Source organism: Paraburkholderia nodosa DSM 21604 (genome assembly GCF_000519185.1).
GTDB classification, from domain to species: Bacteria; Pseudomonadota; Gammaproteobacteria; order Burkholderiales; family Burkholderiaceae; genus Paraburkholderia; species Paraburkholderia nodosa.
Genome location: NZ_JAFA01000001.1, coordinates 282283 through 397625, shown reverse-complemented (window position 1 = coordinate 397625; position 115343 = coordinate 282283). Strand labels below are relative to the sequence as shown.

General features: G+C 66.0%; 93 protein-coding genes and 2 pseudogenes (2 of these 95 only partly in view). 58 read left to right on the top strand and 37 right to left on the bottom strand.

Going from position 1 to position 115343, the window contains the following annotated elements:
* A protein-coding gene (locus tag A3CW_RS44850; RefSeq protein ID WP_081771481.1) for a DUF72 domain-containing protein crosses the window boundary here: on the top strand, positions 1-1151 show its 3' portion. The gene continues 259 nt to the left of window position 1, outside the view; 1151 of the gene's 1410 nt are visible here — the last part of the coding sequence; its start codon lies off the left edge, out of view; the stop codon is at positions 1149-1151.
* Positions 1152-1206: 55 nt separating this feature from the next.
* Here the strand turns inward: A3CW_RS44850 and msrA are convergent, their stop codons facing one another.
* Positions 1207-1755 (bottom strand): peptide-methionine (S)-S-oxide reductase MsrA, encoded by a 549-nt coding sequence (gene msrA / locus A3CW_RS0101805; protein ID WP_028202041.1) that lies wholly within the window; start codon positions 1753-1755, stop codon positions 1207-1209.
* Positions 1756-1947: 192 nt separating this feature from the next.
* Here msrA and A3CW_RS0101800 point away from each other — a divergent pair, with 192 nt between their 5' ends.
* Positions 1948-2460: a flavin reductase family protein gene (locus A3CW_RS0101800; RefSeq protein WP_302056642.1), complete on the top strand. Its 513-nt coding sequence runs from the start codon at positions 1948-1950 to the stop codon at positions 2458-2460.
* A 31-nt stretch (positions 2461-2491) separates the two neighbouring features.
* Here the strand turns inward: A3CW_RS0101800 and A3CW_RS0101795 are convergent, their stop codons facing one another.
* Entirely contained in the window at positions 2492-2998 is a 507-nt protein-coding gene (locus A3CW_RS0101795) for an Lrp/AsnC family transcriptional regulator (RefSeq protein WP_028202039.1), read from the bottom strand.
* 142 nt (positions 2999-3140) lie between these two features.
* On the opposite strand from A3CW_RS0101795, the gene kynB reads away from it, so the two are divergent.
* Genes kynB through kynA form a run of 3 tightly spaced genes read left to right on the top strand, consistent with a single transcriptional unit; the run spans position 3141 to position 6043 of the window.
* Positions 3141-3785, top strand: coding sequence for an arylformamidase (kynB, locus tag A3CW_RS0101790; RefSeq protein WP_028202038.1), 645 nt, complete (start codon positions 3141-3143; stop codon positions 3783-3785).
* Between the two features lie 34 nt (positions 3786-3819).
* Complete coding sequence (kynU, locus tag A3CW_RS0101785; RefSeq protein ID WP_028202037.1) at positions 3820-5070, top strand: kynureninase; 1251 nt, start codon at positions 3820-3822, stop codon at positions 5068-5070.
* Positions 5071-5080: 10 nt separating this feature from the next.
* Entirely contained in the window at positions 5081-6043 is a 963-nt protein-coding gene (gene kynA / locus A3CW_RS0101780) for a tryptophan 2,3-dioxygenase (RefSeq protein ID WP_028202036.1), read from the top strand.
* Between the two features lie 77 nt (positions 6044-6120).
* Here kynA and purM read toward each other — a convergent pair whose 3' ends face one another.
* Positions 6121-7194: a phosphoribosylformylglycinamidine cyclo-ligase gene (gene purM, locus A3CW_RS0101775; protein ID WP_028202035.1), complete on the bottom strand. Its 1074-nt coding sequence runs from the start codon at positions 7192-7194 to the stop codon at positions 6121-6123.
* Positions 7195-7479: 285 nt separating this feature from the next.
* On the opposite strand from purM, the pseudogene hda reads away from it, so the two are divergent.
* The 6 genes and pseudogenes from hda to panB form a co-directional block, all read left to right on the top strand.
* A pseudogene (gene hda / locus A3CW_RS44845) lies at positions 7480-8157 on the top strand (DnaA regulatory inactivator Hda); the annotation flags it as partial.
* Positions 8158-8810: 653 nt separating this feature from the next.
* Entirely contained in the window at positions 8811-9497 is a 687-nt protein-coding gene (locus A3CW_RS0101765) for a histidinol-phosphatase (protein WP_028202034.1), read from the top strand.
* Positions 9494-11140, top strand: coding sequence for a polynucleotide adenylyltransferase PcnB (gene pcnB, locus A3CW_RS0101760; protein WP_028202033.1), 1647 nt, complete (start codon positions 9494-9496; stop codon positions 11138-11140). The genes A3CW_RS0101765 and pcnB overlap by 4 nt, the downstream gene beginning before the upstream one ends.
* A 72-nt stretch (positions 11141-11212) precedes the next feature.
* Positions 11213-11752 (top strand): 2-amino-4-hydroxy-6-hydroxymethyldihydropteridine diphosphokinase, encoded by a 540-nt coding sequence (gene folK / locus A3CW_RS0101755; protein WP_028202032.1) that lies wholly within the window; start codon positions 11213-11215, stop codon positions 11750-11752.
* Complete coding sequence (locus A3CW_RS0101750; protein ID WP_028202031.1) at positions 11749-12441, top strand: deoxynucleoside kinase; 693 nt, start codon at positions 11749-11751, stop codon at positions 12439-12441. Before folK ends, A3CW_RS0101750 begins: the two co-directional genes overlap by 4 nt.
* Positions 12442-12516: 75 nt before the next feature.
* On the top strand, positions 12517-13332 hold the full coding sequence (panB, locus tag A3CW_RS0101745) for a 3-methyl-2-oxobutanoate hydroxymethyltransferase (protein WP_028202030.1): 816 nt from the start codon (positions 12517-12519) through the stop codon (positions 13330-13332).
* A gap of 82 nt (positions 13333-13414) precedes the next feature.
* Here the strand turns inward: panB and pabB are convergent, their stop codons facing one another.
* The 7 genes from pabB to hrcA all read right to left on the bottom strand — a co-directional run bounded on the left by pabB (position 13415) and on the right by hrcA (position 22907).
* Positions 13415-15322 (bottom strand): aminodeoxychorismate synthase component I, encoded by a 1908-nt coding sequence (gene pabB, locus A3CW_RS0101740; RefSeq protein ID WP_051481105.1) that lies wholly within the window; start codon positions 15320-15322, stop codon positions 13415-13417.
* A gap of 56 nt (positions 15323-15378) precedes the next feature.
* Complete coding sequence (dnaJ, locus tag A3CW_RS0101735) at positions 15379-16515, bottom strand: molecular chaperone DnaJ (RefSeq protein ID WP_028202028.1); 1137 nt, start codon at positions 16513-16515, stop codon at positions 15379-15381.
* A 282-nt stretch (positions 16516-16797) separates the two neighbouring features.
* The gene (gene dnaK / locus A3CW_RS0101730) at positions 16798-18744 is read right to left on the bottom strand and encodes a molecular chaperone DnaK (RefSeq protein ID WP_028202027.1); all 1947 of its coding nucleotides are present in this window, start codon (positions 18742-18744) and stop codon (positions 16798-16800) included.
* 250 nt (positions 18745-18994) lie between these two features.
* Positions 18995-19597: a nucleotide exchange factor GrpE gene (gene grpE / locus A3CW_RS0101725; protein WP_028202026.1), complete on the bottom strand. Its 603-nt coding sequence runs from the start codon at positions 19595-19597 to the stop codon at positions 18995-18997.
* A 547-nt stretch (positions 19598-20144) separates the two neighbouring features.
* On the bottom strand, positions 20145-20552 hold the full coding sequence (locus A3CW_RS0101720) for an RNA-binding S4 domain-containing protein (protein WP_028202025.1): 408 nt from the start codon (positions 20550-20552) through the stop codon (positions 20145-20147).
* Positions 20553-20599: 47 nt separating this feature from the next.
* Positions 20600-21667: a ferrochelatase gene (hemH, locus tag A3CW_RS0101715; protein ID WP_028202024.1), complete on the bottom strand. Its 1068-nt coding sequence runs from the start codon at positions 21665-21667 to the stop codon at positions 20600-20602.
* Between the two features lie 220 nt (positions 21668-21887).
* Positions 21888-22907 (bottom strand): heat-inducible transcriptional repressor HrcA, encoded by a 1020-nt coding sequence (gene hrcA / locus A3CW_RS0101710; protein WP_028202023.1) that lies wholly within the window; start codon positions 22905-22907, stop codon positions 21888-21890.
* A gap of 272 nt (positions 22908-23179) precedes the next feature.
* On the opposite strand from hrcA, the gene A3CW_RS0101705 reads away from it, so the two are divergent.
* From A3CW_RS0101705 to A3CW_RS0101690, 4 genes are all read left to right on the top strand, one after another.
* Positions 23180-24091 carry an NAD kinase gene (locus A3CW_RS0101705; RefSeq protein ID WP_028202022.1) on the top strand — a complete coding sequence of 304 codons (912 nt, stop codon included), beginning with the start codon at positions 23180-23182 and terminating at the stop codon, positions 24089-24091.
* Positions 24092-24187: 96 nt separating this feature from the next.
* Entirely contained in the window at positions 24188-25867 is a 1680-nt protein-coding gene (recN, locus tag A3CW_RS0101700) for a DNA repair protein RecN (RefSeq protein WP_028202021.1), read from the top strand.
* 100 nt (positions 25868-25967) lie between these two features.
* Positions 25968-26249: a type II toxin-antitoxin system Phd/YefM family antitoxin gene (locus A3CW_RS0101695; RefSeq protein WP_028202020.1), complete on the top strand. Its 282-nt coding sequence runs from the start codon at positions 25968-25970 to the stop codon at positions 26247-26249.
* The gene (locus A3CW_RS0101690) at positions 26246-26566 is read left to right on the top strand and encodes a type II toxin-antitoxin system RelE/ParE family toxin (protein ID WP_028202019.1); all 321 of its coding nucleotides are present in this window, start codon (positions 26246-26248) and stop codon (positions 26564-26566) included. The genes A3CW_RS0101695 and A3CW_RS0101690 overlap by 4 nt, the downstream gene beginning before the upstream one ends.
* Here the strand turns inward: A3CW_RS0101690 and glnE are convergent.
* Positions 26563-29382: a bifunctional [glutamate--ammonia ligase]-adenylyl-L-tyrosine phosphorylase/[glutamate--ammonia-ligase] adenylyltransferase gene (glnE, locus tag A3CW_RS0101685; protein WP_028202018.1), complete on the bottom strand. Its 2820-nt coding sequence runs from the start codon at positions 29380-29382 to the stop codon at positions 26563-26565. The genes A3CW_RS0101690 and glnE overlap by 4 nt on opposite strands.
* Positions 29383-29689: 307 nt before the next feature.
* On the opposite strand from glnE, the gene A3CW_RS0101680 reads away from it, so the two are divergent.
* The 4 genes from A3CW_RS0101680 (at position 29690) to aroG (ending at position 38174) form a co-directional block, all read left to right on the top strand.
* Positions 29690-34153: a YhdP family phospholipid transporter gene (locus tag A3CW_RS0101680; protein ID WP_028202017.1), complete on the top strand. Its 4464-nt coding sequence runs from the start codon at positions 29690-29692 to the stop codon at positions 34151-34153.
* A gap of 87 nt (positions 34154-34240) precedes the next feature.
* Positions 34241-35068 (top strand): carbon-nitrogen hydrolase family protein, encoded by an 828-nt coding sequence (locus tag A3CW_RS0101675; protein ID WP_028202016.1) that lies wholly within the window; start codon positions 34241-34243, stop codon positions 35066-35068.
* A 151-nt stretch (positions 35069-35219) separates the two neighbouring features.
* Positions 35220-36686 (top strand): metalloprotease TldD, encoded by a 1467-nt coding sequence (gene tldD, locus A3CW_RS0101670; RefSeq protein WP_028202015.1) that lies wholly within the window; start codon positions 35220-35222, stop codon positions 36684-36686.
* Positions 36687-37100: 414 nt separating this feature from the next.
* Positions 37101-38174 (top strand): 3-deoxy-7-phosphoheptulonate synthase AroG, encoded by a 1074-nt coding sequence (gene aroG, locus A3CW_RS0101665; protein ID WP_028202014.1) that lies wholly within the window; start codon positions 37101-37103, stop codon positions 38172-38174.
* Between the two features lie 57 nt (positions 38175-38231).
* On the opposite strand, the gene A3CW_RS0101660 is transcribed toward aroG, so the two are convergent.
* The gene (locus A3CW_RS0101660) at positions 38232-39167 is read right to left on the bottom strand and encodes a glycosyltransferase family 2 protein (RefSeq protein WP_245623510.1); all 936 of its coding nucleotides are present in this window, start codon (positions 39165-39167) and stop codon (positions 38232-38234) included.
* A gap of 436 nt (positions 39168-39603) precedes the next feature.
* Here A3CW_RS0101660 and A3CW_RS0101655 point away from each other — a divergent pair, with 436 nt between their 5' ends.
* Positions 39604-40770 (top strand): glycosyltransferase, encoded by a 1167-nt coding sequence (locus tag A3CW_RS0101655; protein ID WP_028202012.1) that lies wholly within the window; start codon positions 39604-39606, stop codon positions 40768-40770.
* 53 nt (positions 40771-40823) lie between these two features.
* Here A3CW_RS0101655 and A3CW_RS0101650 read toward each other — a convergent pair whose 3' ends face one another.
* Entirely contained in the window at positions 40824-42071 is a 1248-nt protein-coding gene (locus A3CW_RS0101650; protein WP_028202011.1) for an oligosaccharide flippase family protein, read from the bottom strand.
* 373 nt (positions 42072-42444) lie between these two features.
* Here A3CW_RS0101650 and A3CW_RS0101645 point away from each other — a divergent pair, with 373 nt between their 5' ends.
* Positions 42445-43749: a glycosyltransferase gene (locus A3CW_RS0101645; RefSeq protein WP_245623509.1), complete on the top strand. Its 1305-nt coding sequence runs from the start codon at positions 42445-42447 to the stop codon at positions 43747-43749.
* 51 nt (positions 43750-43800) lie between these two features.
* On the opposite strand, the gene A3CW_RS0101640 is transcribed toward A3CW_RS0101645, so the two are convergent.
* A complete protein-coding gene (locus A3CW_RS0101640) occupies positions 43801-44967 on the bottom strand; it encodes an acyltransferase family protein (RefSeq protein WP_028202009.1) in 1167 nt (388 codons plus the stop codon).
* 313 nt (positions 44968-45280) lie between these two features.
* Between A3CW_RS0101640 and A3CW_RS44840 the strand changes: the two genes are divergently transcribed.
* The 3 genes from A3CW_RS44840 to A3CW_RS44830 all read left to right on the top strand — a co-directional run bounded on the left by A3CW_RS44840 (position 45281) and on the right by A3CW_RS44830 (position 49335).
* A complete protein-coding gene (locus A3CW_RS44840) occupies positions 45281-46678 on the top strand; it encodes an anion permease (protein ID WP_051481100.1) in 1398 nt (465 codons plus the stop codon).
* Positions 46675-47904, top strand: coding sequence for a glycosyltransferase (locus tag A3CW_RS44835; RefSeq protein WP_211254023.1), 1230 nt, complete (start codon positions 46675-46677; stop codon positions 47902-47904). The genes A3CW_RS44840 and A3CW_RS44835 overlap by 4 nt, the downstream gene beginning before the upstream one ends.
* A gap of 261 nt (positions 47905-48165) precedes the next feature.
* A complete protein-coding gene (locus tag A3CW_RS44830) occupies positions 48166-49335 on the top strand; it encodes a polysaccharide biosynthesis/export family protein (protein ID WP_051481169.1) in 1170 nt (389 codons plus the stop codon).
* Positions 49336-49425: 90 nt separating this feature from the next.
* On the opposite strand, the gene A3CW_RS0101620 is transcribed toward A3CW_RS44830, so the two are convergent.
* Entirely contained in the window at positions 49426-50127 is a 702-nt protein-coding gene (locus tag A3CW_RS0101620) for a DapH/DapD/GlmU-related protein (protein ID WP_245623508.1), read from the bottom strand.
* A gap of 227 nt (positions 50128-50354) precedes the next feature.
* Between A3CW_RS0101620 and A3CW_RS0101615 the strand changes: the two genes are divergently transcribed.
* Positions 50355-51005, top strand: a complete 651-nt coding sequence (locus tag A3CW_RS0101615) for a hypothetical protein (protein ID WP_028202007.1) — start codon at positions 50355-50357, stop codon at positions 51003-51005.
* Between the two features lie 58 nt (positions 51006-51063).
* Here the strand turns inward: A3CW_RS0101615 and A3CW_RS44825 are convergent, their stop codons facing one another.
* From A3CW_RS44825 to A3CW_RS0101580, 7 genes are all read right to left on the bottom strand, one after another.
* A complete protein-coding gene (locus A3CW_RS44825) occupies positions 51064-52461 on the bottom strand; it encodes a glycosyltransferase WbuB (RefSeq protein WP_063750788.1) in 1398 nt (465 codons plus the stop codon).
* Positions 52462-52651: 190 nt separating this feature from the next.
* Positions 52652-53611 (bottom strand): GDP-L-fucose synthase family protein, encoded by a 960-nt coding sequence (locus tag A3CW_RS0101605; protein WP_028202006.1) that lies wholly within the window; start codon positions 53609-53611, stop codon positions 52652-52654.
* A gap of 6 nt (positions 53612-53617) precedes the next feature.
* Positions 53618-54736, bottom strand: a complete 1119-nt coding sequence (gene gmd, locus A3CW_RS0101600) for a GDP-mannose 4,6-dehydratase (protein ID WP_028202005.1) — start codon at positions 54734-54736, stop codon at positions 53618-53620.
* A 100-nt stretch (positions 54737-54836) separates the two neighbouring features.
* Positions 54837-57068 carry a polysaccharide biosynthesis tyrosine autokinase gene (locus tag A3CW_RS0101595; RefSeq protein WP_028202004.1) on the bottom strand — a complete coding sequence of 744 codons (2232 nt, stop codon included), beginning with the start codon at positions 57066-57068 and terminating at the stop codon, positions 54837-54839.
* Between the two features lie 62 nt (positions 57069-57130).
* Positions 57131-58522, bottom strand: coding sequence for an undecaprenyl-phosphate glucose phosphotransferase (locus tag A3CW_RS0101590; protein WP_028202003.1), 1392 nt, complete (start codon positions 58520-58522; stop codon positions 57131-57133).
* 41 nt (positions 58523-58563) lie between these two features.
* Complete coding sequence (locus A3CW_RS44820) at positions 58564-60099, bottom strand: mannose-1-phosphate guanylyltransferase/mannose-6-phosphate isomerase (protein ID WP_051481098.1); 1536 nt, start codon at positions 60097-60099, stop codon at positions 58564-58566.
* Positions 60100-60188: 89 nt separating this feature from the next.
* Positions 60189-61193: a GlxA family transcriptional regulator gene (locus tag A3CW_RS0101580; RefSeq protein WP_028202002.1), complete on the bottom strand. Its 1005-nt coding sequence runs from the start codon at positions 61191-61193 to the stop codon at positions 60189-60191.
* 626 nt (positions 61194-61819) lie between these two features.
* Here A3CW_RS0101580 and A3CW_RS44815 point away from each other — a divergent pair.
* The 3 genes from A3CW_RS44815 to A3CW_RS0101565 all read left to right on the top strand — a co-directional run bounded on the left by A3CW_RS44815 (position 61820) and on the right by A3CW_RS0101565 (position 65749).
* Complete coding sequence (locus A3CW_RS44815) at positions 61820-63778, top strand: hypothetical protein (RefSeq protein ID WP_051481095.1); 1959 nt, start codon at positions 61820-61822, stop codon at positions 63776-63778.
* A gap of 190 nt (positions 63779-63968) precedes the next feature.
* Positions 63969-64421: a GDP-mannose mannosyl hydrolase gene (locus A3CW_RS0101570; protein ID WP_028202001.1), complete on the top strand. Its 453-nt coding sequence runs from the start codon at positions 63969-63971 to the stop codon at positions 64419-64421.
* 323 nt (positions 64422-64744) lie between these two features.
* A complete protein-coding gene (locus A3CW_RS0101565) occupies positions 64745-65749 on the top strand; it encodes a GlxA family transcriptional regulator (RefSeq protein WP_028202000.1) in 1005 nt (334 codons plus the stop codon).
* Positions 65750-65868: 119 nt separating this feature from the next.
* On the opposite strand, the gene hmpA is transcribed toward A3CW_RS0101565, so the two are convergent.
* Complete coding sequence (gene hmpA / locus A3CW_RS0101560; RefSeq protein ID WP_028201999.1) at positions 65869-67071, bottom strand: NO-inducible flavohemoprotein; 1203 nt, start codon at positions 67069-67071, stop codon at positions 65869-65871.
* 259 nt (positions 67072-67330) lie between these two features.
* A complete protein-coding gene (locus tag A3CW_RS0101555; protein WP_028201998.1) occupies positions 67331-67912 on the bottom strand; it encodes a cob(I)yrinic acid a,c-diamide adenosyltransferase in 582 nt (193 codons plus the stop codon).
* A 192-nt stretch (positions 67913-68104) separates the two neighbouring features.
* Between A3CW_RS0101555 and A3CW_RS0101550 the strand changes: the two genes are divergently transcribed.
* From A3CW_RS0101550 to proC, 6 genes are all read left to right on the top strand, one after another.
* Positions 68105-69520: an FAD-binding oxidoreductase gene (locus tag A3CW_RS0101550; RefSeq protein ID WP_028201997.1), complete on the top strand. Its 1416-nt coding sequence runs from the start codon at positions 68105-68107 to the stop codon at positions 69518-69520.
* 48 nt (positions 69521-69568) lie between these two features.
* Positions 69569-71074 (top strand): FAD-linked oxidase C-terminal domain-containing protein, encoded by a 1506-nt coding sequence (locus A3CW_RS0101545; RefSeq protein ID WP_028201996.1) that lies wholly within the window; start codon positions 69569-69571, stop codon positions 71072-71074.
* A gap of 141 nt (positions 71075-71215) precedes the next feature.
* A complete protein-coding gene (gene glcE / locus A3CW_RS0101540) occupies positions 71216-72304 on the top strand; it encodes a glycolate oxidase subunit GlcE (RefSeq protein WP_028201995.1) in 1089 nt (362 codons plus the stop codon).
* An 18-nt stretch (positions 72305-72322) separates the two neighbouring features.
* A complete protein-coding gene (gene glcF / locus A3CW_RS0101535; RefSeq protein ID WP_028201994.1) occupies positions 72323-73552 on the top strand; it encodes a glycolate oxidase subunit GlcF in 1230 nt (409 codons plus the stop codon).
* A 178-nt stretch (positions 73553-73730) separates the two neighbouring features.
* Complete coding sequence (locus tag A3CW_RS0101530) at positions 73731-74429, top strand: YggS family pyridoxal phosphate-dependent enzyme (RefSeq protein WP_028201993.1); 699 nt, start codon at positions 73731-73733, stop codon at positions 74427-74429.
* A gap of 22 nt (positions 74430-74451) precedes the next feature.
* Positions 74452-75267 carry a pyrroline-5-carboxylate reductase gene (proC, locus tag A3CW_RS0101525; protein WP_028201992.1) on the top strand — a complete coding sequence of 272 codons (816 nt, stop codon included), beginning with the start codon at positions 74452-74454 and terminating at the stop codon, positions 75265-75267.
* Positions 75268-75338: 71 nt separating this feature from the next.
* On the opposite strand, the gene ubiA is transcribed toward proC, so the two are convergent.
* From ubiA to recG, 6 genes are all read right to left on the bottom strand, one after another.
* Complete coding sequence (gene ubiA, locus A3CW_RS0101520; protein WP_028201991.1) at positions 75339-76202, bottom strand: 4-hydroxybenzoate octaprenyltransferase; 864 nt, start codon at positions 76200-76202, stop codon at positions 75339-75341.
* Between the two features lie 158 nt (positions 76203-76360).
* Positions 76361-76849 (bottom strand): Dps family protein, encoded by a 489-nt coding sequence (locus tag A3CW_RS0101515; protein WP_028201990.1) that lies wholly within the window; start codon positions 76847-76849, stop codon positions 76361-76363.
* Positions 76850-77014: 165 nt separating this feature from the next.
* Positions 77015-77191 (bottom strand): hypothetical protein, encoded by a 177-nt coding sequence (locus A3CW_RS52175; RefSeq protein ID WP_154677827.1) that lies wholly within the window; start codon positions 77189-77191, stop codon positions 77015-77017.
* An 88-nt stretch (positions 77192-77279) separates the two neighbouring features.
* Positions 77280-78719 (bottom strand): catalase, encoded by a 1440-nt coding sequence (locus A3CW_RS0101505; protein WP_028201989.1) that lies wholly within the window; start codon positions 78717-78719, stop codon positions 77280-77282.
* A gap of 388 nt (positions 78720-79107) precedes the next feature.
* Positions 79108-80067 carry a hydrogen peroxide-inducible genes activator gene (locus A3CW_RS0101500; RefSeq protein WP_028201988.1) on the bottom strand — a complete coding sequence of 320 codons (960 nt, stop codon included), beginning with the start codon at positions 80065-80067 and terminating at the stop codon, positions 79108-79110.
* 150 nt (positions 80068-80217) lie between these two features.
* A complete protein-coding gene (gene recG / locus A3CW_RS0101495; RefSeq protein ID WP_407669677.1) occupies positions 80218-82485 on the bottom strand; it encodes an ATP-dependent DNA helicase RecG in 2268 nt (755 codons plus the stop codon).
* A gap of 316 nt (positions 82486-82801) precedes the next feature.
* Between recG and queA the strand changes: the two genes are divergently transcribed.
* The 5 genes from queA (at position 82802) to secF (ending at position 88969) form a co-directional block, all read left to right on the top strand.
* Entirely contained in the window at positions 82802-83863 is a 1062-nt protein-coding gene (queA, locus tag A3CW_RS0101490; protein WP_028201986.1) for a tRNA preQ1(34) S-adenosylmethionine ribosyltransferase-isomerase QueA, read from the top strand.
* Positions 83864-84009: 146 nt separating this feature from the next.
* The gene (tgt, locus tag A3CW_RS0101485) at positions 84010-85209 is read left to right on the top strand and encodes a tRNA guanosine(34) transglycosylase Tgt (protein ID WP_028201985.1); all 1200 of its coding nucleotides are present in this window, start codon (positions 84010-84012) and stop codon (positions 85207-85209) included.
* Between the two features lie 248 nt (positions 85210-85457).
* On the top strand, positions 85458-85787 hold the full coding sequence (gene yajC, locus A3CW_RS0101480) for a preprotein translocase subunit YajC (protein ID WP_028201984.1): 330 nt from the start codon (positions 85458-85460) through the stop codon (positions 85785-85787).
* A 167-nt stretch (positions 85788-85954) separates the two neighbouring features.
* Positions 85955-88003, top strand: a complete 2049-nt coding sequence (gene secD / locus A3CW_RS0101475; protein ID WP_028201983.1) for a protein translocase subunit SecD — start codon at positions 85955-85957, stop codon at positions 88001-88003.
* 15 nt (positions 88004-88018) lie between these two features.
* Positions 88019-88969 (top strand): protein translocase subunit SecF, encoded by a 951-nt coding sequence (gene secF / locus A3CW_RS0101470; protein ID WP_028201982.1) that lies wholly within the window; start codon positions 88019-88021, stop codon positions 88967-88969.
* 86 nt (positions 88970-89055) lie between these two features.
* On the opposite strand, the gene A3CW_RS0101465 is transcribed toward secF, so the two are convergent.
* Positions 89056-89625, bottom strand: coding sequence for a YceI family protein (locus A3CW_RS0101465; protein ID WP_028201981.1), 570 nt, complete (start codon positions 89623-89625; stop codon positions 89056-89058).
* Between the two features lie 42 nt (positions 89626-89667).
* Positions 89668-90267 carry a YceI family protein gene (locus A3CW_RS0101460; protein WP_081771478.1) on the bottom strand — a complete coding sequence of 200 codons (600 nt, stop codon included), beginning with the start codon at positions 90265-90267 and terminating at the stop codon, positions 89668-89670.
* 409 nt (positions 90268-90676) lie between these two features.
* On the opposite strand from A3CW_RS0101460, the gene A3CW_RS44810 reads away from it, so the two are divergent.
* The 7 genes and pseudogenes from A3CW_RS44810 to A3CW_RS0101425 form a co-directional block, all read left to right on the top strand.
* Positions 90677-91492, top strand: coding sequence for a paraquat-inducible protein A (locus A3CW_RS44810; protein WP_081771477.1), 816 nt, complete (start codon positions 90677-90679; stop codon positions 91490-91492).
* Complete coding sequence (locus tag A3CW_RS0101450) at positions 91489-92151, top strand: paraquat-inducible protein A (protein ID WP_028201979.1); 663 nt, start codon at positions 91489-91491, stop codon at positions 92149-92151. The genes A3CW_RS44810 and A3CW_RS0101450 overlap by 4 nt, the downstream gene beginning before the upstream one ends.
* Positions 92144-93757 carry a PqiB family protein gene (locus A3CW_RS0101445; protein WP_028201978.1) on the top strand — a complete coding sequence of 538 codons (1614 nt, stop codon included), beginning with the start codon at positions 92144-92146 and terminating at the stop codon, positions 93755-93757. Before A3CW_RS0101450 ends, A3CW_RS0101445 begins: the two co-directional genes overlap by 8 nt.
* The gene (locus A3CW_RS0101440; protein WP_028201977.1) at positions 93754-94458 is read left to right on the top strand and encodes a PqiC family protein; all 705 of its coding nucleotides are present in this window, start codon (positions 93754-93756) and stop codon (positions 94456-94458) included. Before A3CW_RS0101445 ends, A3CW_RS0101440 begins: the two co-directional genes overlap by 4 nt.
* Positions 94459-94691: 233 nt before the next feature.
* Positions 94692-96008 carry a THUMP domain-containing class I SAM-dependent RNA methyltransferase gene (locus tag A3CW_RS0101435; protein ID WP_028201976.1) on the top strand — a complete coding sequence of 439 codons (1317 nt, stop codon included), beginning with the start codon at positions 94692-94694 and terminating at the stop codon, positions 96006-96008.
* 187 nt (positions 96009-96195) lie between these two features.
* Positions 96196-96585: a VOC family protein gene (locus tag A3CW_RS0101430; protein WP_028201975.1), complete on the top strand. Its 390-nt coding sequence runs from the start codon at positions 96196-96198 to the stop codon at positions 96583-96585.
* Positions 96586-96627: 42 nt separating this feature from the next.
* A pseudogene (locus A3CW_RS0101425) lies at positions 96628-97356 on the top strand (helix-turn-helix transcriptional regulator); the annotation flags it as partial.
* A 75-nt stretch (positions 97357-97431) separates the two neighbouring features.
* Here A3CW_RS0101425 and A3CW_RS0101420 read toward each other — a convergent pair.
* Genes A3CW_RS0101420 through A3CW_RS0101410 form a run of 3 tightly spaced genes read right to left on the bottom strand, consistent with a single transcriptional unit; the run spans position 97432 to position 100385 of the window.
* Positions 97432-98886 (bottom strand): NAD(P)(+) transhydrogenase (Re/Si-specific) subunit beta, encoded by a 1455-nt coding sequence (locus A3CW_RS0101420; protein WP_028201973.1) that lies wholly within the window; start codon positions 98884-98886, stop codon positions 97432-97434.
* Positions 98887-99216 carry an NAD(P) transhydrogenase subunit alpha gene (locus A3CW_RS0101415; RefSeq protein ID WP_028201972.1) on the bottom strand — a complete coding sequence of 110 codons (330 nt, stop codon included), beginning with the start codon at positions 99214-99216 and terminating at the stop codon, positions 98887-98889.
* A 17-nt stretch (positions 99217-99233) separates the two neighbouring features.
* Positions 99234-100385, bottom strand: coding sequence for a Re/Si-specific NAD(P)(+) transhydrogenase subunit alpha (locus A3CW_RS0101410; RefSeq protein ID WP_028201971.1), 1152 nt, complete (start codon positions 100383-100385; stop codon positions 99234-99236).
* 294 nt (positions 100386-100679) lie between these two features.
* Between A3CW_RS0101410 and A3CW_RS0101405 the strand changes: the two genes are divergently transcribed.
* The 3 genes from A3CW_RS0101405 (at position 100680) to A3CW_RS0101395 (ending at position 104250) form a co-directional block, all read left to right on the top strand.
* Complete coding sequence (locus tag A3CW_RS0101405) at positions 100680-101186, top strand: NUDIX hydrolase (protein ID WP_028201970.1); 507 nt, start codon at positions 100680-100682, stop codon at positions 101184-101186.
* Between the two features lie 12 nt (positions 101187-101198).
* Positions 101199-102395 carry a tRNA 2-thiouridine(34) synthase MnmA gene (mnmA, locus tag A3CW_RS44805; RefSeq protein ID WP_051481091.1) on the top strand — a complete coding sequence of 399 codons (1197 nt, stop codon included), beginning with the start codon at positions 101199-101201 and terminating at the stop codon, positions 102393-102395.
* A gap of 247 nt (positions 102396-102642) precedes the next feature.
* Positions 102643-104250, top strand: coding sequence for an FMN-binding glutamate synthase family protein (locus A3CW_RS0101395; RefSeq protein WP_028201969.1), 1608 nt, complete (start codon positions 102643-102645; stop codon positions 104248-104250).
* Positions 104251-104346: 96 nt separating this feature from the next.
* Here A3CW_RS0101395 and A3CW_RS0101390 read toward each other — a convergent pair whose 3' ends face one another.
* Positions 104347-104958, bottom strand: a complete 612-nt coding sequence (locus tag A3CW_RS0101390; protein ID WP_028201968.1) for a glutathione S-transferase C-terminal domain-containing protein — start codon at positions 104956-104958, stop codon at positions 104347-104349.
* A gap of 271 nt (positions 104959-105229) precedes the next feature.
* Between A3CW_RS0101390 and A3CW_RS0101385 the strand changes: the two genes are divergently transcribed.
* From A3CW_RS0101385 to A3CW_RS0101345, 9 genes are all read left to right on the top strand, one after another.
* Positions 105230-106636 (top strand): aminopeptidase P N-terminal domain-containing protein, encoded by a 1407-nt coding sequence (locus A3CW_RS0101385; protein ID WP_028201967.1) that lies wholly within the window; start codon positions 105230-105232, stop codon positions 106634-106636.
* A 52-nt stretch (positions 106637-106688) separates the two neighbouring features.
* A complete protein-coding gene (locus A3CW_RS0101380; protein ID WP_028201966.1) occupies positions 106689-107978 on the top strand; it encodes a UbiH/UbiF/VisC/COQ6 family ubiquinone biosynthesis hydroxylase in 1290 nt (429 codons plus the stop codon).
* Positions 107979-108184: 206 nt separating this feature from the next.
* A complete protein-coding gene (gene dusB, locus A3CW_RS0101375) occupies positions 108185-109252 on the top strand; it encodes a tRNA dihydrouridine synthase DusB (RefSeq protein ID WP_028201965.1) in 1068 nt (355 codons plus the stop codon).
* Positions 109249-109482 (top strand): Fis family transcriptional regulator, encoded by a 234-nt coding sequence (locus A3CW_RS0101370; RefSeq protein WP_028201964.1) that lies wholly within the window; start codon positions 109249-109251, stop codon positions 109480-109482. Before dusB ends, A3CW_RS0101370 begins: the two co-directional genes overlap by 4 nt.
* 70 nt (positions 109483-109552) lie before the next feature.
* Complete coding sequence (gene purH, locus A3CW_RS0101365) at positions 109553-111118, top strand: bifunctional phosphoribosylaminoimidazolecarboxamide formyltransferase/IMP cyclohydrolase (RefSeq protein ID WP_028201963.1); 1566 nt, start codon at positions 109553-109555, stop codon at positions 111116-111118.
* A gap of 204 nt (positions 111119-111322) precedes the next feature.
* Positions 111323-111865, top strand: coding sequence for a crossover junction endodeoxyribonuclease RuvC (gene ruvC, locus A3CW_RS0101360; RefSeq protein ID WP_028201962.1), 543 nt, complete (start codon positions 111323-111325; stop codon positions 111863-111865).
* A gap of 108 nt (positions 111866-111973) precedes the next feature.
* Positions 111974-112555, top strand: a complete 582-nt coding sequence (ruvA, locus tag A3CW_RS0101355) for a Holliday junction branch migration protein RuvA (protein WP_028201961.1) — start codon at positions 111974-111976, stop codon at positions 112553-112555.
* Between the two features lie 99 nt (positions 112556-112654).
* Entirely contained in the window at positions 112655-113731 is a 1077-nt protein-coding gene (gene ruvB / locus A3CW_RS0101350; RefSeq protein WP_028201960.1) for a Holliday junction branch migration DNA helicase RuvB, read from the top strand.
* Positions 113732-113768: 37 nt separating this feature from the next.
* Positions 113769-114713, top strand: coding sequence for an oxygenase MpaB family protein (locus A3CW_RS0101345; protein WP_028201959.1), 945 nt, complete (start codon positions 113769-113771; stop codon positions 114711-114713).
* An 89-nt stretch (positions 114714-114802) separates the two neighbouring features.
* On the opposite strand, the gene A3CW_RS0101340 is transcribed toward A3CW_RS0101345, so the two are convergent.
* Positions 114803-115343, bottom strand: the 3' end of a protein-coding gene (locus A3CW_RS0101340) for a branched-chain amino acid ABC transporter substrate-binding protein (protein WP_028201958.1). Its footprint extends 611 nt past the window's final position; only the last 541 of its 1152 coding nucleotides appear in the window; its start codon lies off the right edge, out of view; its stop codon occupies positions 114803-114805.

Genomic DNA, 115343 nt, shown 5'->3' with positions numbered 1-115343 from the left:
AAGCACGCGAAGATGGCGAGCCGCGCGCAAAACCGCCAAAACCCGCGCCTGGCGCGAACGCCCCGAAACGCCGTGGCCGCGGCGTACTGCCCGCCGTAGCGACGCAAGACACGCTCGACGTCGCCGCCGCGCTGCCCGCGAGCGTGCGCCTTGGCACCTCGTCGTGGTCGTTTCCGGGCTGGCGCGGCATCGTCTACGGCGAGGACTACAGCCAGTCGAAGCTCGCCCGCGACGGCCTCTCGGCCTACGGCGCGCATCCGCTGCTGCGCTCGGTAAGCATCGACCGATCGTTCTACGCGCCGCTCACCGTCACCGATTACCTGCGCTACGCGCAGCAGGTGCCGGACCACTTCCGCTTCATCGTGAAGGCGCCGGCGCTCGTCACCGACGCCAGTGTGCGCGGCGAGCGTGGCGAGCCTGTTTCCGCGAACCCCTGCTTTCTCAACGCGGAGCTGGCCGCGCGCGAATTCGTCGAGCCGTGCCTCGCGGGCCTCGGCGGCAAGGCCGGCGCGCTCGTGTTCCAGTTCCCGCCGCTGCCCGATCAGCTGCTGGCCGACCCGGCGGCGTTCGTCGAGCGGCTGACCGCCTTCCTCGCCGCGCTGCCGCCACTGCCCCAATCGACCGAGCCCGCCGCAGCCGGCGATGGCCCCTGCTACGCCGTCGAGATCCGCGACGCGATCCTGCTCACGCCGCGCTTCGTGCGCACGCTGCGCGCCGCGGGCGTGCGCTACTGCGTGGGCCTGCACGCCCGCATGCCGGACCCGCTACGCCAGGCCGCCGCGCTCGCGCTGATGGACGGCGAAGCCCCGGCCGGCCCGCTGATCGTGCGCTGGAGCCTGCATAGCGGCTTCAAGTACGAGCAGGCGAAGGCGCGCTACGAGCCGTTCGACAAGCTGGTGGACGAAGACCCGCATACGCGCGTCACGCTCGCGGAACTGGCCGCGCGCTATGCGATGGCAGGCCAGCCCGTGCTGATCACGACGAACAACAAGGCGGAGGGATCGGCGCCGCTCACCTGCGCGAAGCTCGCGCGGGCGATTGCGGACGAGATGGAACGCTTGCGCGGGGAAATGGCGCTGGACGCCGCGCGCGACGCGACGCCGGACGAAGCGCCGGCCGGCGCGCAAGCAGAAGAAGAAAAGGAAGACTGAGGCGCGAAGCGGCATCGAAACTGGGCATCGAAACCGCCCGCGCGCCTTTTGGAACTTATTCAGCCTTGAGCCGGTGCGCGAACTTCTGGCGGAACTTCGCGACCTTCGGCGCCACCACGAACGAGCAATAGCCCTGGTTCGGGTGCTGCGCGAAGTAGTTCTGGTGATACGCCTCGGCGGGGAAGTAGTTGCCGTCGAGCGGCAGCACCTGGGTGACGATCTTGCCGTCGTACACGCCTTCTGCAGCCAGCTCGCGAATCGCCTGCTCGGCCGTCTCGCGCTGCGCCTCGGCGTGCGTGAAGATCGCCGAGCGGTACTGCGTGCCCACGTCGTTGCCCTGGCGGTTCAGCTGCGTGGGATCGTGAATCGCGAAAAAGATGTCGAGAATCTCGCGATACGTGATTTTCGCGGAGTCGAACTCCACCTTCACGACCTCTGCGTGGCCGGTGTCGCCATCGCAAACCTGCTCGTAGCTCGGATTCGCCACGTGGCCGCCGGCGTAGCCCGACTCCACCGCACTCACACCCTCCACGCGCAGATACACCGCCTCCAGGCACCAGAAGCATCCGCCGCCCAGGGTGGCCGTTTCGACTGTCTGACTCATGCTGTTCGCTCCTTTGATCGTGACTGCGGACGCCATCGCGGACCGCACGGCGGACACCACTGCGCGGTGCCCCGCGCGACCCGCCATCCGCCGCTTCCGCTAAAATTGTGACAATTCGCCGATTTTCCACATGACGTTGATCCCGATTTCTGCTCCCGCCGCCGCGCGCGCGGCCCCCGAAGGCCTGCATCGATGATCCGCCGCCCCAGCCCGCCCAATTTCGACGACGGCGCATTCCGCCGCGCGCTCGGCCAGTTCGCCACCGGCGTGACCGTGATCACGACGCGCGCGCCCGACGGCACGCTCATCGGCATCACGGCCAGCTCGTTCAACTCGGTCTCGCTCAATCCGCCGCTCGTGCTGTGGAGCCTCGCCACGCGCTCGGCGTCCATGCCCGTGTTCCGCTCGAACAGCCATTATGTGATCAATGTGCTCGCCGCGTCGCAGCTCGACCTGTGCAAGCGCTTTGCGACCGTGAAGGGCGACCGTTTCGAGGGCGTTTCGCACGCGGCGGGCGACACCGGCATGCCCGTGCTCGACGGCGCGATCGCGTGGTTCGAGTGCCACAACCGCAGCCGCTACGATGAAGGCGATCACGTGATTTTCGTCGGGGAAGTGGAACGCTGCGGCGTGCGCGAGGACGGCACGGACGCTTCGCCGCTCGTGTTCCACGGCGGCGCGTTCCACCAGCTCCAGTCGCTCTGATACGGCGGGGCGCGCGCTCCGCCGTTCCCGTTTATGCCGGCGCGCTCTTCGGCTCGCGCTGCGCGATCAGGTCCACAGGCACACCCACTTCCACCTTGAGCGTCGTGAGCACGATGTTCGAGCGGATGTCCATTACGCCCGGCGCCTTGTACAGCTTGTTGAGCACGAAGTCCGAGTAGTGCTTGAGGTTGTGCGCGAGCACGCGCAGCAGGTAGTGCGTCTCGCCCGTCACCACATACGCCCCCACCACCTCCGGCCAGTCGCGCAGCGCCGTGACGAAGCGCTCGTGCCAGCTCTCCTGGTCGTTGCGCATCGACACCTGCACGAACGCCTCCATCTCGAAGCCGAGAATCTCCCGGTTCAGACTCGCGCGGTAACGCTCCACCACGCCCTGCTCCTCGAGCAGCCGCAAACGGCGCAGGCACGCCGATGGCGAAAGCGAAATGCGCTCCGCCAGATCGAGATTACTGATCCGCCCCTCGTTTTGCAGCACGGCGAGAATACGGCAATCGGTAGCATCAAGCGAGATTGCGTTCATATTTGGTCTCCATTCCCGTCTTAAGACAAATTATGTGCCAACAACCGAAGTTTGCGGCGTTTTTTTCGCAAGCACATTTCGCGAGGAGTTGCCTATCATTCGAAGCATCAGGTAGACAACGTAGATGCAAGGCGCCGTTGACATGACCCAGATCAAAGACATTTCCCCGCCGATTCACCCCGAAACGCCCGTCTGGCCCGGCGATACGCCCGTTGGCGTCGAGCGCGTGTGGCGCATGGAGGCGGGCTCGCCAGTCAACGTCGCACGCGTAACGCTGTCGCCCCACACCGGCGCGCACACCGACGCCCCGCTGCACTACGACGCCGAAGGCGCGCCGATCGGCGAGGTGCCGCTCGACACGTATATCGGCGCGTGCCGCGTGATTCATTGCGTGGGCGCCGCACCGCTCGTGCTGCCCGAACACGTGGAAGGCGCATTGCCTGGCATCCCGCCGCGCGTGCTGCTGCGCACCTACGCGCACGCGCCGCTGGACCGCTGGGACAGCAAGTTTTGCGCCGTCGCGCCGGCAACGATCGATCTGCTCGCCGCACACGGCGTGCGTCTCATCGGCATCGACACGCCCTCGCTCGACCCGCAGGAATCGAAGACGATGGACGCGCATCACCGCATCCGCGCACATGGCATGGCGATCCTCGAAGGCATCGTGCTCGACGCCGTCGCGCGCGGCGACTACGAACTCATCGCCCTGCCGCTGAAGTTCGCGACGCTCGACGCCAGCCCCGTACGCGCCGTGCTGCGCGAGTTGCCTTCCGCCGCCGCCAACTGAATCCCCTCAATTAGCCAAACCACGAAACGTAGACATGAACGACCGCAACGAAGCCCTGGCAGCCGATCGCGCCGATCCGCTCGCCGCCCTGCGCGAGCAATTCACGCTCGCGGCCGGCACCATCTATCTCGACGGCAACTCGCTCGGCGTGCCGCCCTCGGCCTCGGCCGCGCGCGCACAGGCCGTGATCGGCGGTGAATGGGGCGAAGGCCTCATTCGCAGCTGGAACACGGCGGGCTGGTTCGCCATGCCCAAGCGTCTGGGCAACATGCTCGCGAAGCTGATCGGCGCGGCCGACGACGAAGTCGTCGTCACCGACACCATCTCGATCAACCTCTTCAAGGCGCTCTCCGCCGCGCTGCGCGTGCAGAACGCGCGCGACCCGAAGCGCCGCGTCATCGTCTCGGAGCGCTCGAACTTCCCGAGCGACCTGTACATCGCGCAAGGGCTGATCGAGCAACTCGACCGCGGCTACGAGCTGCGCCTCGTCGACGATCCCGCCGAGCTGCGCGCCGCGATCCGCGAAGACGTGGCCGTCGCGATGATCACGCACGTGAACTACCGCACGGGCGAAATGCACGACATGCGCGCGCTCACCGAGCATATTCACGCGCAGGGCGCGCTCGCGCTGTGGGATCTCGCACATTCGGCGGGCGCCGTGCCGGTTGACCTGAACGGCGCGAACGCCGACTACGCCGTGGGCTGCACGTACAAATATCTGAACGGCGGCCCCGGCTCGCCCGGCTTCGTGTGGGTGCCCAAGCGCCACCAGGATGCGTTCTCGCAGCCGCTCTCGGGCTGGTGGGGCCACAAGTCGCCGTTCGAGATGAACCCTGTCTATCGTCCGGACAACGGCATCGGCCGCTTTCTCTGCGGCACGCAGCCGATCGTGTCGATGGCGCTCGTCGAATGCGGTCTCGACGTGTTCCTGCAAACCGACATGCAGGCGATCCGCCGCAAGTCGCTCGCGCTCACCGATCTCTTCATCGAACTGGTCGAGACGCGCTGCAAGGAATACGGCCTCACGCTCGTCACGCCGCGCGCTCACGCGGAACGCGGCTCGCACGTGAGCTTCGAGCATCCGCATGGCTATGAGGTGATGCAGGCGTTGATCGCGCGCGGCGTGATCGGCGACTATCGCGAGCCGCGCGTGCTGCGCTTCGGCTTCACGCCGCTGTATCTGCGTTACGTCGACGTGTGGGACGCCGTGGAGACGCTGCGCGACGTGCTCGCCACCGAGTCCTGGCGCAAGCCCGAATTCGCCGAGCGCGGCGCGGTGACCTGAGGAGCGGCAGATGAACGATCACATGCAAGTCCCAGGTATGCCCGACGCGGGTGAAACCGCGAGTGAGACCCACGGCGCCGCACGTGGCGGCTGCCCGTTCGGACACGGCGCCGCCGCGCCCGCGCCGGCTGCGCAAGCGCCTGAAGTACAAGGCGAAGGCTGGCACGACGCGCAGCTCGACTTCTCGAAGTCGATGAGCTACGGCGACTACCTCGCGCTCGACGCTGTGCTGGGCGCGCAGCATCCGCTCTCGCCCGATCACAACGAGATGCTGTTCATTGTGCAGCATCAAACGAGCGAGCTGTGGATGAAGCTCGCGCTCTACGAGCTGCGCGCGGCGCTCGCCAACGTGCACCGCGACGCGCTGCCGCCCGCGTTCAAGCAGCTCGCGCGTGTCTCGCGCATCATGGAGCAGCTCGTGCAGGCGTGGAACGTCCTCTCGACGCTCACGCCCTCCGAGTACACGGCCATGCGGCCGTATCTGGGTGCGTCGTCGGGCTTCCAGTCGTATCAATACCGGCAGATCGAGTTCCTGCTCGGCAACAAGAACGTGCAGATGCTCAAGCCGCACGAGCATCGGGCCGAGATTTTCGAGCAGGTGGAAGCGACGCTCGAGGCGCCCTCGTTCTACGACGAAGTGATTCGCCTGCTCGCGCGGCGCGGCTTTGCGATCGCGCCCGAGCGCCTGAACCGCGACTGGACGCAGCCGACCGAACACGACGCGACGGTCGAGGCGGCGTGGCTGGAGGTGTACCGCAATCCTTCGGAGTACTGGGATTTGTACGAGATGGCCGAAGAACTCGTCGATCTCGAAGACGCGTTCCGTCAGTGGCGCTTCCGCCACGTGACGACGGTCGAGCGCATCATCGGCTTCAAGCAGGGCACCGGCGGCACGACTGGCGCGCCGTATCTGCGCAAGATGCTCGACGTCGTGCTGTTTCCGGAGCTGTGGCACGTGCGCACGGTGCTGTAACGCCAATCGCGGCGCCCAAAAGTAAAAATGCCCGCCAATCGATGGCGGGCATTTTTTTGCGCGGAAACGCGTGAGGCTTAGACCACCACGGTCTGCGCTTCGCCTTCCTTGCTTGCGCGCACCACGCCGATCTTCCACACCTGCTCGCCCGCGGCGGCCAGCAGGGAAGCCGCCGCATCGGCTTGATCCGCCGCCACGACCACGGCCATGCCGATGCCGCAATTGAACACGCGGTGCATTTCCGCATCGGCCACGCCGCCGTGCTTCTGCAGCCACGTGAAGAGCGGCGGCAGCGGCCATGCCGCGTGATCCAGTTCAGCCGTGAGGCCTTCGCGCAGCACGCGCGGAATGTTCTCGACGAGGCCGCCGCCCGTGATGTGCGCCATGCCCTTCACCGTGATGGTTTCCATCAGCTTGAGCAGCGGCTTCACGTAGATGCGCGTGGGCGCCATCAGTGCGTCGGCGAGCGAACGGCCGTCGAAGTCGGCGGCGAGATCCGGCTGCGCGCGCTCGATGATCTTGCGTACGAGCGAGAAGCCGTTCGAGTGGATGCCGCTCGAGGCGAGACCCAGCACCACGTCGCCCGGGGCGATCGTGCTGCCGTCGATGATCTTGCTCTTTTCGACCGCGCCCACTGCGAAGCCGGCGAGATCGTATTCGCCGTCGGGGTACATGCCCGGCATTTCGGCCGTTTCACCGCCGATCAGCGCGCAGCCCGACAGCTCGCAGCCTTGCGCGATGCCCTTCACGACTGTGGCCGCCGTGTCGACATCCAGCTTGCCGCAGGCGAAGTAGTCGAGGAAGAACAGCGGCTCGGCGCCTTGCACGAGGATGTCGTTCACGCTCATCGCGACGAGATCCTGGCCGACCGTGTCGTGTTTGTTCAGATGAAACGCGAGGCGCAGCTTGGTGCCCACGCCGTCGGTGCCCGAAACGAGCACGGGCTCCTTGTACTTCTTCGGCACTTCGAAAAGCGCGCCGAATCCGCCGATGCCGCCCATCACGCCGTCGCGCAGGGTCTTCTTCGCAAACGGCTTGATGCGATCGACGAGCGCGTCGCCCGCGACCATGTCGACGCCAGCGTCGGCGTAGGAGAGGCCTTGGTCCTGCGACTGTGCCTGATTAGCGGGGCCGGATTTCGGTTGATTCATGGGGAAGCGCCAGAAGGTCGGTAAAATGCGATTTTAACCGATTGACGGCGCCCCGCCGCCGCGGGCGGAGCGAGATTTGGAACGCGCCTCGCTTGGCGCCCCCACAACCGGAAACCGAGTTTTGCCGCACAACACACCGCATTTCGCACCGTACCAGCGTCGGGCCGTTATCTGGACCGGGATCGCGCTCGCCCTCGGCATCGTGCTGCGGCGGCCGCGGCCCAGTGATCTCCGCAGTTCTCACGAGAGCACGCTTTACTAGAACCGACTCCGTCCAGACACACCGTGCAGCGACAGTTAACGCTCGATCTCGGCACCCCGCCGCCATCGACCTTCGACAACTTCCATATCGGCGCCAACGCCGAGCTGGTCGCGCGCCTGCGCGGTCTGGACGCGGCGCTCATGGCGGGCCCGATCGCCGATCGCACGTTCTATGTCTGGGGCGAGCCCGGCAACGGGCGCAGCCACCTGCTGCTCGCACTCGCCGACGAAGCGCCGCCGGGCCACGTGCGCTATCTGGGGCCGCAAAGCGCGCTGGCGGCGTTCACGTTCGATCCGCGCGTGACGATCTACGCGGTGGACGACTGCGATTCGCTCTCGGGCGCCCAGCAGATCGCGCTCTTCAACCTGTTCAACGAGGTGCGCTCCTACCCCGCCTGCGCGCTCGTCGCGACGGGCAACGCGCCGCCCATGGGTCTGGCCGTGCGCGAGGACCTGCGCACGCGCCTGGGCTGGGGCCTTGTGTTCCACCTCGCGCCGCTCTCCGACGAAGGCAAGGCGGCCATCCTCAAGTTCGCGGCGCGCGAGCGCGGCATTGCGCTCGCCGACGACGTGCCTGCCTACCTGCTCACGCATTTCCGGCGCGACATGCCGAGCCTGATGGGCTTGCTCGACGCGCTCGACCGCTTTTCGCTCGAACAGAAGCGCGCGGTGACGCTGCCGCTGTTGCGCACGATGCTCGCGAATGGAGTGGGTGATCTGGTGAGCGCAGCGAGCGCACTGCCGACGGACGAGGAACTCGCCAGCGAAGAGCCGGCAGAAACGGACGACGCGAGCGACGCGGACGAAGCTGAGGCCAGCGGCAACGCGGCCGCCCAAACGCTACCCGCTGAAGCCGACGAGCCGCCGGCACCGCCGACGCTCTTCTCCAGCGAGCCGCAAGCCCCCGCCGCCGAGCCCGACGACGCCCAGCCCTACGAGGCGCCGAAAGCACCGGCCTTGCAGGCGCGCCCATCGACGAGCGTGCCCTTCGACAAGCCGACCGACAACGTCGAAGGCGAATTGGGGGCCAAATATCGTCACGTCGTCCACAAGGAACTGGGCACCGAACTCCAGGGCGAAGTCGAAGCCGACGTGAGCAACGAGATGAGCGGCGAGCTGCGCGGCGATCTCGATCCGCCGGCCGGAACCGCCACACCCGAGGCGAACGCAGGCGAGACACCGGGACAGACTCCGTCGACGCCCGATGCGGCGGAGACGTCCCAATCGCAAGACGGCAAAGCGCCCGCCCAGAACGACGCGCCTCCTGGCCCCGAATCCCCTGCGGACCCCGCCGCGCCGACGCCGCCCGCCGGCGGCGGCAACGGCGTCTCCCGCTTCAAGTAAAATGAGCGCCCATGGCTAACCTTGCACTTTTTGACCTCGATCACACCCTGATCCCCACCGACAGCGACCACGAATGGGGCCGCTTCATGGTGAAGCTCGGCATTGTCGACGGCGAGCGCTTTGCGGAGCAAAACGACCGCTTCTACGCCGACTACAAGGCCGGCAAGCTCGACATCCATGCCTACCTCGTCGCCATGCTCACGCCGCTCGCGAAATATTCGCGCGCGCAGTTGATGGAGTGGCACGACCAGTACATGCACGAGGTGATCAAGCCGACCATCCTGCCGAGCGCAGTCGAGCTCGTGAAAAAGCATAAGGAAGCGGGCGACCTCTGCTGCGTGGTCACGGCGACCAACGAATTCATCACGGCGCCCATCGCCGAGGTGTTCGGCGTCGACAAGCTGATCGCGTGCGAAGTCGAGACCGTGGACGGCCATCCGGCATCGGCCTTCACCGGCCGCCCGACGGGCACGCCGAGCTACCGCGAAGGCAAGATCGTGCGCGTCGAGCAATGGCTCGCCTCGCTCGGCAAGCGCTTTTCGGACTTCGAGCACAGCTACTTCTATAGCGACTCGCACAACGACATTCCGCTGCTCGAAAAAGTCACCGACCCGATCGCCACCAACCCCGACGACACCCTGCGCGCTCACGCGCAACAAGCGGGCTGGCGCATTCTCGATTTGTTCCAAGCCCAGTGATCAAGAAACTCATCCGCAAGCTGTTCGGCCAGGACGATGCCGAAGCGGCGCAAGATACCGAAGCCCCCGCCGCCGATCCGGACACGGCCTCGCATGAGGGCGCGGCCGCCGTCGCCGGCAGCACCCGCGCGCGCCGCAAGCCGGCCAGCGCGCAGAAGACCTCGAAGCCGCGCGCAGGCGTTGGCGCGCCCGACCCGACCACGCCCGTCATCCTTTCCGCCGACGTCCACGGCATCAATCCCGCGCTCATCTCGCGCAACGCCGTGCGCGTGACCGAAGGCCTGCAGCAAGCGGGCTTCCGCGCGTTCATCGTGGGCGGCGCGGTGCGCGACCTGCTGCTCGGCGTCGCGCCCAAGGACTTCGACGTCGCCACCGACGCCACGCCCGACCAGGTGCAGAAGCTGTTCCGCCGCGCGCGCATCATCGGCCGGCGCTTCCAGATCGTGCACGTGCAGTTCGGCCAGGAAATCATCGAAGTCTCGACGTTCCGCGCGCTGGTCGATGCGCCGCCCGCCGAGGCCGCGCCCGCCGAGGCGGCGCCCCCCGCAGCGCCGCCAAAGCGCATGCGCCGCGACGAGCTCGATCGCAAGACGCACCACGTGGATGCGAGCGGCCGCGTGCTGCGCGACAACGTCTGGGGCGAGCAGCACGAAGACGCCACGCGCCGCGACTTCACGATCAACGCGATGTACTACGATCCGGCCACGCAAACCGTGCTGGATTACCACAACGGCATGGCCGACATGCGCGCGCGCCTGTTGCGCATGATCGGCGACCCGGCCACGCGTTACCGCGAAGACCCGGTACGCATGCTGCGCGTGGTGCGTTTCGCGGCGAAGCTCGGCTTCGAGATCGAAGAGCACACGCGCGACCCCATCGTGAAGCTCGCGGACCTCATCAACAACGTACCGGCCGCGCGTCTTTTCGACGAGATGCTCAAGCTGCTGCTCTCGGGCCATGCGCTCGAGTGCCTCAGGTGGCTGCGCAAGGAAGGGCTGCATCACGGCCTCCTGCCGCTGCTGGACGTGGTGCTCGAACAGCCGCAAGGCGAGCGCTTCATCACGCTCGCGCTCTCGAATACCGACTCGCGCGTGCGCGCGGGCAAGCCGGTCTCGCCGGGCTTCCTGTTCGCCACGCTGCTGTGGCACGACGTGCAGCAACGCTGGCAGCAATACACGGCTGAGGGCGAATTGGCCGTGCCGGCGCTGCATCGCGCGATGGACGACGTCATCGACGCACAAACGGAAAAGCTCGCGATTCATCGCCGCTTCTCGTCGGATATGCGCGAAATCTGGGGCCTGCAGCTGCGCCTCGAAAAACGTGGCCGCGGCGCGATCAAGCTGCTCGAACACCAAAGATTTAGAGCGGGGTATGATTTCCTCCTGCTGCGCTGCGAATCGGGCGAGCTGGACGCCGAAGTCGGCCAATGGTGGACCGACTTCATTTCCGGCGACATCGCCGCGCGCGAGGGCCTTCTCGCGCAGGGCGGCAAGGAACGCGCGCCGCGCAAGCGCCGCCGCCGCGGCGGTGCGAAAAGCCGCAGAACGGGCGAAGGTGCTGCGTCGGAAGCCGGCGCAGCCGGTGACGAGCAGGAAGCCAGCAGTGCAGACTATGACGGCCACGCCGGTCCGCACGAGGACTGACGCCGTGCGGCGTCGCGGCAAGCCGCGGCGCACGCGTGTCGAACCGCAACAAAAGTCGCAGGAAGTGAAGCCATGACGGTTGCCTGGCTGGGAGTTGGCGCGAATCTGGGGGATGCACGCCAGACCCTCAAAGACGCGGTGGTGTGCCTGGCACAACAGCACACCCTCACCGTCGTCGCCAAATCGAGTCTGTACCGCACCGCGCCCATCGACGCGGGCGGCGACGACTATTACAACTGCGTCGTGAAGATCGAGACGAGTCTCGACGTTCACGCGCTGCTCGCGCTGTGTCAGCGCGTGGAGCATCACTTCGGCCGGGAGCGTCCCTTTCGCAACGCGCCCCGCACGCTCGACATCGACATCCTGCTTTACGGCGACGCCACGATCGACGAAACCCACCTCGTCGTGCCGCACCCGCGCATGACCGGTCGCGCGTTCGCGCTCGTGCCGCTCGTCGAGATCGATCCCGAACTCGTGATTCCGGGCCTGGGGCCCGCCAGCGCGTTCCTCGCCGCCGTGGCCGACCAGCGCATCGAGAAGGTCAAGCCGTTGTGCCAGTGCATGGGCGCGGCGCCCGCGCCGGACACGCCGCCCTCCGGCACCTGCCAATGAGCACAACACCCCTGCCCGTCGTCAGCGCGCGCGCCACGCGGCCAGCCGCGCTCCAGTACATCGTGATCGAAGGGCCGATCGCCGCGGGCAAGACCACGCTCGCCACGCGCCTCGCCGAACGCTGGTCGATGCAGACGCTGTTCGAATCGAACGCCGAGAATCCGTTTCTTGAGCGCGTGTATCGCGACACCGCGCCCTCGTCGCATGCGCTCGCGGCGCAGTTACATATTGCCTTGCAGCGCGAGCAGCTTTCGCGCGACGTAGCCGCGCGCCGCGAAGCGGGCGTACCGCTCGTGACGAATTTCCTTGCCGAACGCAACGATCTGTTCGCACGCCTCACACTCGCTGAAGACGAACTGCCGCTCTACCGAGCGCTCGCCTCGCGTCTGACCTCGTCCGCGCCCGCGCCCGACCTCGTCGTCTATCTGCAGGCGAGTCCCGAGGCGCTGTACGCGCGCATCCAGAAGCGGGCATTGCCGCGCGAGCTGCCTATCTCGAGTGCATTCCTGCGAGCGCTCTGCGACAGCTACAACGATTTTTTCTATCATTACGATCATGCGCCGGTGCTCACCGTCGGCGCGGAGCATCTGGATCTGCCAGGTTCCGATGCGGACCTCGCGCTCGTCGCCGAACGTATCGAGACGATGCGCGGCCGCAAGGAATCCTTCGTCAAGGGCACGTCGCTATAACCGCCTCATCGGCGCGATCGAACGATCAAGCGGCGCAGCCCCTCTTCGATTTTCCCTTTCCCAACGGATTTCCCCATGACTTACCTGCAGGAAGCGAGCCGCAGCGCGGTCACCGTGCCCAAACTCCAGGCCATGCGCGACGCCGGCGAGCGCATCGCGATGCTGACGTGCTACGACGCGAGCTTCTCGGCGCTGTGCGATCGCGCGGGCGTCGATACGGTGCTGATCGGCGACTCGCTCGGCAACGTGCTCCAGGGGCACACCACGACGCTGCCCGTCACCATCGACGACATCGCGTACCACACGGCCTGCGTGGCGCGCGCGCAAACCAGGGCGCTGATCATCGCCGATCTGCCGTTCGGCACCTTCGGCACGCCCGAAGATGCGTTCGCGAACTCGGTGAAGCTCATGCGCGCCGGCGCGCAGATGGTGAAGATCGAGGGCGGCGAATGGCTCGCGCCCACGGTGAAGATGCTGGTGGAGCGCGCCGTGCCCGTGTGTGCGCACATCGGCCTCACGCCGCAGTCGGTGCATGCGTTCGGCGGTTTCAAGGTGCAGGGCAAGAGCGATGCGGCCGCCACGCAGATGATTCGCGACGCGCTGGCGCTGCAGGACGCGGGCGCGCAGCTCGTGGTGATCGAGGCCGTGCCCGCGGCGCTCGGCGCGGAAGTCACGAAGCAGTTGCGCATTCCGACCATCGGCATTGGCGCGGGTGTGGACTGCTCGGGCCAGGTGCTCGTGCTGCACGACATGCTCGGCATTTTCCCCGGCAAGCGGCCGCGCTTCGTGAAGGACTTCATGACGGGCCAGCCCGATATCGAATCGGCCGTGCGCGCGTATGTGCAGGCCGTGAAGGAAGGCACGTTCCCGGGGCCCGAGCACGTGTTCTGATCCGGCAGCTTTGCTTCGCAGAATAAAAAAATTGCGCTCCGTCTGGAGCGCGCTTTTTTTGTGGTGCGCTACGACCGTGATCTCATCGAATCAGGCGCGCCGGCACTGCGCCGCGCAGCGCGTTCGTGAGCATCAAGGCTTCGGCGTCGAGCACGTCGTCGCGCGTGAGCACGCGCTCCTGTGCGCCGAACGCTTCGTCGTCGAGCAGCACGCCGCGCATCACGCCCGGCAGCACGCCCGAGGCGAGCGGCGGCGTGAACCACTTGCCGTCGAGCTTCACGAACACGTTCGAGCGGCCGCCTTCGGTCAGCTCGCCGCGTTCGTTGAAGAACAGCATGTCGAAGCCGCCCAGCGCTTCGGCCTCGCGCCATGCGCGATCGAAATCGGCCCGGCGCGTGGTTTTGCGCAGCAACAGCGCGTCGGCGGATTCGACCGGCGTAAAGCCGTGATCCGGCGCGAGCAGCACGCCCACGGCGGCGTGCGCGAGCGCAGCGAGCGGTGCACTGGTGAGCGTAGTTGCCCCGCTCTTGCCGAGCGCGAGGCGCACACGGTGTGGCGCGATATCGTCTGCAAACGTGGCGCAGGTTTCGTCGATGCGCGCGCGCAACGCTTGAACGTCGCACGGGAAACCGAGCCACGCCGCGCTCGCCGCGAGCCGCGCGAGGTGACGCTCCGCGTGGCGCACGCCGCTTGTACGCGTCGCGTACATCGTTTCGAAGCATTCGATGTCCGGGTCGGCATCGGTCAGAAAACGGGCTTTCAAGCGGCACTCCTCGTATTCGTCGGCGGCCACGCTGTCGAGTACGATGCCCGCGCCCACGCCCATTTCACCGCGGCGCGTGGCACCCGCGCCCCTCGATGGCGCATCGAGCGTCAACGTGCGGATCACGACCGAGAGGCAAAAGTCGCCGCAGGCCTCGCCCGCCGAGGGCGCTTCGAGCCAGCCTATCGTGCCCGTGTAGAGCCCGCGCGGCGCATGCTCGAGCGCTTCGATCAGCTCCATTGTCCGGTGCTTGGGCGCGCCCGTGATCGAGCCGCACGGAAAGAGCGCGCGCATGGCGGCGGCGAAGGTCGTGCCTTCGCGCAGCGTCGCTTCGACGGTCGAGGTCATCTGCCAGACGGAACGGTAAGGCTCCACGCTGAAGAGCGCCGGTACGCGCACCGAGCCTGTTTGCGCGACGCGCGAGAGGTCGTTGCGCAGCAGGTCGACGATCATCACGTTTTCTGCGCGGTTCTTCGGATCGTTGGCGAGAAAACGCGCGGCGGCGGCGTCCTGCTCTGCATCGTCGGAACGTGCGGCCGTGCCCTTCATCGGTTTCGCGCGCAACGTTTTGCCGCACTTCTCCACGAACAGCTCCGGCGAGCACGAGAGCACCCAGCGGTCGCCCGGCAACGCAATCAGCGCGCCATAACGCACGCGCTGACGCTCGCGCAAGCGCCGGTAAAGCGCGAGCGGCGAACCGTACGCCTCGAAGCCGAGCCGGTAGGTGTAGTTGATCTGATACGAGTCGCCCGCGCGCAAGGCGTCCTGCACGGCGGCGATGTCCTGCTCGAAGCGCTCGCGATCGACACCGGTCGTCACGCCCGCCACGCCTGCCGGCGCAGGCGCTTCACGGCCCTCCTGCGCCGCGAGCCACGCATCGGTTTCCTCGCGCGAGCGTTTTTCGCAGCGTTCGAACAATAAAAAACGCAGCGCGGCGTGGCCGTGCTGCGTTTCGATGGATGAGGTCGTGTCGCGCTTTGCGAATTCGAGCGTGCGCCCGAACTCGTAGTCGCCAATCACGAGCGCGTGAAGTCCCTTGCCCAGTTCGGCGTTCACTTGCGCGCACACCGCGTCGAGATCCGCCGCGCGCTCGCATGCAAGCTCGCGGACGAACCCCGTATAAAGGCGGCTCGAGCGGCTAGCCGCCGTCGAGTCGCCGTCGTCGAGCAGCGCGAAAGTTGCAACACTCGTCGCATCACCCGCCGCGCCGCCAGGATTGACTGCCATTACGCTAACTACCTGCTATTGACCTGCTACTGCATGGCGTCGCCGGAAAAAGCGCATCAGTCGAAGAAGCTCTTCACGCGGTCGAACCAGCTCTTGCTTTGCGGGCTGTGGCGCGAACCGCCTTCCACGAGCGACTTCTCGAACTGCTGCAGCATCTCGCGCTGGTGATCGGTGAGCTTGACCGGCGTTTCCACCTGGACATGCACATACAGATCGCCGGCAATGCTCGAACGCAGGCCCTTGATGCCCTTGCCGCGCAGACGGAACGTCTTGCCCGACTGCGTGCCTTCAGGCACCGTGAAGCTCGCGCGGCCCGCCAGCGTCGGCACTTCGATCTCGCCGCCCAGCGCCGCCGTAGTGAACGGAATCGGCATCTGACAATGCAGGTCGTCGCCGTCGCGCTCGAACACCGCGTGCTGCTTGATGTGGATCTCGACGTACAGATCGCCCGACGGACCGCCGTTGATGCCCGGCTCGCCGTTGCCGGCCGAGCGGATGCGCATGCCGTCGTCGATGCCCGCCGGAATCTTCACTTCGAGCGTCTTGGTTTCCTTGACCTTGCCTGCGCCGTGGCAGTTCGTGCAGGGTTCAGGAATGTAGGAACCCGTGCCGTGGCACTTCGGGCAGGTCTGCTGGATGCTGAAGAAGCCTTGCGACATGCGCACCGAACCCGAGCCATGGCAGGTCGGGCAGGTTTCGGGCTTCGTGCCGGGCTTCGCGCCCGAGCCGTGACAGACTTCACAGCCGCTCCAGCCCGGCACGCGGATCTGCGTCTCGTAGCCGTGCGCCGCCTGCTCCAGCGAGATTTCCATGCTGTAGCGCAGGTCCGCGCCGCGATACACCTGCGGGCCGCTGCGCTGGCCACCGCGGGCGCCGCCAGCGGCCTGGCCGAAGATATCACCGAAGATGTCGCCGAAAGCGTCCGCGAAACCGCCGAAGCCCTGCGCGCCCGCGCCGCCCATGTTGGGATCGACACCGGCGTGGCCGTACTGGTCGTAAGCCGCGCGCTTTTGCGAGTCCGACAGCATTTCGTAGGCCTCCTTGGCCTCCTTGAAATGCTCTTCCGCATCCTTGTTGTCCGGATTGCGGTCGGGGTGATACTTCATCGCGAGCTTGCGATACGCCTTCTTGATTTCGTCGTCGCCCGCGTTCTTCGCGACGCCCAGAACCTCGTAGTAATCCCGTTTCGCCATATCGGTTCAACGCCGGCCTCGCGCTTCACGGCGCGCGCCGGCTCCTCTTGAATGCTGGATCTCGTGACCCGTTTGCCGTTCCTTCGAACATCCGCACGGGCGCTTCTCACGCCGCGGCGGCCCCTGAAAGAGAGCGGCCTCCATAAAACAAATGTGCCCGGAGAGCCAGATGGCTCGCCAGGCGCTGCAATGCTGACACGCATCGTAACCGATGCGGCCGCTTTCGTAGCGCCACGACCGTTCGCTGATCAGGCAAAACGGTCATGACCGCCACGAACCGACTTAGTCCTTCTTGACTTCCTTGAACTCGGCGTCGACCACGTCGTCGGCGTTGTTCTGCGCGCCTTGCTCGGCAGCACCGGCACCACCTGCGGCGCCCGCCGCGCCTGCCTGCTGTGCCTGCATGTCGGCGTACATCTTTTCGCCGAGCTTCTGCGACGCGGTCGACAGCGTCTCGACCTTCGCCTCGATCGTCGCCTTGTCAGCCGACGAGCTCTTCAGCGTTTCTTCGAGGTCCTTCAGTGCGGCTTCGATCGCTTCCTTCTCGCTAGCTTCGATCTTGTCGCCGTACTCGGCCACGGCCTTCTTCGTGCTGTGAACCAGCGCATCGCCCTGGTTGCGCGCGTCGGCAATCTCGCGCAGACGGTGATCTTCTTCCGCGTTCGCTTCGGCGTCCTTCACCATCTTTTCGATTTCGGCTTCGGACAGACCCGAGTTCGCCTTGATCGTGATGCGGTTTTCCTTGCCGGTCGCCTTGTCCTTCGCGCCGACGTGCAGAATACCGTTCGCGTCGATGTCGAAGCTCACTTCGATCTGCGGCACGCCGCGCGGTGCGGGCGGGATGCCTTCGAGGTTGAACTCGCCCAGCAGCTTGTTGCCCGCTGCCATTTCGCGCTCGCCCTGGAACACCTTGATCGTCACGGCCGACTGGCTGTCGTCCGCCGTCGAGTAGACCTGTGCGTGCTTGGTCGGGATCGTGGTGTTCTTGTTGATCATCTTGGTCATCACGCCGCCGAGCGTCTCGATACCGAGCGAGAGCGGGGTCACGTCGAGGAGCAGCACGTCCTTGCGGTCGCCCGACAGAACCTGGCCCTGGATCGCGGCGCCAACGGCCACGGCTTCGTCCGGGTTCACGTCACGGCGCGGATCCTTGCCGAAGAACTCCTTCACTTTCTCCTGCACCTTCGGCATACGCGTCTGGCCGCCGACGAGAATCACGTCGTCGATGTCGCCGACCTTCACGCCTGCGTCCTTGATCGCCACGCGGCACGGCTCGATGGTGCGCTCGATCAGGTCTTCGACCAGCGCTTCCAGCTTGGCGCGCGTGATCTTCAGGTTCAAGTGCTTCGGACCCGAAGCATCTGCCGTGATGTACGGCAGGTTGATTTCGGTCTGCTGGCCCGACGACAGCTCGATCTTGGCCTTTTCAGCCGCTTCCTTCAGGCGTTGCAGCGCGAGCACGTCCTTCGCGAGGTCGACGCCCTGCTCTTTCTTGAACTCGCCGATGATGTAATCGATGATGCGCTGGTCGAAGTCTTCGCCGCCGAGGAACGTGTCGCCGTTGGTCGAGAGCACTTCGAACTGCATTTCGCCGTCCACATCGGCGATTTCGATGATCGAGATGTCGAACGTGCCGCCGCCCAAGTCGAACACGGCGATCTTGCGGTCACCCTTTTCGGCCTTGTCCAGACCGAACGCGAGTGCGGCTGCCGTGGGCTCGTTGATGATGCGCTTGACTTCCAGACCGGCGATGCGGCCTGCGTCCTTGGTGGCCTGACGCTGGCTGTCGTTGAAGTACGCAGGAACCGTGATCACGGCTTCGGTGACCGGCTCGCCGAGGTAGTCTTCAGCGGTCTTCTTCATCTTGCGCAGCACTTCAGCCGAAACCTGCGACGGCGCGAGCTTCGAGCCGTGCGCCTCGACCCAGGCGTCGCCGTTGTCGTGCTTGACGATCTTGTAGGGCATCAGACCGATGTCCTTCTGCACTTCCTTCTCTTCGAAGCGGCGGCCGATCAGGCGCTTGACTGCGTACAGCGTGTTGCGCGGGTTGGTAACCGACTGGCGCTTGGCCGGCGCGCCGACCAGCACTTCGTTGTCGTCCATGTAGGCGATGATCGACGGCGTGGTACGGGCGCCTTCCGAGTTCTCGATCACCTTGACCTGATTGCCTTCCATCAGCGCCACGCACGAGTTGGTGGTGCCGAGGTCAATACCAATGATTTTGCCCATTTTTGTCAAATCTCCAGATTTTGGTCGCTGTGCGGACGCCGCTTTCGCGCTGCGCAGGTAACTGCCTGCTCGAGCCGCGTTTTCCCTTGTGCGCGGCTGGCGTCCACTTCAATACGGAACTACTGCCCAAATAAGTGCCGCTACGGCGATTTCAAGGGGTTTGGGCTATGCGTTCCATCATTTTTTTCAATCGCAGGGCCGTTTGGGTTCCTTTTGGTTCCTTCACGCCGCCGCGCTTCTTACATTCTTCTTACTTCGGTGCCGAAACGGTCACGAGCGCCGGACGCAGCACGCGATCGGCAATCACATAGCCCTTTTGCAGCACGCTGACCACCGTGTTCGCTTCCTGCTCGGACGGCACCATCGAGATAGCCTGGTGACGGTGCGGATCGAACTTCTCGCCCACGGGGTTGATGGCGAGGACCTTGCCCTTCTCGAGCGCGCCGGTCAGCTGCCTGAGCGTGAGCTCGACGCCTTCGTTGACCTTGGCGAGGTCGTCCGAGTTATGGCTGAGTGCGGCTTCGAGGCTGTCCATCACCGGTAGCAGATGCTCGGCGAAGTTTTCGATCGCGAACTTGTGCGCCTTGGCGACGTCTTCCTGCGCGCGGCGTCGGACGTTCTCGGTCTCGGCCTTGGCGCGGACGAAGGCGTCCTGCAACTCGGCGACCTTCGCTCGGGCTTCGTTGAGCTGGGCTTCGGCCAGTGCGGCCTCGGCAGGCGCCGCAGCGTTCTGGTCCACGCCGCCTTGGGCTGCCTGCTCGGCGGCGTCAGCCTTTTGGGGCTGGGCTGCTTGCGGCGCCTCGTCCGCGGGCGTGGGGTTCTGGCTCGTCGGGTTCTCTTGCGTGTTTTCCATGTCGCTGAACGTTGAATAGTGAAAAAGGGAACAAAGCTTCGGGCGCCATTCCGCGACCCGCTCTACCGCGCCGACGACCGTTGCGCCAACGCGACAGAGGCTTCGTGCATTGCGACAGCACATGGGTGCCGGATCGCTTGTTTCAAGGGGCTCCCGCGGCTTTTTTATACAGAGATCCAGGCCGCGAAATCGCCCGTAACAACCATTACTGCAGCGCCGCAAAAATGAAATTGAGTAAGGGACATCCCTGACCTACACTCAGGAACAGGTGCTGCTCATGGCGCGTTTACCCTGAGCGCGGCACCGCACCGAATGGGCCCACGGTCAGCACATTTTTTAGCGGCATCCCCGCGCATAAAAACGCTAACCGGGCCTCGAAACTGGCCGTTTTGCTGCGATCCCAAGGGGAGTACCGTGAAACTGACCTTTGCCATATCGGTGGTCGCGCTGGTACTCATCGCCGGAACTACGACCATCTGCATGTCGGGCGCCGTGAACGAAAACACGACGGAATACGGGGGCGTGCACGCTACGATGGAAGCGCTCTTCAACCCTCACGCGAAAATTTGTCGATAGTGCGGCGGTCGCGCTTGGTCGGCCTGCCCTGCAACACGGCAGCCGGTTCGCGAAAGAGCCGGCGCCGGTCCTGCTCCGCCGCGCGCCTCTCGCGCCCGGCCTGGGTTTCCGCATAGAGCGTCTGCGCGATGCTCGCGGGTCCGCGCACCTCGCAAATCCCCAGCACCTGCACTTCCCAGACCACGTGATCGATCTCGATTTCGACGAGGTCACCCACGCGCACGTCCTTCGACGCCTTCACGGCATCGCCGCCAATGCGCACATGCCCCTTGCCCACGGCGTCCGAGGCCAGCGAGCGCGTCTTGAAGAAGCGCGCCGCCCATAACCATTTGTCGATGCGCAGCCGCGCGCCAGGTTCAGTCGAAATCTTGTAGTTCATCAGAAGCTTTCCGGATGCGCCGCTCAGTTCACGCTCAGTCCGCTCGGTCAGGCCACTGCGCCAGCCGGCGCTGCGGCCTGCACGGGCCAGCCCTGCAGGTGCTGCGCAACAATCTCGCCTAGCGCCGCGATCCACGCCGGCGAGGCATTCAGGCACGCAATGCGGTGAAACTCCTTGCCGCCGCCGTGCAGGAACTCGTCGCGCACTTCCATGCCGATTTCCTCGATGGTTTCAAGGCAATCCGCCGTGAAACCGGGGCAGAACACGTCCGCACGGCGCACGCCGCCCGCGCCCAGTTCCCGCAGCGTGGGCGCCGTGTACGGCTGGAGCCACTGCGCCCGCCCAAAGCGCGACTGGAACGTCACCCGGCATTCGACCGGCGTCAGCTCCAGCGCGTGCATTAGGAGCGTGGCCGTTTGCTGGCACTGGTCGTGGTACGGGTCGCCCAGATCGAGCGTACGGCTCGGCACGCCGTGAAAACTCAGCACGAGCCGGTCGCCCGCCGCGAAATTGGGTTTGCCGTGCGCGTGCCAGTACTGATGCACCTGGGCCGCGAGCGCCGCGATATACGCCGGATGGTCGTGATAGCCGCGCACCGTGCGGATTTCCGGCTGGTTGCGCATGCGGCGCAGCGCGGCAAAGGCCGCGTCGAACGCCGTGGCCGTGGTCGACGACGAGTACTGCGGGTACATCGGCATGAGCAGGATGCGTTCCGCGCCCGCCAGCTTGAGCTGGTTCAGTATCGCCGGGATGTCGGGCGTGCCGTAGCGCATCGCGTAATCGACGAGGACCGTGTAGTCGTTGATCTGCAGCAGATGGCGCAGGCCGTCGGTCTGCTTCTGCGTGTGCACGCGCAGCGGCGAACCCTCGGGCGTCCAGACCGCCGCGTACTTCTTCGCCGAAGAACGGCCGCGAAACGGCAGGATCAGCGCGCGCAGGATGACCTGCCAGACCGGCGCCGGAATCTCGACCACGCGCGGATCCGAGAGAAACTGCGCGAGATAGCGGCGCACGGCGCGCGGCGTGGGCGCGTCCGGCGTGCCCAGGTTGATGAGCAGCACGGCGACGCGATGCGCCGCGGCGGACTGCGAAGGCCGCTCCAGGTCGAAACGCATAGGCGATCAGTGGCGCCGCGCGAATGCGCAGCAACGGTTGCATGAAACAAGCATTATAGCGGGCGGCCCTGACGGGCCAAGCCGGAGCCGCGACGCAGCGACTCACCGCGCGTTGGCCATTCGGCCGATGGCGCGCGCCACGCCTTGCGGGGATGATCGTCGGAAAGGCGGGTGTGCCCGATGCCCGGTGTGCCCGATGCCGGTATGCCCGATGCGGCGCTCAGTTCTGGCTGAGCGTGAGCGAGAGCAGGCGCGCAGTGATGTCGACGATCGGGATCACCCGGTTGTACGCCATGCGCGTCGGCCCGATCACGCCGAGCGTGCCGACGATCTTGCCGTTCACCTCGTAGGGAGCCGTCACCACGCTCATTTCCTCGATCGGCACGAGTTGCGACTCGCCGCCAATGAAAATCTGCACGCCCTGCGCGTGGCTCGAGACGTCGAGCAGCTGCAGGAGGCTGGTTTTCTGGTCGAACACGTCGAAGAGCTTGCGCAGGCGCGCCATGTCCGAGGAAAGGTCGGCCACTTCGAGCAGGTTGCGCTCGCCGGAAATGAGCAAGGTGTCGCCGCTTTCGGGCTCTTCGGTGCTCGCGGTCACGGCCGCGTGCATGAGCGTGGTCATGTCGCCGCGCAGCGCGTCGATTTCCTCGCGCAGGCGGCGGCGCACCTCGTCGAACGACAGGCCCGCGAAGTGCGCGTTGATGTAATTCGAGGCTTCGATGAGCTCGGAAGGCGTGAAGTCGCGCTGCGTCGCCATGATGCGGTTCTGCACGTCGCCTTCGGGCGTTACGATGATGAGCAGGATGCGCTTGTCGGACAGGCGCATGAACTCGATCTGCTTGAACACGTGGCTGCGCCGGGGCGTCAGCACCACGCCCGCGAACTGCGAGAGGTTCGACAGCACGCTGGCGGCCGCCGCCACCACTTTCTGCGGCTCGCCGGGGCGCAGCGTGGTCTTCACCGCGCGCGTGAGCGCGTCATCGTCGGAGCTGGGCTCGACGGTGAGCATGGTGTCGACGAACAGGCGATATCCGCGCGGCGTGGGCACACGCCCGGCCGAGGTATGCGGGCTGGACACGAGACCCAGCTCCTCGAGGTCCGACATGACGTTGCGGATCGTCGCCGGGCTCAACTCCAGGCCGGAATAGCGCGACAGCGTGCGCGAGCCGACCGGCTGACCTTCGGCGATGTAGCGCTCGATCAGCGTCTTGAGGAGGGTTTGTGCGCGAGGATCTAGCATGACTCAAAATTTTAGCCTAATGGCGGGTTGCCTGCGAGTGCGCCGCCAGGCCGGGCCCGGCGGGCCTGCCCGCAGGGCGGGGCGGGCCGGTATCGGCCGCCGTCGCCCGGCGGATTGCACGACACATTGCACGCCCCCTCGCCCGGCACAACGCGCGTTGTCATCGCCGTGTCACCGGCTTCGGGCTGGAGGGCGCGGCGCGCAAGGCCTGGCGGGCCGCACCCGGCTTGCGCCAGGTTCTTTTCGTGACCTGACTATGGTGTAATGCCGGCATGCAGATCCAGAAGATCCAGAGCCAGTTCAAGACGGTTGCGCTCGTTGGGCGCAGCAATACGCCAGGCATTGCCGAGCCGCTGACGGCGCTCGCCCAGACCATTTCGAAGCGCGGCTTCGAGGTCGTGTTCGAAGCGCAGACCGCAGAGGAAATCGGCGCGCAAGGCTATCCCGCGCTGCAGCCGGCCGAAATCGGCGCGCGCGCGGACGTGGCCGTCGTGCTCGGCGGCGACGGCACGATGCTCGGCATCGGCCGCCAGCTCGCGCCCTACCGCACGCCGCTCATCGGCATCAACCACGGGCGGCTTGGCTTCATTACCGACATCGCGTTCTCCGAGATGCAGGAGGTCGTGCCGCAACTGCTCGCGGGCTCGTTCGAGCGCGAGGAACGCTCGCTGCTGGAGTCGCGCATCACGCGCGACGGCGACCCGATCTACCACGCGCTCGCCTTCAACGACGTGGTCGTGAACCGGAGCGGCTTTTCGGGCATGGCCGAACTGCGTGTGAACGTGGATGGCCGCTTCATGTACAACCAGCGCTCCGACGGTCTGATCGTCGCGACGCCCACGGGCTCGACCGCCTACGCGCTGTCGTCGCAGGGGCCGATCCTGCATCCGCAGCTGCAAGGCATCGTGCTCGTGCCGATCGCGCCGCACGCGCTCTCGAACCGCCCGATCGTGCTGCCCGACGACTGCAAGGTGAGCATCCAGATCGTGGCGGGCCGCGACGTCAACGTGAACTTCGACATGCAGTCGTTCACGGCGCTGGAGCTGAACGACGTGATCGAGGTGCGCCGCTCGCGCCACACCGTGCCCTTCCTGCACCCGGTCGGCTACAGCTACTACCGCACGCTGCGCAAGAAGCTGCACTGGAACGAGCACCCCTCGCTGCAGGGCGATCCGGAGGACTAAACCCGCGTCTTCGCGTGAAGCGCGCGGGGCCGTTGCCATGCAGCCAGCCGTCCCACGGTCATCAAAGCCAATCCAAAAAGAGCAGAACCAGACGCCATGCTTCGCCATCTCTCGATTCGCGACTTCGTGATCGTCGCCGCGCTCGACCTCGAATTCGACAGCGGCTTCACCGTGTTTTCCGGCGAGACGGGCGCTGGCAAGTCGATCCTGATCGACGCCCTCGCCCTCACGCTTGGCACGCGCGCCGACGCGAGCGTGGTGCGCACGGGCGAGAGCCGCGCCGACATCACCGCCGAGTTCGATGTGCCCGCGCATGCCGCGCATTGGCTCGACGAGCAGGCGCTCACGAACGGCGATGGCGAGCACACGGTCATGATGCGCCGCGTGGTGGACAGCGGCGGGCGCTCGCGTGCCTTCATCAACGGCACGCCGGCCACGCTCGCGCAGCTGCGCGAGCTGGGCGAAATGCTCGTGGACATCCACGGCCAGCATGCGCACCAACTGCTCATGCGCCCCGACGCGCAGCGCGAACTGTTCGACACGCACGCAGGCCTCACGGATCTCGCCGCCACCGTCACGCGCGCATGGCGCGACGCGCGCGACGCGCGTCTCGCACTGCAAAGCGCCATGTCGCGCGACCGCGAGCTGCAGCTCGAGCGCGAGCGCCTCGCGTGGCAGCTCGCCGAGCTCGACAAGCTCGCGCCGCAGCCGGGCGAATGGGAGGAAGTGAACGCGGAGCACGTGCGGCTTTCGAACTCGGCCAACCTGATCGAAGGCGTGCAAGGCGCGCTCGCGGCGTTATCGGAATCCGACGAAGCGATGCTCTCGCAGCTGAACTCGATCGTCTCGAAGCTGCGCTCTCTCGCCGAAGTCGACGCCGAGCTCGACGACGCGCTCGCCGCGCTCGAACCCGCCGCGATCCAGATTCAGGAAGCGGCGTACTCGCTCTCGCATTACGCGCAGCGCCTCGATCTCGATCCGCAACATCTCGCGCAGGTCGAACGGCGCCTCGACGCGCTGCATTCGACGGCGCGCAAGTTCCGCCTGCCGGCCGAGACGCTGCCCGAGGAACACGCGGCACGCCGCCAGCAGCTCGCGGCGCTCGACGCCGCGTCCGATCTCGACGGCCTGCGCGCCGCCGGGCAGAAGGCGCAGGACGCCTATCTCGCACAGGCGCGCCAGCTCTCGAAGGCGCGCGCCAAGGCGGCGAAGGCGCTCGGCACGGCGGTCACGCAAGGCATGCAGGAACTGTCGATGGCGGGCGGCAGCTTCGAAGTCGCGCTCGTGGCGCTCGGCAGCAGCTCGACCGGCGAGCCGATCGGCAGCGCGCACGGTCTGGAGCAGATCGAATTCCGCGTGGCGGGCCACGCCGGCGTGCCGCTGCGTCCGCTCGCGAAGATCGCCTCGGGCGGCGAGCTCGCGCGCATCAGCCTCGCGCTCGCCGTGATCGCGAGCGCGGCGAGCCCCACGCCCACGCTGATTTTCGACGAAGTCGATACGGGCATTGGCGGGGGCGTAGCCGAAGTGGTGGGCCGCCTGCTGCACCAGCTCGGGCGCGCACGCCAGGTGCTGTGCGTCACGCACTTGCCGCAGGTCGCGGCGCGCGGCGATCACCACTTCCAGGTGGCGAAGTCCGGCGACGGCAACGGCGGCACGGTCTCGGACGTCACACCGCTCGACAAGGGCGGCCGGGTGGAAGAAGTCGCGCGCATGCTGGGCGGGCTGGAGATTACCGCGACGACCCGGCGGCATGCGAAGGAGATGTTGGCGGCTTGAGGGCGTACTTTTCCGTTGATATAACCCCAAATATAGCCTCCAATCAGTCCGAATTTAGGTCTATATTTAGACCCATAGACTGCTAGCCCGAGGAACGGAAATGAAGCCCAGCCAGGTCAAACCAATCAGCTATCTGAAGAGCCACGCCGCCGAGATCGTCCGCGAGATCACGGAAAGTGGCGAGCCGATGCTGATTACCCAGAACGGCGAAGCCAGGGTCGTCGTGCAGGACGCACAATCCTACGAGGACATGCAGCAGACGTTAGCACTTCTGAAGATTCTGACCCTGGGGCGCAAGGAAATCGAAGCCGGTCGCTTCATTCCCGCAAGTGATGTTTTCGCTGAACTGGAGCAGATGGACAAGGACGACGGTATTGCATGAAGGCCGTCTTCCTCCAGTCGGCGCGCACCGACCTGCAAGACATCCGACGCTACGTGATCGCCAAATTCGGCCAAAAAGCCTGGCGCGAAACGTCCGCGAAGATTCGCGGCGATATCGAACAACTCGAGGCATTTCCCCGTAATGGGCACATTCCTCACGAACTCGCGGAGCTGGGCGTTCCGAACTATCGGCAGATAGTGAGCGGCATGAACCGCATCGTCTACGAGATCGACGATCCGATGATCTATATCCATTTGATCGTCGACACTCGCAGAGACCTGAAGGACGTTCTGGCCAGGCTTCTGCTGAGGCCCTAAGCCTCCCCCCGCTCCCCAAACACGCGCTTCCACAACGCCAGCACGGCCTCGCGCTCGCGCTCCACACGCGCCGGATCGACACGCGCCTTCTCCATGCCGTCGAGCCGCAACTGGTGCTGCAGCTTGCGATACAGCCGGTACGCCGAGCCTATCGTTTCGGCCTCCTCCTCGCTCATCAGCCCGAAGCGCGACACCTCGCGCAGCAGCGCGATATTGCCCGTGTTGCGGATCAGCTCGGGGTCCTGCGCCGCGTGCAGCAGTACCCAGTACTGGACGAGAAACTCGATGTCCACCATGCCGCCGCGGTCGTGCTTCAGGTCGAAAAGTTCGGTGCGGTTCGGGTGGCCATCTTCGACGCGCTGGCGCATCTCCACGATTTCCTTCGCGAGCGGCGCGGCGTCGCGCGGCGTGGTCAGCACCTGCACGCGGATCGCCTCGAAGGCGCTGCCGATCGCTGCGTCCCCGGCCGAGAAGCGCGCACGCGTGAGCGCCTGGTGCTCCCAGACCCACGCCGTGTTCGCCGCGTCCCCTTCGCGCAGCTGGTAGCGGCGGAACGCGTCGAGGTCGGTCACGAGCAGGCCCGACTCGCCGTTCGGCCGCAGGCGCAGATCGACGTCGAACAGCGTGCCCGCGCCAGTGGCCGTGGTGAGCCACGTGATGAGGCGGCGCGCGAAGGTCGCGTAGATCTCCGAGGCGCGCTCGTCCTCGTCTTCGTACAGAAAGATGATGTCGAGGTCCGACGCGTAGCCCAGCTCCTTGCCGCCGAGCTTGCCGTAAGCGATCGCCGCGAAGCGCGGCACCTCGCGATGGCGTTTGGCGAACTGCTTCCAGACGGTCTCGATAGTCGCGTCGAGCACGGCGTCGGCAAGTTCGGAGAGCCGGTCGCTCACGTGCTCCACCGAGAGCCGCCCCGCCAGGTCGTTGAGCAGGATGCGGAACACCTCGGCCTGGTGCGCGTGGCGCAGCAGGTCCATCTGCTGCTCGACGTCGGTGGCGGCGGCGAGCCGTGCGCGCAACAGGCGCGAGAACTCGGGCCAGTCGAAGGGCGACGCAACCGCCTCGTCGTCGAGCAGCTCGTCGAGCAGTTGCGGATGGCGAATCAGATAGCCCGCCGCCCAGCGAGAGCCGCCCAATACCTTGAGCACGCGGCTGAGCGCATCTGGGTATTCGGTGAGCAGCGCGAGATACGCGCCGCGCCGGATCACGGCTTCGAGCAGGTCGAACATGCGCGCGAGCGTATCGCCGCGGCGCTCGCGCGGCTCGAGCGTGCGCGCGGCTTCGAGCGCGCGCTGCGCGACGCTGTCGAAGCGCTCACGGCTTTTCTCGGGCAGCCCCGCGTAACGCGACGACTGCCAGAGTCCGCGCAGGCGCGCGAGCAGCGGCGCGGGGTCGTCGATGCCCAGTTCCGTGAGACGTTCGAGCAACGAGTCTTCGGCGCCCTCTTCCATGAGCGCGCCGCTCCAGACCCATGCCGCCGCGCCGTCTTCGGACGCACCGCAGCCGCCCTCGCCGCCCATCTTGTCGGAGAAGATCTGCACGAACTGGCGCTCGACGTTGTCGCGGTGGCCATCGAGCGTCGTCATCAGCGCGGCGTAGTCGGCAAAGCCCATCGACTTCGCGAGCGCGGCGCGCTCCTCGGCGTCCACAGGCATGGCGTGCGTTTGCGCGTCGTCGCGGTACTGCAGGCGATGCTCGAGGTCGCGCAGGAAGTGGTAGGCGCGCGTAAGCTCGCCGCACACATCGGGCGCGATCAGTCCGCGCGCGGCAGCGTAGCCGAGCACGGCGAGCGTCGGGCGCACGCGAAAGCCCGCATCCTGGCCGCCGCGAATGAGCTGGAACACCTGGGCGCTGAACTCGATCTCGCGAATCCCGCCGCGCCCGAGCTTGATGTCGTCGGCCTTGTCGGGGCGCATCATGGCGCGCCGCTGCGCTTCCTGGCGGATCTGCACGTGCAGCGAGCGGATCGCGCTGATCACGCCGAAGTCCAGATAGCGGCGGTAAACGAAGGGCTTCACGAGCGAATCGAGCTGGCGTGCAAGACGCAGCGCGCTGTCGCTCTCGTCCTCGGAAACGAGCCGCCCCTTGATCCACGCGTAGCGCTCCCACTCGCGGCCCTGCACGTAGAAGTACTCTTCGAGCATGCCGAGGCTGCACACGAGCGGCCCGGAGTCGCCGTTCGGGCGCAGGCGCATGTCCACGCGAAACACGAAGCCATCGGCCGTCACGTCGCTCAAGGCGGCGATCAGGCGCTTGCCCACGCGCGTGAAGAAGTCCTGCGTGGCGATGGGCGAGCGCTGGCCGCCCGTGGTTTCGCCGTCGTCTTCATAAACGAAGATCAGGTCGATGTCGGACGAAACGTTCAGCTCGCGCCCGCCCAGCTTGCCCATACCCACCACGCCGAGCGTGAGGCGCTCGCCGCCCGGGCCGCGCGGCTCTCCGAAGAGCGTCTCGAGGTCGGCGCTCACGCAGGCGAGCGCGCGCTGGATCGTGACTTCGGCCAGATCGGTCATGCTGCCGGTCACTTCGGCGACGTCGGCCACGCCGCCGAGATCCCGCTCCATCACGGCGCCGATCACTTCCACGCGCAGCTGGCGCAGGACCTTCTTTAACTGCTCGTCGCCCAGCGGTGCGCCGGGTGCGGCGTTTGCTGCAGCGAGCAGTTGCCCACTCAACGCGTCGAGCCGCGCGACGATGCGTTCGCGCGAGAGCGGCGCGGCGGCCAGCGCCTCGACCTGCGCCGCCAGTTCGGGACGCGCGGCGTAAGCACGTGCTGCATAACGGGAATAGCTGGAACTCAGAAGAGGGATGTCAGTCATGAAGTGCTGCTTGCCGGGAAGGCTCGCGGTCGTGTCGCGCGCCTGGGTTGAAGACGATGCCAGTGTGACGATGCCGATACCGATGGCTCGACCGCGAGGGTTCGCCCCGCGCCACGCGCGCACCGCCCACCGGCTCTCGCGATCCGCCTCGCCGATGCGTCCGGCATAGCCGCCGCCGCAGTGCAAAAAATCATGCGTGTCACGCGCCGCATGGCCATCCCGGCTTCCCCGGATGGGCGTTCTGGCGGCCCTCTGTGATACATTTCGTCGTTAGAACGCAACGCTACCATACCCCACCCGCCGCAGCATGTCCGAGCGAAACGATCACGCCGGCCTACCCCAATCTGGACATGCCAGCCAGGCTACCGAGCCAGGGGGTCCGCACCATCATCACCCGGTACTGCGCCAGACGCTGCGCGTGCTGGCGATCATCGCGCTCGTCCTGTATTTCATCGTCTCGGTCCTGCTGCTCGGGCTGCGCTACGTCGTGCTGCCGTACGTGGACAACTTCCGTCCGCGCATCGAGCAGCTCGTCTCCTCGAAGATTCACGCCGAGTTCCGCATCGGCAAGCTCGCGCCGCACTGGTCGGGCTTCCAGCCCGGCATCGACGTCACTGATCTGACGATTCGCGACCGCCACGGCAACATCGCGCTCGACGTGCCGCACGCCACGGCCTCGGTATCGTGGCGCTCGGTCGTGCTGCTCGAGCCGCTGCTCTCGAGCATCGTGGTCGAGCAGCCCGACGTGCACATCGCGCGCGAGGACGACGGCACGCTCACCGTGGCTGGCGTGCCGGTGCCCACCGCACATACGGGCAACGCCACCTTCACGACCTGGCTCATGCGCCAGCAGGCCGTCGTGCTGCGCGGCGGCACGCTGCGCTGGCACGACGCCACGCGCGACGTGCCCGACCTCGCGCTCTCGCACATCCGCCTCGCGATTCTCAACGACGGCTACGAGCACCGCGTCGCGCTCCAGGCGCCGGCCGAGGGCACCGTGCTGCACGGCCCGCTCGACTTCCGCGCGCACTTCACGCATGCGCACTACGCGCAGGCCGGCAAGCCGATCAGCTGGACGGGCGACACCTACCTCTCGACCGGTCCCGTCGATCTGCCCACGCTCGCGCGCTACATCAACTTCCCGATCGCCACCTACGCGGGGCGCATCGACAACTCGATCTGGGCGCACTTTTCGAACGGGCGCATCCTCGAGGCGAGCGGCGCGCTAGAAGGCGCAAACATATCGCTGCGCACGCGGCCCACCCAGCCGCTGCTCGACATGCCGGTCGCGAGCTTCCACTGGAGCATGGGCATCCAGCCCGGCGACTACTCGCTCAAGCTGCGCGACATGCACGCGGAACTGGGCCAACCGCCGCTCGACGACGGCACGCCGCTCACGCGCTCGCTCGCCCTCACGACGCTCGACGCGCGCTTTCGCCAGCAAACGCTCCAGCACGGCCAGCTCATGAGCGTGCGCGGCGACCGCATCGATCTCGGCATCCTCGCCGAGTTCATGCGCGCGCTGCCGCTGCCCGGGCGCGTGCAGGGCGCGCTCGTGCGCTTCGACCCGCGCGGGCTGGTGGCGAACTACGATCTCTCCCTCGAGCGCGCGAAGCCCGAGTCGGGCGAAGCGGCCGCCGAGCAGCGCTCCACGAGCGTCGAGCCGGTCACCCACTATCGCTTCAAGGGCGACCTGCAGGGTATCAGCGTGAACGCGCAGGAGCCGGGGCCGGGCCTCACGCCGCGCGGTCACCCGCGCGCGGGCCTGCCGGGGGTCGAGAACCTCTGGGGGCACATCGACGCCGACGAGTCGCACGGCACCATCAACCTCGACACGGACAACGTCGCCATCACGCTGCCCGGCGTGTTCGACAATCCGCGCCTCACGCTCGACCGGCTCTACGGCGCGGCCAAATGGGCCGTGGCCGCCGAGCGCGAGCCCGGCAACCGGATGAAGGCGTTCACCGTCGATGTCGCGAGCCTGGGTATCGAGAACGCCGACGCGCGCGCGAAGATGACCGCGCACTACACGAATCCCGGCAAAGGGCGCGGCTCGCTCGACCTCGTCGCCCACTTCGACGAGGCCAAGGTCAAGGCCATCCCGCGTTACCTGCCCACCGCTATCAGCGAGAAGACGCGCATCTACCTCGGTCACGGCCTGCAAGCGGGGCGCTCGAAGGGCGCGACGATCGAGATCCACGGCGACCTCACCAAATTCCCCTACTCGCGCGACCCCGACGCGGGCCAGTTCCGCATCGTCGCGCCGTTCACGGGCGGGCGCTTCGACCCGTCGCCGTTCCCGCCGCGCAAGATGCGCAACGGCGCGCCGAACGTCTGGCCGGCATTCGACGGCATCGACGGCGTGTTCAAGATGCATGAGAACAAGCTGCGCTTCGACGTCGATCGAGGCCACTACCGCAACTTCGTGCTGCGCAACGTGAGCGGACGCATCGAGGAGCTGGGCGTCAAGGGCTCCGATATCGTGATCGAGGGCAGCGGGCGCGGTCCGCTCGCGGACCTGCTCGACTACGCGGACAACAGCTCGATCGGCTACATCTCGAAGCACGCCACCGAGAAGGTGCGCGCGCAAGGGCAGTCAACGCTCGCGCTCAAGCTCACGATCCCGCGCCATCCGATGCCGAAGGTGCTGCTCGCGGGTGCCATCGGCTTCGAGAACAACACGCTCACCGCCAACAACGTGCCGCCCGTCTCGAATCTCACCGGCCGGGTGCGCTTCACGAACCACAGCGCCAATGTCGACCGGCTCACGGCGCGCTTTCTCGGCGGCGATCTGCGCGCAAGCGGTGGCATGCGCGACGACGGGCACTATAAGGTGGACGTGGCCGGCGACGTCGCCGTCGATGCGGCGCGCGGCCTGAACCTGCATGGCATGGCGGCGGCGGCGCTCGGGCGCCTCGCGGGTGCTGCGCCCTACTCGCTTTCGGTGGCCGGCCAGCGCGGCCGCCTGCCCGACGTGAAGGCCAACGCCGATCTCACCGGCCTCGCGCTCGACCTGCCCGCGCCGTTCGGCAAGGCGGCCGGCACGCCGATGCCGCTGAACTTCGAATTGCAGCCGGGCACGGGCGTGCCCGCCGAATCCGCCATCGGCGCCGACGCCAGGGCCGACGACGCCGCCTTCGAACACGCAGAACTCACGCTCGGCCCGCTTGCCGCGCGTTACGTGATGCGACGCCATCCGGGTCACGTACCGGAAGTGGTGCGCGGCGCGATCGGCATGAACCGCCCGGCCGATCTGCCCTCGGAAGGCGTGACCGCCGCCGTCGATCTGCCCACCTTCGACGCCGACGCCTGGCGCGCCGTGGTGCAGCAGTTGCGCGGGACCGTAGCGGCGCAGGCCCAGGGCCCGACAGCGGCGAGCGCGGCGGCGAGCGGAGTCCAGGCGCCGGTTCCCCCGCCGCGAACCGCGGCAGAAAGAGCGGCAGAGCGGATGGCTCGAAACGCGGCTCCGGGCGCCGCCTCCGAACTGCAAGCGGACAACACCGCCGCCGCCGCGCCGCAAAGCCCGGCATCGGCCACCACGGCGGCCGCGCCGACCGCCGCCTCGTCTGCGCTCGCGCCCAATGGCGCGGTCGGCCAGTTCCTGCCGTCGCGCTTCGCGGTCCACGTCGGCATGCTCACGCTGCTCAAGCGCCACTGGGAGAACGTCGTGCTCGGCGCGTCGCGCATCGGCGAGCGCGGCAACGAATGGCAGGCCAACGTCGCCTCCAACCAGGTCTCGGGCCACGTCTCGTGGAAGCCGGGCGCCGTGCCGGGCGCGCCTGGCACACTCGAAGCGCGGCTCGCGCGCCTCACCGTGCCCGCCGCCACCGAAAACGACCTGCTCGGCCAGGCGATGTCGCAGCCCGCGCAGAACATGCCGTCGATCGACCTCGTCGTGAACCAGCTCATCGTGCGCGACCGCGATCTCGGCCGCCTCCAGGTGAACGCGCACAACTTCGACGACAACGGCGTGCCGGTCTGGCAGCTCGACCAGCTCGACATCAGCAACCCGGACGCACACCTCACCGCCACGGAAAACTGGCGCGCGGTGGGCGACACGGCAGCCGGCGACGACTCGGCCGCCGCCGGCATGCAAACGCCGCGTCGCACGGCGCTAGACTTCCATCTGGACATCAAGGACGCTGGCGCGCTGCTCGTACGCGCGGGCAAGCCGCACGTGCTCAAGAGCGGCTCGGGCACGCTCTCGGGCAACCTGGAATGGCAAGGCGGCCCCTCGCGCATCGACTTCCCGTCGCTCAACGGCAACCTCACGCTCGACCTGCGTCACGGCCAGATCCTCAAGGTCGATCCGGGCGTGGCAAGGCTGCTCGGCGTGCTGAGCCTGCAAAGCCTCGCGCGCTTCGTCACGACGGACTTCCGCGACATCATCGGCGAAGGCCTGCCCTTCACGAGCGCGACGGCCACCGCGCAGATCCAGAACGGCATCGGCAGCACTAACGATTTCAAGCTCGTCACCGCCCCCGGGCGCGCAACGATGGCGGGCAGCGTCGACCTCGCGCACGAAACCCAGGACCTGCGCGTCCACGTGGTGCCGACGGTCAGCGCGGGCGCGGGCGTGATCGCGGCGGCCATCATCAATCCGCTCTTCGGCCTCGGCGCGCTGATCGGCGACGTCGTGCTCTCGCAAACGCTCGAGCACGCGTTCGCGATGGACTTCGCGATCACGGGCCCGTGGGCCAAACCGCACGTCGAGCGGCTGCATGGCGATCAGGGTAAGATGGACGCGCAGTCGCCGGCCACAGTGCACTGACTTGCGCACTGAGTTGCCGCCAGGTGCGCTGCGCCATGGGCACGCGGTATGCGCGCCATGCACCCCGAACCCACTCAAGATCTGCCGATGAGCGCTCCCCCCCTCGACCCGTTTCGCGTCGCCGCGCTGCAGATGGTCAGCACGCCCGATCGCGAGCGCAATCTCGCCGAAGCGGACCAGTTGATCGCCGAAGCCGCCGCCGCGGGCGCGCGCCTTGTGTTGCTGCCCGAATATTTTTGTTTCATGGGTCACAAGGACAGCGACAAGCTAGCGATCCGCGAGCCGCACGGCGACGGCCCCATTCAGCGTTTTCTCGCTGATGCGGCGAGGCGCCATGACGTGTGGGTGATCGGCGGCACCTTGCCGCTGAAAGCGCCCGAAGACACGCGCGTGCTCAATACGACGCTCGTGTTCGACCCGAGCGGCGAGGAACGCGCGCGCTACGACAAGATCCACCTCTTCAATTTCGAAAAAGGCGCCGAATCATTCGACGAAGCGCGCACGATCCGGCCCGGCGCCGAGGTGCGCACGTTCGAGGCGCCGTTTGGCCGGGTCGGCCTGTCGGTCTGCTACGATCTGCGCTTTCCCGAGCTGTACCGACGCATGGGAGACTGCGCACTGATGGTCGTGCCTTCAGCGTTCACTTACACCACCGGCCGCGCCCACTGGCAGATCCTGCTGCGCGCCCGCGCGATCGAGAACCAGTGCTACGTGCTGGCCGCGGCGCAAGGCGGCACGCACGAGAACGGCCGCCGCACATGGGGCCACAGCATGCTGATCGACCCGTGGGGCGAGATCGTCGAGGTGCGCGACGAAGGCGCGGGCGTGGTGGCCGGCGACATCGACCTCGCGCGCATCGCCAGCGTACGCGCGAGCCTTCCGGCGTGGCGGCACCGCGTGCTCGACTGCGCGTGACGCACGTCATGCACGTAACGCACGCGACGACTGGCCCTGCGAATGAACACACCATCGAATTCCACGCGAGTTCTACGTTTAAGGCGCTTGATTTCGCAGCACCGCGCCCGAATCTCCATTGACAGACTCATCGATTGATCCCACAGAGCGCATGAACATCATCGAACCCGGCATCCGCAATCTGGCGACCGCGAAGGACCTGCTCCTCACGCCCTACGGCCTCGACGAGGCAGTGCTCACGCGCACGCTCGGCGAGATCTTCACGCATCGCATCGACTACGCCGACCTCTACTTCCAGTCCACGCGCAGCGAGGCCTGGAGCCTCGAGGAAGGCATCGTCAAGTCGGGCAGCTTCAGCATCGACCAGGGTGTGGGCGTGCGCGCCGTGTCCGGCGAGCGCACCGCTTTCGCCTACTCCGACGACCTCTCGCCCGAAGCGATCCGCCAGGCGGCCATCGCCACGCGCTCGATCGCCAGGTCCGGCGGCGGCAAGCAGAAAATCCAGGTGGCGAAGTCGCTCACGGGTATTGCGGGCCGCGATCTGTACCTGCCTTCCGATCCGTTGAGTTCGCTCGAGGCCACCGAAAAAGTGAAGCTGCTCGAGCGCATCGAGGAGATGGCGCGTGGGCGCGATCCGCGCATCACGCAAGTCATGGCCGCGCTCGCGGGCGAGTACGACGTGGTGCTCGTCGCGCGCAGCGACGGCGCGCTTGCCGCCGACATCCGCCCGCTGGTGCGCGTGTCGGTCACGGTGATCGCCGAGCAGAACGGCCGCCGCGAAATCGGCAACGGCGGCGGCGGCGGCCGCTACGATTACGCCTATTTCACCGACGACATCCTGTCGAAATACGTGGACGACGCCGTGCACGCCGCGCTCGTGAACCTCGAAGCACGCCCGGCCCCCGCCGGCGCGATGACCGTCGTGCTCGGCCCGGGCTGGCCCGGCGTGCTGCTGCACGAGGCGATCGGCCACGGCCTCGAAGGCGACTTCAACCGCAAGGGCTCGTCGGCGTTCGCCGGGCGCATTGGCGAGCGGGTGGCCGCGAAGGGCGTGACCGTGGTCGACGACGGCACGCTGCCCAACCGCCGCGGCTCGCTCAATATCGACGACGAAGGCAACCCCACGCAGTGCACGACGCTGATCGAAGACGGCATTCTCAAGGGCTACATTCAGGACTCGCTGAACGCGCGCCTCATGAAGATGCCCGTAACGGGCAACGCGCGCCGCGAGTCGTACGCGGCGCTGCCCATGCCGCGCATGACCAACACGTACATGCTCAACGGCGACAAGGACCCGCAGGAAATCCTCGGCTCGGTGAAAAACGGCCTGTATGCCGTGAACTTCGGCGGCGGCCAGGTGGACATCACGAACGGCAAGTTCGTGTTCTCGGCCTCCGAAGCCTACATGATCGAGAACGGCAAGATCACCTACCCCGTGAAGGGCGCGACGCTCATTGGCAGCGGCCCGGAATCGCTCAAGTACGTGAGCATGATCGGCAACGACATGCGCCTGGATTCGGGCGTGGGCGTGTGCGGCAAGGAGGGCCAGAGCGTGCCGGTGGGCGTGGGTCAGCCGACGCTGCGCATCGACCGCATGACGGTGGGCGGCACGGTTTAAGACCTTTGCCTGCGCGCATTCCATGCACGTCGATGCGGAAATTCCGCATCTCCATGCGGATTTTCTGCACATGAATCATTTTTTACGCAGATAGTCCGCTTTTTCACCGCACCCCGCTTGCCAGCCACGAGAAGGCCGGGTTATAAAGGCAGTCACCCTTTCGACGTAACGAACGTTCAGACAAGACCGCCATGTTCGCCACGAAGTTTTATTTTTACTTCTTTTGGTATCTCAGACCGCTGGCGGATCGAGAGGGTTGATAGTACGCGCAGGACCCCGAACACACGAGAAACCGCCAGCCAAGCCTGGCGGTTTTTTTTCGCCCTTACTTTCGAGCCGCACCTTCATCTAACCGAATTTGAAGCACCGTCGGAACGACGCACGCTACGCACCCAGGATCAGGAGAAAACGACCATGCCCCCGCACAACACCGACGATGTCCGCATTCGCGAACTCAAGGAACTCACGCCGCCCGCTCACCTGATCCGCGAATTCCCCTGCTCGGAAGCCGCCTCCACGCTGATCTTCGAATCGCGCCGCGCCATGCACCGCATCCTGCACGGCATGGACGACCGCCTGATCGTCATCGTCGGGCCGTGCTCGATTCACGACACCAAGGCCGCGGTCGACTACGCGAAGAAGCTTGTGGAAGAGCGCAAGCGCTTCAAGAACGAGCTCGAAATCGTGATGCGGGTGTACTTCGAGAAGCCGCGCACGACGGTGGGCTGGAAGGGCCTCATCAACGACCCGTTCCTCGACAACAGCTTCAAGATCAACGACGGTCTGCGCACCGCGCGCGAGCTGCTCGTCTCCATCAACGAGCTGGGCCTGCCCGCCGGCACCGAATACCTCGACATGATCAGCCCGCAGTACATCGCCGACCTGATCTCGTGGGGCGCGATCGGTGCGCGCACAACGGAATCACAGGTGCACCGCGAGCTGGCTTCGGGGTTGTCGTGCCCGGTCGGCTTCAAGAACGGCACGGACGGCAACGTGAAGATCGCCGTGGACGCGATCAAGGCCGCCTCGCAGCCCCACCATTTCCTCTCGGTGACGAAGGGCGGCCACTCGGCCATCGTCTCGACCGCGGGCAATGAGGACTGCCATGTGATTCTGCGCGGCGGCAAGACGCCGAACTACGACGCGGAAAGTGTGAACGCCGCATGCAGCGATATCGGCAAGGCGGGTCTCGCCGCACGCCTCATGATCGACGCGAGCCACGCGAACAGCTCGAAGAAGCATGAGAACCAGATTCCGGTGTGCGCCGACATCGGCCGCCAGGTGGCGGCGGGCGACGAGCGTATCGTCGGCGTGATGGTGGAGTCACACCTCGTCGCGGGCCGCCAGGACCTGAAGGAAGGCTGCGAGCTGACCTATGGCCAGAGCATCACCGACGCGTGCATCGGCTGGGACGAAAGCGTGGGCGTGCTCGAAGGGCTCGCGCAAGCGGTGAAGCAGCGCCGTATTGCGCGCGGTTCGGGCAACTGAGCGCCGCACGCATCGGAGCGCGCGGTGCGCTCATTTAACGCCGCGCTGCGCGTGAATTCACAGCCGCGCAGCGCGCTCGGGCCGCACCGCGCCGATGCATAGATCGGCAATCCCGATCACGTTGCCGATGAGCCTGCCGCGCCGGTCGAGATGCGCCTCCGGGCGCACCGACTTCACGCAGTTCATGCTGAGCGCGCGCAGGATGTTGCTGGTCGCTTCCTTGCGCGACATCACGCCCTTGTTGCACAGGTACATCGCGTTGACCACCTGCGAATAGCCGAAGCGTCGGCCCGAAACGCGCCCGCCTCGCAGCCCGAGGTGGACCCCCAGCAGATAGTCGCAGTACACGACCCCGCCGCGGCGCGCGAGGCGCCGCGAGAAGTCCTTGTCCTCCAGCCAGCCGTACAGCACGAGACGCTCGTCGAAGCGCAGATCGGCGATAGCCTGTGCGCGGCACGCCATGTTGCAGCCATACAGCTCCACGCAGGGCCGCAGCGGCGGACGCCGCATCACTTCGGCTTGCGCACCGTCCACGAGCGCCATGGCTTCTTCCCAAGAGATCGGCTGCGTGTTCGCGCCGTCGCGCAACGTGCGGCCGGAAAAGCCCACGAGATTCGCGTCGCTCTCGAACAGCTCCACGCAAAGCTCGATCCAGTGCTGCTCGGGCGCGAAGTCGTCGTCGAGGAAAATCACGACGTCGATGTCCGGCGCAAGCGCGTCGAGCGCGCGATTGCGCTGCACGCTCGAACCCGCCGTGCCGATGATTTCGTTCACGCGCAGACCGTTGGCATCGTAAGGTCCGATGTCGTCTGCGCTGCTGCCCGAGAGGATGATCTGATCCGGCCGCACCGTTTGCCGCGCGAGCAGACGCACGACCCATGCGGTGGCTGTTGGCCGTCCCTTGGTCGCGATCACCACCGCGACGCGCATGCGCGCCTTCGCGCCGTTCGGGGCCATGGAAAACGCGAGATCATCGGTAGCGAGCGTTGTCATCGGTTTCTCCGCATTCCGGTGGTCGTTTCGACTCGAATCGAGGTTAGCACGAGGCCTTGGCGCCGCCAGTCGGGCCGGATTCAAGTTGTCCGAAACGATCTATTCAACGACTGATTCCAACTGTTTGTGAACGAGCATGCATGCGGGGCACAATGTGCGCGGTATCTGTATCGGCCGCCTACCGACGAACCTTTTACCGCATGTCTTTTCCGTTAATTAATTCCGCATTTATTGCACTTTTTCCGCGCATTTATCGATTACGCATCGCCCATAGGCAGCACCACCCGGCAAATTCGTCCAATAGCAATTTTCGGATTCCTCTTTTGATAAGACTCGCCTACAACTGCTAAAAGAGATTGGCGCAAATATGACCGACTAACCTCCCCACCGGAAAGATCCTCTCAACATGACTGCGTCGACGCGTCGGAGCCAGCCAGTGGAACACGAGATCATCGCTTCCGGGACAACGGTTTGCGAAACCGAATCCGGCGCGCGGCTCAAACGCCCAGTGGTCTTCTACGTGCAGCCGTTGATCGCGCGCTATCGCATCGAAGTCATCGAGTCGCTCAACCGCCTTTTCACCGTCAAGGTGTTCGCGTGCACCGAGGGCGTGGAGGCCAACGGCTTTTCGCGCGAGAAGCCCGAGTGCGACGAATTCGTCGAAACGCATATCGCGAGTTTCGCTGGCCTGCCCTCGCGGCGCATTCGCATGCAAAGCCGCGTGCTGAGCCGCATCGTTTTCGAACGTCCCGATGCAGTTTTGATCTTTGCAGACGTTCGCTATCTCTCGCTGTGGCTCGCGCTCCTCGCCGGGCGCGTGATGCGCGTGCCCGTGCTGATTCACGGCCAGGGGCTCTACCGGCACGAGAGCGCGGGGCTCATGCGCACGGTGTGTTACCGCCTCGCGGTCGCGCTCGCCGTGCGCTACGTCTGCTATACCGAGGCTTCGCGGCGCTCGCTCGTCGCCATCGGCTGCCCGCTCGCGAAGCTCGTCGTCGCGAACAACGCACTCACGGTCTCGTGCGGCGTGGAGCCCGCCACCAAAACGGGCGCCGAGAGCGGCGTCCTCTTCATCGGCAGGCTGCGCGAAGGGTCGGAGATCGAGCCGCTCATCGACGTGGTCGGGCAGCTTCATGCCGAAGGCAACGACATCACGCTCCACGTGATCGGCGACGGCGAGCACGGCGAGCGCCTGAAACGCAAGTACAGCGATCGCAGCTATGTGGTGTGGTATGGCGCGGTGTTCGACGACGACGCCATCGCGACCATCAGCCGGCGCTGCCGCGTGGGCTGCTATCCGGGCTCGGCGGGCTTGAGCGTCGTGCACATGTTTGCGTTGAGCCTGCCGCCCATCGTGCACGACCGGCTGCCGCTGCACATGGGCCCGGAGCCGGGCTATGTCGAGGACGGCCGCAGCGGCTTTTTCTTCGCGCGCGACGGCGGCCCAGAAGCGCTTGCCGCCACGCTGCGGCGCATCTGGTCCATGCCGCCCGACGAAATGCGCGCAGCCGCTGCCGCCGCGCACGCGGTGTACTGCCAGCTCAACTCGCCCACGCTAGGGCATCAGCTCGCCGAGATCGTCGAAGCGGCGCTGCGCGCCTGAATCCTCGCCTGAATCCTCGCTTGAATCCCGCTTCAATCCCTCTGCGCTCCGGCTTATTTCTGCCGCGAGACGCGATACAGCATCCATGCCGCGCACGAGGCCAGCCCGACGGTCATCGACCATGCCACGCCTGTCACACCCCACATGTGCAACGAAGGCGGCACAGACAGGATAAGCGCCACGACCTGGAGCAGCGACGCCACCGTGACGGCACGCGCGTCGCCAACCGCGCGCAGATACGAGGCGAGCACCGAGTTCAGCGCGCTGATCGCCATGTTGATGACGAAGATGCGAAAGAGCGGCACGGCCGACAACCACGCGGCGCCGAGCACGAGCGAAAAGAGCGGCTCGGCGGCGAAGCGCAGCACGATCACCACGCACGCCAGCCCCGCCACGGCCACCACGAGATACAAACGAAACAGGCGCGCGGCCGATTGCGGCCCGCCGCGATGATGCGCGGCGAACGTGGGAAACAGATACTGCGACATGGCGAGCGCGGCGTCGGCGAGCAGCATCTGCGCGAGCTTCGAGGACATCTGCCACGCGCCCAGCTGCGTCGGCCCGAGCAGCTTGCCCACCACCACCTTGTCGAACTGGTTGGTGATGAGAATGATCACGCTGCTCGCCCAGATCCAGCGGCTGAACCCCACGTAATGGCCGATGCCCGACCAGCGCAGCCGGATCGGCGGACGCGGCGAGAGCGCGATCCATGTCACGACGCTCTTGAAGGCCTCGCCGATCATCAGGCCGAGCAGGAGCGAGTACGGACCCGCACCCGCAAGTGCGAGCCCAATGCCGAAGCCGCAGTCGAGACACGAGGACGAGATTTCGATCGCCGCAATATGCTGGAAGTGGCGCTCGCGCTGCGTGATGAAATACGCGGGCGAGGCGAGCCCGCGCAACAGCGGCAGCACCGCGGCAAGCTGCACGAGTCCGATGGCGCCGCCCAGGTGGAACTGCGCGTCCATGAGCGGTGCGCTCGCGACGAGCAGCACGCCGATCAGCAGGCCCCGCGTGGCGAGCGTGGTCCAGACGGCGCCAGCCTCGGCGCGCGTTGGCGGCGCCTGGCCCTGGATCACGGCTTGCGCGAGACCGGTGTCGGAGAGCGCTTCGGCAATCGCGACCGCAAGCAGCGCGACGCTCGCGAGACCGATTGCGGACGGCCCGAGAATGCGCCCGATCACGAGGAACTTGACGGCCACGAGGCCGCGCACCACGACCTGCTGCAGCAGCACCCAGGTCGCCGCGCCGGGTCCGAAACCTGCCTTGATCGGTATTGCTGGCAGCCGCATTGCGCGCAAAATGCCTCTCCTGTCGTCGATCTCTGAGTCGGAGCTTTAGCCCCTTTTCCCAGTTCCCTTCAAGCATGTTTGGGAACGCGTTTTCGTCACCCGTTCTGGACCTTACCGCGCGGCAACGTCCACGACGCGCCATCTACCAGGTGGAATCAGACGGGGCGGCCAATCCGCGGGACGGCCATCCGCGGGGCGGCCATCCGCGGGGCGCGGCCGCTCAGGTAGAGCGATCCGCGCGGCGGCAATTCATGAATTTTCAAGTGATCGGCATATCTCCAGGCTTTTTCAGCCACCCTGCCCCGCAATCTGGCGCATGCCGCTTGCGCACCACTGCTATTTTGTTCGTAATAATGCTCATCGGGCCTCCCGCATGGAAAACGTGTCGATCGCCAGATATCGCAATGCCGCCCCTAACACCCCGGACGCCGCCGCACTGTGCGACGTCGAGGCCGACACGCTCGTGACGTCCGAGCCTCCCGGCACGCGCGCATCGGTCGGCGGCGACTGGATCGCCATCATCGAGCCGAACTTCACGGGCCACCGCTGGCGCTACGTCGAGTGGATCGCGCAGGCGTGCGTGGAAGCCGGCCACCGCTGCCTCGTCGTCACCGATACCGAGTACGCGGACCATCCGCTCGCGCAGCGCATCGTGCGCGAAGCCCGGCCCGATCTGCGCCTCGTGCTGCTCGACCTGCACACCGTTCCTCCCGGTCCGCATTTCGCGGCGAGCGTGTACATGCGCTTTCGCAACTTCTATGCGCGCGCGTTGCGTCAGGTGAGCAAAACGATGCACGTGCGGCTCGTCATCGCGCCCTACGCCGACTACTTCTTCTACACGCTCGCGGGGTTCGACTCGCCATTCGGCGAGACGCCGTGGATCGCCATCGTCATGGGCATGACGTTTCATCAGGCGCGCATCGGCTTGCGCACGCCGCGACGGCGCTTCGTCGACATAGCCAAAGCGGCGCTGTTTCGCCGCGCCATGCGCTCGCGCGGGCTGCGCGAACTCTTCACGATCGACCCGACGCTGCCCGACTGGTTCGCGACCACGAAGCCCCGGCGCGCCGCGCCGCTCAGCTATCTGGCTGACCCGTTTCCCGAAATCGAAGGCATGGACCCCGTGATCGCGCGCGAGCAGCTGACGCTCGATGCGCATACGCGCTACCTGCTCGTGTACGGAGCGATCGGCGAACGCAAGGGCATTCGCGAACTGATGCTCGCGCTCGAGCACAAGCCCGACGCGCCGTGCCTCGTAATCGCGGGCCAGCAGGACGACGAAACGCGCGCATTCATCGACGCCCACGCGCCGCGGCTCGCGAGCGCGCCGGTGATCCTCAACCAGTTCATCTCCGACGAGATGGAGCGCGAACTCTTTTCCGCCTGCGACGCCGTGTGGCTCGGCTATAAGCAGCACTACGGCATGAGCGGCGTGCTCGTCCAGGCGTACCGCTTCCGCAAGCCCGTGGTGGCCAGCGCCGACGGCCTGATCGGTTGGTATTGCCGCGACGGCGCGCTCGGACCCCTGCTCGACGACCTCGAGCCCGCCACGATCGCGCACGCGCTCGATGTGCTCGCCGAGCGTTGGCGCGCCGGCTCGAACGCCGCGCAGCCCACGGGTGAACACCTCCTTTCATGCAACACGCTCGAACAGTTCAAGCGCACGCTGCAGGCTGCGATGGTGTAAGCGCAGGGAATCGTCACCAACTAGTTAGCATGTCGAACCAGTCTGGTTCGTTCAGGCAACGCCTTTGACATTGTTGTTGTCCGTCGCGCTCGCGTTGCTCCGCTCGGCAGGGATGGCGCCGCGCCGGTCGGGGAACATCGCCTCGCGCAGGCGCAGGAACGGAAACTCGACGGCGCGCGTGGTGAGATAGCCCAGCGTGGCAGCGATGACGAACTGCACGACGATCACAACCGGCCAGGCAGCGAGCGGCGGCACGCCAAGCGCGTTCGCCTTGTGGATCAGGTAATCGCCAGGCGCGAGCGCGAGCGAATGCCAGAGGTAGATACCGTACGAGTACACGCCAAGCCACGCCAGCCCGCGATACAGCCACGTCGTGCGCAGGCTGCCCGAGTGCTCCAGTATGAGCATGATGAGCGCGCAGAAGCCGACGGCCTGAATCGTGTAGCCAACGCTCTCGTCGAGCGCGACGTCGGGCGTCGCGAACACGAGCCAGGCGAGGAGCAGCCCCACCGCGCCGAACAGCCAGCGCTTCTTCGCGACGAGCATGCGCCAGAGTTCGGGCTTCATCCAGTAGACGGTCGCGAGTATGACGCCGATGAGCAGGCTGTCCATGCGGTACTGCGTGTAGTTGAACGCCCCGACGAGATCGCCATGCGATACCGCGACGCAACGTGCGCCGAGCACGATCGCGCAGAGGCCGACCATCACGGCGATCAGCGCATTCGCGCGCAGCCGGAAGTGCGCGAGCAGGATCAGCAGCGCGGGCAGGAACAGATAGAAGTGCTCTTCGACAGCGAGGCTCCACGTTTGCGCAATGGAGGTGCCGAAGTAATTCTGCATGTGCGTGAGGTTCTGCCAGAGGAACGTATCGGGACGATGGCGGCCGGCAAGCAGGTGAAAAAAAATCAGTGCGTAGTACGCGGGCCAGATCTTGAAGATCCGCCGCACGATGAAGCGGCGCGCGCCGATGTGGCCCGTTTGCGAATATTGGCGCAGCAGCAGCCCGCCCACCAGAAAACCGCTTAGTGTGAAGAATAGATTCACGCCTTCGTGGCCGAAGCTTTTCAGCGGGTACTCGAGCACGCTCACCCAGGGATGGCCCGTGCGCACCGTGTGGAAGTGATAACCCATCACGACGAAGATCGCGATGCCACGCACGAAGTCGAGCTCGACGGAACGTCCTTTCATCGGCGGTCCCACTCCGTGTAGCAGCTTCATGACCTTTCCCTCGCTACGTCCATGCCGGATTCTTACGCAAGGCAGACAATGAAAAACTTACTCCTGCCGGCCCCATCATGGACACAGGCGCCGTGCCGCGTGCGCCAAGTTCCCGCCCTTCTCGGCCAGGTGTGTGGGGGAAACCACATGCCAAATCAGAATTTTTTTCCTGCCGCCACAACCCTGCCGCTTCCCGCCACGCACATGCGCAAGCCGCTTGCGGCGTTTTATATTGAATCGAGCCTTCGCTTGCGGCGCGCATGAATCTTGCGCCACGTATGCGACCCTATGCACCGCACCGGGAGAAACGCCGATGCGAAACAAACATGCTGCACTATGGCTCTGGGTGTGCCTCGTGCCTCTCGCTTTCGACTACAAGGCACCGGACTCCCAGTTTGGCCACAGCGCGCAATGGCTGGCCGTCATTCCGGCCCTGGCAGGCGCGCTCATCCTCGCGATGATCGGCCCGCGCTTCGCGCGTCCGACACGGCTGCGTTCGTTCGTGACGGGCGCGCTCGTGGCAAGCCTCGCCGGCAGTCTCGTTGCGCAAATGCTGCAGCACAATCCGATTGGTCAATACCTGCGCGTGATCCTGCCATTCCTGCTGTTCGGGCTCGGCTACTGGGCCATGTGCCGCCCGTGGCACCCCGTTCGCGTCATGCAGATGCAGCGCGCGCTTTATTACGCGAACGTGCTGGGCCTCGCGTTTACGTTCTTCTTCGGCATACTGGCAGTCGGCGGGCCGCTCGCCGACATCCGTTTTCGCATCGTCTCGCCGACCCTGCTCGCGCTGCAGGCCATGCTGTTGCACCAGTTCATCGTCGCCCGGCGCTTCAACATGACGATGGTGCTCGTGTTCCTCGCCACGCTCGTCGTCGAATTGCTGAGCGTCACGCGCAGCCTGCTGCTCGCGACCATTCTGCTCGCCATGTTTGCGGCGTGGCTCGCCTCGCCGTCTATCAGCCATCTGATCAAATCGTTTTTCCGCACGGGCATCGCGCTTTCATTCGTGGTCGCGCTGGGCGTGGGAACGGCCTGGCTCTTCCCGTCCATCACGGAACACTGGACGCAGCGCGTGACGGCCGCGCAGAACTCGGAGTCCGATCGCGATCCGACCACGGTCACGCGGATTGCGGAGATGCGCGACCAGTACGACCAGGTCACCGAATCGGTGGAATCGGTCCTGTTCGGCAAGGGTTATGGCCACCTCTACCGCTATTCGCCGATTTACTACCAGTACGTGAACCAGACCTTCAGCAAGGACGATTACTTCAACACCAGCGACTGGGTGGCGGGCCACAACTTCTGGGTCTACCAGCTCTACGCCGAAGGCATCGTGTTCGGGGGCTGCATGCCGCTCGCAGTGATCGTCGCGCTCATCGTCGCGGGCCGCGCATTCAGACGCTGGCGCCGCATTGCGCCGCGTCACCCGATGCTCATGCCGCTCAGCATGGCACTGCTCGTGCTCGCCGCGCTGCCGGGCGCGTCGATCGGCGGCAATCCGCTCGGCACGCGTTTCTCGGGCCTCGTGTACGGCCTCGCGCTCGGGCTCATCGTCGCGCTGTATTCGCAGCTTCATTACCGCATTGACCTTCAACGCAAGCGCCAGCGCCTGCACCCGTCCTACGGGCGCGAGCCTGCCTTCCGACCCACGGCGCCCGCGGCGGCGCCGGTGCCGCTCACCACGTATGCGACTCCGGAGCCCCGATGAAAATCCTGCATCTCGTTTCCACGGTCGACCCCCGTTCGGGCGGCCCGATTGAGGGCGTTCGCCAGAGCGGTCTCGCGATGACGGCGCTCGATCACCAGATCGAAGTGGCGTCGCTCGACCCGATCGACGCGCCTTATGTGCGCGAATTCCCGCTGCCGCTCCACGCATTGGGCCCAGGCCGCGGGCACTACGGCTACTGCGCCGGCTACGTGCCGTGGCTGCGCGCGAACGCGAGGCGCTTCGACGCGGCGATCGTGCATGGGCTCTGGCAATACCACGGCTTCGGCGCGTGGCGCGCGCTGCGCCACGCCCAGCTGCCGTACTACGTGTACACGCACGGCATGCTCGACCCGTGGTTCAAAGCCACTTATCCGGTCAAGCATCTGAAGAAATGGGCGTACTGGCCATGGGCCGATTTCCGCGTGCTGCGCGACGCCTCCGCCGTGATTTTCACGACCGACGAAGAACGCCTGCTCGCGCGCGAATCGTTCTGGCTGTACCGCGCCAACGAACGCGTTGTGCCGTTCGGCACCAATGCGCCCAACGAGGACCCGGACACGTTGCGCGAAGCCTTCCTGCAGGAGTCGCCGCATTTGCGTAACAAGCGCATCGTGCTGTTTCTCGGGCGTCTGCACCCGAAAAAGGGTTGCGACGTGCTGGTTCACGCGTTCGCCGACCATGCGCGCGAAACGCCAGATGCGCATCTGCTGATCGCGGGGCCCGACAAGGGCAACTGGCAACCCGCGCTGCTAGCGATGGCGCAGTCGCACGGCATTACGCACCGCATCAGCTGGCCGGGCATGCTGCAGGGCAACCTGAAGTGGGGCGCGTTTTTTGCTAGCGACGTGTTCGTGCTGCCTTCGCACCAGGAGAACTTCGGCGTTTCCGTGGCGGAGGCGCTGGCGTGCGGGCTGCCCGCACTGGTCTCGGACAAGGTCGGCGTCTGGCGCGAGATCGACGAGGACGGCGCGGGGTTCGTTGCGCCCGACACGATCGCCGGCACTCAGCGCAACTTCGCCTCATGGCGGGCACTCGACGAGCGCGCGCGCAACGCCATGCGCGCTCAGGCGCGGCGCACGTTCGACGCGCGCTTCGCGATGGATGGCATGGTGCGCTCGCTGCTGGGCTTGTTGCAGGAACATCCTTTGCACGCTGGCGCGCGATTTCACCGAGGGCGCCCGATGAGCGCCATGGCGCAGGGCGAGCCCGCGGAGCAGGCTGAATAAGCGAAAAAAGGCGGCATCAGATAGCGGAAATGGTAGGGATTGGCAGGGGTGACGAAGCAACGCGGCGCAAGCGTCATAACGATTCGAACGATGAGCCCGCGTTGCACTTTCGTGGCGATGTGCGAATCCTGTTAGTAAGGGGGCGACACTATGTTAAACAGTAGACCTGATTGTTCTGGCGGCGAGACCGTCGACGTAACCGCGGAGCAGACTGTGAAGCAGCCTGTAAAGCAGCCCGCGCCCAGTTTGCGCAGATTGTCGGTGGCCCGCGCACGGGCGGCCCTGGCGGCGATCGTGGCCATGGCCGCGACCGCGGCATTGATTTCGGGCTGTGGGCTCTCGCCTGGGATGCAGGCGCCGTCGAGCGTCACGCAGGCGAAGGCCGCGACCGGCGCCGCGCGTACGGGCGGCAACGGGGATCAACCGCCACCGGGCGCGCTTATTGAGATCAACAACGAACTGGTCGCGAAGGAAGCGGCGTCGAGACCGACGACTGTCCCGGCGAACGTCGAGACGCTGTTCGGTACGCCGAAGCCGTACGCGCTCGGGCCCGGCGACGTGCTGAGCATCGTCGTGTGGGATCACCCCGAGATGAATCTGCCGACGAACGGCGGCGGCGGCGGCAACGGGCAGCAGGACCAGAGCGCAAGCCAGGTGCAGTCGGGCTATACCGTCGACTCGTCCGGCGCGATCCAGGTGGCCTACGTGGGTCCGATCCACGTCGCGGGGCTCACCGAGATGCAAGCCCGCGACCTGGTGGCGAAGAAGCTCGCCTACTACCTGAACAAACCCCAGGTGACGCTGCGCATCGAATCGTACCGCAGCCGGCGCGTGTACGTGGACGGCGAAGTGCGCACGCCCGGGCTCATGGTGCTCAACGACATGACGATGTCGCTGCCCGAGGCGATCAACCGCGCGGGCGGCTTCACGGCGAACGGCGACCGCTCGCGGGTTAGCGTGACGCGCGGCGACAAGACGACCTTGGTGAACATTCCCGACATGATCAAGAAGGGCGTGAACCCGGACAAGATCCTGCTGCAGAACGGCGACCTCGTGCGCGTGTATTCGGCGAACGAAAGCCGCGTGTTCGTGCTGGGCGAAGTCGGACACCCGGGGCCCTTGCCGTTCGATAACGGCCACCTCTCGCTGAACGACGCGCTTGGCAACGCAGGCGGCGTCAGCCAGGGTTCGGGCGACGCCTCGCAGGTGTACGTGGTGCGCGGGCAGAAGGAGGGACACCGTCAGGTCTTCCACCTCGACGCGTCGTCGCCGGAAGCCATGGCCACGGCCGACGAGTTCGAGTTGCAGCCGAACGATGTCGTATTCGTCGATGCGTCGGCGCTCGTGAAGTGGAGCCGCGTCATCAACCTGATCCTGCCGAGTACGCAGGCAGCCGCGGCGGGCCGGGCGGTGGGTTACGGCGGGTACTAGACGGTGGGGTTCGTATGAGTATGAGCAGGCCTTCGGGCCTGCTCGTGCGACGAATGAATCTGCTTGAAACGAGCCAGCCTCGCGCTGCCCTTATGCCTGGGGCGGCTGGCTTTCCTCGAAACGCCAGCGGATAAAGCGGCACGGATTGCCGCCATACACGCCGCCGGCTTCCAGCGAGCGATGCACGACCGAGAGCGGCGTGACGACCGCCGAGCGCCCGATCGTCACGCCCATCTGCACCACGCATTTCGACGAGACCCACGCGCCGTCCTCGATCACGATCGGCGCGACGTGCAGATCCATGTTCGTGCGCATGTCGTGCGAACCGGCGCTGAGAAACGCGCCCTGCGAAAGGCAAACGTTCGAGCCGATGCGGATGGGCGCCTGGTTGTAGATCCACACGTCCACACCGATCCAGCAGTTGTCGCCCATTTCCAGATTCCACGGCGCCTTCACGCGCATGGGATGGACGAGGCGGCAGTCCTGGCCGATCTTCGCGCCGAACAGGCGCAGCAAGCCCACGCGCAGCGCGGAAAGCGGCAGCAGGCGGTTGTCGAGCACGCAGGTCTCGACCAGATACCACGCGGCCTGCACGAGCTTGCCCCGGCGCGCGACGTAGTTGCCCTTGCCCGCGCGACTCAAATCGATCACGCGGATTTCCGCGGCTCGTGCGTCATTGGCGGCTTGTGGCGGCACGATGCCTGCGGGCGGCGCTTCGCCCGCCCCTTCCCTGCGCCCGGCCGCGCCGGCGCTCCCTTTGCGGGTCCCTAAACCTTCGACCGCTTCCGTCATGAACGCTCCTTGCCCATCCGGGTCGGTTCCTGTTGGCTTCCTGCGGGTTGCAAGCCCGGCGGCCCGCATAGCGGGACGCATCAAGCCACGATTTCATTATCGGGCGGCCACCGCAGCGCCTCGCACGCGTGGCCGACACGGCAGGGGTTTTGGCGCAGCGGCGCGACGCCGCGTGGGCAACATGAAGGCTTGACGCCGCATCGTTCGCGGCGCGCGGGATCCATGCCATGTCCAGCTCTTATCGTCATCAAGTTGCGCCTTACGTCCTCGCCGCCGCGCTGCAAGCCGCGTGCGCCGCATGGCCGTGCGCGGTGTGTGCGCAGAACACCGCGTACGGCGCCGCCACCGGTGGCTCCCCCGCTGCCGCGAGTGACCAGAGTAGCCAAAGCGGCCGGGGCGACACCCCCGCCAACGCCGTGCAGCGCCAGCAACTCGACGAACAGCGCCTGCTCGGCGGTCCGGGCACTTCGGACAACCCGTACAGCGTGACCCCGTACAGCAGCAACGGCGCTTCGCCAGACGACGCGCGAGACGCGCTCACGAACGAAAAGCACATGCACGTCGTGACGCCTGGGGATTACGCCGCGAGCGCGGCGAGCGCCAACGGCGGCAGGGGCGACAGAAGCAGCGCTTCGAGCGCAGGCGGCAGGGGCGCCGCGAGCCACAGCAGGATCGGCGCGAACGGCATGTCGCGCGCCGGCAATTCGGTGGCGAGGAGCACCGGCGGGGGCGGTGCAGGGGGCAAGCGCTCAGCGGCCGGCTATGACTACGGCGCCAGCCAAACCTCGCCAACTGCGCAGGTCTACGGCAATCCGTATGGCAGCCCGTACGGGTCGCCGGACCAGTCCAACTCCGAACTCTACAAGTCGCCCTGGTAAGCTCCGCTAGCGGTCGGGGACAGCCCAAGGCCACCCTCGCGGCCCTGGGCGCAGTCGCTCACACATCGGACTGCTCGACCTCCGGCAACGTCGATCCGCCTTTGCCTGCATGACTCGCAGGTTGATTCAGATTCGCAGATTGACCCGCAGCTTGCTGTGTCGAAGAAGAAGGGCCACTTGCCGCGGTCTGCAGCTCGACCTGCGTCTGGCCCGCCGGCTCGGCAACCTCGCCCGCGAGCCCGGCAAGCCTCGCTTCGAGCACACCGAAGATCGCTTGCGGTGACAGCATGCGCTTCGCGTAGCGCCGCGCGGTACGGCCAAGCCCGGCACGGCGCGCGGGGTCGCCGGCCAGATCGACGATCGCCGCAGCGAGCGCCTCGCTGTCCTCTGGGGGCACCACGATTCCGTGGTCCGAGACCACGTCGAAGAGACTCGTGCCGCGCCGCACCATGGCGACCACCGCACGGCCGCTCGCGAGCATGCCGGTGAGCTTCGAGGGCATCACGAGGTCGGCGGCGTCGTTGCGCTGCGGCAGCACGTGGATATCGGCCACGTTCAGCAGTTCGTTGAGCATCGAAGACGGCTGCAGCGGCAGCACATGACAGTTCGAGAGCGGCTCGCAACGCGCCATCAGCTCCCGCTTGGCCGCGCCGTCGCCGCAGAACACGAAGCTGATATCGGGCCGCGCGGCGAGCGCCATTGCGACGTCCGCGAGAATTTCGATGCCCTGCTTCGCCCCCATGTTCCCCGAGTACAGCACGACGGTGTTGTCCTGCGGGATGCCGAGGCGCCGCCGGAACGCGCTCGGATACGGCAGCGGGAAGATCGCCTCGGTGTCGACCCAGTTCGGCAGGCACACGGCGCGCGCGGCGTCTACGCCCTTGTCGATGGCGCGCTCGACCATGCGCGCCGAAATCGACGAGACGACGTCGAAGCGCCGCAGCAGCCAGCGTTCGCCGGCGAGAGCGCCGCGCCCGAGACGCGACCCCTGGCCGCCGCGCAGAAGCCCCAGATCGAATGCCGCATCGACTTCGAAGTCCTGAATATGCAGCCAGCTGCGCGCGCCGACGGCGCGCGCGAGCATGAGTGCGCCGGGCGCGCAGAAGAGCGTCGGCACGATCAGCATGACGGCCTGGGGCCGCCACGCCGCGAGTCGCACGAGAAGCGGCAGCGACGAGAGCGCGAAACTCGCCAGATGCACGATGCGCTTGAAGCCGCCCTGCTGTGCCGGCACCCACAGCGGCGCACGCCAGACGCTCACGCCCCGCAACGTTTCGTGTTGGTAACGCCCCGCGCGATAGCCTTCATGCACGCGCCACTGCGGGTAATAAGGCGGCGCGCAGATCACGCGCACCTCATGGCCGTGCGCCGCGAGCAGCTCCGCCATTTCGGCCGTGTATTTGCCGACGCCTGTGACTTCGGGCGCGTAATTCAGTCCGTAGATCAGGATTCTCATTGCGTCGCTTCCGTCCCTGTACTGCTTTTGAGCTGCTTGTCTACCGCTTTTAATCGTCTCGCGCGCCGAGCGAAAAAAAGCGGGCGTCGTGCATCCGGTCCGCGCACGACGCCCACCACCAACCAGACGCCTCTTCCCTTTCGTCCTTTTGAGCCGATCGTTTGAAAGCCATCGGTCCCGTCAGGCCACATCAAGCCCGCATGCCCGCCTCGTACGCCGGCGCGGCCTGGGTTTGCAGAAAGTCGTCGTAGGTGCGGGCGAGCCCCTCCTGGAGGCCGATGTGCGCGTGCCAGCCCAGATCGCCGAGGCGCGAAACGTCGAGCAGCTTGCGCGGCGTGCCGTCGGGCTTGGTCGAGTCGAATACCAGTTCGCCTTCGAAGCCCACCACGTCGCACACGCGCTGCGCGAGGTCGCGGATCGACAGGTCTTCGCCGACGCCGACGTTGTACACGCCGTCGCCGGTCTCGTGCTCGAGCACGAAGATCGTCGCATCGGCGAGATCGTCGACGTGCAGGAACTCGCGGCGCGGCCTGCCCGAACCCCAGACCGTCAGCGTGCGCTGGCCGTTGCTGCGCGCCTCGTGCGCCTTGCGGATCAGCGCGGGCAGCACATGGCTGCTGCCGAGGTCGTAGTTGTCGTTGGGGCCGTACAGGTTGGTCGGCATGAGCGAGACGAAATGCGTGCCGTACTGGCGGTTGTACGCTTCGCAGAGCTTCAGGCCCGCGATCTTCGCGATCGCATAGGCCTCGTTGGTCGGCTCGAGCGGCGAGGTGAGCAGATAGGCTTCGCGGATCGGCTGCGGGCATTCGCGCGGATAAATGCACGACGAGCCGAAGAACACGAGGCGCTGCACGCCCGCGTTGTACGACGCCCGGATCACGTTGGTCTCGATCGCCAGGTTATCCCAGGCGAACTGTGCGGGCTGCGTCGAATTCGCGAGGATGCCGCCCACGCGCGCGGCCGCGAGCAGCACCGCGTCGATGTGCTCGCCTTCGAAAAAGGCGTCGACCGCGGCCTGATCGGTGAGGTCGAGCTCCGAGTGGGGACGCGTGACGAGGTTATGGTAGCCGTGCGCCTGCAACGCGCGCACGAGCGCTGAGCCCACCATGCCGCGGTGGCCGGCAACGAAGATTCGGGAGTTCTTGTCCATGGCATCTCACTCGTGATGTTCGAGAGCCTTGAAGCCGGCCAGCGTGACGAGCGCGTCGCGCCGGGCGGCCTGATAGTCGGCTCGCACCATTTCCTTGACGAGCGCCTGGAACGAGGTGGCGGGCTTCCAGCCCAGCTTCTCCTGCGCCTTGGAGGCGTCGCCAAGCAGCGTCTCGACCTCGGCCGGGCGGAAGTAGCGCGGGTCGACACGCAGGATCACCTGACCTGCTTCGAGCCGCATCTCACGCGAGTCGACGTGGTCGACAATGCCGACCTCATCGACACCGCTGCCCTCGAAACGCACCGTGATGCCCAGTTCCGCCGCCGCCGCGCGCACGAAGTCGCGCACGCTGTACTGCACGCCCGTCGCGATCACGAAGTCCTCGGGCTTCTCCTGCTGGAGCATGCGCCACTGCATGTCGACGTAATCGCGCGCATGGCCCCAGTCGCGCATGGCCGAGAGGTTGCCGAGATACAGTTCCTTCTGCAACCCGACGGCGATGCGGGCAATCGCACGCGTGATCTTGCGCGTGACGAAAGTCTCGCCGCGCTGCGGCGACTCGTGGTTGAAGAGAATGCCGTTGCACGCGTAGATGCCGTAGGCCTCGCGGTAGTTGACCGTGGTCCAGTAGGCGAACAGTTTCGCGACCGCATACGGGCTACGCGGGTAGAACGGCGTGGTTTCGCGCTGCGGCACCTCCTGCACGAGCCCGTACAGCTCGGACGTCGAAGCCTGGTAGAAGCGCGTTTTCTTCGCGAGGCCGAGAATGCGGATCGCTTCCAGAATGCGCAGTGTGCCGAGGCCGTCCGCGTTCGCGGTGTACTCGGGCTCGTCGAACGACACGGCCACGTGGCTCTGCGCGGCGAGGTTGTAGACTTCATCGGGCGCGATCTCCTGGACCACCCGCAACAAGGCCGTGGTGTCGGTCATTTCGCCGTGATGCAGGTGGATGCCGGGCTCCGAGTCGTGTGCATCGCGATACAGGTGATCGATGCGGTCCGTGTTGAAGAGCGATGAGCGGCGCTTGATGCCATGCACCTCATAGCCCTTGTTCAAAAGCAGTTCTGCCAGATACGAACCGTCCTGACCGGTGATGCCGGTAATCAAAGCAACTTTACGAGCCATTGCCATCGTTCTCTCCTCGCGTGCGCGAAATGGGATTCGGTGGTTTTCACCATCGACGGGCGGCCCGAAAACCGGCCGTCAACCTGCTGTTACCCTGCTACTACCCTGAAACGCTTTCGTAACCGTAGTAACCGCCGCGATACCCGCCGCCGATGAATGCGCCGGTCTTCGGCACGTCGGTGAGCAGCACGCCGCGCAGATTCACGCCGCCAATGCGCAGGCGCTTGACCGTCTCCTCGAGCTCCGAAATCGGGTGGCGGCCATGGCGGATCGCGAGCAGCGTCGTGCCCGCGTAGCGTCCGATCACGGTCGAGTCGGTCACCGCGAGCACCGGCGGCGTATCGACGATCACGAGGTCATACCGCGCCCCCAGTTCTTCGAGCAGCGACTCGAAGCGCGGGCTCATCAGCAGCTCGGACGGATGCGAATGCAGCGAGCCCTTGGCGAGCACGTCGAGTCCAGGCAGCACCTCGTGCTGGATCGCCTGGTCCAGATCGGCGCCGAGCAGCACGTCGGAGAGACCCGGCTGGTGCGCAATGCCGAAGTGCGAGTGCACGTCGCCGCGCCGCATGTCGCCGTCGACGATCAGCACGCGCTTGTTCACCGAGGCGACCAGCGCAGCGAGATTGACCGAGAGGAACGATTTGCCGATGTCGGGCCGCGAGCCCGTGAGCATCACGATGTTGTTGCGCGCATCGTTGAGCGTGAGCTGCAGCGAGGTGCGCAGGCTGCGCACGCCTTCCACCGCGACGTCCTGCGGGTTCTGCTGGGCGAGCACGTGCAGCCCGCGCCGGCGCAAGGTGACGTGATGCTGCAGCCGCAACTGTTGCGGGCTGCGCGGCACCACGGCGAAGACCGGCACGCCGAGTGCGGCTTCGAGCTCGTCCGGGCGCTCCACGCCGCCGTACAGCGACTTGCGCACGAACGCGACGAGCACGCCCAGCACGAGCCCCGCGCCGATCGCGAGCGCGATCACGAGCAGCTTCTTCGGACGCACGGGATCATCCGGCGCCTCGGCGAAATCGACCACGCGCACGTCGCCTACCTGGCCCGCGCGCGCCACACGCAGTTGCTGCGCGCTGTTCAGGAGGCTCGTGTAAAGCTCCGTGCTCACATGCACGTCGCGCAAGAGGCGCACGGCGGACTGTTCCGTGTCCGGCAGTTGCGCCACATTACGCGTGAGCTGCGACTGCGCCGCTTGCAGCGTGCCGATCTGCGCGTCGAGCGCCTGAACGGCCGGGTGGTGCTCGGTGAAACGCTGCGCGAGTTCCGCGCGTTGCTGGCGCAGGTCTTCGAGACGGATCTTGTTGTCGCTCACCTGCTGGAGCAGCAGCCGGCTTTCTTCGCCGAGATCGACGGTGCCGTGCTCGTTACGGAACTTGTTGTACTTCTGCTCGGCCGCGTCGACCTGCGAGCGCAGTTGCGGCAGCTGGTCGTCGAGGAACGCGAGCATGTGTTCCGCTTCCGCTGAACGGCTCGCGATGTCCTGCTTGATGAACTCGTGCGCCACGTTGTTGAGGATCGCGGCCGTCGTCTTGCTGTTGTGGCCTTCGAGACTCGCGCGGATCACGCCGGACTGCAGTCCGACTTCCTGGATCTGCAGCGAATTCTCCAGCCGGTCGACAGTGGTCAGCGTCGAGGCGCGCGTGAGCAGGAAAGGCGTTCCGGGTGACCCGCTCAAACTGTCGACGTGCAGCGCGATCGGCCCGGCCGACGTGTTCGCGCTCACGTCCTCGCCCACGCGGCCCTGCAGAAGCGGAATGCCGTCGGGGTCGCGCAGCGTGAAGGTGCCGGGCTCTTCGCCGGCGACGATCGTGAAGTCGCGCTCATACATCGCCTCGGGCGTATCGAAGCGCGATACCTTGATGTCGCCGCCGCCCCATGCATAGCCGGACGGTCGTATGAACCCGGGCAGCTTCTGCGCCCAGGGCGAGCCCAGGATGCCGGAGAGCATGCCGCCGATCACGGGCATTTCGCGCGGCCGCGCCGAAATGTCGAGGTGGAGCTTGCGCACCGTTTCCTCGGTTACGTTGCGCGACTTCAGCATTTCGATCACGCCGTTCGCGGTCGACTTCTCGTCGAACATGCCCGTGAGCGGCGGCAGGCTGCTGTCCTTCTTGCTGGCGTCGCCCTTGTCGACGAGGTGGAACAGCACGTCGGCCCGATAGGTCGGCGTGGCGAGGAACGCATAGGCCGCGCCCAGCAGCGTGACGGCGAGCGTCACGATCGCGATGGCGCGCCAGTTCGCCACCATCGTTTGCAGGTAGTCGCCTAGGTATCGCTCGTCGGCGCCTGCTGCGCCATAGTAAGCGCCGTCATAATTCATCGCCATCTTGCTTCTCCCGAAACCTGGTGTTGCTTGCTGGTGATGCTTGCTCGAATGCGCCGCAGCGCTCAGTACGCGTTGCGGCCAACCAGCCCGTGAACGATCGTGGCCGCGATGATGCGCATGTCGAGCCAGAACGACCAATGGCCGAGGTAATACAGATCGTGTGCTACGCGCATTTCCATCTTTTCGAGGCGATCGGTCTCGCCGCGAAATCCATTGACCTGCGCCCAGCCGGTAATGCCGGGCTTGATGCGATAGCGGTTGATGTAGCCCTTCACCACGCTCTGATAAAGATCGTCGTGCTCGAGCGCATGCGGGCGCGGTCCGACCACGGACATGTCGCCGCGCAGCACGTTGTAGAACTGCGGCAGTTCATCGAGACTCGTGCGGCGCAGGAACGCGCCGAGACGCGTCACGCGCGGATCGTCGCGCTTCGCCTGGCTCACCGTGCCCGGTGCTTCCTTGTGCTCGCGCATCGTGCGGAACTTGTAGATTGTGAACACGCGGCCGTCGGCGCCCTTGCGGCGCTGCCTGAACAACACCGGCCCAGGCGAGGAAAACTTCACCGTAATGGCAATGCCGATGAGAAGCGGCATGAGGCTCACGAGCGCAAGCGTTGCGAACACCCGGTCGAACATGGCCTTCTTGAACTGCGCGCTCGCGGGCAACGGCGAGGCGACGAGGTTGATCGCGGGCACGCCAAGCAGCTCGATCACCGTACTGGTGTCGAACAGGGCCAGCGAGCGCACGTCCGGAATGAAGCGGATGTTCACGAGGTCGTTGCGAAACTCGCTCACGAGCCGCACCACGGTGCGTTCCTCGGCAAGCGAGAGGGCGAGCCACAACTCGTGCACGTCATGCTCACGGATGTGCTGCGCGAGCGCCTCGATCGTGTCGCACACCGGCGCGTCTTTCTCGCTCGCGGGTCTCGCCGATTGCGGCATGGTGTTGTAGAGCGCGCTCGCCCGAAAGCCGGAGCCTGGCTCCGCATCGATGCGCCGCACAATCTCGTCGCACTGCGAAGCGGAACCCGCGATGGCGACCTGATGAAGATTCATGCCCGCGCGCCGCATGTGCGAAAGCACGCCGTGCGCAAGGAAGCGCCACGTAATGAGCAAGCCGCCTGCAAGAGCCGTCCAGTAAGCGAACCACAGGCGCGAAACGACGTCGACATGATGCATCGTCGAATACATCGAGATCAGCGCGCAGCCCTGCACCACGAGCCACGCAAGCGACACCTGGCCCGCGAGCAGCGCCTTGGAGCGGCCGCGCCACGACTGGTAAAGCTCGAACGCCGGAAAGATCACGAGCGCGAAGGCCGCGGAGAGCAGCACGAAGGCTTCGTTCACGCCGCGCGGCACGATATCTTCGAAGCGGATCTCCGAAGCCACGCTGGCGCCGATCATTACGGCAGATACGTCGAGCACTCTCGCCATCAGATTTTGTAGCTCGCGCATGCTTTCTCCCTTTTTTCTCCCTGCTGGCCGTACCGCTGCCCTCAACCGCAGCGGCCGTACGTATCGTCGAGACGGACGATGTCGTCCTCTCCCAGATACGCTCCCGACTGCACCTCGATGATTTCGAGCGGCACCTTGCCTGGGTTTTCCAGCCGGTGGCGCACACCGAGCGGAATGTAAGTGGACTCGTTTTCCGTCATAAGAAAGGATTCCTCACCACGAGTGACGAGCGCGGTGCCGCGCACGACTGTCCAGTGCTCGGCACGATGGTGATGCAGTTGCAGCGAGAGCCGCGCGCCCGGCGTGACGACGATGCGTTTGACCTGGAAGCGCTCGCCCGAATCGATCGAATCGTAGAAGCCCCATGGACGTTGCACCTTGCGATGCGAATCCGCCTCGGGTGCGCGCTCCGCCTTGATGCGCGCAACGAGCCCCTTCACGTCCTGCACCTTCGAGCGGTCGGCGACGAGCACCGCATCTGCCGTTTCGACCACCACGAGGTTCGACGTACCCACGCAAGCCACGAGCCTGCCGTCGGAATGCGCGTAAGTCGCCACCGCGCCTTCGAACACCACACGTCCGCGTCCGACGTTGCCGTCTTCGTCCTTTTCCATCGCGGCCCACACAGCGTCCCACGAGCCGAGGTCGGACCAACCCGCGTCGAGCGCAACCACCACGCCCTCGGGCGTCCAGCCGTTGCTGCCCGATAGCCGCTCCATGACCGCGTAATCGATCGAGTCGGACGGGGCGCGCTTGAAGGCGTCGGGGGCCGGCCGGAACACGGGGCCGTCTTGCTGGCCATCGACGAACGCGGCAAGGCACGCTGCATGCATGTCGGGCTGGAGTGCGCGCAGCGAATCGAGCCAAACGCTCGCACGCATCACGAAGATGCCGCTGTTCCACCAGTAGCCGCCCTGCGTGATGTATTGCGCGGCGAGTTCAGGCGCGGGCTTTTCGACGAAGCCGTCGATACGGTGGGCGCCGTCGGCGATCGCCTCGCCGACGCGGATGTAACCAAACCCCGTTTCGGGCGAACGCGGCGGCACGCCCAGCGTGACGATCGCGCCGCGCTGCGCATGGCGCGCTGCGCATTCAAGCGCGCGTTGCAGGGCGTCCAGATCGGTGATCGCATGGTCCGACGGCATCACGATGAGAATCGCGTCGTCGCCGTTCGCGCACGCGAGCGCCGCGCCGAGTGTGAGCGCCGGCGCCGTGTCACGCCGCGCCGGCTCGACCACGAGCCGCGCGTCCATGCCGCACGCACGCAACTGATCGACGATCACGAAGCGGTGTTCTTCGCCACATACGACGATTGGCGAACTCGCAACCTGCCACTCTGACGAAAAGCCGTCGAGGCGATGCACGGTTGCTTGCAGCAGCGTATCGCTGCCCACCACACCAATTAGCTGCTTAGGGAATTGTTCGCGCGACATCGGCCACAAACGTGTACCGGAACCGCCCGCCAGCACTACCGGCACGATGCGCGTGCAAGGCGTCGTGCCTTCGCGCGCTGGACCCGGCTCGCTTTCTGCACGGGCTTGACTTTGTCCTTCATGAATCGATGACCTTTCATTCATCTTCGGACTCCTTCATATCGGGCAGGATCACTTCGGCTCGCGAATAGCGACCCCGTTTGTAACGAAGTGCGACCGTTGTTACCGCGGCGTTACGAGACAGCTACGCCGGCCTCGCGGCGGCTTTGCTCGCGGTATTCGGTGGGCGAAATCATCATGCGCTTGCGAAAGATCTTGGCGAGGCGGTCGCCGTTGCCCATGCCGGTGCGGCGCGCGATCTTGTCGACCGGCAACTCCGAATCGGTGAGCAGGCTGCAGGTAATTGCAAGGCGCGCATGCAGTAAGTAATCAGAAGGCGTGATGCCCATCTCCAGCTTGAAGCGGCGCAGAAAGTTACGCTCGCTCATGGCGGCGACCTGCGCCGCGTCCGCTATCGAAATGGCCCGCTGACAGTTCTCCTGCAGCCAACGCGCCGCTGCACGCACTTTGTCAGCCGGTGCGCTGCCAAGCGCATCGCCGAGAAACGGCAACAGGTTGCCGCCCGAATCGGGCATGAGCCGCTCAGTCACGGCTCGCGCAACATCCACGCCCAGGTCGCGCTTGACGAGCGTGAGCGCGCTCTTCATCGACTCGAGCCGGTCGCCGGCGTCGCCGCCCGCTTCTTCGCGTCCCGTTTGCATCGCATACGAGCCGAACTCGTGCTGCGTGCGCTGGCCGCACAGACTCGCGGCTTCGAGCAGTGAGCGGCCTTCACCAATCGGACGAATGGTGCCGGTATTCGCATGCACACGACGCAGCCATGCGACGAGACGTTCGTCGTTGGCGGCCGCGAACGCGCCCTTTCCACCCGCCACGAACAGCGCGTCGAAACCGACGTAGTGGCGTGCATCGAGTCCATCTGTCCAGACCCGTACCGAAGACGAGCACGTTACGTTGCCGCCATCGGCCGAAAGGATGCTTACATCGTAAGGTGAGCTGCGAGCGGTGTCCGTCGAGAGTTCGTTCGCTACATGAAACACTTCAGCCACAATACCGGCGCCGAGGAGCGAACAACCATCGAACAGCAGAATTGCGATATGACGCACCTCTCGACTGATGCCCGCGGTCACTAGATGCGGGCGGCTGAACGACGGCAAATCCAGACTTGCGTACGCCATGCTTTTCCCCTAAACAATCCCCCGTACCAAGCGAAAAGTCCCGGTAATAGCATTTCGATAGCATTCCATGTGCAGTGCATCATATGCAGAGAAAAATCCCCGCAACGACGACTGACCGAAACTGGCGAGACATTGGCGCATTTAGTCCGGTCGAGGACCGATTAGAAGATTGGGCGCCAAGCTAAGTGCCAAAAAGCAAACTGCGTGAAAGGCAATTGGTTCGATTACATCAAATCGGCAATAGTGCCGGATAACCGTTACAGGCAGGTATTTTCGCCTTTGTTACTACAAAATCATTCGACGCCTTCCGATCGATGCGTACGCATGGGATGGAAGTGAACGGCCAATAAAAGACTGCAAGTCGATTCGTCTGATTAAATGATGTTTAAGAAGCTTTGGGCTCCGATTTCGAGCATGCGAAGCGCATTTTAAACCTGTTAAATCCTGTTTGCGGCGCACAATAAAAAAATTCACAAAAAGCCGCTTTATATGATTGGGCTCCGCGAGCACTGCACAACTCTCGCGCGGCGCTTCCAGGAGAAATTGCGCGAAAAGCCTGGAGGCTGGCGTCAAATGACTTGCTTGAACAACTAGGCTTACCCTTTCATGCTGTGAGGAACCTGCCAATGACATTGCGCCCAGCCCTTGCGTCCGCACTCGTAAACCCTCGTTCCGCGCGCGGCTCGCGCGCTTTTTCATGGGTACCGGCAGCAACGCTCGCGCTCGGCGTTCTCGGCGTGATGTTGCCGGCGACGCGTTGCCGCGCCGCCGATGCGCCCGTTTGCAGGAGCGTCGCCGGCAGTGCTGCAACTGAGGACGGCAATGACGTCATCTCAGCGGATACGCCCGGCAGCGACGGCACGCGCCTCTTCGCGCGCGGTAAAGGTGTGCGTATCGTCGTAACAACGAATGCCACCCGCGACGACAAGGTGCAATGGCAAATCGCCGACACGTGGAGCCGCCCCCAGGCAAGCGGCAGCTTCGCCGTGGCGGCCGGCCCGCGCGTCACGTGGCTCGCCTGCACGATGCTCCCGGCAGGCTACTTCGCGTTTTCGGCGTCGCTGGCTTCGCAGCCCTCTACGGGTTTGCCCCAGCGCGGCACCCGGCCGGCCGGTATCACCACGTTCGGCGTGCTGCCCGACGTGAGCGCAGCACTTCCTGCACCCACCTTCGCGCGCCAGGACCTGCACCGCTTCGGTGGGCAAGGTTCAGCATATATCGCGCCCGGACAGCACTGCTGCGGCGGCGACGGCCTGCGTCCGCTCTACACCGACCTCGGTCTGGCGTGGGCCAACGACAAGCGGGGCTGGTACGTCATGGAGCCCAAAGGTCCGAATACGTTCGACGCTGCCGCCTCCCAGCTCGATCTCCAGTTCAAGCCCGGCGACATCATGCGCTTGATCACGCTCGACGGCTTTCCCGGGTGGGCGAGTCCGAACGGCCAGGAGACCCACAGCTACGTGCCTTCGTCACTGGCCCAGTTGCGCGAATACATGTCGCGCGTAGGCACTGAGTCCGCACGCATCCGTGCACGCGTCTTCCCGCGCCAGGCGCACAACTACTATCAGGTGACATGGGAGCCCGACAAGGACGGCGGGCTGCCGTGGAAAGACACGGACGCGCATTTCGTCGATCTCTACAAGACCGTCTACGAGGGCATACACGCCACCGACCCGACGGCGATCGTGATGGGCCCGACCTATGCAGGCGTGCAGGGCAACACGGAGTGGCTCAAGAAGTTCGCACCGCTTGGCATTGCTAAATATATCGATGGCGTGACGATCCACGGCTACTACGATTTCGGCACGAGCCCTTCGCATCCGCCGGAGCGTCTGTACGGCGCACCCGAAAAAGGCACGCTTTCGCTGCCCGAAGCCATGCGCGAGCTGCGCACGACGATGCGCGACGTGCTCAAGCCGGGCGCCCCGCTCTTCGTGACCGAAACCGGAATTAGTTACGACATCGGGACGAACTACGCGGCCAACTATCCCGACGCGCAAACGCTCTATGCGCAGGGCGCGGTCGTGGCGCGCGCGCATCTGATCCTGCTCGGCGAAGGCGCGGACACCACGTTCGTCTTCTATGGTGCGGACATGCCGGAGACGACGCCAGGCTATGGCGTGTTCTTCGAACTCGAGCATCCGAAGGGCATGTACGGCGCGTCGAACATCAGCCCGAAGCCGGCCGCGCTCGCTGTCGCGACCATGACGCGGCTGATCGACGGTACGTATACGCTCGGGCCGCTGCGCGGCACGCCCGCAGGCGTCTACGCCTACGCGTTCGCACGTCCGGGCGGCGGCAAGGTGATCACGGCGTTGTGGAGCCACGACAACGCGCGCTGGAGCGCGAAGACCGGGTTCGACGCCACGCGCGCGACGAACTACACGCTTCAGGTGGACGCGCGCGGGCGCTCGGGCAAGGTGAGCGTGTTCGACATGATGGGCAACCCGACCGCCATGACTTACAACGACGGCATGCTCCCGCTGCGCCTGACCGAATCGCCCGTGTATGTGGTGTCGGACAACGCCGACGTCGCCAGATCGATTGCCGTCACGCCCGCGGGCTACGTCGCGCCGAAGCCTTGAGGGCGTGGGCCAGGGCTCGCATCTTGGCCCACGATAGCGAGACTTAGGCGGCTCTGGACAGTGCAACGCGATTTTGAGCCGCCTAGACTGCTGATGAACGCGACGCCTGATTGTCATGCGCCGCGCGCGCAACGGCTGCGCTCGAGACAATCATATCGACACGACCGCCACCCCACGGATCCGCTCGTCCATGCTGTCGCCTACCGAATTCCTCGAGGTGGTGCGGCTCGCACCGCTTGTCGGGATCGACCTCATCGTCGCCGACGCCGACGGCCGCGTGCTTGTGGGCGAACGACGCAATCGCCCGGCGCGCGGCAAGTGGTTCGTGCCGGGCGGACGCATCCACAAGGACGAATGGCTCGACGCCGCGTTCACGCGCATCGTCGAAACAGAGCTCGGCATCGCGGGCATGCAGCGCGCGGCTGCACGCTTCGTCGGCGTCTACGAGCATCACTATCCGGACAACTTCGCGGCGGAAAACGGCATCGGCACACATTACGTTGTGCTTGCGTACGCGTTCATGCTGGACAGCACCGTGCCTGTCGGGCGCTTCGATCAGCACAGCCAGTACGCGTGGCTATGGCCCGAGGAGCTGCTCATGCGCGAGGACGTGCACAAGAATTCGAAACAATATTTCTGCTGAAAACGCCCCCAGTGACAGACACGCGCGCGTCGTGGATTGCCCTCGCAGCGTTCGTGAAGCAGGCGTGGGGCGCGTGCGCGCGCCCATAAGACCCGGGTGCAACGCCCGGTCAAGACCGGGCCGCCTTGCCTCGCGCATACCGAGCCATTCTGCCAACTTCTCGGCATTTTCAGACTGCGACGTGCGTCAGCAGCCCACCGGCCTATCATGAATCCCGAGAGCGTGATGTGACCGCATGTAACAGCCCGACACAGCCGGATCAGGGCACGCGGCGCAAAAACGCAACGTACTCCTGCAAATCCTTTCTGCGCGAGGAACCGGCCATGTACATCGATAGGGTGGTCTGCCGGCAAGCCGCTTTCCAGCCGCGCGGCGCTCACTTGAAGTTCGCACACGTGGCCAAACGCATAGGCATCCTGGTTTTCGAGGGCTTCCCGCTCGGGGACGTGACCTTGCTCGCCGATGTGTTTCGTCTCGCGAACGATGCCTGCGCCGACACGCTTCCTGCTTATTCGATCGTCATGCTTTCCGAGCCTGGCGGCAACGTAGCCAGCGGCTGCGGCCTGCGGATATGGTCCGAGAGCCTGCATGGCCCGCTGCGCAGCGGCTTCGACACACTGTTCATTGCCGGCGGCCCTGGTGCGATGGAGGCGCGCGCGAACGCGCGGCTCATCACGCGGCTGCAGATGCTCGCACCGAAAGTGCGCATCATCCGCGCCCTCGGCGAGGGACGCGCGGTACTCGCCGCCGCCGATGTGCCCTTCCTGCGCACGGGCGGCAATACGGCAAGTTCGGCGCAGCGGCTACGCCGGGCGCTGGAAGCGCGCAACGCCGGCGCCTCGGTCGTGACGCCTTCCGAGGCGCTCGTCGCCGCGCTCAAGGTGGTCAAGCGCAATCACGGCGTGGCGCTTGCGCAGCGCGTGTCCGAAGACTCGATGCCGGGTTCGTGGGAACGGCTCGGCCCCATGCTCGACGACGGCGAGGCGGACAGCGCGAACGGCAAGATCAACTCGGCCGCGCACTGGCTGCGCGAGAACTACCATCAGCCGATCTCGGTTGCCGATGCCGCGCGTGTCGCGCAGATGAGCATGCGAAACTTCCTGCGCCACTTCAAGACGCATACGGGCCTCACGCCGTCCGAATATCTGCTGCGCGCCCGGCTCGATGCCAGTTGCCTTCTGCTCGCGCAAACCAATCTTCCCATCGACGAGATCGCGCAACGCTGCGGCGTGCCGCGCGGCGAGCGTCTCGCGCGGATCTTCCGGCGCAGGCTGTCGATTTCGCCATCGGGGTATCGCGCCGTGAACCGGCGGGCTTCGGGCGAGTGATGCCAGTCGCCATTCGATACATGTTTTACGGCTGTATACGCAAAACGCCGCGCTTTCGCGCGGCGTCTTTTTTATTCGGCGTACTCAGCGTGTAATTTCAGCGTGCCGGGTGTGCAACGTTACAGCATGCCGGAGCCGAAGATCTCCGTGTGGATGCGCGAAGCATCGACGCCGCGGGCAATCAGCGCCTCGCGCTGTTCACGCATGAACGCCACGGGGCCGCACAGGTAGTAGTCGGCGTCGGGCATCAGCACATCCGCTTCGATGCGGCCGATATCGATGCGCCCTTCGAAGTCGTAGTCCGCGCCCTGGCGGTCGCTTGCGCCAACTTCTTCGTAGAACACCGCGCGCTTGACGTTCGGGTACTCGGACACCGCGTGACGCAGAAAGTCGCGGAAGGCGTGCACCTTCGCGTTACGGCATGCGTGCACGAAGGTCACCTCGCGCTCGCTGCGCTCGGCGATCAGCGTGGAGAGCATCGACTTCATCGGCGTGATGCCCACGCCGCCGCTCATCAGCACGACTGGCGAAGTCTTCTTGCGGTCGAGCGTGAACTCGCCCATCGGCGCGCTCACGTGCACCACCGCGCCTTCTTCCACACCGTCGTGCATGATGTTCGACACGTGGCCCGGCTGCGCTTCGCCGCGGCCAGTCTCCCGCTTCACCGAGATGCGCAGCCACTTGCCGTGGGGCGCGTCCGAGAGGCTGTACTGACGCGGCTGGTCCACGCCGAGCTTGTCGACGAAGCGCGTCACGCTCACGTACTGGCCCGGCTCGAAACCGCCAGCGGGCGCACCGTCGGCCGGCGCAAGATAGAACGAGGTGATCTCGTCGCTTTCGACTTGCTTGCGCATCACCTTGAACGGACGGAAACCGCTCCACGAAGCGCCCTCGTACAGCTTCGCCTCGGTGCCGATCATGATGTTCGCGAGTTGTTGGTAGGCTACGGCCCAGGCGTCGAGCGTGGGCTGGTCCACGGCGTCGCCGAGCACATCCACGACTGCGCCGAGCAGATGGCGGCCGACGATCGGATAGTGCTCCGGACGGATGTTCAGGCTCGCATGCTTGTGCGCGATGTGCGTGACCGCGCCGCCGAGCGCGCCCAGATTGTCGATGTTCGCCGCGTAGGCATACACCGCGCGGGCGAGCGTTTCGGGCTGGCTGCCGCTTTGCTGATGCGTCTGGTTGAAGATGTTCTTGAGCTCGGGGTGCGCGGCGAACATCCGCTTGTAGAAATGCTTGGTGATCGTGGCGCCGTGCTCGGCGAAAACGGGCGCAGTGGCCTTCACGCGGGCCATCTGGTCGGCGGTGAGCGCAGTCATTTATGGCTTCTCCGTGGTAAAGATGCACACAAGATACATCTTTAATGCGACAGCCCGACCCAGGCATTTTGTCGCACCCCAGCAATTTCCTGATTGCGCAGGCCGTGAACGTGCGGCGGGTGGCCGTGGAGCGCGCTTCGGCGGGGCTTTTGCGGTGCAGTAACAGTCTTTTTCGGACGTCGACGGCGCGGGTTGCTGAACGCTGCGTGCGAGCACACACTACCCGGTCGGACGGTGCGCGCTCGCGCCCTTTTTTGCCCTACGCGCCCTCGCCCTTGTCCGCGCCCCGGTCGTGCCTCCAGAGCACGTCGCTGCCGCCCGCGGCCCGGTTGAGCACGCGCGCGAGCACGAACAGCAGGTCGGAGAGCCGGTTGACGTAGCGGCGCGGCGTATCGGCGAGCGGCGAGCCCGAGTTCGCCGTGGCGCCCAGTGCGACGACCGCGCGCTCGGCGCGCCGGCATACGGTGCGGCACACATGTGCGAGCGCCGCCGCCCGCGAGCCGCCTGGCAGAATGAATTCCTTGAGCGGCGGCAGCGTGGCGTTGTAGTGCTCGAGCCAGCCATCGAGCCGCGCGAGGTGTTCGTCGGACACGAGCGTGTGGCCCGGTATGCACAGCTCGCCGCCCAGATCGAACAGGTCGTGCTGGATTGCGACGAGCACCTCGCGCACGTCGTCGGGGAGCGTTTCGCACAGCAACACGCCGATCTGCGAGTTCAGCTCGTCGACGTCGCCGATCGCAGCGATGCGCGCGTCGTCCTTGCGCACGCGGCTGCCGTCGCCGAGTCCGGTCGAGCCGTCGTCGCCGGTGCGCGTTGCAATCTTGCTCAGGCGATTGCCCATGTTGTGCTCTCCGGAGTTGAAAATTCGCGCAAGTCGCGCATCATGCGCACCCGGCGCGGTGTGAGGCGCCTGCGCCTGCCGGCCATTATAGGTTTCGTGCACCGCAGCATAAGGAGCGCGGCTTTGCGGCGCAGACGTTCAGCGTAAAATGGTCCGAGCCAGAAGTCATACCCATACGAAGGAGACACCCGCGTGAATCACCCCGCGCCGCCGGCCCTCGCACGCCGCCCGTTCCCCACCGAACTCCTCGATCAACTGCGCAGCGCGTTCGGCGAACGCGTCTCCACCTCCGAAGCCGTATGCGCCCACCACGGCCGCGATGAATCGCCCTTCGACCCGCAACTGCCCGACGCCGTGGTATTCGCGCAGAGCACCGAGGATATCCAGACCATCGTCAAGCTGTGCGCCCGCCATGGCGTGCCGATCATTCCCTACGGCAACGGCTCGTCCCTCGAAGGTCACTTGCTGGCCGTGCAGGGCGGCGTGTCGATCGACCTCTCGCAGATGAACCGCGTGCTCTCGATTAACGCCGAAGATCTCACCGTGACCGTCGAGCCTGGCATCTCGCGCAAGCAGCTGAACGAAGCGCTGCGCGACACGGGTCTGTTCTTCCCGATCGACCCGGGCGCCGATGCGAGCATCGGCGGCATGACGGCTACACGCGCCTCGGGCACCAACGCCGTGCGCTACGGCACGATGCGCGAGAACGTGCTCGCCCTGACCGCCGTGCTCGCCGACGGCCGCGTGGTCAAAACCGGCACGCGCGCGCGCAAGTCGTCGGCGGGCTACGACCTCACGCGCCTTTTCGTCGGCTCGGAAGGCACGCTCGGCGTGATCACCGAAATCACGGTGCGGCTCTACCCCCAGCCCGAGGCAGTCTCGGCGGCGGTGTGCGCGTTCCCCTCGATGGCCGAGGCCGTGCGCACGGTGATCGAGACGATCCAGATCGGCGTGCCGATCGCGCGCGTGGAATTCATCGATTCGCTCGCGGTGCGCGCGATCAACAAGCATTCGAACCTCACGCTGCGCGAAAAGCACACGCTCTTCTTCGAATTTCACGGCACCGAGGCGGGCGTCGCGGAACAGGCGCAGCTCGTGCAGGAGCTTGCCGCACAGCACGGCGGCGAAGGCTTCGAGTGGGCCACGCGCCCCGAGGAGCGCAGCCGCCTGTGGAACGCGCGCCATAACGCCTACTTCGCGATGCTGCAGCTCAAGCCCGGCTGCCGCGCCGTGACGACCGACGTGTGCGTGCCGATCTCGCGCCTCGCCGAATGCGTGATCGAGACGGAAACCGATCTCAAGGCCTCGCCGCTGCCCTGCCCGATCGTCGGCCACGTGGGCGACGGCAACTTCCACGTGGCGATCCTGATCGACCCGGACAAGCCCGAGGAGATCGACGAGGCCGAGCGCCTGAATCACCGCATCGTGCAGCGTGCGCTCGCAATGGACGGCACCTGCACGGGCGAACACGGCGTGGGCCTGCACAAGATGGATTTCCTCGTCGAAGAGCACGGCGCGGACACCATCGACACGATGCGCGCGATCAAGCACGCACTCGATCCGCACAACCTGATGAATCCGGGCAAGATCTTCAGCTGGGCGGCGTAACCGACAAGCGCAGAGAAGCGCATTCAAGCGCAACAGACGGGAGGAGAGATGAACGCACCCGAGGCGAACTTGCCCGAGCTGAGCCCGGAAGCGCTCGCGCAACGCCAGCGCGAGGTAGTCCAGGCGTTGATGGCCGTGCTGCCGGCGCATTGCCTGCTGCATCGCGAGGAGGACACCGTCGCCTACGAGTGCGACGGCCTTGCCGCCTACCGGCGGCTGCCGCTCGCCGTCGCGCTGCCGGAGACCGAGTCGCAGGTGCAACGCATCGTGCAGATCTGCCGGCGCCTCGACGTGCCGGTCGTGCCGCGCGGCGCGGGCACCGGCCTCTCGGGCGGCGCCATGCCGATCCGGCACGGGATCGTGCTTTCGCTCGCGCGCTTCAAGCGCATTCTCGAAGTCGATCCGTACGCGCGCACGGCTACCGTGCAGCCCGGCGTGCGCAATCTGGCCGTTTCTGAAGCGGCGGCGCCGTTCGGCCTTTACTACGCGCCAGACCCTTCGTCGCAGATCGCCTGCACGATAGGCGGCAACGTTTCGGAGAATTCGGGCGGCGTCCACTGCCTCAAGTACGGCCTCACGGTGCACAACGTGCTGCGCGTGCGCGCCGTGACGATGGACGGCGAGATCGTCGAATTCGGCTCGCTCGCGCCCGATGCACCGGGCCTCGACCTGCTCGCGGTGATGATCGGCAGCGAAGGCATGTTCGCGATCGTGACCGAAGTGACCGTCAAGCTGATTCCGCGCCCGCAAACCGCGCAGGTCATCATGGCGAGCTTCGACGACGTCGTGAAAGGCGGCGACGCCGTGGCGGGCATCATCGCCTCGGGCATCATTCCGGCGGGCCTGGAAATGATGGACAAGCCGGCCACGCGCGCCGTGGAGGAGTTCGTGAACGCCGGCTACGACCTCGACGCCGCCGCGATCCTGCTGTGCGAAGCCGACGGCACGCCCGAGGAAGTCGCCGACGAGATCGCGCGCACGACCACGGTGCTGCGCGAGCATGGCGCCACGCGCATCCAGATCTCGCGCACCGAGGAAGAGCGCCTGCGCTTCTGGTCGGGCCGCAAGAATGCGTTTCCGGCGGCGGGCCGCATCTCGCCCGACTACTACTGCATGGACGGCACGGTGCCGCGCCGCGCGATCGGGCCGCTGCTCGCGCGCATCCACGAAATGGAAAAGCAGTATGGACTGCGCTGCATCAACGTCTTCCATGCCGGCGACGGCAACATGCACCCGCTCATTCTCTTCAACGGCAACGACCTCGACGAATGGCACCGAGCAGAGGCTTTCGGCTCGGACATTCTCGAGACCTGCGTCGAACTGGGTGGCACCGTGACGGGCGAGCACGGCGTGGGCATCGAGAAGATCAATTCGATGTGCGTGCAATTCTCGCCGCAGGAGCGCGACGCGTTTCATGCGGTGAAACACGCGTTCGACCCGGCCAGGCTGCTCAACCCCGACAAGGGCATCCCCACGCGGGCGCGCTGCGCCGAGTACGGGCGCATGCATGTGCGCGGGAATCTGTTGCCGCACCCCGAGTTGCCGCGCTTCTGACAGACGCGCAAACACGCACCCGGCACCGCGACATCTATGCATAGCGCGTGACCCGAATGAGGGTCCGCTCCGGGTTGTCAGGCGAGGTTCGCTCAGTACAATCGAACGAACCATATAACGAACGAGCGCGACCATCACGACATGGAAGAGGACGATATCGTCTCGGACTGGTCCGAACGCATCCGGGCGGCGAGCGCCGATGGGCGGGCGCTGCGCATTCGCGGCGGGGGCACCAAGGACTGGTACGGCCAGTCGCTCGAAGGCGAGATTCTCGACACGCGCGCGCACCGCGGCATCATCGCGTACGACCCGGCCGAACTGGTGATCACGGCGCGCGCCGGCACACCGCTTGCGGAGATCGAGGTAGCGCTCGCGGCCCACGGCCAGATGCTCGCGTTCGAGCCGCCGCACTTCGGCGCCCAGGCCACCCTGGGCGGCTGCATTGCCGCAGGCATTGCGGGGCCGCGGCGGGCGAGCGCGGGCGCACCGCGCGACTTCGTGCTGGGCGCGGTGCTCATGAACGGCCACGGCGAGGTGCTGCATTTCGGCGGCCAGGTCGTGAAGAACGTGGCGGGCTACGACGTTTCGCGGCTCATGGCAGGCTCGCTCGGCACGCTCGGCCTGCTGCTGGAGCTTTCAGTGAAGGTGCTGCCGGTGCCGCAAGCGGAAACCACGCTCAAATTCGACATGAACGGCACCGACGCCGTGCGCAAGCTCAACGAATGGGGCGGCCGCCCGCTGCCGATGACGGCGAGCGCCTGGCGCAACGGCACGCTCGCGGTACGCCTCGCGGGCGCGGAAGCCGCGGTGAAGACAGCCCGCGCGAGCCTGGGCGGCGAAGTGGTGGACGCCGTGGAGGCCGAACGGTTCTGGGCAGGCTTGCGCGAGCAGACCGATCCGTTCTTCGCATCGATTGCGCCCAACGCGGCGCTGTGGCGGCTCGCGCTGCCCTCGATCGCGGAACCCCTGCAACTGCCGGGCGCGCAACTCATGGAATGGGGCGGCGCGCAGCGCTGGTGGATCACGGAAACCGACGCGCAAACGGTACGTATCAGCGCGAAGCAAGCCGGCGGTCACGCGACGATGTTCCGCACGGGGCGCGACTACGACCGCAGCGCGGGTGTCTTCACGCCTTTGCCCGCGCCGCTCATGAAGATCCATCGCGGCCTGAAGGCCGCCTTCGACCCGGCCCGCATCTTCAATCGCGGCCGGCTGTATTCCGACTTCTGACGACACCCACACGCGGCGATGCAGACGAACCTCGCGGACTTCATACGCAACACCCCCGACGGCGACGAAGCCGACGCGATCCTGCGCAAGTGCGTGCATTGCGGCTTCTGTACCGCGACCTGCCCGACCTACCAGTTGCTCGGCGACGAGCTGGACGGCCCGCGCGGGCGCATCTATCTCATGAAGCAGATGGTGGAAGGCGCGCCAGTCACGAAGAGCACGCTCACACACCTCGACCGCTGCCTCACGTGCCGCAGTTGCGAGACCACCTGCCCTTCCGGCGTGCAGTATGGGCGCCTCGTGGAAGTGGGCCGCAAGCATGCCGAACAGATGGTGAAGCGCCCGCTGCGGCAGCGCGTCATGCGCCGCCTGCTCGCGGGCCTGCTGCCGCGCCGCGCCCTCTTCACGCCGGCCATGCGCCTCGGCCAGCAGGTGCGGCCGCTGCTGCCCAAGCGCCTGCGCGACAAGGTGCCCGTGCGCCAGCGTTCGCTCGCGTGGCCCACGGCGAAGCACGCGCGCAAGATGCTGATGCTGCAAGGCTGCGTGCAGCCCTCGATGATGCCCAACATCAACATCGCGACCGCGCGCGTGCTGGACGCGCTCGGCATCGAAACGATCGTCGCGCCGCAATCGGGCTGCTGCGGCGCGATCCGCCTGCATATGGGCTACGCCGACGACGCGCTCGACGATGTGCGCGCGAACATCGACGCCTGGTGGCCCTACATCGAGCAAGGTGCGGAAGCGATCGTGATGAACGCCTCGGGCTGCGGCGCGACGGTGAAGGAATATGCACACCTGCTGCGCGACGATCCGGCCTACGTGGAAAAAGCGCGCCGCGTGGTCGAGCTCACGCGCGATCTTTCGGAACTGCTGCCCGCATTCGAGGAACAGCTCGTGGCAAACACGAGGCGCCGTAGCATCAAGACGGTAGCGTGGCATCCTCCCTGCACGCTGCAGCATGGCCAGCAGTTGCGCGGCGGCGTGGAAAGGCTGCTCACCGCGCTCGGACTCGACGTGCGGCTGCCCGCCGACAGCCATCTTTGCTGCGGCTCCGCGGGCACCTATTCGATCATGCAGCCGCGCCTTTCCTACACGCTGCGCAACCAGAAAGTGGACCGGCTGCAGGCGCTGGAGCCGCAATTGATCGTCTCCGCCAACATAGGCTGCATCACGCACCTGCAAAGCGGCACGGCGATTCCGGTCACGCACTGGATTGAGCTGGTCGAACATATGCTGGCGACGAATTGAGTCATCGGGAACGGCACCAGCGTAACGAGACGCACGGCACGCCAACAGTCGGCCATTCGGTATAGCCTTTCTGGCCAGTATTTCGCGCCGTGCGCAGTCCGTATAATGGCCGTCGTTCTGTTCGTTTTGGATCCAAAAAGGCGGCGCGCGCCATTTCATGCGCCGGCTTTCAAGCCCGATGACCGATCTCTCCCACAATCTCGAAGCTGTCCGCGAGCGCATCGCGGCCGCCGCCCGCAACGCCGGCCGCGACCCGCAAAGCGTCGAGCTGCTCGCGGTTTCGAAAACATTTCCTGCACAGGACGTGCGCGCCGCTCACGCTGCCGGCCAGCGCGCGTTCGGCGAGAACTACGTGCAGGAATCCATGGACAAGATCGAGGCGCTCGCCGACTTGCGCGCGCGCATCGAATGGCATTTCATCGGGCCGCTCCAATCGAACAAGACACGCCCCGTAGCCGAGCGTTTCGACTGGGTCCATTCGGTCGATCGTCTGAAGATTGCCGAACGCCTTTCGGCGCAACGTCCCGCCGCCATGGCGCCGCTCAACGTCTGCCTGCAGGTCAACGTGAGCGGCGAGGCCAGCAAGAGCGGCGTCACCCCGCAAGAAGCGCAGCAGGTCGCGCGCCAGATCGCCGCCCTGCCCAACCTGCGCCTGCGCGGGCTCATGTCGATTCCCGAGCCGGAAACCTCGCTCGAGGCGCAACGCGCGCCGCACCGCCAGCTACGCGAGCTGTTCGAAACGCTACGCGCAGATGGCCTCGCGCTCGACACGCTCTCCATGGGCATGTCAGCCGACCTCGAAGCCGCGGTGCTCGAAGGCGCGACGATCGTGCGCGTGGGCACCGCGATTTTCGGCGCGCGCGACTACTCTCACTGATTCACTGAACGATTCCATCACCATGAAAATTGCTTTCATCGGCGGCGGCAACATGGCCGCCGCACTCATCGGCGGCCTGATCCGCAAGGGCGTTTCCGCCGACAACCTCTACGCGATCGATCCGAACGAGGACGCCCGCAAGCGCAGCGCCGAGCAGTTCGGCGTGCGCACCGGCGCCGCCGCGGACGCCGCGCTCGCTTCGTACGACGCGGTTCTGATCGCCGTGAAGCCGCAAATCGCCAAGGCCGTGGCCGAAGGTATCGCCCCGCACCTGGGTGCCCACCAGGTCGTCATCAGCATCATGGCCGGCATTCGCATCGACGATCTCTCGCGCTGGCTGAACGGCCACGCGCGCGTCGTACGCACGATGCCGAACACGCCCGCGCTGATCGGCATGGGCGCAACCGGCCTCGTCGCGAGCAGCGGCGTGGACGCCGCGGGCCGACAGCTCGCGTCGGATGTGCTCGGCGCAGTCGGCCAAACGGTCTGGTTCGACGACGAAGCGAAGATCGACGCGGTCACGGGCATCTCGGGCAGCGGCCCGGCCTACGTGTTCTACTTCATCGAAGCGCTCGAAGAAGCGGCGCGCCAGCTCGGCATGGACGAGCAGCAAGGCCGCGCACTCGCCATCGCCACGTTCACGGGCGCGGCGCAACTCGCGCTGCAATCGGACGAGCCGCCCGCCGTACTGCGCGAGCGCGTGACCTCGAAGGGCGGCACGACCGCGGCCGCGCTCGCGTCGTTCGATGCTTCGGGCGTGAAGGCCGCCATCGTCAAGGGCGCGCTCGCGGCCGATGCACGCGCGAAGGAAATGGGCGAAGAATTCGGCAAGCAGTAAGCGCACCGCAGTCCAGATAGAAAAAGCGCCGGGTGTGTCATGCACCCGGCGCTTTTTTCGTCAATCTGGCCTCAGAGTCCCGCGACGGCGTAGTGGGCCGCAATCCCGACGAACAGCACGCCGCCCAGCCAGTTGTTGTGGCGGAACGCGGCGAAGCACGGCATGCGCTCGCGGTTCCTGATGAGCGTGTAGTGGTAAATGGCGCAGCCCACGGCGGCGGCCCAGCCGAACCAGTAGAGCCAGCCGAAACCCAGCGTCACGCCCACCCACACGTAAATGCCGAGCGTGGCCGCATAGCAGAGCATGATCGCGAGCACGTCGAAGCGGCCGAACGTGAGCGCCGAAGTGCGAATGCCGATCTTGATGTCGTCGTCGCGATCGACCATCGCGTATTCGGTGTCATAGGCCACGGACCAGAACACGTTCGCGGCCAGCATGATCCACGCGAGCGGCGGCACGTGATCCTGCACGGCGGCGAAGGCCATGGGAATGCCGAAGCCGAACGCGATGCCCAGATACGCCTGCGGAATCGCGAAAAAGCGCTTGGTGAACGGATACGACGCCGCCACGAACAGCGCCACGACCGAAAGCTGCTTCGTCAGCGCATTGAGCGGCAGGATCAACAGGAACGACACGAGCGCGAGGCCCGCGGCAATCGCCACCGCTTCCCACGCGCGAATGCGGCCCGACGTGATGGGGCGCTCGGCCGTGCGTTTCACGTGGCGGTCGAAGTCGCGGTCGGCGTAGTCGTTGATCGCGCAGCCCGCCGAGCGCATCAGCACGGTGCCGACCGTGAAAATGATCAGCAGCGAGAGGGGCGGATGGCCGTCCGAGGCGATCCACAGCGCGTTGAGCGTCGGCCACAGCAGCAGCAGGCTGCCGATCGGCTTGTCCATGCGGACGAGCCGCAAATAGAGCGGGAGTCGGGCGAACATGATCGGGGCGGGAAAAGCGATGCCGCTATTGTAGGCCAGGGCGGCGCGCCGTCGCCGCGAGCCGCACCCGCGCAAAAACAAAGGCCCGCCGGACATCCGGCGGGCCCTTCATCGTGCTGATCGTGCTTCAGGTGCAGCGCCCGGGCGCCGCATCGGCATCAAGCCAGCATCGCGCGCAGCATCCACGCGGTCTTTTCGTGCGTCTGCATGCGTTGCGTGAGCAGGTCGGCGGTCGGTTCGTCGTTGGCCGCTTCCGTCGACGGGAAGATCGCGCGCGCGGTGCGCACCACGGCTTCCTGGCCTTCCACCAGCTGGCGGATCATGTCTTCCGCTGCCGGCACGCCGTCGGCTTCGGGAATCGACGAGAGCTTCGCGAATTCCTTGTAGCTGCCCGGCGCATGCACGCCCAGCGCACGAATACGTTCGGCGATGGCGTCCACGGCCAGTGCGAGTTCGTTGTACTGCCCTTCGAACATCAGGTGGAGCGTGTTGAACATCGGCCCCGTGACGTTCCAGTGGAAGTTGTGCGTCTTCAGATACAGCGTGTAGGTGTCCGCGAGCAGGCGCGAGAGACCCTCCGCGATCTTCTTGCGATCCTTGTCGCTGATGCCGATATTCACGTGCTGTACGGTTGCTTTTTTGGCCATGACGACTCCTTGTGTAGCAGTGAGACTACGCGTGCTTGACGAACCGGTTGCGACGCGCGCATTTCAACAGCCGCGCGCGAACGCTCGATTGGTCGTCAGTGTAGCCTGGAAATATCAGAAACCCGGCTCATCCGGCCCTACTGTCCAGCCACGTGCCCGGCTCGTTCAGTGTCCTGCCAGATGTGCGAAGGCTTGCGTGGCGATCGCTACGAAACCGCTCGCCATGATCGCGAATCCCACCGCGCGACGCACCAGCTGCGTACCTTCTGCGCGCGTGCGCGCCATCGTCGCGGCCTCGCCGCGTCCCATGGTCTTGAGGGTCATCGTCATCGTTCGGGTCATGATCGTGCTCCTGTGGTAGTTCCTCGAAGTCCTGCTTCAGGCGCGGCCCGCTGTCCCAGCGTTGTGACAACAAACCGCGCCCGCGTCCTTACTTCGCCAGCTTCGCGATCGCGTCGATCACGCCTTGCGCATACGCCGGATCGGCGCGGCGCAAGTGCTGGATCTGACGCTCCACGATCTCCGCCGGCACGCCGTTGATATGCCGCGCGATGTTCGCGAAAAGCCGCTCGCGCTGGCCCGCATCGAACAACCGGAACAGCGCGCCCGGCTGGCTGTAGTAGTCGTCGTCTTCGCGGTGATCGTAGTGATCGACCGCACCGGCCGCGAGCGGCGGCTCGCCGGCCTGCGGACGCTGCGCGAAGTCGCCGAAACGGCTCGGTTCGTAGTTCACGTTGCCGCCCAGGTTGCCGTCGGTGCGCATTGCGCCGTCGCGATGGAACGAGTGGAACGGGCAGCGCGGCGCGTTCACCGGAATCTGGTGATGGTTCACACCGAGGCGATAGCGCTGCGTGTCGCCATACGAGAACAAACGCCCCTGCAACAAGCGATCCGGCGAGAAGCCGATGCCCGGCACCACGTTCGCCGGCGTGAAGGCGGCCTGCTCGACATCGGCGAAATAGTTCTGCGGATTGCGGTTCAATTCGATCGTGCCCACGTCGATCAGCGGATAGTCCTTGTGCGGCCAGATCTTCGTGATGTCGAACGGGTTGTACGGCACCTTCGCGGCATCGGCCTCGGGCATCACCTGAATGCGGAAATGCCACTTCGGGAAATTGCCCTTCTCGATCTCGTTGAAGAGATCGCGCTGCGCCGATTCGCGGTCCTGAGCAATCACCTGCGCGGCTTCGGCATCGCTGTAGTTCTCCACGCCCTGCGCCGACTTGAAGTGGAACTTCACGTAGAAACGCTCGTTGTTCGCGTTGATGAACGAGAACGTGTGCGAGCCAAAACCGTGCTGCTGGCGATAGTTCTTCGGAATGCCGCGATCGCTCATGAGGATCGTCACCTGATGCAGCGACTCCGGATGACGCGACCAGAAGTCCCACGCGGCCACGTTGTTGCGCATGTTGGTGCGCGGATCGCGCTTTTGCGTGTGGATGAAGTCCGGGAACTTGAGCGGATCGCGAATGAAGAACACCGGCGTGTTGTTGCCGACGATGTCCCAGTTGCCTTCTTCCGTGTAGAACTTGATCGAGAAGCCCCGCACGTCGCGTTCGGCGTCGGCCGCGCCGCGCTCGCCCGCCACGGTCGAGAAGCGGATGAAGAGCGGCGTTTCCTTGCCGACTTCGCCGAACACCTTTGCCTTCGTGTAGCGCGAGATGTCGTGCGTGATCTTGAGCGTGCCGAACGCGCCCGAGCCCTTCGCGTGCACGCGGCGCTCGGGAATCACTTCGCGGTCGAAGTGCGCGAGCTTTTCGAGGAGCCACACGTCCTGCAGCATCACGGGGCCGCGCGGGCCGGCGGTGAGCGAGTTCTGGTTATCGACGACGGGTGCGCCGGCTGCCGAGGTGAGAGTACGGTCGGTCATGCTGGATTCCTTTCTTGCTTGCGTGTGTGTTCTGGAATTCGGTGAAATCTGTGTCGGGATGGCGCGAAGCCGTCAGGCGGACAGCGCGCGGTCGACCAGCAGCGAGAACCACACGGTGCGCAAGCCAGAATGGGCGCGTCCCGGGGTGCTGGGAGTGTTCGGGTGGGTGGTTTGCATCGCTTCCTCCAGGGGTTTCCGGTTGGGATCGGTTAGAGGAAACTCTATCAACGACTATCGATATATGTAATTTGATTTATCTAATCTATCGAATAGGCGTAGGTTATTGGGGTCGCAATAAATGTAAGACTGAGGAATTGCGTCGCGGGCGAATGCCGCGCTGGAGAGGGAAACGCGCCGCGCAGCTCGAAAGCGCACGGCGCGATGTACGTCAGGCCGCCTCGGCAGGCGCCTCGATCTTCCTCACGCCGGGCAGCTCGCAGGCGTGAATGGCGTCGACGACCGCCTCGATCGCGGGCATGCGCGTGAAGCTCTTGCGCCACGCGAGCACCACGCGGCGGTCCGGCACGGGTTCGTCGAACGGCACGTAGGAAAGCAGCCCGGAATCGACGCCGCCCGCGTGCGGCTTCACCTCGGTCACCGACATGCGCGGCAGCACGGTAATGCCGACGCCGCTCGCGACCATATGACGAATGGTCTCCAGCGACGAGCCTTCGAACGTCTTCTGGATGCCGTCGGCGTTCTGCGAAAAGCGCATCAGTTCGGGGCACACGCCCAGCACGTGGTCGCGGAAGCAATGACCGCTGCCGAGCAGCAGCATGGTTTCCTGCTTGAGGTCGTCCGGGTCGATCTTCGGGCGCTGTTCCCACGCATGGCCTGACGGCAGCGCCACGACGAACGGTTCGTCGTATAGCGGCCGCAGCGTGAGGCCGGTTTCGGGGAACGGCAGCGCCATGATCGCCACGTCGATCTCGCCCTGCTTGAGCAGCTCGATAAGCTTGAGCGTGTAGTTCTCCTGCAGCATGAGCGGCATTTGCGGCACACGCTTGATCATCTGCTTGACGAGCGTGGGCAGGAGATAGGGCCCGATCGTGTAGATCACGCCCAGGCGCAGCGGCCCCACGAGCGGGTCCTTGCCCTGCTTGGCGATTTCCTTGATCGCGAGCGTCTGTTCGAGCACGCGCTGCGCTTGCGTGACGATCTGCTCGCCGATGGGCGTCACGCTCACCTCGCTCGTGCCGCGCTCGAAGATCTGCACATTCAGTTCGTCTTCGAGCTTCTTGATGGCGACCGAAAGGGTCGGCTGGCTCACGAAGCAGGCTTCCGCGGCCCGTCCGAAGTGGCGCTCTCGAGCTACCGCGACAATGTATTTCAATTCAGTGAGCGTCATTCGGGGACCAATCAAAAAAGGTGAATCAATAGCTTGTAGTTATACACCTATGGCGGAGATTCGCCAATAATCAACACCCCTATGCGGGGCGTGATCAGCGCAAAAGGGTCAGACGGCGCGGGCGCGCGCAGGTTCCGCGCAATGGACTATTTACGCTTTCAGGTACTGCTCGCGGGCGCCGAGCCAACGGTTGAGGTGCTGCGTGACGACGAGCGGAAACTCGTGCAGCAGACGATCGGCTGCGCCGCGCGCGGGCTCGATGAGCCAGGCGTCGGTCTCGAGGTTCGCGAAGCGCAGCATCGCCGCGCCAGATTGACGCGCGCCGAGGAATTCGCCAGGGCCGCGGATTTCGAGGTCCTTGCGCGCGATCTCGAAGCCGTCGGTGGTCTCGCGCATGGTTTGCAGGCGCGCGCGGCCCGTGAGCGACAACGGCCCGGTATAGAGCAGCACGCACACCGAAGCGGCGCTGCCCCGCCCCACGCGCCCGCGCAACTGGTGCAATTGCGCGAGGCCGAAGCGCTCGGCATGCTCGATCACCATCAGCGAGGCATTGGGCACGTCCACGCCCACTTCGATGACCGTCGTCGCCACGAGCAGCTGCACTTCGTTGCGTGAAAACGCATCCATGACGGCGGCCTTGTCCGTGGAAGCCAGGCGGCCGTGCACGAGGCCCACGGTGAGTTCCGGCAGCGCGGCCACGAGTGTTTCGTAAGTCTCGACGGCCGTTTGCAGCTGCAACGTCTCGCTCTCCTCGATCAGCGGACATACCCAGTACACCTGACGACCCGTGAGCGCCGCCGCGCGCACACGCGCGATCACTTCCTCGCGGCGCGCGTCGGCAATGAGCTTCGTGAGGATCGGCGTGCGGCCGGGCGGCAGCTCGTCGATGGTGGAGACGTCGAGGTCCGCGTAGTAGGTCATGGCGAGCGTGCGCGGGATCGGCGTGGCCGACATCATCAGCTGATGCGGCTGGAACTCGCGATGCGTCTCGCCAGGCGCCTTCGCGTTCTGCGCCTTGGCGCGCAGCGCGAGCCGCTGCCCGACGCCGAAGCGATGCTGCTCGTCGACGATCACGAGGCCGAGCCGCGCGAATTCCACGGCCTCCTGAATGATCGCGTGCGTGCCGATCACGAGTTGCGCCGTGCCGAGCGCCGCGGCTTCGAGCGCCGCGCGCTTTTCCTTCGCCTTGAGACTGCCCGCGAGCCACGCCACCTGCACGCCGAGCGGCTCGAGCCAGCCGCGCAGCTTGCGCGCGTGCTGTTCCGCGAGGATTTCGGTGGGCGCCATGAGCGCGGCCTGGTAGCCGGCGTCGATCGCCTGCGCCGCCGCGAGCGCCGCCACCACGGTCTTGCCGCTGCCCACGTCGCCTTGCAGCAGACGTTGCATGGGGTGCGGCTGTTCGAGATCGTGCGCGATCTCCGCCACCACGCGCTCCTGCGCGCCGGTGAGCGTGAACGGCAGCGCGCCGCGCAGACGCGCGAGCAGCGTCGCCTCGCTCTTGCGCCCCGCGACGTGACGCGCCATCGCGGGCGCGGCGCGCGTGCGGCGCTCTTCGTGCGCGCGCTTGAGCGACAGTTGCTGCGCGAGCAGTTCCTCGAACTTGATGCGCGTCCATGCGGGATGCGTGCCGTCGATCAGCTCATGCTCGTCGGCGTTCACGGGCGGGTGGTGCAGCGTCTTCACGGCGTCCATCAACGGCGGCAGATTCAGCGGCTCCATGAACTCGTGCGCCACCGCATCGGGCAGCAGTTCGGGCAGATGCGTACGCGAAAGCGCGTTGTCGATCGCCTTGCGCAGATACGCCTGGCTCACGCCCGCCGTGGACGGATACACCGGCGTGAGCGCCTGCGGCAGCGGCGCGTCGCCCTCCACGACCTTCACCGCCGGATGCACCATCTCCATGCCGAAGAAGCCGCCGCGCACGTCGCCACGCACGCGCAGGCGCTTGCCGATCGCCATCTGCGTGACCTGCGAGCCGTAGAAGTTCAGGAAGCGCAGATGAAGCTGGTTGCCGTTGTGGTCCTCGAGCTTCACGAGGAGCTGGCGGCGCGGACGGTAGGCGATCTCGTTGTCGAACACCACGCCTTCGGTTTGCGCGATGCCGCCCGGCAGCAGTTCGCCGATGGGCGTGAGCGTGGTTTCGTCCTCGTAGCGCATCGGCAGATGCAACACGAGATCGATGTCGCTGCGCAGACCGAGTTTGGCGAGGCGGTCGGCGGTTTTGGTGAGCTTGGGCTTGTCTTTGGCCGCGGATTTTTCCAAGGCTTCTTCTGCGGCCGGGTCAGCAGACTTCTTCGCGGCGCGTTTGCGCGCGGGCGGTGCGGCCCCTTGCGTCGCGTCCGCTTGCCGCTTGCGCGCGCCGTCCCCGGTCGTGCGCGCGTCGTCGGGCGCGTCGCTCGCGGAATCGGGTTCAGACATCAATCGGCTAACGGATGGGGGCATGGGCAGCTTCGCAAGTACAATATCGGCTTTCCGGCATGGCGCGGCGCGTGCAGCGCGACGGCCTCTGCCATCGGGCACGGCGCGCGCATCGCTATCGCGCACGTCCCGCAATCATAGCTGTGTCGATCCGGAGATAGGGCTTTAGCCCTTACTCCGGTCCCATGCAACTGGGTTGTTCGTCACGCACGAACGGCCATTGCCGCCGCTTTTTGGGGCGCAACCGCTTGACGGTTCGGCTTCGCAAAGCCGCCGCGCGCCGGGCCTCCGGCGCATTTCCGTTACTTCAGGCCGCATGTTCAAGCTTTCCGATTTCGATTTCGACCTCCCCGAGGAACTGATCGCGCAGACCGCCCTGCCCGAGCGCAGCGCGAGCCGTCTGCTCGAGGTCGATAGCACGACACAACCCGCGCGTTTCACCGACCGCCGCTTTTCCGACCTGCCCGCGTGCATCGCGCCGGGCGACTTGCTGGTCTTCAACGATACCAAGGTGCTGAAGGCGCGTTTCTTCGGCCAGAAGGCCAGCGGCGGCAAGATCGAGGTGCTCGTGGAGCGCCTGACCGGCGCGCGCACGGCGCTCGCGCAGATCCGCGCGAGCAAGAGCCCGGGGCCCGGCACGGTGCTGCGCCTCGCCGATGCGTTCGACGTGACGGTGGGCGAGCGCGTCGATCAGTTCTACACGCTGCACTTTCCCGACGACTGCCTCACGCTGATCGAGCAGCACGGCCGTCTGCCGCTGCCGCCCTACATCACGCACGACGCCGACGCGAGCGACGAAACGCGCTATCAAACCGTGTTCGCGCAGAATCCGGGCGCGGTGGCCGCGCCCACGGCGGGCCTGCACTTCGACGACGCCCTGCTTGCGCAACTCGACGCGCAAGGCGTCGCGCGCGCCACGCTCACGCTGCACGTGGGCGCGGGCACGTTCCAGCCGGTGCGCGTGGAGAACATCGCCGAGCATAAGATGCATAGCGAGTGGTACGAACTGCCGCAATCGCTCGTCGACAAGATCGCGGCGACGCGCGCGCGCGGCGGCCGGGTGATCGCGGTGGGCACGACCTCGATGCGCGCGCTCGAAGCCGCTGCGCGCGACGCCGACCGTGAAGGCCGCGCACTCTCGGCAACGCAGGCGGAAACGGATATCTTCATCACACCAGGCTATCAATTCCGCGTGGTCGACCGGCTCGTGACGAACTTCCACCTGCCGAAATCCACGCTGCTGATGCTCGTTTCCGCGTTCGCGGGCATCGAAACGATACGCGCGGCGTATCGTCATGCAATTGCCGAGCGGTATCGCTTCTTCAGTTACGGCGACGCGATGCTTTTGACACGCACTGACGACGCGCTGAACAAGTAATACGCACATTTCCCAAGCCGTCGCGCGACACGAAAAACGCGCGGCGGCGTTTCACCATTTGCGCCGGACTTGCGATCCGGAGTTGGCGCTTTAGCGCTTACTCCGGTCCCATGCAAAGCACTTTCCGGTCGCACAGGAGTCCATGCATGACCGACGGTCATCAAAACAACGCACGCGCCGAACACGGCGCATACCTGGGCGAGCGCCCGCAGAACGGCCTCAAGTTCGAACTGCTCGGCACCGACGGCCTCGCCCGCCGTGGCCGCGTCACGCTCAATCACGGCGTGGTCGAAACGCCGATCTTCATGCCCGTGGGCACCTACGGCACCGTGAAGGCCACGCAGCCGCGCGAGCTCGAGGAGATGAAGGCGCAGATCATCCTCGGCAACACCTTCCACCTCTGGCTGCGCCCGGGCCTGGAAACGATCGAGGCGCACGGCGGCCTGCATCGCTTCATGGGCTGGAACCGGCCGATCCTCACGGATTCGGGCGGCTTCCAGGTGTTCTCGCTCGGCGACCTGCGCAAGATCTCGGAAGACGGCGTGCGCTTCGCCTCGCCCGTGAACGGCGACAAGCTGTTCCTCTCGCCCGAAGTGTCGATGCAGATCCAGAAGGTGCTGAACTCGGACATCGTGATGCAGTTCGACGAGTGCACGCCCTATGCGACCAACGGCGTGCCCACCACGCACAAGGAAGCCGCGGATTCGATGCGCATGTCGATGCGCTGGGCGCAGCGCTCGATCGACGAGTTCAACCGCCTCGGCAACCCGAATGCGCTGTTCGGCATCGTGCAGGGCGGCATGTTCGAGGACCTGCGCGACGAATCGCTCGCCGGCCTCTCGCAGATGCCGTTCCACGGCTACGCGATCGGCGGTCTTTCGGTGGGCGAACCGAAGGAAGACATGATGCGCGTGCTGGAACACATCGCGCCGAAGCTGCCCGCCGACAAGCCGCACTACCTGATGGGCGTGGGCACGCCGGAAGACCTGGTGGCGGGCGTGGCCTCGGGCGTCGACATGTTCGACTGCGTGATGCCCACGCGCAACGCGCGCAACGGCTGGATCTTCACGCGCTTTGGCGACATCAAGATCCGCAATGCCGTGCACCGCAACTCGCTGCGCCCGCTCGACGAACAATGCGGCTGCTACACCTGCCGCAACTTCACGCGCGGCTATCTGCACCACCTGCACCGCGTGGGCGAGATCCTCGGCGCGCAGCTCAACACGATCCACAATCTGCACTACTACCTGGAGCTGATGAGCGAGATGCGCGCGGCAATCGAGACGAAGACGTTCGCGGCGTTCCGCCAGCGCTTCGCCGGGCAGCGCGCACGCGGCGTGGACTGAGAGGGCGTCTCACGACGGCGCGTCACGTGCCGGCCGCGAAACATTACAATATCCTTTCGAGACAATGACGCGGGCAAGGCATGCGGTCCGCCCGAGCCGTCCCGGTTTTCACGCGCGCGCATGTCGCGTCGGGGCGGGATCCGGGATAAGCACTTGATCGCAAAGCCAATTTTGCGTCATCGTCGCGATGAATGCCGGTGGTAGAATAACCGGCTCGCTTTTTGATCGTAAAAAACGGAGAGACCAACGTGTCGTTCATTTCCAATGCCTTCGCGCAAGGCAGTGCAGCAGGTGGTGCCGAATCGAGCCTCATGAGCTTCCTGCCGCTCATTCTGATGTTCGCCGTGCTGTACTTCATCATGATCCGTCCGCAGATGAAGCGCCAGAAGGAACATCGCAACATGCTCTCGGCCATGGCCAAGGGCGACGAAGTCATCACGAGCGGCGGCATCGTCGGCAAGGTGACCAAGGTCAGCGAAGCCTACGTCGGCGTCGAAATCGCCGATGGCACGGAAATCACCGTGCAGAAGTCGTCGGTCTCGACCATCCTGCCGAAGGGCACGATCAAGTCGCTGTAAAGCTTCACGGAATCACCGAGGCCGTTGCCTCCGAACCAACGGCCTCGCGCGCCCGGCCCGCCCTCGCAGCCACTGACCCGCAAACGTCAATGCAGGTACGCCCCGAAGGCAACGCCGGACGCGCACGCAGCGCTTAAGGCCATTCCCCTCCCCCGTTGGGTCAACCAATGAACCGTTATCCCCTCTGGAAATATGTCGTGATGCTGGTGGCGCTCGTCATCGGCTTCGTGTACACATTGCCCAATTTCTTCGGCGAAGCGCCCGCGGTCCAGGTGTCGAGCGGTAAAGCCACCGTCAAGCTCGACTCGGGCACGCTCGCCCAGGTCGAAGCCGCGGTCGCCGCGAACAATATCCGTGCGACCGAGGTGACGTTCGACAACTCGTCGATGAACGCGAACATCCGCGTGCGCGTCGCCGACACGGACACGCAGCTGCGCCTGAAAGACGCGCTCAACAAAGCGCTGAACGCCGACCTGAACGACCCGCAGTACGTCGTCGCCCTGAACCTGCAGAGCGCCTCGCCGCGCTGGCTCACGTCGCTGCACGCGCTGCCGATGTACCTCGGCCTCGATCTGCGTGGCGGCGTGCACTTCCTGCTCCAGGTCGACATGAACGGCGCGCTCAACAAGAAGCTCGACTCCGACGCTTCGGACGTACGCACGCTCCTGCGCGAAAAGAACGTCCGCGACGGCGGCGTGAACCGCGTCAACCAGTCGGTGGTCGTCAATTTCGCCGACGCCGATACGGCCGATCAGGCACGTAAGGTCCTCGCGGGCGCGGGCGGCATCACCGAACTGCAGTGGGCGTCGCAGAACAACCCCGAAGGCGGCGTGCAGCTCGTCGGCACGTTCACGCCGGCCGTGAAGACGGCGGTTCAGCAAGCCGCGCTCAAGCAGAACATCCAGACGCTGCACAACCGCGTGAACGAGCTTGGCGTGGCCGAGCCCGTGATCCAGCAGCAAGGCGACGACCGTATCGTGGTCGAGCTGCCGGGCGTGCAGGACACCGCCAAGGCGAAGGACATCATCGGCCGCACGGCGACGCTCGAAGCGCGCCTCGCCGACCCGATGGGCCTGCATCCGGACGTGAACGCGCCGGTGCCGCCGGGCGACGAGCTCTTCACGCAAGGCAATGCCGCGCCTGTGCTGCTGCGCAAGCAGGTGATCTTCACCGGCGACCGCATCATCGACGCCTCGGCGGGCTTCGACGAGCATCAGCGTCCGTCGGTCAACATCCGCCTCGATTCGGCCGGCGGCCGCGCGGTGCGCGCGGTCTCGCGCGACAACATCGGCAAGCCGATGGCGATGGTGCTGTTCGAAAAGGGCAAGGGCGAAGTGCTGACGGTGGCGACCATCCAGTCCGAACTGGGCGACCGCTTCCAGATCACGGGCCAGCCCACGCCGCAGGCCGCCGCCGACCTCGCGCTGCTGCTGCGCGCAGGCTCGCTCGCCGCGCCGATGGACATCATCGAGGAACGCACGGTTGGCCCGAGCCTTGGCGCGGACAACATCCGCAAGGGCTTCGACTCGGTGATCTACGGCTTCGCCGCCATCGCCGTGTTCATGATCGCGTACTACATGCTGTTCGGCGCGATCTCGATGATCGGCCTGTCGGTAAACCTGCTCCTGCTCGTGGCCGTGCTCTCCATGCTGCAGGCCACGCTCACGCTGCCGGGTATCGCGGCTATTGCGCTGGCGCTAGGTATGGCGATCGACGCGAACGTGCTGATCAACGAGCGCGTGCGCGAAGAACTGCGCCACGGCGCGCCGCCGCAGCTGGCCATCCAGAACGGCTACGCACACGCCTGGGCGACGATTCTCGACTCGAACGTGACCACGCTCATCGCCGGTCTCGCGCTGCTCGCGTTCGGTTCGGGCCCGGTGCGCGGCTTTGCGATCGTGCACTGTATCGGCATTCTCACGTCGATGTTCTCGGCCGTGTTCTTCTCGCGCGGTCTCGTGAACCTCTGGTACGGCGGCAAGAAGAAGCTCAAGTCGCTCGCGGTGGGTCAGGTGTGGCGTCCGGAACCGGATGAAGGCACGCCCGCGCTCGCCGGCGCCGATGCCGGCACCGACACGGGCCGCGCGGTTGCCGCGACTGCCACGAAGCGTGAGCCGGTCAAGGCCGGCGCCAAAGGTGCTGCGCGCGCCAAGCCGGTCGTGCGCCGCCGTGACGCCTCGGGCGGCTCTGGCAACAACACCGGTTCGTCCCGCTGATACGGAGTCAAGACCATGGAATTTTTCCGCATCCGCAAAGACATCCCGTTCATGAAGCACGCGTTGATCTTCAACGCGATCTCGCTCCTGACCTTCGTCGCGGCGGTGTTTTTCCTCTTCCACCGCGGCCTGCACCTGTCGATCGAATTCACGGGCGGCACGGTCATCGAAGTGCAGTATCCGCAGGCGGTGCCGCTCGAGCCGCTGCGCGACTCGCTCACGAAGATCGGCTACGGCGACGCCCAGGTGCAGAACTTCGGCACCTCGCGCGACGTGCTGATCCGCCTGCCGCTCAAGCAAGGCCTGAGCTCCGCGCAGCAGAGCGACCAGGTGATGTCCACGCTCAAGGCAGCCGATGCGCAGGTGCAGTTGCAGCGCGTGGAGTTCGTCGGCCCGCAGGTCGGCAAGGAACTCGCGACAGACGGCCTGCTCGCGCTCGCCTGCGTGGTGGCGGGCATCGTCATCTACCTGTCGTTCCGCTTCGAATGGAAGTACGCCGTGGCCGGCGTGATCGCGAACCTGCACGACGTCGTGATCATTCTGGGCTTCTTCGCTTTCTTCCAGTGGGAGTTCTCGCTCTCGGTGCTCGCGGCAGTGCTAGCCGTGCTCGGCTACTCGGTGAACGAATCGGTCGTTATCTTCGACCGGATTCGCGAGACCTTCCGGCGCGAGCGCAAGATGAGCGTGACCGAAGTCATCAACCACGCCATTACCAGCACGATGTCGCGAACCATCATCACCCACGGCTGTACGCAGATGATGGTGCTCTCGATGTTCTTCTTCGGCGGCCCGACGCTGCACTACTTCGCGCTGGCGCTGACGGTGGGTATTCTCTTCGGCATCTACTCGTCGGTGTTCGTTGCCGCGGCGCTCGCCATGTGGCTCGGCGTGAAACGCGAAGACCTCATCAAGGACAAGAAGGAAAAGTTCGATCCGAACGATCCGAACGCGGGCGCGCAGGTTTAAGCGGCGCACCAGCAAAAAAGCCGGTTCTCGCGAACCGGCTTTTTTTCGTGCCTACGCAACGGCCTTCGCCGCGCTGCCGCTCTCCCCTACTGCTTGATCCCTTCGGCCTGGATATGCAGCGTGGTCTTCATCTTGAAGCCGTACTTCTTGCCCGAGTCCATGCCGAAGTCGTCGCGGTTGAATGCGGCCTCGGCCTCCACGCCGCACACCTCGCGTTTGAGCACCGGGTGCTGCATGCACTTGAACGACTCGATCTCGAGCTTGAGCGGCCGCGTCACGCCGTGCAGCGTGAAATCGCCGATCACCTCCTTGGGCGTGTCTCCGTTGAAGACGATGCGCGTGCCCTTGTAGGTGGCCGTGGGGTACTTCGCGACATCGAGAAAGTCGTCGCCCACGAGGTGCTGGTCGAGCTGCGGATTGCCGGTCTGGATCGACGCCGGATCGATCGTCACGTCCACGGTGCCCGTCTTCGCCGCGCGGTCCAGCGTGACCGTGCCCGTGGTCTTCGTGAACTTGCCGCGCCACGTGGATAGACCGCCGAAGTGGTCGGCCTCGAAGCTCGGAAACGTGTGGTTCGGATCGAGCTGGTAAGTATCAGCGGCGTGCGCGGCTTGCGTCGCCAGGGCGGCGAGCGACACGGCGCCCCCTGCGGCCATCCATACGAGCTTGTTCAAAAGCGCCTCCTCGGAGTCGTCGGTCTACTTGTGGGCGACGACGATATGAAATTTGATGAGCACTTCGTCGGCGACGATCGACGTGTCCTTCCACTCGCCGGTGCCGATGTCGAAGGCGAGCCGGTGAATCGGCAGCGTGCCGTCGAAGGTCTGTGTCGCGCCCTGCTGCGTGAGCACGACGGGCACGGCCACGTTCTGCGTATGCCCCTTGATCGTCAGTTTGCCGCTCACGCTGTACTGGTTCGTTCCGGTCGGCGCGATGGCCGTCGAGACGAACGTTGCCTGCGGGAACGTCTTCGCGTCGAACCATTCAGGTCCGTGCACCGAATCGTTGTAGGTCGGGTCTCCCAGATCATAGCTCGCCGTGTCGACCGTGATCTTCGCGCTGCCGCTCGCGGGTTTGGCCGGATCGAAGTTGATCTGCGCGTCGAACTTCGTGAAGCTGCCCTGGACCGGCACGTTCATCTGGCGCGAGACGGCGACGATCGTGCTCTTCGCCGCGTCGAGCTGTGCATGGGCGGCACCGCCCGCGAGCAGTGCCGCGGCGGCGCCGGCCCACACTGCCGCGGCCCCGGCCGCCGGGCGCCACCGGTATGAACGAATCCACCTCGACAAGGCTTCCATGATCGTCTCGCTTTGATTGCGTAGGCATTGGCTTCGTGGATGGGCAGCGGCCACCTTGCGCAGCCATGCATGCTCCATGCCCGAAAGATAATCCAAATCGGGTGACAGCAAACATCTACAGATAAGGGCCGGGTCCCCGCCCGCGCTCGCGCACGCTCACGGCGCAAACGTGGCACACTCGCAGCCCGTTCGCCGCCCATGCGAGCGCCGCGTGACCGGCTAACCCGCGGCTTACCCCGCGGCTGATCCCGCAGCAGCCCCGCCAGCCGCCCCGTCGGAAGTCCGCGGCTCGTTCCGGTACGCCGCCGGGCGCGTTTGGTAACATGGCGCGAAGCGCTGTCGGCACCTTCCGGACTGTGTGCCGCCGCAGCGCGTCCCTCGTTCACGTCGTTTTGCGTCACCTGCCCGCATGGCCCAGGACAAACTCATCGCGTGTCACGATTGCGACGCGCTCTACCGCAGACCGCGGCTGCTCGGCCGCCAGACGGCGCGTTGCTCGCGCTGCGGCGCCACGCTCTACAGCAGCGCCGCGTCCCAGCTCGACCGCATCTGCGCCATCACGGTCGCGGCGCTCGTCACCTTCATCATCGCCCAGTCGTTCCCGATCATCGAGCTCGATGCGAACGGTATCACTACGGAGTCGAGCCTGTTCGGCGCCCTCGTGGTGCTGTGGCACGAGGACATGGAGATCATCGCGGTGATCGTCTTCTGCGCAACCATCCTCTTTCCGCTCACGGAGATGGTGGCGCTGCTCTACGTCCTGCTGCCGGTGCGGCGCGGCTTCATTCCACCGGGCTTCAACTACGTGCTGCGCGCCATCCAGTTCGTGCGGCCCTGGGGCATGCTCGAGGTCTTCATGCTAGGCGTGCTCATCACCATCGTGAAAATGGTGAGCCTTGCGCGCGTGATTCCCGAAACCGCGCTCTTCGCCTTCGGCGCGCTCACGCTGATGTTCACCGTGGTCGTCACGTTCGATGCGCGCACGCTCTGGGACATCGCCGACGGGCTGCGCGACGCCGCACGTGCGGCGCGCGAGGGCGGCGCGGGTCCGGGCGGTCTCGCGCGTGACGCCGGTCCGGGCGGACCGCACGCGCCGCCTTCGCCCGCCGCGCCGTCACCGGCTGCGGCCCACCCGCTCTCCGAGCCCGAAATCCGCGAGCCCGGTGCACGTGCGCAAGACCCGGCGCCGCCGCGCGGCGGCCCGCTCCCCAAGGGGCCCCGATGAAATACCAGACCGCCGCCGACGCCGGCTACGTCTCCTGCCACGCCTGCGGGCACGTGCAGCCACACGTGCGCGCACTGAGGCACGTGCGCTGCGCACGCTGCGGCTCGCCCGTGCACGAGCGCCACCCGGACAGCATCATGCGCACGTGGGCGCTCCTGATTGCCGCGGCGCTGCTCTACATCCCCGCGAACCTGCTGCCTGTGATGCATACGGCCTCGCTCGTCGGCGACGAGGACGACACCATCATGAGCGGCGTGGTCTACTTCTGGACCTCGGGCGACTGGCCGCTCGCCGTGATCGTCTTTATCGCCAGTATTCTCGTGCCCATGCTCAAGCTTTCGGTGCTCGCGCTGCTCGCGTTCACCTCGCAGCGCGGCTCGACATGGCGGCCCGTGGAACGCACGAAGCTGTTCCGGCTCGTCGAATTCATCGGGCGCTGGTCGATGCTCGATGTGTTCGTTGTCACGCTAACGGTGGCGCTGGTACGCTTCCAGTCGCTTGCGGTCATCACGGCGGGCCCCGGCGCGATTGCGTTCGGCTCGGTCGTGATCCTGACGATGATCGCCTCGATGCAGTTCGATCCACGCTTGATCTGGGATCCGGTGGACGAAGACAAACACAAACCTGCGCAACACTCTCAGGATCAACCCCATGAATAGTCCGAAAGGACCGACCCCGCCCAATCTGCCGGAGCCGGAGATCGTCAAGCCGCGGCGCTGGTTGCCCTCGCTCGTCTGGATCGTGCCGATCGTCGCGGCGCTGATCGGCGTGGCGCTCGTCGTGAAGTCGGTCGCCACGCGCGGCCCGACCATCACGATCAGCTTCGTGAGCGCCGAAGGCCTCGAGCCCGGCAAGACCAAGGTCAAGTACAAGGACGTGGACATCGGGTCGGTGCGCGCGATCAAGCTCTCGCCCAACCTTTCGCATGTGATCGTCACGGTCGAACTCACCAAGGACGCCGAACGCTTCGCTGTGAAGGACAGCCGCTTCTGGGTCGTGCGCCCGCGCGTGGGCGCAAGCGGCGTCTCGGGCCTCACCACGCTGCTCTCGGGCTCGTATATCGGCGCGGACGCCGGCCGCTCGCAGGAATCGCAAAGCGACTTCGTCGGGCTGGAAGCGCCGCCTGCCGTGACCATCGACGAGAAGGGGCATCGCTACACACTGCATAGCGCGACGCTCGGCTCGCTCGACATCGGCACGCCGATCTTCTACCGGCGAATTCAGGTAGGCCAGGTGACGGGCTATTCGCTCGACAAGGACGGCACCGGCGTGACGGTCCAGGTATTCGTGAGCGCGCCCTTCGACCAGTACGTGGGCACCAATACGCGCTGGTGGCACGCGAGCGGCGTGAATGTGCAGCTCGATTCGAACGGCATCAAGGTCAACACACAGTCGCTCGCCACGATCGTCGTGGGCGGCCTCGCGTTCCAGGCCCCGGCCGGGCAGTCCATGGGCCCGCAAGCACCCGACAGCGCCACGTTCGCGCTCGCCTCCGACGAAACCGAGGCGATGCGCGAGCCGGACGGCGCGCCGCAACGCGTGGTCATGTACTTCAACCAGTCGTTGCGCGGCCTTTCGGTCGGCGCGCCGGTCGATTTCCGCGGCATCGTGCTCGGCCAGGTGACCGACATCGGCATCGAGTACGACCCGAAACAGCACAACTTCACGATGCCCGTGACGATCGACCTCTACCCGCTGCGCCTGTCGCGCCGCATCCGCGGCGAGACACCCGCGCCGCATACGCCGCAAAGCCAGGAGCTGATCAGGCGGCTCGTCGCACGCGGCCTGCGCGGCCAGTTGCGCACCGGCAACCTGATCACCGGGCAGCTTTATGTCGCGCTCGACATCTTCCCGAAGGCGGGCCCCGCGGCGGTCGATTTCAACCACGACCCGCTCGAGCTGCCCACGGTGCCGAACTCGCTCGAAGAACTGCAGCTGCAGGTCGCGGACATTGCGAAGAAGCTCGATCAGATTCCGTTCGACAAGATCGGCAACAACCTGAACGAGTCGCTCAAGAACGCGAACCAGCTGTTCGGCAAGGTGAACGACCAGATCCTGCCGCAGCTGCAAGGCACGCTCGACGAAGCGCAGAAGACCTTCAGCGCCGCACAGTCCACGCTGCAGCAGGATTCGCCGCTGCAGTCCGACGTGCACCAGGCGATGCAGGAACTCACGCGTACGCTGCAATCGCTCAACGCGCTCTCCGATTATCTGGAGCGCCATCCCGAATCGCTGCTGCGCGGCAAATCTGGAGACAAGCCATGACGTTCCGACGCGTCCCCGCCCTTGCCACGCTCGGCGCGCTGGTCATCGCAGCCGCGTTGGCGGGCTGCAGTTCGCCCGCCAGCCGGTTCTACACGCTCAGCCCGAGCGACGATACGGCTCGCACGGCCGCCGCGCCGAGCGCGGGCAACGCCCAGTGGCTGATCGAACTGGCGCCTGTCGATGTGCCGCCGCAGGTGGCGAAGGCACAGTTCGTCGTGCAAACCGACGCGAACCAGGTGCGCGTACTCGAGCAGGAGCGCTGGTCCTCGATGCCCGGCGACGAGATCCGCCGGGCGCTCTCGGGCGACCTCACACAGCAGCTCGGCACCATCGACGTGTACGGCTCGCCGCATCCCGAGGGCGTGCCCGTGTATCGCGTGAGCGTGAACGTGCAGCGCTTCGAATCGTGGCCGGGCTCGCATGCGCTCATCGACGCCGTATGGAGCGTACGCGCGCTCGACACGCAAACGGTCCTGACCTGCCGCAGCGTGCTCAACGAGAAGGTGGGCGACGGCTACGACGCGCTCGTCATCGGCCACCGGCAGGCGGTCGAGGCGCTCTCGCAGTCGATCGCGAGCGGCGTGCGCGCGCTCGCGGCTGCGCCGCGCGTAAGCGTGGCGGCGAATGGCGCGAAGGCTGGCGCGCGCGCGAAGCCGGCGCCGAGCGTCGCCTGTCCGCAGATGGCGGCCGCCGGCGGCTGAGGCGGCGGTTTTCGCTGGCGCGGTCCTGCGGCGTATCTGATTTCCACGCCCGAGGGCGATCCGGAGCCAATAACGCCCGCCAGCGGCGCTTTCGGAAGAGGCGCCAGGGACGAGGCAAATGGCGGCCAAATGCGGCATCGAGCGCACTCCAGGGGAGCCGGCGGCATGCACGTCTGGCCACGCCCGCAACCCGCGTACAATAGCGCCTTCCCCGCAGCGTCCCATCCTCCTTCATGTCTTTCGATTTCTTTGCCCCCTGCCCGCGCGGCCTCGAAGCCGCGCTCGCCGCCGAACTGGCCGAAACCGCGCAACGGCGCCTGCCGCCCGGCGCACTCGAGGTCGGCGCAGAAGTGCCCGGCGGCGTGCATTTCCGCGGCAACTGGGCCGGCGGCATCGCCGCCAACCTGCATTCGCGCATCGCGAGCCGCGTACTCCTGAAGATCGCCCAGCGCCCGTATCGCAGCGAACAGGACATCTATGCGCTCGCGCGCGAGCAGCAGTGGGAGAAGTGGTTCTCGGCGAACGAGACGATCCGCATCGACATCACCGCGATCAAGTCGCCGCTGCGCAGCCTCGAATTCGCCACGCTGCGCGTGAAGGACGCGATCTGCGACCGCATGCGCGACAAGTCCGGTGCGCGTCCGAGCGTCGACACCGCGTTTCCCGATGTGCGCGTCTTCGCCTTCCTCACGGCGAACGAATGCACGCTCTATCTCGACACCTCGGGCGAGCCGCTCTTCAAGCGCGGCTGGCGTCTGGATAAGGGCGCCGCCCCGCTGCGCGAGAACCTCGCCGCGGGCATCCTGCGCCTCACGGGCTGGACGCCCGGCACGCCGCTCTATGACCCGATGTGCGGCAGCGGCACCTTCCTCGCGGAAGCCGCGCAAGTCGCGCTCGACATCGCGCCGGGGCTCGATCGCCGCTTCGGCTTCGAGTCGCTCAAGCAGGCCGACATGGCCGCGTGGCGGCACCTCAAGAGCGAGGCGAACACGGCGCGCAATCTCGCGCAAAGCAAGACCGGCGACCTGCTGATTTACGGCAGTGACATCTCCGACGTCATGCTGGAAAAGGCGCGCGCGAACTTCAAGCGCGCGGGCTTCGGCAGCGTGACGCTCAAGCAGCTCGACGCGCGCAACATGACGCCGCCCTCGGCTGCGCCCGGCATTCTCGTGGCGAATCCGCCGTACGGCGAGCGTATCGAGGTGCGCGGCCGCAATGCGCGCGGCGAGGCACGCCCGACGGCGCGCGAGCTGCGCGGCGACGATGACGAAGGGTTTCGCCGCGCCAAGGACGAGGCGCCCGACGCCGAGTTCTTCCAGGCGCTCGGCGACGCGCTCAAGCAGCGCTTCACGGGCTGGCGAGCATTCGTCCTCACCTCGGACCGCAAGCTGCCGGGCCAGCTGCGCCTGCGCGAAGCCGCCAAGACGCCGCTCTACAACGGCGCGCTCGAATGCCGCCTGTTCCGCTTCGACCTGATCGCGGGCAGTGTGCGCCAGCGTCCGGCCAGCGGCGGCGCGAATCCCGCCGCCGGCAACGACGACGCCAGCTGACATTGGCAAACGCGCACGGCGGGTGACGCTCCCACCCGCCGCCTAGGTGCGCGGCACGACGCGTCAAACCTACTGACAACACGCTGTCAGCAGCCCCCTGGCACACTGCTTCTACGCCATCCGGCGAGGCTGCCGCCGCCCGGCTGCCGCCATTCAACGTCCGCCGTTGTCTTCGAGGAGCTGCACCGTGTCTACCGATCTGTCCCGTGTGATCTCGTGGTTCGAAATTCCCGCGCACGACCTGGAGCGTGCCGCCCGCTTTTACGAAACCGCCTTCGACACCGCGCTGCAGCGCGAAGTAGTCGGCGGCGTGCCGATGGCGCTGTTCGCTCACACCGATACTGAAACCGGCGGTTGCATCGTGTTCAATCCGCATGACGCCAAGCCCGACCCGAAGGGCGTGCTCGTCTATCTGAACGCGCAGCCATCGGTCACGGCCGTGCTCGACCGGGTGCAAAAAGCCGGCGGCAAGCAGCAAGGGCCCGCCGTGGAGTTGCCGAACAACTACGGCTATATCGGCTTCTTCATCGATACCGAAGGCAACCGCGTCGGTCTGCACGCGCCGAAGCTCGGTTAAAGCCTCAGCCGGGCGCCGCGCGCGCCCGGCGCTATCATCTGTGCTTATCCCCGTCACCGCGCCCGCCTACGCGACCGCCCTGCCATGAGCCGCCGTGCCGACCGCCTTTTTCGCATCGCCGAACTGCTACGCGGCCGGCGTCTCACCACCGCCCAGCAACTGGCCGGCTGGCTCGAAGTCTCGCCGCGCACGGTCTATCGCGACGTGCGCGACCTGCAGCTCTCGGGCGTGCCGATCGAGGGCGAGGCGGGCATTGGCTACCGGCTCGCGCGCACGGCGAGTCTGCCGCCGCTCACCTTCACCGCTGACGAACTCACCGCGCTCGCCGTGGGTGCGCGCATGGCCGAATCGTGGGGCGGCGCGGCGCTCGCAAGCGGCGCACGCGGCGCGCTCGCGAAAATCGCCGCCGCGATGCCGGCGGAAAAGCGCGCCGTGCTGGAACGGCTCGCCGTGTTCGCGCCGGCGTATCACATGGATCATGCGTTCTCAGACAAGCTCGACGCGCTGCATCGCGCCGTCGACACCCGGCTCGTCGTGCGCTTCGCGTACTGCGACCGCATCGGCGCGCATACGGAGCGACGCATCTGGCCGCTTGGGCTCGTGTACTGGGGCGCGCAATGGACCGTGGGCGCGTGGTGCGAAATGCGCGAGGACTTCCGCAACTTCAACATCGCGCGCATGGAGAACGTGGAAGTGCTCGAGCAGTTTCCCGATGTGAGCGGGCGCCGCCTGGCCGACTATCTGCGCCGCGTGAATGCGCCTTCGCTGTGAGCGGTCAACACGGCCGCAATTGAAAAAGGCGCGCATCGCTGCGCGCCTTTCGCGTGGGTTCGATGCACGCAGCGCTTACTCCACCGCCTTCACCATCTCCTCGATCACCTTCTTCGCGTCGCCGAACACCATCATGGTTTTATCCATGTAGAAGAGTTCGTTGTCGAGACCCGCGTAACCGGCCGCCATCGAGCGCTTGTTCACGATGATCGTGCGCGCCTTGTACGCCTCGATGATCGGCATGCCCGCGATCGGCGACTTCGGATCGTTCTTCGCCGCCGGATTCACCACATCGTTCGCGCCGAGCACGAGCACGACATCGGTCTGGCCGAACTCGTTGTTGATGTCCTCCATCTCGAACACCATGTCGTAGGGCACTTCGGCTTCCGCGAGCAGCACGTTCATGTGGCCCGGCATGCGGCCCGCCACCGGGTGGATCGCGTAGCGCACGTCCACGCCCTTTTCGACGAGCTTGTCGGTGAGTTCCTTCAACGCATGCTGCGCACGCGCCACGGCGAGACCATAACCCGGCACGATCACGACGCTTTCGGCGTTGCCGAGCATGAACGCCGCATCATCGGCCGAACCCGACTTCACCGGACGCTGCTCCTGCGCCCCACCCGCCGCCGCCGCGCCCGCTTCGCCGCCGAAGCCGCCCAGCAGCACGTTGAAGAACGAGCGGTTCATCGCGTGGCACATGATGTACGACAGAATCGCGCCCGAGGAGCCCACCAGCGACCCCGCGATGATCAGCATGGCGTTGTTCAGCGAGAAGCCGATGCCCGCCGCCGCCCAGCCCGAGTACGAGTTCAGCATCGAGACGACCACCGGCATGTCCGCGCCGCCGATCGGGATGATGATGAGCACGCCCAGCGCGAACGCGATCAGCGTCATGATGATGAACGGCAGCCACGACTGCGTGAGGAAGAACAGGACGCCGAAGCCGACCATGCCAAGCGCGAGGAACAGGTTGATCAGATGCTGGCCCGGATAGACCACCGGCGCGCCCTGGAACAGCCTGAACTTGTACTTCCCGGAGAGCTTGCCGAAGGCGATCACGGAACCCGAGAACGTGATCGCACCCACGAACGTGCCGATGAACAGCTCGATGCGGTTGCCATATGGCAGGAAGCCCGGATACGGCGCGTCTTCTGCAACCAGTCCGAACGCTGCCGGTTCGGAGACGACCGCATACGCAATGCACACCGCCGCCAGACCGATCAGCGAGTGCATGGCCGCGACGAGTTCGGGCATCTTCGTCATCTCGACGCGCGCGGCGACATAGGCCCCGAGGCCGCCGCCCACCACGAGCGCCGCGAACAGCAGCGCAAGACCGAGGCCAAGGTTCGAGCCGAACTGTGCGGACTGCTTCACGATCAGGGCAAGGGTGGTGAGAATGGCGATGGCCATACCGACCATGCCGAACACGTTGCCGGCGCGCGCGCTCTTCGGATTCGACAGCCCCTTGAGCGCCTGGATGAAGCAGACCGACGCCACCAGATAAAGCAGCGTAACGACGTTCATGCTCATTTACGCGCCCTCCTTGCTGCCAGGGGCGGAGAGCTTTTTTGGCTCCTTCTTGCGGAACATCTCCAGCATTCGCCTCGTGACGAGGAACCCGCCGAACACGTTCACGGCCGCGAGCAGCACGGCGAACGTGCCGAAGAACTTGCCCGGTCCGCCCACGGTCAGGCCCGTGGCGAGCATCGCGCCGACGATCACGATCGCGGAAATGGCATTGGTCACGGCCATGAGCGGCGTATGCAGCGCGGGCGTGACGTTCCAGACCACGTGGTAGCCGACGTACACGGCCAGCACGAAGATGATCAGGTTGATGACGGTATGGTTGATGACTTCCATTGTTGGTCTCCTCCTCGTCATGCCTTGCGCGTGACCTGGCCGTCGCGGGCCAGCAGCGTGGCCGCGACGATGTCGTCCGCGAGATCGATGTTGAGCGTGCCTTCCTTCGTGACGATCAGCTTCAGGAAGTCGAGCAGGTTGCGCGCGTAGAGCGCGGAGGCGTCGGCGGCGACCATCGAGGCGAGATTCGTGTAGCCGCAGATCTGCACGCCGTGGTGCGTCACCACCTTGTCCGCCTCGGTGAGCGGGCAGTTGCCGCCGCGTCGCCCACTTGCCTCGTCCGCAACAGGACCGCGTCCTGCCGCGAGGTCGATCACCACCGATCCCGGCTTCATTGCCTGCACGGTCTCCGAAGGCAGCAGCGTAGGCGCGTCGCGGCCGGGAATCAGCGCGGTCGAGATGACGATATCCGCCTGCTTCGCGCGCTCGTGCACCAGCGCCGACTGGCGTGCCAGCCACGATGGCGGCATGGGCCGGGCATAGCCGCCCACGCCAACGGCCGCGTCGCGTTCCTCATCGGTTTCATAGGGCACGTCGAGGAATTTGCCGCCGAGCGACTCGATCTGCTCCTTCACGGCCGGGCGCACGTCCGAGGCCTCGATCACCGCACCCAGGCGCCGCGCCGTGGCAATGGCCTGCAAGCCCGCCACGCCCGCGCCGAGAATCAGCACGCGCGCGGCTTTCACCGTACCGGCGGCGGTCATGAGCATCGGCATGAAGCGCGGATAGAGGGTCGAGGCCACGAGCACCGCCTTGTACCCGGCGATGTTGGCCTGCGACGAAAGCACGTCGAGGCTTTGCGCGCGCGTGGTGCGCGGCGCGGCTTCGAGCGAGAAGGCCGTCACGCCTGCCTCGGCAAGTTTCGCGGCGTTCTCCGCATTAAAGGGATCGAGCATGCCCACCAGCACCGCACCGCGCTTCATGAACGGCAATTCGCTGACGGTGGGCGACTGGACCTTGAGCACGAGGTCCGCACCGAAGGCAGCGGCCGCATCGGCGACCTGCGCGCCCACGGCCGTGTAGGCCTCGTCGAGATAACTCGCGCCGGTGCCGGCGCCGGCCTGGATCGTGACCGTGTGGCCCTGGGCGACGTACTTCCTGACTGTCTCCGGCGTCGCGGCCACGCGGGTTTCGTTCGCCCGGGTTTCTGCGGGCACTCCGATATGCATCGTTGTTTCCTCCTCGACCTTCTTGTTCTAGCTGTTCTGGCTCGAATCGAGCGAAGGGAGGCCGACAAACGGCGTTCAAGCGCCGGCATCCATTGCAACGGCAAACGACGGCACCACTTTAACCGAAAGCAGCGGCGGCTTTGTAGCGGGAATTGCCCGTTTTTGTGCGATGCACACAACACGCTCTGTCGTCCGACCGGACGGTCGGCAGTGCCAGGCGAGCCGGGCCGCGCCCCTGTGGGGTCCGATCCGGCCCCGGGCAGCGTTCGCGCCGTCCCGGTAAAATACCGCCCCATGAATGAGGAAACCTGGGCACCCCACGTCACCGTGGCCGCGATCGTCGAGCGCGACGGGCGTTTTCTGCTCGTCGAGGAGCACACGAGCGCCGGACTGCGTCTGAACCAGCCCGCCGGCCATCTGGAAGCGGGAGAGACGCTGCACGAGGCCGTGGTGCGAGAAACGCTCGAGGAAACCGCGCATGCGTTCACGCCGGAAGCGCTGGTCGGCGTGTATATGACGCACTTCGGCAAGCCAGACGAGAGCGGTGCGACGTACGTGCGCTTCACGTACTGCGGCAGCGTCGCGGCCGAGGCGGAAAACCGCGCGCTCGATCCGGATATCGTCCGCACGGTGTGGATGAGCGTGGACGAGCTGCGCGCGGCGAGCGAGCGCCATCGCACGCCGCTCGTGATGCGCTGTGTCGACGATTACCTCGCTGGCAAGCGCGTGCCGCTGGATTTCATCCAGACGCACGCGACGGCGCCGAAAGCGGCGCCCAAGGCAGCACCCAGGATGAACTAAGGCAGCAACGAAATGAGCAAACGTAAGGTCGTGGTAGGCATGTCGGGCGGCGTCGATTCGTCGGTTACCGCATGGCTGCTCAAGGAGCAGGGATTCGACGTCGTCGGTCTCTTCATGAAGAACTGGGAAGACGATGACGACGGCGAGTACTGCTCGACGCGCCAGGACTGGATCGACGTGGTGTCGGTCGCGGACCTGATCGGCATCGACGTCGAGGCCGTGAACTTCGCCGCCGAATACAAGGACCGCGTGTTCGCGGAGTTCCTGCGCGAGTATTCCGCGGGGCGCACGCCGAACCCGGACGTGCTCTGCAACGCCGAGATCAAGTTCAAGGCCTTTCTCGACCACGCCATGTCGCTCGGCGCGGAAACGATCGCCACGGGCCACTATGCGCGCGTGCGCCAGAACGAGAGCAACGGACGTTTCGAACTGCTGAAGGCGCTCGACCACACGAAAGATCAGTCGTACTTCCTGCACCGCCTGAACCAGGCGCAGCTGTCGAAGACGATGTTCCCGCTCGGCGAGATCCCCAAGACGAAGGTGCGCGAGATCGCCGAGAAGATCGGCCTGCCGAACGCAAAAAAGAAGGATTCCACAGGAATCTGCTTCATTGGCGAGCGGCCGTTCCGCGACTTCCTCAACCGCTATCTGCCGACCCAACCCGGCCCGATGATGACGCCCGATGGCCAGGTCGTGGGCGAGCATATCGGCCTCGCGTTCTATACGTTCGGGCAGCGCAAGGGCATTGGCCTTGGCGGCAGCAAGGACGGCAGCGGCGATCCGTGGTTCGTGGCGGGCAAGGACATGGCCTCGAACACGCTCTACGTCGTGCAGGGCCACGATCATCCGTGGCTGCTCGCGCACGAGCTACGCGCAGGCAACGTGAGCTGGGTGGCGGGCGAGCCGCCGGCGCAAGACCACGCATGCGGCGCGAAAACGCGCTATCGCCAGGCCGATGCACCCTGCTCGTTCCATACCGCAGACGAATTCGGCGCGGGCCAGTTCACGCTGCGCTTTCCCGACGCGCAATGGGCCGTGACGCCCGGCCAGTCGGCGGTGCTCTATGACGGCGACGTGTGCCTGGGCGGCGGCATCATCGAGGCGGTGACGACGCTCGCGCCGCACGTGCCTGCCGTGTTGCCGCCCGAAGCGCCGAAGAAAAAGAAACGCGTACCGCGCAAGAAGCCCGCGGCGGCGACGACCGCGTGACGCAAGCAGCGTCAGGCAAAACGTAAGAAAACACCGCGCGGCGCCCAGGGCGCCGCGTTTTTTTATCAGCCTTTCGACGCCTGCCTCACGCCGCTCAACCGGCTTTGCCCGCTTCCCGGCCAGATTCACGAACTTGCGGCATCATTCCCGCAAGCCGCGCCCAGCAACCGCGCGGCTGACGCGCACCGCCCCCTTTACGAGAGGAGAGCAGGCGCGCGCATTACATCAAGTTCGAGGAGTTCCCCCAATGTTTTCCCGACGTTATCTCGCCATGTGGGGCGCGGTGCTGCTGCTCGCGGCCTGTGCTGCCGCGGCCGCGCTCCATCACCTGTCGTGGTACTGCGTGATCGTGCCCGCGCTGCTCGTCGCGCTCGGCCTCTACGACATGTTCCAGGAACGCCACGCGATCCTGCGCAACTACCCGATCTGGGGTCATCTGCGCTTTCTGTTCGAGTTCGTGCGGCCCGAAATCCGCCAGTACTTCGTCGAGGATGACACCGACGAAAAGCCGTTCTCGCTCGCCCAGCGCAGCCTCGTCTACCAGCGCGCGAAGAACGCGGTGGACAGCCGTCCGTACGGCACCGAACTCGACGTGAAGGCCGTGGGCCACGAGTGGATCAGCCATTCGCTCGCGCCCACCAAGCTCGCAGGCAGCGACTTCCGCGTGCTCGTGGGCGCCAACCGCGCGCAACCGTACTCGATGTCGATCTTCAACATCTCGGCGATGAGCTTCGGCGCGCTCTCCGCGAACGCCATCCGCGCGCTCAACATGGGCGCGAAGAAAGGCGGCTTCGCGCACGACACCGGCGAAGGCTCGATGTCGAAGTATCACCGCGAGAATGGCGGCGACATCATCTGGGAGATCGCCTCGGGCTACTTCGGCTGCCGCAACGACGACGGCACCTTCAGCGCCGAGAAATTCCAGCGCCTCGCGAACGAGCCGCAGGTGAAGATGATCGAGGTGAAGCTCTCGCAAGGCGCGAAGCCCGGCCACGGCGGCATGCTGCTCGCGGCGAAGGTCACGCCCGAGATCGCCGAAACGCGCGGCATTCCCATCGGCAAGGATTGCGTCTCGCCCGCGCGCCACTCGGAGTTTTCCACTCCGCGCGGCCTGCTCGAATTCGTCGAGCGCCTGCGCAAGCTCTCGGGCGGCAAACCCACGGGCTTCAAGCTATGCATCGGCCATCCGTGGGAGTTTTTCGGCATCGCCAAGGCGATGCTGGAAACCGGCATCCTGCCCGACTTCATCGTCGTGGACGGCGCGGAAGGCGGCACGGGCGCAGCGCCGCTCGAATTCACCGATCACATCGGCACGCCGCTGCAGGAAGGGCTGCTTCTCGTGCACAACACGCTCGTGGGCATCGGCCTGCGCGACAAGATCAAGATCGGCGCGAGCGGCAAGATCATCACCGCGTTCGATATCGCGCGCACGCTCGCGATCGGCGCGGACTGGGTGAATTCGGCGCGCGGCTTCATGTTCGCCGTGGGCTGCATCCAGGCGCAGAAGTGCCACTCGGACCGCTGCCCCACCGGCGTCGCCACGCAAGACCCCGTGCGCCAGCGCGCGCTGAACGTGCCGGACAAGGGCGAGCGCGTCTTCAACTTCCATCACAACACGCTGCACGCGCTGCAGGAGCTGATTCAGGCCGCCGGTCTCGCGAGCCCTTCGGATCTGCGTGCGCATCACATCGTGCGGCGCGTGTCGTCGTATGAAGTGAAGCTGATGTCGGAACTGCTCAAGTACCTGAAGCCCGGCGATCTGCTCGAAGGCCGCTATTGCTATCAGCTGTATGAGAAGTGGTGGCCGGTTGCGCGCAGCGATTCGTTCGCGCCGGCTGAGGAGAAGATCGTCTGAGGAAGGCGATCCGCGACTTGAACGAAAACGCCCGACGGCACGCGATGCCGTCGGGCGTTTTCGTTTAAGTGACGTGAGCTGCAGATCGACTGGACGTCAGCCTTGCGGCACCGTGTCGACGAACGACTGACGCTGCGAGAGCTTCTCGAAGTGGCGCGCGAGATTCGGATGCGCCTCGCGCCAGTTCAGCTCCGGCATGCGGAAGTCGAGATAGCCGAGCGCGCAGCCCACGGCAATATCCGCGATCGAGTAGCGGTTGCCCGCGCACCACGGGCTGCCGTCGAGCCCCTTGGCCATCGCGGTCAGGCTTTCGTGGATCTTGCGCTCCTGGCGCTTCACCCACGCCTCGTTGCGCTGCTCCGGCGTGCGCTGCGTGCCTTCGAGGCGGATCAACACGGTGGCGTCGAGCATACCGTCGGCGAGCGCCTCCCAGCAACGCACTTCGATACGCTCACGTCCTGCGGGCGGAATCAGCTTGGCCACGGGGGAGAGCATGTCGACGTACTCGCAGATCACGCGCGAGTCGAACACGGCCTCGCCGTCGTCCATCACGAGACACGGAACTTTGCCGAGCGGGTTGAAATCGTGAATCGCCGTTTCCTCGCCCCACACGTTTTCGAGCACCAGCTTGTAGTCGATTTTCTTTTCGGCGAGCGTGATCCGCGCCTTGCGGACGTACGGGCTGCCGAGCGAACCGATAAGTTTCATACCACCTGCCTTTTCTGGAATCCGGCCGAAGTATACGTTGGATTCGCGTTTTTCTGACGCGCCGGTTGTTGCAGTGCAGGATTTTTCCTACAAATAATGTCAGCGAGAGACAACACCCGGCAACAGCGGCAAGCGGGTCGGGGCGCCGCGAGCCAGCGCGTCCGTTTGTAGCCAGCGCTACAATCTCACGATGGACTCGACCCTCAAGCAAAGCGCCCCGGCCGCCTCGAGCGAAGCCCAACCTGCGGCCAGCGTGGCCGACGCAGCCGACATGCAGCGCGGCCCCGACGGCGGCGCAGCGCTCTATCGCGCGCGCCGCGAACGTGTGCTTGCGGCGCTGCGGGCGCAAGGCGGCGGAGTCGCGCTCGTGCAGACCGCGCCCGAAGCGCTGCGCAATCGCGACGCGGACTATCCCTATCGGCACGACAGCTACTTCTACTACCTCACCGGCTTCACGGAGCCCGAGGCGCTGCTCGTGCTCGACGCGAACGCGGGCGAGAACCAGCCCGCCGCCATCCTGTTCTGCCGCGCGAAGAACGTCGAGCGCGAAACGTGGGAAGGCTTTCGCTTCGGCCCCGACGCCGCGCGCGAAGCGTTCGGCTTCGACGCCGCGTTTCCTGCCGACGAACTCGATGCGCGCATCCCGCAGCTCATCGCCAACCGTCCGGCGCTGCACTACGCGCTCGCGGCCTCCGATCGCTTCGACGCGCAGGTGAAGCGCTGGATCGACGCGGTACGCGCACAGGGGCGCAGCGGCGTCACGGCGCCGGCCGCCGCGTACGACCTGCTGCCGCTGCTCGACGACATGCGCGTATTCAAGGACGCGCACGAACTCGACACGATGCGCCGCGCCGCGAAGATCTCGGCGCTCGCGCACGTTCGCGCGATGCAGACATGCCGGCCCGGCATGCGCGAATACGAGATCGAGGCGGAATTGCTCTACACGTTCCGCAAGCACGGCGCGCAGGCGCCCGCCTACGGCTCGATCGTCGCGGCGGGCGCGAACGCGTGCGTGCTGCACTACCCCGCGGGTAACGCGGTGGCACGCGAGGGTGACCTCGTGCTGATCGACGCGGCGTGCGAGTTGAACGGCTATGCCTCGGACATCACCCGCACGTTCCCCGCGAGCGGCCGCTTCACGAGCGCGCAACGCGAGCTTTACGACATCGTGCTCGCCGCGCAGCAGGCCGCTATCGACGCCACGCGCGCCGGCGTGAATTTCGAGGCGCCGCACGACGCCGCGGTGCGCGTGCTCGCGCAGGGGCTGCTCGATACCGGCATCATCGACCGGCAGCGCTTTGCGAGCGTCGACGACGTGATCGCCGAGCGCGCCTACGCGCGCTTCTATATGCATCGCACCGGGCACTGGCTCGGCATGGATGTGCACGACGCGGGCGATTATCGTGAACGCGGTGAACGCGGCGTTGCGGCAAGCGCCGAAAAGCCCGACGCCCCGCCGCCGTGGCGCACGCTGCGCGCCGGCATGGCGCTCACGATCGAGCCTGGCCTCTACATCCGCGCGGCCGAGGACGTGCCCGAGCGCTACTGGGACATCGGCATCCGCATCGAAGACGACGCCATCGTCACCGAAACGGGCTGCGAGTTGATCACGCGCGGCGTGCCCGTTGCCGCCGATGAAATCGAAGCGCTCATGCAGGACGCGCAACGCGGCGCGTGATGCAGACGGCAAACGCAGAGGCGAAGTTTCAACACGAAGCGAAGCAAACGACATGAACGCAGTTTCCGGCAGCGCGAACGACACCCCAACCGGCGCGAACGCGCACGCCCATTTCGACCACGACGTGACGATCGTCGGCGCGGGGCCGGTGGGTCTCGCGCTCGCGGGTTGGCTCGCGCGGCGCAGCGCCACGCAAGGGCTCTCGATTGCGCTGATCGACGCGCGCGAACCCGAGGACAGCGCCGGCGACCCGCGCGCCATCGCCGTTTCGCAGGGCAGCCGCACGCTGCTCGAAGCGCTCGCGTGGCCGCACGACGCCACGCCCATCGAGCGCATCCATGTTTCGCAGCGCGGCCATTTCGGGCGCACGCTGATCGACCGCCACGACTACGACTTGCCCGCGCTCGGCTACGTGGCGCGCTACGGCGCGATCGTTCAGGCGCTCGCGCAGGCCGTGCGCGGCACGCAGGTGCACTGGCTGCATCACACGCAGGCGCACGATCCCGTCGTGGAGAACGACGGCGTGACGCTGCCGGTCGTGAGCGCGGGCGTCGAGCGGCATCTGCGCACGCGCATCCTCGTGAACGCCGAAGGCGGCCTGTATCGCACGCCGCCGCAACGCGACGCGCAAGCCGAGACCGAAGAGGCCGACGAGGCCAATACAAAGGCCGCACCGCCGGCCGCCGAAACCAAACGCACGCGCGACTACGGGCAAACGGCGCTGGTCGGCGTGGTGACACTTGCCGCCCCGCAGCCGCACGTCGCGTGGGAGCGCTTCACGAACGAAGGCCCGATCGCGCTCCTGCCGATGGGCGGCGTGCGCGGCGCGGATTACGCGCTGGTATGGTGCTGCTCCCCTGCCCAGGCCGAGCGCCGTGCGCAGCTCTCGGACGCCGATTTCCTCGCCGAACTCAGCGTGGCGTTCGGCGCGCGCATGGGTCGCTTCACGCAGATTCACGGCCGCGCGGCCTTTCCGCTCGGCCTGAACGCGCTCGACGCGCTCGTTTCCGGCCACGGCCGCATCGCGGCGGTCGGCAATGCGGCACAAACACTGCATCCGGTGGCGGGCCAGGGCCTCAATCTCGGCCTGCGCGACGCCCACGCCCTTGCCGATTCGCTCGCGCAGCACGGCGCCACGCCGCGCGCGCTCGCCGAGTTCGCGGGCCGCCGCGCGTTCGACCGGCGCATGACGATCGGCGCGACGGATACGCTTGCACGCCTGTTCACCGTCGATTTCGGCCCGCTCGCCGCGCTGCGCGGACTCGCACTCACGGCGCTCGAATTCGCACCGCCCGTGAAGACGGCGCTCGCGCGGCAGATGATGTTCGGGCAGCGGAGTTGAGGCAGCGCACTGAGGAGCGAACTAAGGGTCGCATCGCTTTTCTTTGGCCGCAGCAACACGGCTCCAGGACAAGACCAGGGTCCGCGCTGCGCGACCTCGCATCCCGCTTACGCTAAAATACGCGTTTCCCCTTTTTCAAATTCACGCCGTTCGCCGCGCGACCCGGATTGCCATCCGGGTCGCGGCACCGGCCTCGCCCGCGCGTCATGTTCACTATCGGCCGTCACACCTTGCGTAATAACCTGTTCGTCGCCCCCATGGCGGGTGTCACGGACCGGCCGTTCCGCCAGCTGTGCAAGCGCCTCGGCGCGGGCTATGCGGTCTCCGAAATGGTCGCGTCCAACGCGCAGCTCTGGAAGAGCGAAAAGACCATGCGCCGTGCCAATCACGCCGGCGAGGTGGAACCCATCTCCGTGCAGATCGCCGGGGCCGATCCGGAAATGATGGCCGAAGCCGCGCGCTACAACGTCGCGAACGGCGCGCAGATCATCGACATCAACATGGGCTGCCCGGCCAAGAAGGTCTGCAACGTCGCGGCCGGCTCGGCGCTCTTGCAGAACGAACCGCTCGTCGCACGCATCGTCAAGGCCGTGGTCGACGCCGTGGGCGTGGGCCCCGACGCCGTGCCCGTCACGCTCAAGATCCGCACGGGCTGGGACCGCGACAACCGCAACGCGCTCACCATTGCGCGCATTGCCGAGGAAAGCGGCATCGCCATGCTCACCGTGCACGGCCGCACGCGCGCCGACCTCTATCACGGTGAAGCGGAGTACGAAACGATTGCCGCGGTTAAAGCTGCCGCGCGCATTCCAGTGGTCGCGAACGGCGACGTTACGTCGCCGCAAAAGGCGCGCGAGGTCCTCGCGCTCACGGGCGCCGACGCCATCATGATCGGCCGCGCGGCGCAGGGGCGCCCGTGGCTGTTCCGCGAAATCGAGCATTTTCTGGCGACCGGCGAGCTGCTGCCGCCGCCGCGCGTGGACGAAATCCAGTCGATCATGAACGAGCATCTGGAGGACCACTACGCGTTTTATGGGGAATTTACGGGCGTGCGTACTGCGCGCAAGCATATCGGCTGGTACACTCGCGGCCTTTGCGGCGCCAATACGTTCCGGCATCGCATGAATACGCTGGACACCACGCGCGAGCAGCTCGTCGCCGTCAACCAGTTCTTCGACGAACAAAAGGCGCGCTCCGAGCGCCTCGTCTACGTCGACGACGAGAACAACGACAGCGACGGCAGCGACGAATCAACCGATCGACTGGCAGCATGAGCAAGCACAACATCGAACAATCCGTCCGCGAGAGCCTTGGCATCTACTTCCAGGACCTCGACGGCAGCAATCCGCACGACGTCTACGAAATGGTGATAGCGTGCGTCGAAAAACCGATGCTCGAGGTGGTGCTCGAGCAGGCAGGCGGCAATCAGTCGCTCGCCGCCGAGTTTCTCGGCATCAACCGCAACACGCTGCGCAAGAAGCTCCAGCAGCACGGCCTGCTGTAACGCCGCTGCGTTTTTCTGGACCTTCGGCGCGGACCCCTCGATCTCTCGGCAATCTACCTCGTTATCCATCATGATCAGGCAAGCGCTCATCTCCGTTTCCGATAAGGCCGGCATCGTCGACTTCGCGAAGTCGCTGTCGGACCTCGGCGTCAAGATCCTCTCGACCGGCGGCACCGCGAAACTGCTCGCGGACGCGGGCCTTTCCGTCACCGAAGTGGCCGACTACACGGGCTTTCCGGAAATGCTCGATGGGCGCGTGAAAACGCTGCACCCGAAGGTGCACGGCGGCATCCTCGCGCGCCGCGACCTGCCCGAGCACATGGCCGCGCTCGAAAAGCACGACATCCCGACGATCGACCTGCTGGTCGTGAACCTCTACCCGTTCGTCCAGACAGTGTCGAAGGAAGAGTGCACGCTCGAAGACGCGATCGAGAACATCGATATCGGCGGCCCGACCATGCTGCGCTCGGCGGCGAAGAACCATCGCGACGTGACCGTGGTGGTCGACCCGGCCGACTACGCGAAGGTGCTGGAAGAGATGCGCGCGAACGGCAACACCGTGAGCTACGCCACGAACTTCCGCCTCGCGACCAAGGTGTTCTCGCACACGGCGCAGTACGACGGCGCGATCACGAACTACCTCACGAGCCTCACCGAAGCGCTCGAGCACAAGTCGCGCAACACCTACCCGGCCGTGCTGAACCTCGCGTTCGACAAGGTCCAGGACCTGCGCTACGGCGAAAACCCGCACCAGAGCGCCGCGTTCTACCGCGACCTCACGACGCCCGCCGGCGCGCTCGCGAACTACACGCAGCTGCAGGGCAAGGAACTCTCGTACAACAACATCGCCGACTCGGACGCGGCATGGGAATGCGTGAAGACGTTCGACGCCCCGGCCTGCGTGATCATCAAGCACGCGAATCCGTGCGGCGTGGCGATCGGCGCGAACGCGCTCGAAGCCTACTCGAAGGCGTTCCAGACCGACCCGACCTCGGCGTTCGGCGGCATCATCGCGTTCAACCGCGAAGTGGACGAAGCCGCGGCTCAGGCCGTGGCGAAGCAGTTCGTCGAAGTGCTGATCGCGCCGTCGTTCTCGGAAGCCGCGAAGGCCGTGTTCGCCGCGAAGCAGAACGTGCGTCTGCTCGAGATCGCGCTCGGCAACGGCCATAACGCGTTCGACCTCAAGCGCGTGGGTGGCGGCCTGCTCGTGCAATCGCTCGACGCGAAGAACGTGCAGCCGCACGAACTGCGCGTGGTGACGAAGCGCCACCCCACGCCGAAGGAAATGGATGACCTGCTGTTCGCATGGCGCGTCGCGAAGTTCGTGAAGTCGAACGCCATCGTGTTCTGCGCGAACGGTATGACGATGGGCGTGGGCGCGGGCCAGATGAGCCGCGTGGACTCGGCGCGCATCGCCAGCATCAAGGCTGAAAACGCGGGCCTCAAGCTCGCGGGCACGGCAGTCGCCTCGGACGCGTTCTTCCCGTTCCGCGACGGCCTCGACGTGGTGGTGAACGCGGGCGCGACCTGCGTGATCCAGCCGGGCGGCTCGATGCGCGACGACGAAGTGATCGCCGCCGCCGACGAGCACAACATCGCGATGGTGATGACGGGCATCCGCCACTTCCGTCACTGATCTTCGCCGCCCTGGTTGCGTGCGGCGCGTGACCTGCACGTGACGCGCCGCTTGTGCAAAGCCCGCCGGACTTGCGTCTCGCGGGCTTTTTCTTTGCGCGGCGCGCCTTGTTCGCTCGCACGTTGTTCGCTCGCGCCTTCAAGGCTCGCGGCATCAGTGCCGTTCGTTGTACCATCGCAGGCACATCCGTCTTTCCCGCATTTCATGAGAATTCTCGGCATCGACCCCGGCTTGCGCGTCACCGGCTTCGGCGTGATCGAGCGTCACGGCCATCAACTCACGTACGTCGCAAGCGGCGTCATCCGCACCGCCGATGCCGATCTGCCTACACGCCTCGGCACCATCTTCGAGGGCGTTTCCACGCTGATCCGCCAGCACGCGCCCGATCAGGCCGCAATCGAAAAGGTCTTCGTCAACGTCAATCCGCAGTCGACCCTCCTGCTCGGCCAGGCGCGCGGCGCGGCCATCTGCGGGCTGGTTTCGGGCGGCGTGCCGGTGGCCGAGTACACCGCATTGCAGCTCAAGCAAGCCGTGGTGGGCTACGGACGCGCGACCAAGGAACAGATGCAGCAGATGGTCGTGCGCCTGCTCGCCCTCACCGGCACACCCGGCACCGACGCCGCCGACGCGCTCGGCATGGCGATCTGCCACGCGCACGGCGGCGACGCGCTTGCCACGCTGGGCGGCCTTGCGCCAGCGCTCGCGAAGAAGGGCATGCGGGTACGCCGCGGACGGTTGATAGGCTGAATGCGTGGCTGACGCGCCCTGGCGCAACGGCCAACGTTCCGGACGCGCGCTCCGGACTGCCCTGCCCTCCGCTACACTCTTGAGCTTTCCCTCATCACAGAACCCGCCATGATCGGTCGCATTGCCGGCGTATTGCTGGAAAAGAACCCGCCGCACCTGCTCATCGACTGCAACGGCGTCGGCTACGAAGTCGACGTGCCGATGAGCACGTTCTACAACCTGCCCGGCACCGGCGAAAAAATCGTGTTGCTCACGCAGATGATCGTGCGCGAAGACGCGCATCTGCTCTTCGGCTTCGGCACGCAGGAGGAACGCTCGACGTTTCGCGAGTTGCTCAAGATCAGCGGCATCGGCGCGCGCATGGCGCTCGCCGTTCTCTCGGGCATGAGCGTGAATGACCTGGCGCAAGCAGTCACGCAGCAGGATGCGGCGCGCCTCACGCGCGTGCCCGGCATCGGCAAGAAGACGGCCGAGCGCCTGCTGCTCGAGCTCAAGGGCAAGCTCGGCGCGGACCTCGGTGCGATGGCCGCCGCCGCTTCGCCTTCGGACCACGCGAACGACATCCTCAACGCGCTGCTCGCGCTCGGCTATTCGGAGAAGGAAGCGCTCGCCGCGATCAAGAACGTGCCCGCCGGCACCGGCGTTTCGGAAGGCATCAAGCTCGCGCTCAAGGCGCTTTCCAAGGCCTGATCGCCTTCGCACACACTCGAGGCGGGCTGTTAGTTGCGGCGCCATCGCGATGCCCGGGACGGCCCCGCTGTCGCATAGTCTGCGCGGTACAATCGCTGGATGATCGAAACCGACAAACTCGCCGCCAACCAAGCCGGCGTCGACCGCGTGATCGCCGCCACGCCCACCTCGACTCATGAGGAAGCGTACGAACGCGCGCTGCGCCCGCGCCAGCTCGATGAATATGTCGGCCAGGAAAAGGTGCGCGGCCAACTCGAGATCTTCATCGAGGCTGCGAAGCGCCGTTCCGAACCGCTCGACCACGTGCTGTTGTTCGGACCGCCGGGCCTCGGCAAGACCACGCTCGCACACATCATCGCGCGCGAAATGGGGGTCAATCTGCGGCAGACGTCGGGCCCCGTGCTGGAGCGCGCGGGCGATCTCGCTGCGCTGCTCACCAATCTCGAAGCCAACGACGTGCTCTTCATCGACGAAATTCACCGGCTCTCGCCGGTCGTCGAGGAAATCCTGTATCCGGCGCTCGAGGACTACCAGATCGACATCATGATCGGTGAAGGGCCGGCGGCGCGCAGCGTGAAGCTCGACCTCCAGCCGTTCACGCTGGTGGGCGCGACCACGCGCGCGGGCATGCTCACGAACCCGCTGCGCGACCGCTTCGGCATCGTCTCGCGCCTCGAGTTCTACAACGCCAGCGAGCTCTCGCGCATCGTGCAGCGCTCGGCTTCGCTGCTCGGCGCGCAGATCCACCCTGACGGCGCAGTCGAAATCGCACGCCGCTCGCGCGGCACGCCACGTATCGCCAACCGCCTGCTGCGCCGCGTGCGCGACTACGCGGAGGTGAAGGCAGACGGCGCAATCACCGCGACGGTCGCCGACGCCGCGCTGCGCATGCTCGACGTCGATCCCGTCGGCTTCGACCTGATGGACCGCAAGCTGCTCGAAGCCATCCTGCACAAGTTCGACGGCGGTCCGGTGGGCGTGGACAACCTTGCCGCCGCGATCGGCGAGGAGCGCGACACGATCGAGGACGTGCTCGAACCGTATTTGATCCAGCAGGGCTATCTGCAGCGCACGCCGCGCGGCCGCGTGGCCACGCAACTGAGCTACCGCCACTTCGGCCTCACTGTGCCGGACGACGCATCGACGGGCGGCGACTGGGAACCGGACGCGTCGTAGGGCGCGCGAGCCTCAACGCAGCGCGAGCGAGAGCACGATGTCCGATCACGCCGGCCTGCCTCCCAACGCTCCTGAACCGACCGGCCTCGCCGGTCAGCTCGCGCGCCGCCTGCGCATGACGCTCGCCGAAAGCATCACGCATCTCACCACAGGCAGTGGCCCGAAACTCGATTATTCGAATCCGCCGGGCGATCCAGGGCTCTTCGGCCCCGACGCCGTTTGCTGGAAGGTCCATGCCGATTTCGCCGCGATGATGGCGGGCGGCGTCAGCGCGCTGCTGCTGCAGGCGCTGCATCCGCTTGCGCTCGCCGGTGTGTGGGACCATTCGACGTTTCGCATCGACATACTCGGGCGGCTGCGACGCACCGCGACGTTCATCGCCGGCACGACTTACGGCAGCCGCGCCGACGCGCTGGCGCTGATCGAACGCGTCAGGCGGATCCACCTCGCCGTGACGGGCACTGCGCCCGATGGCCGCCCCTATCACGCGAGCGATCCTGCGTTGCTGACCTGGGTGCACGTGGCCGAAGTTTCGAGCTTTCTCGGCGCGTATTTGCGCTTCGTGAATCCCACGCTGCCCGGTGAGGCGCAGGATCAGTACTACGCCGAAGTCGCGCGCATCGCCGAGTTGCTCGGCGCGACGAGCGTGCCGCGCTCGCGCGCCGAAATCGCCGCGTATCTGCAGTCGATGCAGCCCGAACTCGTCGCGAGCGACCGCACATTCGAAGTGGTGCGCGTGCTCATGGAAGCGCCCGCGCCGCGCCCGGGGATGCGCCCCGCTAGCGCGCTGATCAGGAACGCGGGCATCGACCTGTTGCCGCCCTTCGCGCAGCAGATGCTCGGCTTCGACACATTCGCCTTCGCGCGCCGCGCCATGGTGCAGCCCGGCATGTTCGCCGTCGCGCCGGTATTGCGCTGGGCGCTCGTCAACGGCGTATCGAAACGCGCGCGGCGGCGGGCGGCAGCAACACCCGTAAAGTAAGCGCTGGGGAATAAAAAACGGCCAACCCGCTCGCGCAGGCTGGCCGTTTCATCTGCGGCGCGCCGATGTGACTGTGCGCGCCCGCGTACTTACATCTTCACCACGTCGAGCAGCGTCTTCTTGCCCGCCTTGTAGTTGTAGAGCGAGATCACGCCGTGCTTGAGGTCGCCTTTCGAATCGAAGGTCGTCTCGCCGATCACGCCCTTGTAGTCCGTGCCCGGGATCTGAGCGAGGACCTTCGCGTGGTCGGTGGAGTTCGCGCGCTTCATCGCGTCGACGACGATGTACACCGCGTCATACGTGAACGGCGCATCGAATTCGATCGGGTGACCGAAGCGCTTTTGGTACTTCGCCGCGAACGCCGCGCCGCCGTTCATACGCTCGACGGCCATGCCGGCCTGCGAGCAGACAATATTGTCCGTCGCCGCGCCCGCGAGCTCCGCGAGGCTTTCCGTGCAGACGCCGTCGCCCGACAGCACCTTCGCGCGCAGACCGAGCTGCCTTGCCTGCTTCGCGAACGGGCCGCCCGTGGCGTCCATGCCGCCGTACATGATGGCGTCGGGGTTCTCGCCCTTGATCTTCGTGAGGATCGCGCGGAAATCGACGGCCTTGTCGTTGGTCGCATCGTGC

Excerpts from the sequence above, each read along its gene's own strand:
- msrA (WP_028202041.1), bottom strand. The coding sequence starts at position 1,755 with ATGAGTCAGACAGTCGAAACGGCCACCCTGGGCGGCGGATGCTTCTGG.
- A3CW_RS0101800 (WP_302056642.1), top strand. The coding sequence starts at position 1,948 with ATGATCCGCCGCCCCAGCCCGCCCAATTTCGACGACGGCGCATTCCGC.
- A3CW_RS0101795 (WP_028202039.1), bottom strand. The coding sequence starts at position 2,998 with ATGAACGCAATCTCGCTTGATGCTACCGATTGCCGTATTCTCGCCGTG.
- kynB (WP_028202038.1), top strand. The coding sequence starts at position 3,141 with ATGACCCAGATCAAAGACATTTCCCCGCCGATTCACCCCGAAACGCCC.
- kynU (WP_028202037.1), top strand. The coding sequence starts at position 3,820 with ATGAACGACCGCAACGAAGCCCTGGCAGCCGATCGCGCCGATCCGCTC.
- kynA (WP_028202036.1), top strand. The coding sequence starts at position 5,081 with ATGAACGATCACATGCAAGTCCCAGGTATGCCCGACGCGGGTGAAACC.
- purM (WP_028202035.1), bottom strand. The coding sequence starts at position 7,194 with ATGAATCAACCGAAATCCGGCCCCGCTAATCAGGCACAGTCGCAGGAC.
- A3CW_RS0101765 (WP_028202034.1), top strand. The coding sequence starts at position 8,811 with ATGGCTAACCTTGCACTTTTTGACCTCGATCACACCCTGATCCCCACC.
- folK (WP_028202032.1), top strand. The coding sequence starts at position 11,213 with ATGACGGTTGCCTGGCTGGGAGTTGGCGCGAATCTGGGGGATGCACGC.
- A3CW_RS0101750 (WP_028202031.1), top strand. The coding sequence starts at position 11,749 with ATGAGCACAACACCCCTGCCCGTCGTCAGCGCGCGCGCCACGCGGCCA.
- panB (WP_028202030.1), top strand. The coding sequence starts at position 12,517 with ATGACTTACCTGCAGGAAGCGAGCCGCAGCGCGGTCACCGTGCCCAAA.
- pabB (WP_051481105.1), bottom strand. The coding sequence starts at position 15,322 with ATGGCAGTCAATCCTGGCGGCGCGGCGGGTGATGCGACGAGTGTTGCA.
- dnaJ (WP_028202028.1), bottom strand. The coding sequence starts at position 16,515 with ATGGCGAAACGGGATTACTACGAGGTTCTGGGCGTCGCGAAGAACGCG.
- dnaK (WP_028202027.1), bottom strand. The coding sequence starts at position 18,744 with ATGGGCAAAATCATTGGTATTGACCTCGGCACCACCAACTCGTGCGTG.
- grpE (WP_028202026.1), bottom strand. The coding sequence starts at position 19,597 with ATGGAAAACACGCAAGAGAACCCGACGAGCCAGAACCCCACGCCCGCG.
- A3CW_RS0101720 (WP_028202025.1), bottom strand. The coding sequence starts at position 20,552 with ATGAACTACAAGATTTCGACTGAACCTGGCGCGCGGCTGCGCATCGAC.
- hemH (WP_028202024.1), bottom strand. The coding sequence starts at position 21,667 with ATGCGTTTCGACCTGGAGCGGCCTTCGCAGTCCGCCGCGGCGCATCGC.
- hrcA (WP_028202023.1), bottom strand. The coding sequence starts at position 22,907 with ATGCTAGATCCTCGCGCACAAACCCTCCTCAAGACGCTGATCGAGCGC.
- A3CW_RS0101705 (WP_028202022.1), top strand. The coding sequence starts at position 23,180 with ATGCAGATCCAGAAGATCCAGAGCCAGTTCAAGACGGTTGCGCTCGTT.
- recN (WP_028202021.1), top strand. The coding sequence starts at position 24,188 with ATGCTTCGCCATCTCTCGATTCGCGACTTCGTGATCGTCGCCGCGCTC.
- A3CW_RS0101695 (WP_028202020.1), top strand. The coding sequence starts at position 25,968 with ATGAAGCCCAGCCAGGTCAAACCAATCAGCTATCTGAAGAGCCACGCC.
- A3CW_RS0101690 (WP_028202019.1), top strand. The coding sequence starts at position 26,246 with ATGAAGGCCGTCTTCCTCCAGTCGGCGCGCACCGACCTGCAAGACATC.
- glnE (WP_028202018.1), bottom strand. The coding sequence starts at position 29,382 with ATGACTGACATCCCTCTTCTGAGTTCCAGCTATTCCCGTTATGCAGCA.
- A3CW_RS0101680 (WP_028202017.1), top strand. The coding sequence starts at position 29,690 with ATGTCCGAGCGAAACGATCACGCCGGCCTACCCCAATCTGGACATGCC.
- A3CW_RS0101675 (WP_028202016.1), top strand. The coding sequence starts at position 34,241 with ATGAGCGCTCCCCCCCTCGACCCGTTTCGCGTCGCCGCGCTGCAGATG.
- tldD (WP_028202015.1), top strand. The coding sequence starts at position 35,220 with ATGAACATCATCGAACCCGGCATCCGCAATCTGGCGACCGCGAAGGAC.
- aroG (WP_028202014.1), top strand. The coding sequence starts at position 37,101 with ATGCCCCCGCACAACACCGACGATGTCCGCATTCGCGAACTCAAGGAA.
- A3CW_RS0101660 (WP_245623510.1), bottom strand. The coding sequence starts at position 39,167 with ATGACAACGCTCGCTACCGATGATCTCGCGTTTTCCATGGCCCCGAAC.
- A3CW_RS0101640 (WP_028202009.1), bottom strand. The coding sequence starts at position 44,967 with ATGAAGCTGCTACACGGAGTGGGACCGCCGATGAAAGGACGTTCCGTC.
- A3CW_RS44840 (WP_051481100.1), top strand. The coding sequence starts at position 45,281 with ATGCGAAACAAACATGCTGCACTATGGCTCTGGGTGTGCCTCGTGCCT.
- A3CW_RS44835 (WP_211254023.1), top strand. The coding sequence starts at position 46,675 with ATGAAAATCCTGCATCTCGTTTCCACGGTCGACCCCCGTTCGGGCGGC.
- A3CW_RS0101620 (WP_245623508.1), bottom strand. The coding sequence starts at position 50,127 with ATGACGGAAGCGGTCGAAGGTTTAGGGACCCGCAAAGGGAGCGCCGGC.
- A3CW_RS0101615 (WP_028202007.1), top strand. The coding sequence starts at position 50,355 with ATGTCCAGCTCTTATCGTCATCAAGTTGCGCCTTACGTCCTCGCCGCC.
- A3CW_RS44825 (WP_063750788.1), bottom strand. The coding sequence starts at position 52,461 with ATGAGAATCCTGATCTACGGACTGAATTACGCGCCCGAAGTCACAGGC.
- A3CW_RS0101605 (WP_028202006.1), bottom strand. The coding sequence starts at position 53,611 with ATGGACAAGAACTCCCGAATCTTCGTTGCCGGCCACCGCGGCATGGTG.
- gmd (WP_028202005.1), bottom strand. The coding sequence starts at position 54,736 with ATGGCTCGTAAAGTTGCTTTGATTACCGGCATCACCGGTCAGGACGGT.
- A3CW_RS0101595 (WP_028202004.1), bottom strand. The coding sequence starts at position 57,068 with ATGGCGATGAATTATGACGGCGCTTACTATGGCGCAGCAGGCGCCGAC.
- A3CW_RS0101590 (WP_028202003.1), bottom strand. The coding sequence starts at position 58,522 with ATGCGCGAGCTACAAAATCTGATGGCGAGAGTGCTCGACGTATCTGCC.
- A3CW_RS44820 (WP_051481098.1), bottom strand. The coding sequence starts at position 60,099 with ATGAATGAAAGGTCATCGATTCATGAAGGACAAAGTCAAGCCCGTGCA.
- A3CW_RS0101580 (WP_028202002.1), bottom strand. The coding sequence starts at position 61,193 with ATGGCGTACGCAAGTCTGGATTTGCCGTCGTTCAGCCGCCCGCATCTA.
- A3CW_RS44815 (WP_051481095.1), top strand. The coding sequence starts at position 61,820 with ATGACATTGCGCCCAGCCCTTGCGTCCGCACTCGTAAACCCTCGTTCC.
- A3CW_RS0101570 (WP_028202001.1), top strand. The coding sequence starts at position 63,969 with ATGCTGTCGCCTACCGAATTCCTCGAGGTGGTGCGGCTCGCACCGCTT.
- A3CW_RS0101565 (WP_028202000.1), top strand. The coding sequence starts at position 64,745 with ATGTACATCGATAGGGTGGTCTGCCGGCAAGCCGCTTTCCAGCCGCGC.
- hmpA (WP_028201999.1), bottom strand. The coding sequence starts at position 67,071 with ATGACTGCGCTCACCGCCGACCAGATGGCCCGCGTGAAGGCCACTGCG.
- A3CW_RS0101555 (WP_028201998.1), bottom strand. The coding sequence starts at position 67,912 with ATGGGCAATCGCCTGAGCAAGATTGCAACGCGCACCGGCGACGACGGC.
- A3CW_RS0101545 (WP_028201996.1), top strand. The coding sequence starts at position 69,569 with ATGAACGCACCCGAGGCGAACTTGCCCGAGCTGAGCCCGGAAGCGCTC.
- glcE (WP_028201995.1), top strand. The coding sequence starts at position 71,216 with ATGGAAGAGGACGATATCGTCTCGGACTGGTCCGAACGCATCCGGGCG.
- glcF (WP_028201994.1), top strand. The coding sequence starts at position 72,323 with ATGCAGACGAACCTCGCGGACTTCATACGCAACACCCCCGACGGCGAC.
- A3CW_RS0101530 (WP_028201993.1), top strand. The coding sequence starts at position 73,731 with ATGACCGATCTCTCCCACAATCTCGAAGCTGTCCGCGAGCGCATCGCG.
- proC (WP_028201992.1), top strand. The coding sequence starts at position 74,452 with ATGAAAATTGCTTTCATCGGCGGCGGCAACATGGCCGCCGCACTCATC.
- ubiA (WP_028201991.1), bottom strand. The coding sequence starts at position 76,202 with ATGTTCGCCCGACTCCCGCTCTATTTGCGGCTCGTCCGCATGGACAAG.
- A3CW_RS0101515 (WP_028201990.1), bottom strand. The coding sequence starts at position 76,849 with ATGGCCAAAAAAGCAACCGTACAGCACGTGAATATCGGCATCAGCGAC.
- A3CW_RS52175 (WP_154677827.1), bottom strand. The coding sequence starts at position 77,191 with ATGACCCGAACGATGACGATGACCCTCAAGACCATGGGACGCGGCGAG.
- A3CW_RS0101505 (WP_028201989.1), bottom strand. The coding sequence starts at position 78,719 with ATGACCGACCGTACTCTCACCTCGGCAGCCGGCGCACCCGTCGTCGAT.
- A3CW_RS0101500 (WP_028201988.1), bottom strand. The coding sequence starts at position 80,067 with ATGACGCTCACTGAATTGAAATACATTGTCGCGGTAGCTCGAGAGCGC.
- recG (WP_407669677.1), bottom strand. The coding sequence starts at position 82,485 with ATGTCTGAACCCGATTCCGCGAGCGACGCGCCCGACGACGCGCGCACG.
- queA (WP_028201986.1), top strand. The coding sequence starts at position 82,802 with ATGTTCAAGCTTTCCGATTTCGATTTCGACCTCCCCGAGGAACTGATC.
- tgt (WP_028201985.1), top strand. The coding sequence starts at position 84,010 with ATGACCGACGGTCATCAAAACAACGCACGCGCCGAACACGGCGCATAC.
- secD (WP_028201983.1), top strand. The coding sequence starts at position 85,955 with ATGAACCGTTATCCCCTCTGGAAATATGTCGTGATGCTGGTGGCGCTC.
- secF (WP_028201982.1), top strand. The coding sequence starts at position 88,019 with ATGGAATTTTTCCGCATCCGCAAAGACATCCCGTTCATGAAGCACGCG.
- A3CW_RS0101465 (WP_028201981.1), bottom strand. The coding sequence starts at position 89,625 with ATGGCCGCAGGGGGCGCCGTGTCGCTCGCCGCCCTGGCGACGCAAGCC.
- A3CW_RS0101460 (WP_081771478.1), bottom strand. The coding sequence starts at position 90,267 with ATGGAAGCCTTGTCGAGGTGGATTCGTTCATACCGGTGGCGCCCGGCG.
- A3CW_RS44810 (WP_081771477.1), top strand. The coding sequence starts at position 90,677 with ATGGCCCAGGACAAACTCATCGCGTGTCACGATTGCGACGCGCTCTAC.
- A3CW_RS0101450 (WP_028201979.1), top strand. The coding sequence starts at position 91,489 with ATGAAATACCAGACCGCCGCCGACGCCGGCTACGTCTCCTGCCACGCC.
- A3CW_RS0101445 (WP_028201978.1), top strand. The coding sequence starts at position 92,144 with ATGAATAGTCCGAAAGGACCGACCCCGCCCAATCTGCCGGAGCCGGAG.
- A3CW_RS0101440 (WP_028201977.1), top strand. The coding sequence starts at position 93,754 with ATGACGTTCCGACGCGTCCCCGCCCTTGCCACGCTCGGCGCGCTGGTC.
- A3CW_RS0101435 (WP_028201976.1), top strand. The coding sequence starts at position 94,692 with ATGTCTTTCGATTTCTTTGCCCCCTGCCCGCGCGGCCTCGAAGCCGCG.
- A3CW_RS0101420 (WP_028201973.1), bottom strand. The coding sequence starts at position 98,886 with ATGAGCATGAACGTCGTTACGCTGCTTTATCTGGTGGCGTCGGTCTGC.
- A3CW_RS0101415 (WP_028201972.1), bottom strand. The coding sequence starts at position 99,216 with ATGGAAGTCATCAACCATACCGTCATCAACCTGATCATCTTCGTGCTG.
- A3CW_RS0101410 (WP_028201971.1), bottom strand. The coding sequence starts at position 100,385 with ATGCATATCGGAGTGCCCGCAGAAACCCGGGCGAACGAAACCCGCGTG.
- A3CW_RS0101405 (WP_028201970.1), top strand. The coding sequence starts at position 100,680 with ATGAATGAGGAAACCTGGGCACCCCACGTCACCGTGGCCGCGATCGTC.
- mnmA (WP_051481091.1), top strand. The coding sequence starts at position 101,199 with ATGAGCAAACGTAAGGTCGTGGTAGGCATGTCGGGCGGCGTCGATTCG.
- A3CW_RS0101395 (WP_028201969.1), top strand. The coding sequence starts at position 102,643 with ATGTTTTCCCGACGTTATCTCGCCATGTGGGGCGCGGTGCTGCTGCTC.
- A3CW_RS0101390 (WP_028201968.1), bottom strand. The coding sequence starts at position 104,958 with ATGAAACTTATCGGTTCGCTCGGCAGCCCGTACGTCCGCAAGGCGCGG.
- A3CW_RS0101385 (WP_028201967.1), top strand. The coding sequence starts at position 105,230 with ATGCAGCGCGGCCCCGACGGCGGCGCAGCGCTCTATCGCGCGCGCCGC.
- A3CW_RS0101380 (WP_028201966.1), top strand. The coding sequence starts at position 106,689 with ATGAACGCAGTTTCCGGCAGCGCGAACGACACCCCAACCGGCGCGAAC.
- dusB (WP_028201965.1), top strand. The coding sequence starts at position 108,185 with ATGTTCACTATCGGCCGTCACACCTTGCGTAATAACCTGTTCGTCGCC.
- A3CW_RS0101370 (WP_028201964.1), top strand. The coding sequence starts at position 109,249 with ATGAGCAAGCACAACATCGAACAATCCGTCCGCGAGAGCCTTGGCATC.
- purH (WP_028201963.1), top strand. The coding sequence starts at position 109,553 with ATGATCAGGCAAGCGCTCATCTCCGTTTCCGATAAGGCCGGCATCGTC.
- ruvC (WP_028201962.1), top strand. The coding sequence starts at position 111,323 with ATGAGAATTCTCGGCATCGACCCCGGCTTGCGCGTCACCGGCTTCGGC.
- ruvA (WP_028201961.1), top strand. The coding sequence starts at position 111,974 with ATGATCGGTCGCATTGCCGGCGTATTGCTGGAAAAGAACCCGCCGCAC.
- ruvB (WP_028201960.1), top strand. The coding sequence starts at position 112,655 with ATGATCGAAACCGACAAACTCGCCGCCAACCAAGCCGGCGTCGACCGC.
- A3CW_RS0101345 (WP_028201959.1), top strand. The coding sequence starts at position 113,769 with ATGTCCGATCACGCCGGCCTGCCTCCCAACGCTCCTGAACCGACCGGC.